Source organism: Dyadobacter sp. OTU695, assembly GCF_038440355.1.
GTDB lineage: Bacteria > Bacteroidota > Bacteroidia > Cytophagales > Spirosomataceae > Dyadobacter.
This window is the reverse complement of sequence record NZ_JASATN010000004.1, coordinates 288358-403700: the sequence shown is the minus strand read 5'-3', so window position 1 is coordinate 403700 and position 115343 is coordinate 288358. Positions and strand designations below refer to the sequence as shown.

Genomic DNA, 115343 nt, shown 5'->3' with positions numbered 1-115343 from the left:
AAATCCTTTGATATTTATCAAAATCGTATCACAGTAGTTACTTATTTTTGTAGGCTGCCCGAATTCTACTTAGGTGTTCCTGTGTAATTCCCAAATAGGAAGCAACATGCCCAAGCTTTGTGCGTTGAAAGATGTCGGGAAATTGCTGGATCAGCCTTTCATAGCGCTCCTCTGCAGTACAAAATGCAAATAGCTTCATCCTTTCATCCAGTAGTAGATAGTTATAGGTTACCATTAATCGTCCAAGCCTTTCGACTATAGGAAAATCTCGGAAAACCGGTTCTAGCTTCCCGTATTGAAGGCTGAATATTTCCGAACTTTCCAAAGTTTGGATGTTATATATGGATGGCAATCCCGAGAATAAGCTATCGATTGCACTGGCGATTCCCCCTTGTGAAGCGAACCAAGCTGTCACCTCTTTACCATCCTTATAATAAAAAACACGAACCAGGCCAGTTGCTAAAAAATGGAATTCATTACAGATTTCACCATGAGAAAGAAGTATAGTATTTTTAGGAACCTCCCTATGAATGGTGATCTTATTGATTGCCTCCTGAGCGTTGTGTGGTAGTTCGACTATGCTATTAAGGTAGTTAATGAATTCGTTCATTGCATGTTGATGAATAAGGTCGTTAGACCATATGTATGTGTGCAAAAGTAGTGGCTACATTCCATTTCTTTATGAAAAGATCACCTAATTCCACATAGAAGTATGTCGATGGTGGCAGGCTATGTCGCGAATGGAGGTATGGCCGTGTCCGAAATCGTGCTGTTTATAGACAAGTAAGACGTGTTTTACAAGCCGATATGGGACATATAGTCGGCGGCAATCCGTTGCAACCAATGACCTCCCCACCAATTGCCTGGTACGCTATGGAGCACTGGCTGCAAGATTTCGTACATCGAATCAACATTCAGGGGCGGCCTGCATTCTGGCAGCGGCCGTAGGTTTACTGACTGGCATGTTGGCTGTTTGCGTCCAAACAATTAAAGCGGGAAGATCCAACCCAATAAATGCACTAAAAAATGAATGAAGTCCGCAGAGTTTCCGTACGCCGTCTTTTGTCGTATGCCTCTTTCACTAGACTCGCGGCAGCAATTAATAAATTAGTCAGCATAGAACTTTCACTCGCTGGTACAGTTGGGAATAATCTCCTATGTCAACCGGACAGTTGCACTGATTGAAATGCTCCCAGAACAAGGCTGGAGGGGACACTGCAAAATCGTACCCAATACACTAATGAACTTTGGCATTTAAACTTAACTTTCCGGGGGCCAAATTCAATATAGATAACGTTGCAATTAATGAATCGACAACAATCGCTGCCCCCTTGTCTATTGACAAATCTGCAAGCGATTGTCAGCATTTGTAAGTATATTTGCTTGACTGTTGAGACGCTTGAAATGCATCAAAACGAGCTAAAAGAATCGGTTACCGTTTCGGTTACCTATTTTGAAGGGAATTGCAAATAATTGATATACAGGCTTTTTCAAGATCTAAATTGTTCCCAGCGGGATCACAGAAGGCACACGAAAGTGTGCCTTTTTTGTTTAAAATGCATTGATAATCAGCACATTTTACAAAAAGGCAGATCAGTCTGAATCATAATGAACCAATCCATTCGGTCACCTATTCGGTCACCTGTTGGATTCGGTAAATTAGGTGACCGAATCAGATGTTTGATTGAGGCGGTTTTGATTTAAGGTTCTCCACGGACACAATTACCAACCTTAAAATGTGCGAGCATGAAGTTCAAACAAAATCTGTCATTACTTTTCTGGCTATACCGGGGCAAGGCCTCACGGGTATCAGGCAATGACAAACAAAACGCCCGGAACTCTTCTATATTCATACAGTTGACTATGATACACTGTTAACTTCCAGCGACTGCCGAACTTTCAAAAATACAACTTCATACCGGGCGGTGTTAATGGTCAATAATGTTTTACCACGGCAAGGTCTCACCATCCTGAGAGAAAGTACCCGTTGGGCCGTTTTCATCCAGTAGGGCTAATGCCACACCACTTTTAGCCCCGTCTTCGGGCGTAAGCGGCGCCTGGTCCGAGCCGATCGATGTTTTTACCCAACCCGGACTTACTGCATTTACCTTGATCTTAGTATCTGCGAGGGCGTTCGCTAAAAATACTGTAAACTGGTTCAATGCTGTTTTAGAGGCGCTGTACGCGTATGGTTTCAATGGGTAAAGCCAATGTGTTTCGTCGAGATGGACGCCAAAAGAACCAGAGAGGCTGCTGATATTCACGATCCGCCCGGCTTCACTTTTTCTGATCGCCGGTAACAATGACTGGGTCAGCTCCACTGTCCCGAAATAATTGATATCGAAGGTGTCACGTAGCGTTTTTAGAGGAACCGTTTCGGTGTTGTTACCAAACCAGGCATTATCCAGGAATACTGCTGCATTGTTGATCAGGATATCAAGTTTGCCAAACTGGTTTTCAATGAGGTTTTTGGTGTTTTCTATATCATCAGAATTACTGATATCCAGCTTGATAAAGGTTACGTCCAGCGACTCCGCACGCAGGGTTTCCTCTGCTTTTTTTCCCTCAGTCTCATTTCTTGCTCCCAGTAACACTTTAATATTTTGTTGCGCAAGCTGTTTAACTGTCTCAAAACCAATACCTTTATTTCCTCCTGTTACTAATGCTATCTTTGTCATTTTGTAAATTATTTTAATTACAATGCAAAGATGAACAGGATCACAAAGGCCGGGTTAGCATAAATAAAACCAATCCTTACTAAATTCAAACTTCCGCGTAAGGCGCTATTAAACAACGAAATAGCTATTTTATGGTTTTTCTGTAATCTGTCGGAGATACGCTGACGTGCTTTTTGAAGAACAAATTGAAGTGGGATGGCTGCTCAAAGCCCAGAGAGGTGGCAATCTCTACAACATTCCAGTTAGTGACCTTCAATAAGATCTTCGCTTCCTGGATTATTCGTGCCGCTATGATTTCGGTGACTGTTCTTCCTTTTGAAAGCTTTACCTGCCTGTTTAAGTAGTTGGGGTGTAATGCCAGATCATCCGCAAAATCTTTCGCCGTTGTTAATCTAAGGATATCCTGGGCGGATTCGATCGGAAACTGTGATTCCAGCAACCGGATAAATGAGCAGGCTATCTCCTCGGTTGTGTTGTTCGTTTTTACATACGAGCTAGCTGGATCAAGCTTTTGTGCATTGAAAATAAGTTCAAGCAAATACGTGCGTTGCAGATTATCTTTGAAATCACTGTTGGCGTGTTTCTCATCAAATATCTTGGCATATATCCCAATGAAATGCTTCGTCTGCTCGTCGGTCAGTGCATATATGTGCTGCCTGCCTGGTTTGTAGATCGGAAATTCAAGCAGCCGGTATCCACTATTGCTTTTTGTAATGAAATCCTCCTTAAACAGGCAGCTTATTCCTGCATACACTCCTTCTGGCGCATGTATGCCAAAGGGAATTTTAGTGCTGGTGAAAATCAGTGAATTGCCCGATACTTCAATATTTCTTTCTTCAAACTCAAGCGTATACTTCCCTTGTAATAGAGTTACCGTATAAAAGGTCTTTCTATTGTAATCAAACGACAACGGACTGTTATCACCCTGCCTGCTCAAATCCAGAACATCAAGACCTGCTGTATCCTTCTCGCCCGGTGCCAAAGGTTTTGTCCCACTGTTTTCGGACAGGGAAGCCGTGTTCGTGTCTGTTTGTACCGGATTCAGAGGTGCTTTCATATGATGACTTTTAGGTGCTTGATTGACAAGAAACGTCTTTTTTTTAAAAAAAAGTCAAATGTGTCCTCCCTTAGTTGAACGTGATTCCGCTCGGGCTGGAAAATTAACGCAATGCATACGAAAGTTTACAAAAGGCAGCTTTGGGCAACCAAAGTTCATAAGCGTCCAGGAATATTGATAATCGGCGACAATGGGGTGGTAATGCTAAAATAAGTCTCGCCTATATTGGAGATTTGCCGGCCGGTGCTGGAATGTTAGCCATCCGGGCTCGCGACCCTTAGACGATCTTTTTCTTTGACGAGAATTGTCATAGGTTAGAATAGCTATTGCCTTTAATACTAAAAAATACATGAAATGTCTACACACCAAGAAGATCGTTGAAAGTGCCCTTCAACGAGCCAAGGACTATCTTTTAGAGCCGTTGGACAGATTTACGTGTCAAATTATATTTTCGTTCAGATGAGACGGATGGGAACCAACGTGAGAAGTTTAGCGGCAGTTGTGCGACAGCCACGGGTGTTTTCCCCGACACTCTAAAATTTGTAATATTTGGACATCCCGGAAAGAGTTATTGCCGTTCCAATCATCAATATTATAGTAAAAAATATGCCGCAAATAAAGGCGATGTTATCGTTGAAGGGCTCGACATAAAAACATACTATTGATAGCAAAACAGCACACATAGATAAACCCATAGTGCATTTCCCGAACCAAGACGCCAGACCTTTCTTATCCACTACCTTCTTTTCGTCATACCCTGCAATTATCCCCAGCCATTTAAACTTCCATGTAACCAGGCTCATAACCATGAACATGATCCCAATAATTAGAAAAACCACCCCTAGCATCATTATGAAATCATTTGACTGTTACTCAATTATCTGCGCATGTTCTTGCTTTCGGCCACCAAATATGAAACCAATACGACCATGTTGATTGGGACATAGCAAGCTACAATCACTATTATCGTCTGATCTTGTAAATTTTCGACAGCGTATCCGAAAGCGATGAAGCATATCCCTACCAGGCTTAAATAACTCTCGCCAAGCGTGGCCACTTTCTCTCTATCAATGATTTTTTACCTCCTTTTGGGATATCGCTCAGCCAACCGACTAGTCCGAAACGCCAGATAGCTAAACCCAGCAAAATCAACAAAATACCTACCGATGCTAATACCCAGTTCATACCTGTTAATTTATCGACCAACAAATAAACAAACCCCTAGCCAGATAAATCCGATGCCCAAGACTACGGCCGCCTTTCTGCGTCCGGACCAATTCCGGATGGAAAAATATAGTGCAGCTTCGACGGCAAAAGCTAGCACACCTGACAGTACAAAATATCGGAACGGCAGTCTTTCAACTGCCGCGACTTTCTCTGCTACTGTATAAAATATCGAATACAGAAAACTTCCGATTATCATAAAACGCCACCACTCCCGTGGCAGCTCTTCCTTTGGGGCCTGATCCATGCTCGATTAATTGCTATTGCCAAAAGTATAGCCAGATTTACATCATCGCGCCTATGAATGCGAGCGTACCGGCGCACAGTTGCTGGTCGCTGGCATGGGCACTTGCGGGATCGGCATTCTTTCCCGGAGCGCGGCCTTGGCCTGCATAAGGTACGGCCTAGGTCAAAGTTAAAAGCCCGTAGCTAGCCGTCCCCAAGCCATATAGAAGTTCATCTGGCAATACATCAATTCATCTTCTTATTCGTCATTGAACGGGCGCGATTAGTCGAAGAAAATTTTCCACTCGTCGAAAAATGATCTTCGCACTAAAATATCTAATTTTTTATTCCTGATTACTACCATCTTGCCATTCCAGATCATGACGTCGACCGACGGAGTTTTTATGGTTTGTATTTTCTACACCAAACTTTAGCTAAAAATGAAAAGTGTAAATCTAGTTGTACTCGAACTGGTAAGGCCCACTAAAAGTGAAAAAGAGGAGAGTAACGGAGACATTATGCTCCATCCATTGCACATTGGGAGTAACCATGTTAAAGACGATTTCAGCAGTGGGTTCAATGGGTGAATTGGCGTTGGAGAACCTATCCAACGAAGATCAGATATGCACCACCGGAGGAACCATGGTTGAATTCTTGGGTTGGTGCGTAGGCGGAGCAAACTGCGGCATGAAGTGCGTTATCTCTAAACAGAATAGCTATACACTTTTTGCGACTAACAGCACATTATACACCTTCTTTTTAAAGGTTGATTTTACTATACAGGCTTGAATTCTTGACTTTACAGTTTCATCATGGATTTTCAATCCGGCTTTCCCGGACGCCTGTATGTCTTACAGCATTTCCGTAAAATGGCGTTTAGCTGCTGTTTTTTGGAATTAGGAAGTCGCAACATGCAGGCTACCCCGTGGCGCGGCCTATGGTTGTTGTAAATTGGGGCAATACGATTTATCAAAACCAAGGCGGGCCGTTAGTCTTCAAAGAACATATCAAGGCTGAACTCGCATTGGAACATCCCACAACTTCTAACAAAGGGGTTGAATCCCTCTCTTAGACAGGAGCATGGGGCGCTTGGTCACTTACAAGAACCGTCTTTATTGGTCGTAGCTATGCCGGGGAGCTATAAACCGCTCGTAGATAGAATCTTGTTTTCCCACATATTGGTCGGCCTCCATTTGAGACCATCTGGCTTTAAGTACTTCATAAATATTGGCGTAAGCGTCGTAGGGAATCGGAACAAAACTAACATGTTCGGGCAACAGTTCGCCAGTTGCTTTGTTTATGTATGCAGCACGGCCTATTCGGGACACGGCAATAATAGATGATGCTGCTAAAAGTACGGCTACTGCCCAACGTACAGGAGCCTTCGAAGGTTGAGTCAGTAATCGCAAGGTTCCGTTCGGGGCCGAAAGATGTTGATACATATACAAACCGACAATAAGCAATAAAGGCATGAGTCCGCGAAAAAGGAAATCATTCACTTTCCCGATCCTGTATAAGGGGAACACAGCTATGAAAAAAAGGATCAGGTACAATGGAAGGCCGGGCAGGCGTTTGCTATCCGTGCCGGTTAGGAACCGGTAACCTAGATAAAACACGATGAGATTGATACCAATGTTAACTGAATATTCTATGGCCCGGCTATTCATGCTTTCACTGAATTGCCAGATGAACCCCGATATCGGGGGCTTCTCGTGTGACAGATATAGGACGAGCACCGGGGCACAACACAAGCAGGGCAACAGGACTTCATTCACGGTGGTCGCGATGTGAAAGCTCCCCTTCCGGGTAAACCATTTATGAAGGATAAGGATGCCAACGAGCAGGCCACAAGTAAAAGCAGGAAACACGGCCCACCAGAAGGAAAGTGCTACCGGTAGCACCATACGTTCCAGTCGGATACCTTCCTTAAGAGCGTACCCGAGCATTCCGCTGATAATGAGTGTAGGTATAACCTGGTTGGGCACCCAAAGCGAGTTTTCAAAATTGGACCACGACTCCACACCAAAATCGCCGAATTTGTAGAGATGTCCCCATATTTTATAGAAAATACTTTTCAACACGTGTGGTAGGTCACCGATGGTCAGGGTCAGAAATACAAAGAGCATCTTTTTATGCAATACTATGTAGAGCCAGCTCAACCCCAGTAAAAACCCAACAAATGTCCACAGGAAAATAGCCAGTTCGCTAATTTTACCTGCCATTTTTGAATACAGTGCGGGCACGAGATAGAATCCGTAATAATAGGCGGTTACCGGCCCATCTCCCGGTATCCGAATTGGCCAGTCATAGCGATACAGCTCGTAGAACTTGGTATTGTGGCACCAGTAGTCGAACGTTTGGTAGCATAAACCGGAAATACCACAAATACAAGTAATAGCCACTGCACAAACGCTAAGCACCCAAAGGTCGCGCTGAGATCCTCTTTGCGTACTTTCAAGGTCGTTCTAACTGAATTCGCGGACCAAAAAATATCCACAAAGCAGCAATCCGACAAAGGAGGTGACACCACTTGTCCAGAAGCAGAAGAAAATCAGGTTGGGTACAAGCAGGTAAAGTATACTTGCAAGTCGCAGGCATTTAATTGTCATGGTAAGTTTGGTTTTCCAAGAAGGGTAGTAATCTGATCCGATCGCGATTATCGGCGCTTATGGTAACGGGTTATCGCCGGTTACTTCCATTACTAATGCAGGCATCAAGCTTTACTGGTGCGCTGCACGGAAATCCCAAGAAGAAAATAAAAACCGTAGTCCGGTAATTGTTTACAAGAAATGTATTCTACTGAATTCGCGAGGGAATTAGTATCTCAGGGGGCCATGGGTTTTCCCATGGTACATTCATACTCAATGATTAATCTGCTGGTGCAAAGATCATAGCCAACGAAAATGGAGCTGCAACTGCGATTGATATTAGAAGGGCCTTCCAAATTTTCTTATATACATAATTGTCGTTTGGAAAATTTTTTTTTGAAAAAATACTCAGACAAAATTATCCCTCCTAGCATATTAAGAAAATATGCAAATGAACCTCCTTTTATATGAAGGCCATTCATAATCAATACGGTAAATGCTGTTAGGGATATTGAAACTAGCAATGCAATGGTGGCTTGTCTGCGTCTATTGCTGCAAAAGCCGTCCGTCATTTTCTCCGTTACCGAATACAGGGTGTAGTGCAGGCGTATGGTATAACAACTCATTGGCGCCAGGACAAACTTCCAGGACTAGCATCCGCAAATCTTCGTATAGATCGGTCAGGTCCTTGCTTTTAAATTCCAGATAAAACAAGAAATCCGGATGGATCTTCCTGGTATTTCCCATGTTGTCAGTCATTTACACGTCAAAACTAAGATAAGAAACTGAAACCTTTTTGTACAAATGGCTAAGTCAATCGCAAAATGCTCCCTTGAAGGTTTTCCTGTCAACCCTCAGCTACCTGGTTCGTTCCCTAAAATCCTAATTCGTTTCATTCCATCCTTGAAAATGGCGGAGCAGCCCGCCCGTCGGCGGGTAAGCACATCTCAAATAAAGGTATATTTTTATTGTTTTTCAATAAAAATACATTAAGCTTGCGTTAGCAAGCCAATATTTATCAGCTATGTCAAAAGTAAACAACGTCGTTTTTACAGGCCTGCGCATTGTTGCATGGCTAATTTTTGTCGGCTTAGGCATTGAAGCCGGGGCGCTGATCGTAAATTTCATATTCAGCCTCTATAAACCCGATTTCGTTCAAAACTTGTATCAGAAGCTCGATCTAAGTGAGATGTATCATCTTAGCAAATGGGCATTCTTTGGCATATATAGTTTAATACTGGCCATAGCCATTTTGAAAGCAGTCCTTTTCTATTTTGTCACCATGCTGGTAACCAGATTTGACTTATCCAAGCCCTTCAACAGCTTCGTCGCAAGGCAGATTTTGCGAATCAGCTACTTTACCTTCTCCATCGGACTTTTAAGTTATATAGCCCGGCAAGCCGCCAACAATTTAGCGCACCGTGGCTTTGCAACAGACAACCTAACCCAGTTTTGGGCAGACAGCCAGGCTTTCGTATTAATGGCAGCTGTGATCTATATTATTGCGGCCATTTTCCAAAAAGGAATCGATATTCAAAACGAAAACGATCTAACTGTTTAAGCTATGCCAATCATTGTAAACCTGGATGTGATGATGGCAAAGCGGAAGGTTTCCCTCAATGAGCTTTCCGAACGAGTTGAATTGACCCTGTCCAACCTGTCTATCCTAAAAACGGGAAAGGCGAAGGCAATTCGTTTCAGCACACTAGAGTCCATTTGTAAAGCTTTAAATTGCCAGCCAGGTGACATTTTAGAATACGTACCTGAAGAAAATGGGTAAGAACCAGATATATGAGCAAACAAAGTTAGCGGTTCGCCCTTACCGAAAAACTGACAATTTTCAGGTTTACCCATACCGTATCCTGAAACACAACGGCGCGGTCATTGAAATGTCCGTGGCTGTGTAATGAGTTGCCGGGACAGGTTATCCGGATCCAAACACTTGCTGATACGCAATTACGGCGCAACTTCGGATAATTCCATGCAAACCTGGTTGTGATCTGCGTTGCCACGCCCGGCTTATCTACCATATAGGCAAGGCTACCCTGATCAATGCCATACAGGTGGGGAACCTGGGAGGTACCCGGGATGGATTGGCCTTGACCCAATCCTGAAATAGATCGAGTTAGCCCGGCTTCGATCTGAACGCAGACTCATTGCGCCATCGGCACCGCTACCGATATTTACGGAATATCCTAAAAGATTATATGGCCATCATTGCTTGCAGAGCAGAGCAACCGGATTCATTTCAAAGCAATGTTCCGTTAATCAGCTTACCGAGGTACTGGGAATTGTTATGTCAGGGAATGGCACATCATTGACATACTCAAAAAGCAATTGCTGGACTACACGTTGCTGCGCGACTTGTGGTCAGATAATCTATTGCCGACTTCATCAATCTGGGAATTTTCAGACAGACATTTTATGCAAAGAAATGTGCAATGGGCAAACCGCCGGAGAGATGGGCTAAAGACCAGCTCGTTAAGCATCTACAGGCAAAGGATCTTTGAAAAGCACATTCAAGCCAATCGGGCGGCTCATGATGAAGTTGGAAGAAAAGAAAGAACTACACCAGCGCCGTTTCCGATCGCTGCTGGCACAGTGTATGTGTGATCAAATGGGCACTTTTCATTTTATGACTTATCCAAGCGAAACTGTACTTTCAATCGTCCGAATACCTGGGAGGACATCAGGTTTAGTTGTTGAATCTTTCTCACTTAAGTTATCCAAAATGCGTCGGAGGAGCCTGTACCGCTTTGGTCAATTGTGGTATCCGATCAAGAATTTTCGCCGCGCGGAGAAACAATGGAGCAATATTGGATCGATGAAGCAAAAAGAAGGGATAAGGAAAGGGTTCTGGTCCAATTCGACCTATCGGACGTATCGCCTGCGCAGCTGGGGCATCTACATGATACCAAACACCAATATGGTTGGATACACCAACAGGACCTACCCGAAGGCAGATTGGAAATGTTATTCCTGGTAGGCTCGCTCCCGTACATTGCGACCTGGCTATTCCCGTTTACGAGTGCGGTAAAAGTGGTAGAACCAGCCGCCGTGTGTGGATACCTATCTGAACTTGCGCAGCGGGCGTATAATTCGTTTTATCAGAAGTGACCCGCATTTTCCGCTAACATGCTGTCATAGGACCTCAAACCTGCCTCTTTCATCTCAGATTTTTACTCTGGCGATCGATGCCGCAATCCGTCAAATTCATTTGTTGATTCTGATCAACGTTCCGGCTTGAGTAACCGCAGTAACTTTACGGTTCGTAAAAGGCAACTATCAATTTTCTTTCTCAATCATGGAACGTAATAAAATGAATCAAAACAGAAATGGCTTGTTTCTGGCGGCTAGCGCTTTTTTTTTAGTCGTTATTGCTGCGTGCTCGGCTCCCAAAACGCTCAGCTACTCTAACCCCGCCCAACGAGAAGAAATTTCTTGGGAACTGGTATTTCAACAAGCCGGAAAAGTCGAATTAACGCACCTAATAACTGGGGAAGTATTGCCAAATAGAAAAGACTTGATTAACTTGAGTAACTCTGAATCAAGTAAATATCCGACAGGGGATGTTTGGCTAAAAAATGTGACCCTTTTACTTAGACATGAAAGCAAAGGTGATTTTCTGATAAATACGGGTTACGATGCTTCATACTCCACCAATGCGCATGGCAAGATTGGCGGACTGATGGCAAATAGGACATGGAAGGCCAGGCAGAATCCTGGGAATGATCTGGTTAGTCTGCTGAAAGAACACCAAGCGAAGCCACACACGATTTTTTTAGAGAACTGGAATCCTGACCATACCGCAAGCATTCCAAACTTACCAAAAGACATCACATACATCTCGGGTGCTGGTGAGAGATACCTCAACGTCCCTTTGCTATTCCATGCTCCTTTCTTAAAAGGTCTTTCGCCGATTAGGCAAATTGATTTTAGTACGGCAAAAAAAGTGGATAAACTCGGACCTGTAATTGATATCTTGGGAGACCAATCTATCTGGGCGATTTCTGCGCCTGGATTTACCAAGGGCCAGTTAGCTTTCCTGATCGTGAGCAAACATGGGCCGGTACTTTATACAGGCGAAGCTATCACGACCAAATTTCAATTCCAACATGGCGTGGAGGCGGGAAGGGTGGCGGATCGGGAGCAAGCCATTCAGAGCCTTCAAATGCTACGAAACTTTGTCAAGAAGTATCCGCAGGTGAAAGTAATATACGGAAAGGAGATATAGTAAAGGGGAGCTCTAAAATAGCTTACCTGGTATCCTCTGAAGCGTTCTGTTGAAGGGCAAATTCTTTGAAGAATTTGTGCTCACCTCCTTGCGGACTGTTCATCTAAATCCAGATCCGGGCTATAAGTAATCTGCTAAAATACTGAAATTGGGCAATAGGGCTTGCCCGGCCTTAAGAAAATGAAAATGATTTTTTCTAGCAAATACTCCTTATGCGATTGAAGTTGTTAATTTGGATGTTTATGGCTTTATCGTTTCTCTCATTGGGGCGAAACAAGAATTGTATAGCAACTCTTAATAGATGCGTTTAAGAATTTGGTCTTATAAGGAAATCGCACGAAATGATCTCATTACTTATTCGCCAACGACGATTGAAAATGATCTACACGGAAAATGGGGTACGTCATTAGCTGGCTTGTTCCAATATGCAAGATTGCAGTGCCTGAAATGTAGAGATGGCGGTGTTAAATTCTAAATCATGACTTGAATATAAAGTTCTTTCGATTCAAATAAGCAGCAGTATTTTCAAACAATTAACATGGTTGCTCAGCCTCAATCCCCCTATGGAACAGCTAAAAGAATATCTTAATCAATTTGTGGAACTAAGTGAGCAAAATTGGAAATATATTTCCGGAATCACAAAAATTTATCAATTCAAAAAAAACACTTTTTTTCAGCAGAAAAATAAGCATTGCACTACCATCGGATTTATCATCAGTGGTTGTTTTCGCTCTGTTAAGGATATTGATGGAATTGAACGAACGTTCGATTTTGCAGTTGAAAATGAATTTGTTACGGATTACTATAGTATTATTCGACGTGTACCTTCGTCCTACGATATTATTGCAGTGGAGCATTCAGAGGTAGCTTGTATGATAGCTTCGGACATCTGGGCTCTATTCGAAACTGACATGGAACTGCAAAAACTAGGTAGAAAGATTGCGGAGGAAACCGTTTGTTATAACCTCGAAAGGCTTACCTCTGTTTTGTATGATTCGCCTCAGGTACGATATGAGAAGCTTATGCAAAATTCACCTGGCGCGTTAGTTAGAGTCCCTCAACACTTCATTGCAAATTATCTTGGTGTAACGAAAGAAACCCTTAGCAGGATCCGCAGCCGTATGAGTGGTAAATGATTTAAAATGATAACTGATTATTTGATTTTGGTCATCGTTTATAAATACTTCTACTATTTAGGTTTGCAACGTATTAAAATAATAACATATATGCGAGGCAAAACAGTATTGATAACGGGAGGTACAGCTGGTATCGGAAAAGCGATTGGCACCGAACTTGCTAAAAAACAAGCACAACTTATCATTGTTGGCAGTGATAGCGATAGGGCCAGTCAGGCTGTCGAAGAGATTAGACGTTTGTCGTCGAACGTTTTTGTAAGAGCTATTATAGCTGATTTATCGAGTACTGAGGGAGTGGACGAACTTGTCGATAGCATATCGGCTAGATATCCCTCAATAGATGTGCTGATAAATAATGTGGGTTACATATCAATTGAAAGAGAAGTGACCATAGATGGTTTTGAAAAGATCCTTTTCCTAAATTATCTCTTACCGTTTTATTTGACTTTCCATTTGATGCCAATGTTGCGGGCCGCTCCGGCTGCGAGAATCGTAAATATCGCGGGTGGTGCCTACAAGCATGGAGCAATCAATCTTGCTGATTTACAGTCGATAAAAAGATATCAACCCTACCGAGCATTGGCCCAGGCAAAACTGGCATTGGTGCAATATTCGCTTCAACTAGCAAAGAAATTGGAGGAAACTTCAATCTCTGTATTTATAGCCGATCCAGGAGTGTCCACGTCGGGTATGGGGCCAGGGAATCCGGCCTGGCCATGGTTGTATAGGAAAATCTTGATGCCGCTTGTTGCCACTACTCCGCAGCTGGCAGCTGGGTCAGCGATATATGCCGCATCGTCGGGTGACTTGGAGGGCAAAACAGGTTTGTTTATCAATCCTAAAGCAACTGTTATTTTGCCGACGGGCAAAGCAGATCAACCGGTTGCTGGAACAAATCTTTGGAACACTAGTGAAACAATCTTAGGGATCAGATACGACGTATAATCATGTCTGGAATTTGGTTGGTCCGGAGGATAAATGGATATCGTGATTGGAGAATACGGTGTAACAGGTTTCGCCGGAATCTCCAGTCTGGCGATCGGTTGAGAATCAGCCTTGCGGCAAACCTTTTGTTGTGCCGTCGTACTTGCTTTACATAGTCAAATTACTCGCTTCACTAAAGGAATTTTACGAATTATCCCAGCAAGAGTGTAGGAAAATACAACACTCAAAATACAGGCCATAATGTATTTAATAGTTGGTTTAAGCGTTAAATATTCCAAGATAATAGTAACACCAACTACAACAGCAGAATGAAAAATATAAACGCCGTATCTATTTTCTCTTATTATTGATAATATAAAATTTGTAAAGTCAAATTTTTTCTTGAACTGATGAAGGAAAAAGCCACAAAAACCAACACACAAAAAGGTTTGGGCGAATGAAAGTGAAAGTGATTCCCATGTAATGCCCGAAACAAATTTATTAACTATAGATGGATACTTTGAAAGAAGATAAATAATCAAGCAAAAGTAAGTAGCTGCAATAAGTGAGATGGGAAACCATGTTATTGCCACTTTTTTAGAAAGGTCATCAAGCCAATGCTTTCTGAATACCAACAGCCCGATTGCATACATGAAAATATAAGGAGTGATATTGGAAAACTCTATGCCAATAAAATTTTCTCCAAGTGGGAAAAATTGTCGCACTGTGATTGTAAGACCACTGCACAGAAGAATAATCGTCAATATATTTATATGTGTGGGGGGCGCATCTGATAGATATTTTGAAATAGAAAAATGAGGTCTTATGAATTTCCAATAGAAAATATATACTGACTCAAAAGTTATCAACATTAAAATAAACCACGCATGAGAAGTATACGGTTTAGTGTTTTGTTGTAATACATACCTAAACCATGACAATTGAGTTGTCTTATTGTGAATTTCAATATAATATAAAACACTTGGAGCAAGAATAATCATTACAAATAACAACGGTACCACCAGGCGAATTAACCTTGATTTTATAAATTTGGATACCCCCTTTTTTTCTAATGAAGGAATTGTCAAAAAAGCGGAAATGAAAAAGAAAAGGCTCATTGAAAATGATGCCTCAAGTCCAGTTAAGGCCGAAAGGAAAATTTGAACTGTACCAGTCAGTTTTTCAGATGTAACATAGCACCAGCCGCCCATTGTCCCATAACCAATACTAACATGATGGAGTACAACCAGAACAGATAAGAATATCATAAGATTATCTAAATAATGAAGTCGTTTCATTTGCTACATCTAATTTGGTATTATAAATAAATGCCTTGGTAGGGAATTTGTATATATGCGGCACAACGATTACGGCTTGGCGAAGCGGGTTTTCTCTGGCAAATTTACCATCGTCAGCAGCCAGGGAGAAGGAAGAAAATTACTAAAAAAATGTGAGGGAAATCACCGTTCATAATGCCACTGAATATATTTTTATTGCTAATCCATGATTTTAGCTCATGAAAAGTTTCTGATCGGGATACAAACGCTCGCTTTCTACGGCTATTGGGGCAACACCCCTGGGAAGGAGCGGTGAGCTCAACGAAATTGCCTACTCAGTGCTCTACCGGACCTCCGAGGAATCTACTTTCACCACCGGGACCAGGTTCATTATTGACGGAGGAGCTACTATGCTGTGACAGGTACGAAGCCAACAAAGCCCGGGGTAAACTGCCCCGGGCCTGGTCGCACCCCCTCGATCCTGCCGGACTTTCAGGGTAACATTCCTATTGCAATCCTATTTCTTTGAAACCTCTTTTGCGGCCTGGTCGATTACGGCTGCTACTTTTTGCGGCTGTGAGATATAGACAGCATGACTTCCTTTGATCTCTGTAACCTTGGTGTTGGAACGCTTGTACATATTGCGTTGGATTTCAGGAAGGATGCTTTTATCATCGGTAGCCACAATTCCATAGGTGGGTTTATTTCTCCATGCCGCTTTTTTGCTACTTTTTCACTTCCCATTTTCCTTTGATCAGGCTTGGGAATTTCCACAGTCACCGCCATTCCGGGATAGTAATCCAAAACGAGATAAGGCAGTAGCGACAAACATCATTTTTAAATCTGCAGATGGGGGACAAACCTGGCAGGACATTAGCGAAGGGCTGCCTGTAAACTTGCCCGAAGACAGTATCCCGAGAGATGGTTTCCTTGCAAATGATAATGGAATCTATCTGCGCACTAGAGATGGGATGTATTACAGCAAGCCAAATTCCGCTGCTCCTTAGTGGAAAAAACTGGAAGCGAGTCTATGACGAAGGCTGGGTAATGAAATTGGTAGAGTCAAACGGAGTGCTGATAGCTACCAGTCAGAGAGGCATCATTCGGTCGGTAGATGATGGTGAAAGTTGGGTTAATGTGATTGATGAGGGTGGAGTGGGCATTGCTATCGAACGCATCAAAGGTGGATTTGCCGCGATCACTTGCAATACAGAAACGGAGGCAAGAAGAGTATGGCAACTTTCACTTCCTGCTACTCTCCTAACCGAAAAAACAGGTTATAAAAAAATCGATTCATTGAGGATACTGCCTTCTGCAGCTCCTTATCTGCCTCGGAACGTTGAACTGGTTAATGTCCGGTCGTAATAAATCACACCGCCGATCCGCATAAAGCTGAGTTGAGGTGCGGCATTGACCGCCTGCTGCGCATTGGCCTGAATGCAAAAAAGCAGGACAACGCCCGGCGCTGCCCTGCTTATCGATTTCAAACATCCCTTCATTTCCCTTCCACCGGCCAGAATGGCGGTTCTGCCCGGCTGGTTTTATTTTATTCTGACTCTGCTACCGGTGCAGCGTTAGCGCCTATATTACCAGCGGCAACGGTTACCGCACCTAGTTTAACCGTTACGCTAGCATTGTAGGCGTCAAGTTTATCGAAAAACCCCTCTTCATTAATGCTGAAATACTTACTGGTCTCGAACGCCCCCGTAGCACCGGCTACTTTATCGAGCACTTTGAGGGCCGTGCCGGGCGCTGCCGTCACCTTTCCGGGAAAAATGGCGGCTGTATAAGAGCTGCCCTTTGCCCCGTTATAAAGGCCCATCTGTACTAAGGTGATCGTTTTGTTGTACTTGTAAAAGACGATGCGCCCATAAATGTTCTCTGTATTCGCGGCAGCTAACGTGTAAGCCTTATACGTCGACACCGTGCCGCCACCTGGGGCTGTATTTAAATTGGGCGGGTAGTCCTGTTGTTCACAAGAACTAACCAACGCAAACAGAGTCATCGTGATAATCAGGGATAACATCGGGGTGATTTTGCTGATATATGTTTTCATGTCTGGATGATCATTAAAAGTTGAAAGAAACACGGCCGTAGTAATAAGATCCGTTGGAGCCTTGCTGATTGTTGTCGTAGAGATAAAAGCCTTGATTTTCAGGGCGCAAAATGTCAGGATATTTATTAAAGACGTTACTGCCGCCGATGGACAATTTCAGATTCTTGGTCAGATCGTAGCCAACGCTGGCATCGAAAATAGATTGCGCAGAAAACTTCTGATCATAAAAGTTACCTTCTGCATCGGAGGAAGTTGACCGGGAGGTAACCGTTCCAAAGTATGTTCCTCTCACCATAGCATGAAATTTATTGACGCGATAGGTAACCGAGCCGATTAGTTTTTGCCTTGGTGTTCCGGTTTCAAACTGGCCAATGGTCGCCCGGTCCAGGTACTTGGCCACAATCTGTTCTTCGGTAAGGTTAGCCACATTCAGATCAAGTACTTTTCTGTTCAGAATGGTGTTTTTGCTGAAAATGGCTGCAAGACTGAAAATGAAGCTTTTACCACGGGCCAGGGTCAGTGTATAGTTTCCGACTGCTTCAATTCCCTTCGAACGTACGTCTGCACCATTCACAAAGAACTGGGCTTCTCCACCACCGATCACCTCGTCGTAATTATTGCCTACCTCGGAAGCATTGAAGTAGCTGGTCCTGAAAATGCGGTTATCTACATCAATCTGATAAGCATCCAAAGTCACTTCAAATCCATGGGCCGGTTGATAGGTCAGGCCGAAACCATAGGTTCTCGATTTTTCCTGCTTAAGGCCCTGAATTCCTAAAACCCTGGCGGCGGTACTGTTGGTCGGATAAGTTGTCACATCAAGCGGTTGCGGAATACCATTTGCGTCCGGCACGAATGCCGTAGCTGTATGGGTATAATTCAACTCTTGAAGGGATGGCGCGCGGAATCCGGAAGCAATCGAAGCCCGTAATGAGAGCGTTTTGGCAATGGAATACCTGGCGGCCAATTTGCCAATGGTGACGCCACCAAAATCTGAATAATTTTCCACACGAAAAGCTCCGGCGATCAGCAGGCTTTTAGTTACTTCAAGTTCGGCATCAAGGTAAGCAGCCATGGTGGTGCGGTACTCATCCCTTTCGTTTTTCGGGCCGAATCCGGCAAAACACTGGCAATTTGAAGACAGGGATTTAACAGTAACCTGCTGGCCCGCATTAACACTGATCGGATTTCCATTTGCATCTACGATCGGTGTGCTGCTGGCATCTTCCAAAGGTTTTCCATCTGGTCCGACAAGCAAACCAGCTTGACCTACCGTAAGCACACCTGCATCTCCATAGGTATAAGCCTCTTCCTGACCCTTCATGATTTTGTAGTTTTCAATACGCATTTCAGCGCCAAAGGCAATGTTCAGGCCGCGCAGCACATCCTTGAAATAGCGTGAAAAATCAAGGTTAGTAGAATTTTGGGTAAACTGGTGCGTACCCAAATACATATTGACCGGCGAATTGGAACCCAGTGAAGCATTCATGGTATTGACCATTCCTATACGCATCCGGTTCCGGCCAAATGTGTTGCTGAAATCAACATTGAATTCTCCCAGCTTACTCTTAATACCGGTTGTATTGGAAAGGTCCGAAGTATTGGAAGTCATCTGTGGACGGAAGCCATTGGGATACAGCAGGTAATTGAAGCGGTCAGTTTGTGCGGGACGGCGGAAGTAGCATGAGAATCCCTTAAGATATTTGTAAGACGCTCCTCCAAAACTGTACAGCGTTGTGGTAGGATTCAATTGATAACCTGCATTGTAAAAAGTACTGCCGAGGGTAATGGCAGGCATACCCGCATAAACGGCAAAATCAGCTTTGGTAAGGCCGCGAGCAGCCATTAATCCCGCTTCTGTGGTCAGCGAAGCAAGTGCCGCCGTGTTGCCCGAGGCCTGTGCGGCAACAAGCTCAGGATTGGTGATGACCGGATTTCCGTTTTTGTCGGTCCGTAGGTTATTCAGGTAGGTATTATCAAAAAATCCCCAGTCATTTACAAAAGGTCTCAGGGTCGGGCGTTTTTGTGTGATTTGTCCAGACAGGTTAAAGTAACCTTTGTCACCAATTTTGAAACCGTAATTAGCATCAAACTGATAATTAAATCCGTCTGGCTTACCATCTTTGGTCAGTTCTCCTGCTTTACCGCCGGTATTGGCATAGCCTCCGCCGGTAAAGCTGCCTGTCAGCTTATCTGTCCCTTTTTTAAGGATAATATTGACTACGCCGGCCACTGCGTCCGAACCATATTGAGCAGCAGCGCCATCGCGTAAAATTTCAACTCGGTCAATGGCGGAAGCCGGAATGGTCATCAAATCAACGGACGTGGAGGGGCTGCCGACAGCTGTTCCGGTTATAAGCAACGCAGAAGTGTGCCTTCGTTTTCCATTCACCAGGACCAGTATCTGGTTGGGGGCCATGTTGCGGAGCTGGACCGGATCTACATGGGAATCAAGGTCACCACCCTGGGATCTGACCGCGTTAAAACTTGGTGCAACAAAGGCCAGCATTTGGGCCAGGTCGATCTGGGGAAGGTCTGCCATGATATCCTTAATGGAAATGACATCCACAGGGACGGGAGTTTCCAGGATTGTTCGCCCCGTGTTTCTGGACCCAGTCACTATTAATTCATTTAGCTCTGTGCCGCCATCTTCCAGCGGAACACTTAACGTTGCCTCTGAACCTATTCTGACCTCCTTGGTCTTAAAGCCTATAAAGCTGAATACCAGGACATCACCCGGCGCAGCATCGATCGAGAACATACCCTGATTATCCGTAATAGTACCTTTGTTTGTATTTCCTTTCAAGATAATGTTGACACCAGGAAACACCTCCGAAGTGGATGCAGAAAACACTTTACCGGTAATCTTTTTGCTCTGGGCCTGCATGGTAAGCGGTAACCAGGCAATGAGCAGAAAGAGCATCGTAGACTTGGCTGCGAATGTGCATTTTTGTAAGTTTCTCTTCATAGTAATGGAGTGATTTTAGTTGAATATTCATTGTAAATGATCAGATTATATGGACATAGTCTGATAGCAACAGCCCCATTCAGGGTCTGCACGGTGTCATTGTATCAAATGCGCGGCTAATACGTTGAAAATATCGAAAAAATCACATAATGCAATATATAATATCGGATACATAGAAAAATACAATATAATTTATATATATTCTCCATAATATATTGCTTTTATTACGCTCCCCCCAAGAGGCTAACACTGGGGAGCAGCCAGGGCAACTGGCAATATGTAGCGCGTGTCCGTCGAGCGAGACAATGCAGGCCGCGGCGATGCGTATTCCCATCGCATTGTCGGCCATATTCAAATACTTAATGTGCGTGACACGGTCGTTTCACAAGCTTCCGTCCAGATTAACCACGTAGTCTCTCTCTTCATTGCATTCACCTGCTGACAGCGAGGTCCCGCAGAGGCGATGAATTACCACTGGTGGTCAATCTGAACGGAATGGCGGGGGCTCTGGCAACAACACTGAATCGTTAGCGCTCAACCCAACCGGACAGGGCCCGGCAATAACCTACAAGCCCTTTGGATTTTGAACCGCCACGCTCCCTTCGCCAGCCTTGTTATAGGCAAGCTCGTTGGCAGGTACGTCCCAATAATCCAGGAAGTTGTAATTAATGGTCGCGTTCTTGCTAACCACACCTGCTTTGTCAACCACAACCGCGCCGGTTCTACCTCCGCCGGTAGCAACGTCGTCAATTACGCCCCAACGTCTGGCATCGTAAAAAGCAAGACCTCGGAAAGGCAGAACCACCCTTCTCTCGCTTCTCAATTCTTCTTTGGCAGATGCCAGGCTGAGCCCTTTGCCTGCGACGGCGGCCAGACCGGCGCCCTGAAGTTTGCGGATGGCATCAATGATTTTAAGCCCCCCCTCGATGTCTCCCGTGTTGATAAGCGCCTCCGCCAATGTCAGCTGATTCTCCTCGTAGGTGGTGGCCATATAAAATTCATACTCGCCCACCGCTTTATTTCCCAAGACAACCACGCCCGCAAGCCCCTTTCCGCCATCGATCAAACCATACCGTGTATTGAAGATGTTTCCACGGTCATTGTTGCCGATCCATGGGTTGGTTTCAATCGCGAAATTGTTCTCAAGTCTTTTGTCGCCCGCTTTAAAATCCTGTATCAAGCGTTCGCTGACTTTGAAACTACTGGTTTTGGTAGTACCCGTAGTAAGTGCCGAAGGCGTGCTGCCGGTAGCAGAAATAAAATCGCTGGTTTCGTTTGATCTTGCTGTAAACACATAATCCGTAGCCGTAACGCCATCTTTCGCAAGGGCGATAATGGACGCCCACTGCGCCGCGGTCATGTTTTTTACAGTGGTATTTACCAACACGTTGCGCGCTTTCATAGAATTGATGTTTCTCTTCCACATATCAGGCGTAAGTATGCCACCTTTTCCAACCTGAAAAAATGTAGGGATAATTTTACCGATCACTGCTGAGTAGTCAGCGACACTGCTAACTGCGCTTAAAGCTGCTGCGGCTTTGTCATAGTTGGCATTGGATTCGGCAATGATAGCCTCCCTGCTCACAAAAGTATTATTGGTCCCCACTGCCAGGTCATTGATGATACCGGCATAGTAAAGTGACCCGATGCGGCCATAGGCGTAACCCTTCCACCAATATGCCCAGGCCCTGAGCGCGTTCTTTTTACTTTCGGCATCTCCGGTAAATGTCGTCTTATCTACCAGCGCCAACACATTATTGGCCCCGCTATTGAGACTGTACATGTAGGCCCACTCGTAATACAACGGGTTATCGCTGGCGTTTGCATTGATATTTACCTGCCGAAGCATGTCCAATTGAAGAGTCGGAGAATTGGGGTTCTTTACCCTGGTACCGTTATCAAGGATCACGTAATTGGCCACCCCGATTTCGTTCAGCCGCTGGTTGGCAGCTTCTACCCCCACAACGTCCCCCATAATTTCATGATAACTAAACGGATCTCCGAAAAACCCGCCATAGAAACCGCCATACTTCACAGTCAGGAAGCCATTTACATAAATAGCGCCTTGCGCCAGGTTGATCAGACCAGATTCCGAATTAGCGCTACCAGTTGTTGGCTGGTTCGGGTTCTTAACGTCTAATTGATCCTTGCAGGAAAGAACCGACGCCAGAAGCACCAACATCGATAGCAATTTTATTTTTTTCATGTTTTATCTCTTTAAGAATGCAATGAATGTTTTCAGAAACCGAAGTTTAAGCCGACCTGATAAGATCTGTAATTCGGCATGCTGCTGTGATCAGTTCCGCGATCCCATGCCGAGTTGTTGGCACCCGACACGATTTCAGGATCCATACCGGTGTATTTGGTTAATGTAACCAGGTTACGTCCCGATAGCACCAGTTGCAGCCTTCTGAACCCTTTGATATGAGTCAGTTTTGCAAAATCCAAAGCGAGCGAAATATTTCTCAGGCGCAGAAAAGAGGCATCCTCGTAGAAATAATCTTTGGTACCATTTCTGGTAACGGCCGCATATACACCCCGGTAAAACGCGGTCCATGCTCCGGTTTCTCCATCGATCGTGAACGGTTTTGCATAGTCGGCATGGATCCCGTCGCGGTACATCCATTCCTTGGTTTGATTGTAAAGATGGCTTCCCTGGATCCAATCCAATTGAACATTGAAAGTCAGAAAACCCTTGATCGTCAAGTCATTGATAAATGAAATATTGAACTTTGGATTAGGATCGCCAAAGCTGTATTTGTCGGGGGTTACATAAGGGAATTTTGTCGCTTTGTTGACCACATAGCCGTTGCTTGCCAGCGTGTAGTCACCCTTTTCCGCCTCCGAAAGAAAGGGGGTGCCGTCTGGCTTTTTGGCATCCAGGCTATGGATCATTCTATGGCCGTAAAGCTGTCCGATTTTTTCATCCTTGCGAAGCACATAATTAGTACTTCCCGCATTGGAGATAACGACAATCTCCTGATCGCCGACAACAGAATTGATTTTCGAAGTCTGTTTCGTAAAGTTGGTCGTCAGGTTCCAGCTAAAATTCTTGCCCTGGTATACAGATGCGTTCAAAGAAGCCTGCAGGCCGTGAGAGCCCAGTGAAAAAGCATTGGTTTTCAAAGTTCCCGAACCGGTAGTAGGCGCCACGTCAATGCTCCATATCGCATTATCCGTAGTCCGTTTCCAATAGGTGGCCGACAGACGGAGATCATTCAGCCAGTCCGCGTTGGGCATTACGTTCAATGTAAAATCCGTTCCGATTTCAAGCTCTTTGGATACTTCCACACCCAGATCAGGGTTATTTTGGTTTGGGTCGAAATAGAAGGCATTGCTTGCACCCAAAACCTTGGTACTTAAAGTAACGTAGCGGTCAAAAGGCTTAGGCTGAATACCCGCCTCTCCGTATGCGGCACGCAGTTTAAATTCGGGAATACGGTCGGCAATGGCTCCTTCTTTCCAAAAACCAAGTGAGGACATTCTTAAATAAATATCACCTCTTGGAAAGGTAAACGGCTTTGAACCTCCTCCAAATGCGGACGAATAGTCACTTCTGAACCCGCCGGCAACACCGAATAGATCCCCATATTCAATTTTTTGGTTGACAAGGTACCCATAGGTAATAAACGGTTCACGGTAATCCTGAATAACTTTGAAGGATGTTCCCTGTGTGCTGTTAAACGGCGTGTAAGTCGGCAATCCGGCCGCGGCCGCCGCATACAGCGTCTGTTTCTGGTTGCGGTAGTCAAAGGAGATCTGGGTAGACGTCGTAATTGGAACATTCCAATGAAAGTCATCCTCGAAATTGGTGTAGATAAATGCAGTACCCAAAAAATTCTGGAATGTTCTTGCGTAGGTATATTTATCGATACCGCCTGTGTTGTCGGGGCTGATCGCGGAGCCAACCCAGGTCGAGGCGGCTACGGAATTGGCATTGTTTGACTGGTTTTGCGCCGTGTAGACGAAGTCTTCCCTATTGTAGTTGAGTCCGTACTTTGCATCCAACTCCAGGTACTTGTTGACTTTATAGTTCAGGTTGAAATTTTGAATGATATCAACCTTTTTATCGTCGCTGTCTGAATAATACTGGGCGTAAATAGGGTTACTTCCGTTCACGCCCGCCGCATCCCCCAACTTGTTGATTGGACTACCATCGGGCAATTTGAAATCGTAGTCCACAAAAGCACGGCTATTAAAGATCGAGTATATGTTATTCCCATTTACGGTGTTTTTGGTATAAACCAGCTGCGTGGTGCTGCGCAGCCTTAACCCCTTGGCAAGCTGAACGCCGAGGTTGGTAACCAGGTTGCTCCGGTCGTTATAACCATTGTTAAGAAAGTTGGATTTTTGGTGGTTATTGGATGCAGAAGCGCTGAAATCGAATTTTTCGCTGCCTCCTGAAAGGGAGATACTATTATTGATCGTATTTGCTGGAACAAAAAATTGTTTGAAGTGATCATGATAAGCAAGATTGGCGTTGTATGGCTTATCGGTCTTGTTCAGCGGGTCCGTACTGTTCCAGATTACGTTTTCCGTGTACAAGCCGGTCAGCGGGTCAATCGAAATCGGTGCGCCCGAAGAACCGATGATGTTATTGTTTGCGTCGGTATTATATCCATGAAAACGGGACTTGGCCATGCCACCCACGTTCAGATAGGTGTTGTTTGTGATCGCGCTGGAAATATCGATATTCAGCTGGCCGTTTTTCCCTTTTTTTGTAAAAAGCTGGATAACCCCGTTTGCGCCCTGGGCCCCATAAATCGAAGCAGAAGCGGCGCCTTGAACGACTTCAACCCGCTCAATTGAATTGAGGTCGATCGCGCTGAGATCCGTCGAAGCCATCTGAATGCCGTCTATCAGGATCATTGGCGAAGTTCCCCGGTTCACAGAGTTGATACCTCTCAGCAAAATGTTAACTCCCGCGCCCGGCGTTCCGTTACCGCTGGTAATCTGCGCTCCGGGAATTTTCCCAACCAGCGCCTGGTCTACCGAAGCAGAGGGTGTCTGTGGCAGGCTTTTACCGGAAATTGTTTCGACAGATATCCCCAGCTTAGCTTTGCTGGTAGCCACACCGCTACCGGTCACAACCACTTCGCTTAAAATCCTGGCGTCGGATACCAGTTTCACGTCGATCACCGACAAGCCGTCGAAAGTGACTTCCTGCGAGATCATTCCAACAAAGCTAAAGGTCAATTTCCCCTGATCGGGTACGGCGATTTTGTATTTGCCATCCATGTCCGTGATCACACCGTTGTGGGTGCCGGCGATTAACACATTCACTCCCGGGATCGGTGATTCGTCCTCCGCAGCGGTGACTACACCTGTTACAAACTTTTCCTGCGCCCATAGCAATGACGAGCAGCAGCACACCAGCAGGGCGCTGAGCAGTAAAACCTTCTTCATAAGTAAACAATAGTTAGGTTGGTATCGAGACTTGTCTCTAAACAAAAATACCTTTTCGAATTTTCAATACAAACTAACCCATATTCCACAAATCACATATACGATAGTTGTATATTCTATGATAAAACAAAATTATATTCTTTAATTAATTTAAATATTGAAATATAATTCCGAATCAAGCCAACGTACAACCCCTACTTAAAATCATCATTCTGAGTAGCGTCGGAATACGGCCACCATTTTTTAAAAAAAATTATAAAGTCCGCAGCCTAAAATTCTTGATAATATTCTACAATTACATTTTAAAATGATTTCTCCAAAGTGCGTTTTTTCCGGAATCTCAGACTCCTTCCGGCCGGAGCGACCATCAAAAATCTTACTATTAAACAATTAATCGATTTGGCTTGGGCATTTTGGCAGCAATACCATTAAAGCAATTCTTGTTAAAGTATAATTTTTTTAACATTAAATCCATATTCATACAAACCTGTGAGTCAACTTTTTGACAAAAAACTACAAACTATACCAATATACGTTCCCAGTCAGAGGTACTTCCTATTACAGCATAGCAACCTGTATCAATATACGTCAAGGCCAAACTGTCCCTTTCGGCCTTAGCCCCATTAAGCAGCACCTTGGTTGCAAGCCCATCCGTCGGTTTAAGGTGTGACCGGAGGATGATCTGGAATTTCTCAATAGCTGGCCCCGTTTTCCTTCGAATCAACTTTGTTTGGAAAAATACCGGCGAATTCGACGTAGGTTTTACCATGTCCCTGTTTATCATAGTAAATTTTCATCCTATAAATTATCAGCAGTTGGTTCTTTGTTTTATGAACCAATTACTATTAATTTGATAATTATTAGACAGCGCAGATTTTGGAACAACACAGAGAGCGGATTGAGCGGCACAGCGCCCCATTGGAGCATATGGGGCTTACCCCGGTAGCGGCACGGATTTTCACCTATTTGCTGCTTACAGGCAAAGAAGGAGCTATATTTGAGGACTTAGTGGCCTATTTTAAGGTCAGCAAAAGCGCGGTGTCCAATGCCCTGAAAATGCTGACGGCCTCGGGTATGGCCGGCTACCGTACCGTTGGTGGCAAGAGACGGCGATTTTTCTATGTCAATATGAGGAGCATGTTTAATGAAACCGAAATGACCGCCCGCTACCAGCAGTTCTTTACGATCCTGGATGATGTCCGGAAGGCCAGGGGCGTTCAGGATGAGTTCGATAAGGAGCTTGGCGAGATAGCAGTGCTTTACAGAATGCTATTGGTAGAATTCCCGATCATCCTCGAACGCTGGAAACGGACGATAGAACTTGGTGGTTAATTTTTAACTTTTTAGTTCTTTTAATAATGAACTTGAAGAACAACTTAAAGATAGCCTCGGTACTTCTCTTTTCGCTATCGGCGGTCGTAGCACAGGATGCGGCGTCACCATCCGGTTGGACGCTGGAGCAATGCCTGCAATACGCTGCCGACCACAACAAGGAGCTGAATGTCGCAAGGCAACAGACAACGCTCGCAGCTACATCGTCCGGCCAGGCGAAAGCAAAGCTGCTGCCGACCGTTACCGGCACGGCTTCCCTAGACCATTACTGGCAAATACCCGTGCAAGTCTTTCCGGGCGAACTGGCGGGCCAGCCGCAGGGCACTTTTGTTCCAGTAAGGCTGGGAACGCCCTGGATGGGCAATGCCGGTGTGCAGGCCGACCTGACCCTGATAGATGCTGCTACGTGGAAGCAGATCAAGACAGCCAGGTTACAACAGCAGCTCAGCGCCAGCCAGGGAGCATCTATCCAAAAGCTGGTCGGCAAAAATGTGCAGATGGCCTTTTACAGCGCGCTGTTGAATAAAGAAGAATTGGCCTTAGCCGAAGCACGGCTAAAAGACTTTGCCGAAAGTCACCGTCTGGTCGCCCTGAACTTCGAAAAGGGGATTACCGACCAGATCGCTCTGAACCAATCACTTGCTTTACAAGAAGACCTGCGCGACGAGGCTGGTCGCATTCAGGCATCATATCAGCAGTCAATGCTGGATTTAAAGTTCTGGATGGGCTTTCCTATAACAGATTCGCTCCCGTTGACCGCCGCACGGACTCCAGCGCCGGATGTGACGCTTTCAGGAAGCTTCCGTCCCGGGTTTTTGCCGGATTTTGCCTCGGATAGCCTTGCCGTCGAAATCGCTATTGCTGCCCAGCGGCGGTCCAGGGCAGCTCTTTATCCAAAGATCTCGCTGGTCAGCGGTTACACCAGGCTTGGTTTTGGCAGCGAGGTTAGTTTTATAACCCAATCTAAATGGTTTTCCTCCGGATACGTCGGCCTTCGCCTCTCGGTGCCCGTCTTTGATCTGTCCCGGATGTCTTACCAGCTTAAAAAGGACAAACAAAGTACCCTTGTGGCCTTAGCCGAGCGGGATGCGCATATCGCCAGCAGCAATAAGGCGTTCGCCTCGGCAAAGATCGCCTATGATCGTGCGCGCCAGGAGCTCGCCTCCCTGGAAACCAAGCAAAAGCTGGCGGAAGAAAATATTAGCTTATCAACCAAAAAACTGCAAAAAGGTATTATTGACATGATCGCGCTTAAAGAGTTTCAGGACGAGTTGACCCTCATCCGGCAGAAGCGCTTTGCGGCCGAGCTGCAAGGCCTGATCCAAATTGTCGAACTTGATTACTTACAAGGCAACTAATCTCCCATGAAAAAGTTATATGCACTGCTGTTGACAGGCAGCTCGCTCTTTTTCTCCTGCAAGAAGGAACCAGCCAGCTTCAAAGTGACCAACAGACCCATAAACGAAGCCGTATATGCGTCCGGCGAGATCATGCCCGAAGCCTACGAGCTGATCAAGGCAACATCAAACGAGCGGATCCTGCAAATCCTGGTCGAGCAGGGAGCCCCCGTTCAAAAGGGTCAGGTACTGGTAATCCTGGGCGAGCCCAGCCAAAATGCCCAGCTGGGTATCCTGGACAGACAGCTCCGGTTGGCCCGCCAAAATGCCTCGGACAGCTCGGCCAGAAGTGCGGAGCTGCGTCAAAAGTCTGCCCTGGCCAAAGAGCAGTACGAGCTTGATCTGGCCGAGGCAAAAAACTACCAGGAACTGGCAGCCGAAAAAGCTGTCCCGGCCCAGGAGGCTGAACGCCGCACCTTAAAGGCTCAGGCCAGCCTCGCCGAATACAACAACCTGCGCTACCAGCAGCGGGCCCTGCAGGATGATCAAAAAGAAAAGGTACTATCGGTGAGCCGCCAACTTGCCGAGCTGCGTCAACTGAGGGAAAACAATGTGCTTACCAGTAGTATCGAGGGCAAAGTATTCAGCATTTACCTTAACGAGGGGAGCACTGCGGCGGCGGGCGAGCCGATCCTGCTGGCCGGTTCAGCGGCACGGTTCAAACTGGAACTCTTGGTAGATGAAAGGGATATTGCCCAGGTTAAACCAGGACAAAAGATCGTTTTTGAAACAGACGCATTCAAGGGCAGGCAGTTTCGGGCGACCATCACTAAGATCGTCCCCGTGATCCAAAAGGAAAACCGAAGCTTTAAGGTCGAAGCGGCCGTGGAAGGCACTGATAGCTTTTTCCCACAATCTTCGGTGGAGGCCAATATCCTTATCCGCCAAAGTAACGCGCTGGCTATTCCCAGCGCCTATTTACTGGCCGGGGATTCGGTATGGGTCGCGGCGGCTGAGGGAAAGATCATCAAACGTAAATTGAACACCGGCGTCAGAAGCGGTCAATGGACAGAGATTAAAGGCGGGCTCAAAGCTGGTGATCTCATATACGAAAAAGCCCCATAGTTTATGAAGCAACGGCTTACCAATATCCGGCTTTCCGCAGCAATCGCTGCCACTTATATGAAGGCCAAGCTAAAGCAGACGCTTGTCGCTACCGCTGGCGTTGCCTTTGGCATCACCGTATTTATTTTCATGGTCAGTTTTATTCAGGGTACCAATGAATATACCCAGGATGTGGTCTTCCAGCAATCTCCGCACCTTAGGCTCTTCCATGAAGTGCAGATCGCAGACGGGTCGCTGCTGGACAGGCGCTTCCCTGGGGTGGTCAACGTGGTGCACCACCAAAAGCCCAAGGACATCCTGCTCAACCTGAAGGATGCCAATCAGGTACTCTCAGGCCTGGATAAGGATAGACGCATCCAGGCCGCATCCGGCGCAGTTACCACCCAGGTTTTTTTCCGGCTTGGCTCTTCCTCGCTCAACGGCAGGATCAATGGTGTCGACCTTCAAAAAGAAAATGAGCTGTTCAACCTTGCGGGGAAAGTCATCGAGGGCAGTTATGAGGAGGTAGCCCTGAAAACCAATAGTATCCTGATGGGAACGGGGCTGGCAAAGCGCCTGAATGTAAAAACAGGTGATCAGATCCTTATCACTACGGAGAAGGGCGGCAACTTCCCGGTGATGGTGGCCGGTATTTTCAAAACCGGACTGACCGATATAGACAAACAGCAGTGCTACGCCAGCATCAAGACCGTCCAGAAACTGCTGGGCGTTCCCTCCTCTTACCTGACGGAAATAAAAGTGAAACTCTTCGACAAGGAGCTGGCCCCGGAAGTCTCCCGCCAACTACAGGCCCGTTATGGGTACCAGGGTTCGGACTGGAAAAAAGACAACGCTTCGCTTTTAGAGGGGGACGTCCTGCGAAGGATGATCGTGTATGGTGTAGCGGGCACTATTTTATTGGTGGCAGGCTTTGGCATATTCAATATCCTGACCATGATGATCTATGAAAAAATGAAAGAGATCGCCATACTGAAGGCGACCGGCTTTTCCGATTCGGACGTCAGGGGGATTTTTTTGACCCAGGCGCTGGTGATTGGCGCGGTTGGCGCGGTGATGGGCTTGCTGTTTGGCTTTTTGATTTCGTATGCAGTATCCAAGGTACCCTTCAACAGCGATGTAATGATCACCCTTGATCATTTGCCAGTCAGTTTTAAGCCCGTTTATTACATTACCGGCTTTACATTCGGCATTCTGACAACGGCCTTATCAGGTTATCTGCCGTCCCGTAAAGCGGCGAAGATGGACCCTATTTCCATTTTGAGAGGATAAGCAACATGAACGTACTTGAAGTAGCAAACCTTAATAAATTCTTCAACGAGCCGGTGCGCAACCAGGTGCTCAATGATGTGGGTTTCCAGGTCGCGCCGGGCGAATTTGTGGCCATCACCGGTAAATCCGGCAGCGGCAAATCGACTTTGCTCTACCTGCTCTCCACGATGGATACCGATTTTGAAGGCAGCATTGTAATTGACGGCCAGCAAATGAAAGGCAAAAGCAACCGGTGGCTGGCTGCATTCCGTAACCGGCATATCGGCTTTGTCTTCCAATTCCACTACCTGCTCCCCGATTTTACCTCCCTGGAAAACGTTATGCTGCCCGCCCGCAAGCTGGGAATGTATGCCAATGATCAGATCGAGCAACGCGCCATGGACCTGCTAAGTCTTCTGGACGTGAAAGACCAGGCATTAAAACGCACAGCCTTGCTATCCGGCGGCCAGCAGCAGCGGGTAGCGATCGCAAGGGCGCTGATCAACGAGCCGCTGATCGTCATGGGGGACGAACCGACCGGGAACCTGGATAGCGCCAACAGCGCAACGGTTTTTGCTTTGTTTAAAGAGCTGGCCAAGGAAAGACAACAAACGGTCCTGGTGGTCACCCACGACGAAGATTTCGCCCGCCGTGCCGACCGCAGGATTCATATGGCCGATGGACGGATCGTAAAAGGATAGTTTCGCCTGCAATCGGACCCGATACGTTTTCCAGCGCGATCATGTTCGCAACACTCGTGCAAGATAATAAGATAGCGCTACTAGCCGGAGCGTCACCCGCGAACGGGCATCCAGCTCACTTCGGAGAAATGTATTCAACCTTCTTCCTAATAGCCACATGGAGTTACGTTTTGGAGTTAAAGATAGGATTTTGAATTGTGAGAGAAACCTGCAAGTGAGCGCCCGATACTACCTTTCTTATTTCGCGTTAACCTAAAAAAGAGACCTTTGGAAATGAAATATCCGACAGCTCCATTGATTAGTAAGATTAAGCACATTGTACCAGTTAGCGAAAATGACGAGAAACTGATTGGCAGCTTGTTTGAACCTCTGCATCTCGAAAAAGGAGCGTATTTTGTACAGCAGGGCCAGGTCTGCCAGCAAGTTGGTTTTCTTCAGACAGGTCTGATCAGGTATTTTGTCAACCAGGACGGGGACGAGAAGATTTACAGCTTTGGGCTGGAAAACGATTTTGTTTGTGACTATGAAAGCTTTCTGTCAAAAGCGCCATGCCGCCGGGCGGTCCAGGCTATTGAGGATTCGTCGTTAGTCGTAATTAAATGGGGCAACCTGCAACGTCTTTTTGCCGAATTAACGCATGGCGAAAAGTTTGGAAGGGTCGCGATAGAACAAGTCTTTGTTCAAACAATGGGGCAACTCGTTTCACTTTACACGGATTCGCCCGAGCTGCGTTACCAGACGTTTTTAGATGAATATCCAACGCTTCCGGCAAGGATCAGTCAGTACCACATTGCTTCCTATGTCGGCGTCAAGCCGCAGTCGTTGAGCCGTATCCGGGCACGTTGGGCGGGGAAGGATTATGGGCGTAGTTCTTCACTTGAGTGAATGCACCGGTCCTTTCGGCTCGTCAACTTTGTGCTGTACTTTAAAAACAGCATATTATGAAATCGCAACAAATTTCTTACCCGGTGATGGCTACCTGCATTTTGATCGGGCTCGGGCTTCTCTTTATCGGCGGACGTTTTCTGATCGCCCCTGAAATTGCGGAAACAGGTTTTGGGCTTCAATACCAGCAGCCTGACTTCGCATTTCATTATATCAAAGGCATCCGGGACATTTTCTCAGGACTTATCATCGTGCTATTTACCTGGTCAGGCTATCGCAGGCCGCTCTTTTTGACCCTGTTGGCCGGTTCGGTGATCCCCTTTGCCGACATGCTCATCGTATGGTTTACCCCGGGTAGTAACCTGTGGGCAATGCTGATACATGGCGGCACAGTAGTCGTGCTTTGGCTACTCTGCTATTTTTTACGACGTCCATCCGCCGGGAACGAGTAGTCTGGGCCACGGTCACCATCCGTTTTGAGCCGTAGCGGTAAATGTTGGTTTGCCCCTCCCCTAAATGAATATCGGCCAGCTGGTCGATCGACACAAGCGGCCCGCTCAATGAGGGTATTTGCATTGCATTGATAGCACTTACCGAGTTTCCGGTTCGCAAATACCCATGCCGGCGTCCTGATCCGGAAGCCGCAGGTTTTCATGCGGGTTGCGCCACTTCGACGGCAGCCAGCTTGAAATAAAAGGTACTTCCGGATCCAAGTTCGCTTTCGACCCCGATCTCGCCGCCTTGCGCTTCAATAAATTCCTTACTGATTGCCAGTCCCAGGCCTGTTCCTGACTTCTGGCTTCCAGGAACTTGAAAATATCGGTTGAAGATTTTCTCCCGGTACTTTTTATCGATTCCCTGCCCGTGATCCGTCACCATGAAACTGACCCGATCTTTATCTTGTCCCACTGAAATGACGATCTGGCCGCCTTCACCGGAATAGCGGATGGCGTTGGTTAAAAAGTTAATCAGCACCCATGATGTCTTTTCGAGGTCGGCACGAACAGCCGGCAAGTGGGGTTCGATATGTGCCGAAAGGTCCACGTTTTTCAGTTCGGCCTGAAAACGGACCGCGTCGAGCGCGTATTGCCAAATTACCTCAGGGGCGGCCGTCTGGATATTGAGCTGGATATTTCCCGTCTCCACCTGAGACATATTCAGAAGCTCACCGGTTATTTTCAGAAGCCGCTCACTGTCGTCCCTAATCGATTCGATGAGTTGGGCCTGTTCCATATTCAAAGTCCCGATACCGGGCGACTGCAATAATTGCAGGCTCATTTTGATCGAAGAAATCGGTGTTTTGAGCTCGTGTGAAACCGTTGCGATAAAATTGGTTTTGGCTGAGTCCAGTTCTTTAAACGGCGTAATATTTTTCAGAAGGATTACTTTCCCGATATGGACCCTTTCTTTTTCTCCGGTAGGGACTATACTGATATCAACCATTTCCTTCTCAAAATAGCTTTCTTTTTCATCAGCATAGATTTTAAGCAGATTTCGCTCTTTCGAAACGCCTTCACTTCCTGGTTCGGCCTGATTGGTCAGCGCCCGGATCAGGTCGTTTCTTTCTGAGAGCTCCTGCGCGGACCTGCCAATCATTTCGCTCATGGACATGCCGGTAATCTTGATCGCTTCCTGGTTGGCGAACAGCACAATTCCTTTCTGGTCCAGGCCGATCACCGGTTCGTGCATATTGTTAATCAGAGCTTCGGTCCTTTTCTTTTCGATCAACAGGCTAGCCAGGTTGCTGTCATCGTACTCTTCCAGCTTCTCGGCCATCGCATTAAAAGCATGTCCAAGTTGCCCAAATTCATCCTTACGGTCGAAACTGACGCGCCTCGAATAATTCTTGGCGGCTATCTGCCTGATACTTTCGCTCAACTCCATAATGGGATTAGCAATGTTGCCTGGCAGATTGACGAAAAGCGTCAGGGATATGATCGTGCATGCTGTTGCTGTCAACACGATCCACAGGATGGCAGAGTTGACAGTCCCGTTGGCAACTTCATTTTTGGCCTTGATCGCCTCCATATTAATTTTGATCAGGCCCAGAATATCTTCGCGCAGCAGAGCTGGAAGTGTGTCGGGCCTTGCACTGGTATGCAAAAGATTAAAATGGCTCCTGATCCGTTCCGTCGCCTGCTCTTCCCCAGGCTCGGTAATGTTTCCGAATTGTTTCGATAAGTTATGTTCAAATGAGGCCCGGGCCGACGGCTTCCCGATATCATCCAGGGCCAGCATCATATTCCTGGAATACTCCAGCGTGTTATAGTTGTCGGCAAGAATATTGGCCGTTTCGTCTTTAAGCCTGTAAACATTTCGGGAAGCTACAAGCGATTGCAGCAAGATCAGCAAAAACAGCAGCCCGAGGCTCAGTCTCAATTTAGGTTTGATTTTCATATCATTATTGATGGATAGATCATGAAAGAATGACAAGGTCGATGTCGGAGCTGGTGAGTTTCTTTAATAAATTATTGAACAGGTTGGTCGCAAGGATCACCCTGATTAAGGTGATATGCGGCTTGCCTATGCAAATGGTGGTCACCTGCCGCTGCTCTGCCGTTTCAATAATCGCCCGGGAAACGTTCGAGCTGGAAACGCGGATAATCTCGGCGCCCATTTCGGTTGCCAATTTGAAATTATTAATCAAGTGCCGTTGCTTATCGAGTGGTATCCGGTCCCGGCTTTCCGCGGGCGTTTGCACATACAGCAGCAGCCATTTACTGTTGTAGTAACTGGCGAGCCTGGCCGTTTTACGGATCACATGCTTGGCGGTCACCTCATTGGAACTGATGCATGCCAGGAATTTCTCCCTGCGCTGGGCGACGAGCTTGGGCACTTCGGTATCTACTTTACGCTCTACCTGGCTTGCTACCTCCTTCAAAGCCAGCTCACGCAGTTGCAGAATGTGGTCTGAACGAAAGAAATTGGTCAGCGCGGTCTGGATCTTGTCGGGCCTGTAAATCTTACCCTCTTTCAACCGAGTGATCAGTTCATCGGCGGTGAGGTCGATGTTTACTACTTCGTCGGCCACAGCCAGCACATTGTCGGGAATGCGTTCACGTACCTCCACGCCGGTAATCTGCTTCACTTCCTCGTTCAGGCTTTCAATATGCTGGATGTTGACCGCGCTGATGACATTGATACCAGCATCCAGGATTTCCATGACATCCTGCCAGCGCTTTTCGTTTTTGCTGCCTTCAATATTGGTATGCGCCAGTTCGTCTATAATCACGATTTCAGGCCTCAGACCGATCACAGCCTGCATATCAAGCTCTTCCAGCTCCTTACCTTTGTAAAACAACTTCCGACGAGGGATGACGGGCAACCCTTCGAGCAACTCGTGGGTTTCCTTGCGGTTGTGCGTCTCGATGAAGCCGATTTTGACGTCTATCCCGTTTCTAAGCAGGGTTTGCGCCTCTTGCAGCATCCGGTAGGTTTTACCCACACCTGCACTCATTCCGATGTATATTTTAAACTTGCCCCTGCGGGATTTCTTAATGAGGTCAAGAAAATGCTGGGCGCTTGGATTGGTCTCTGGCATATCTGAGCTGGATGGAGGTTAGTAACAAAACAACCTTCCGGGTTTTTGCCCGAAAGGATCTGGTTTTTGATGTTGCTGGCAGTGTTTTATGTTAATTTACTAAAATGAAACAGCAAGTGAAGTGGTTACGAAAGTATTGTTCTTACTGGTCGAGCCGCTGCGCTCCGTAAAGATTTCGTCCTTACCGCTAAGCGTGCGCGCCTCGATTCTCCATAGCACATTCTGCATCACCGCGTAGTCCAGGTTCGCCGAAAACCCCCAGGTTTTGAAGCCCGCCGGACTGCCCGTTGAAATAATCACCCCTTTTTCATCCTGAAAATATTCGCCTCTCAAAGCCACATTGACCTTCGAAGACGGGGAATAACGAACGATCGCCACCGGTACCAACCAGTGGTTGTAGCTGCTGCTGCCTTTCTGCTTTTGCTCGGTACCATAGTCAAATCCGGCGGTGATGCCCCATTGCGGATTAACCTGGAAGATACCGTACAAATTATGGTAATAACGCATCTGGCGAACGCTGTCGGGTTTGTCATTGCCGATGAACGTACTGTAATTCAATGTTACAGCCGCCGATGGCTTATAGGTAACCTGGGTACCGAATGCGGGCGTGGTGTTGCCATCCACCCGCTGAATGCGTTGCCAGCCGTTCAGGTACAGCGCAGCCAGGTACAGTTTGCCGTCATCGGTCGTATAGTTCAGCTTTGCCCCCGACTCGAAATAGGGCGAGTTTTCTGCGACCAGGCTCCGGGTCAGCGTCCAGTTATCCTTGCCGATCGCGCTTTCGAATCCTATATGGGAAGACATAATACCCGCATCAAGCCACAGGTTTGCCTTTTTGGCCAGCTTAATCCCCGCATTCGCCTCATAGATATTGCGCAGCACGCCCGGTTCGGCAGCATAGTTTGCATTCATATAGGTACCCACAGCCAGCGCCAGGTTGGCCCGGACGCGGTCGCTGCTATAAGCGCCCTTGATAAAGCCCAGGTTCAGGTTGACTTCTCCTGCGCGGTTGAAGTTATACATGAACGAAGGCGTCGTGTTGGTCTTCGGACGGTTAAAATCATAGTTATAATACGCTTCCAGATACCCGCTAACTGAAAAAGAAGGCGCGGTAGCAGTAGAATCCTGAGCCTGTGCGGTCCGAAAGAAGGCAAGCGCCGAGGCCAACAAGAATAATTTTTTCATCGATTAAAGAAGAATGCGTGGCCGGAATACCGTGCGGCGTTTCCGGCCACAGATTTGTAAAAAGCTGCAATAACTGCCAGCAACAGCATTTATTTGAGCTGGTCCAATGCCAGGTTCAGCTTCAATACATTCACATGCGACGGCCCAAACATTCCCAAAAGCGGGCCCTCAGTGTGTTTTGCGATCAGTTCCTCGACCGCATTTTCGGACAGACCGCGCACTTTGGCAATCCGGGCAGCCTGAACTTTCGCACCGGCGGGGGAAATGTCCGGGTCAAGACCGCTGCCGCTGGCTGTCACCAGTTCAACGGGCACGTCAGCCTTATCTACGCCTGGGTTATGTACCAAAAACGTATCCAGACGTGCCTGAACGATTTGCAGGTATTCGGGATTGGAAGGTCCCTTATTGCTACCGCCACTACCGGCCGCATTGTAACCCACAGCGGAAGGGCGACCATTAAAGTATTTGTCTTCTGTAAACTGCTGTCCGATATTGGCATAATACTTCTTGCCATGAGCGGAAATCACTTCTCCTTTACCATGGTTAGGCGCAAGCTGGGCAATCGCCCAGACGACAGCCGGGTAAATCACGCAGAAGAGAATGAGTGTAGCTGCGGTAAGCCTGATAGCAGGCAATATGTTCGTTTTCATTGTCTTATTTTTCTTTGGTATTACAAATGCCGGTCCGGTAGGTACGGGCTCAATTACTAAATCCAGATGCTGACTACCATATCGATGAGCTTTATGCCCGCGAAGGGGATCAACACGCCGCCCAATCCGTAGATCAGCAGGTTCCTTCGCAATAGCGCGCTCGCACCGATAGGCGTGTATTTTACTCCTTTGAGCGCCAGCGGGATCAGGATCGGGATGATTACAGCATTGAAAATGATCGCAGAAAGAATAGCGCTTTCAGGGCTGTTCAGGTGCATGACATTCAGGCCTTGCAGGGCGGGAATGCTGGCGATGAACAGCGCCGGGATAATGGCGAAGTATTTGGCCACGTCATTGGCAATCGAGAACGTAGTCAGCGTACCGCGGGTCATCAGGAGTTGCTTGCCAATCTCGACGATTTCGATCAGCTTGGTCGGGTCGTTGTCCAGATCGACCATGTTCCCCGCTTCTTTCGCTGCCTGTGTACCGCTGTTCATGGCCACACCTACATCAGCCTGGGCCAATGCCGGTGCATCGTTGGTGCCGTCGCCCATCATCGCGACGAGCCGTCCTCCCTCCTGCTCTTTCTTGATGTAATTCATTTTATCCTCAGGCTTAGCCTCGGCGATAAAATCATCCACCCCGGCCTTTTCAGCGATGAACCTGGCTGTAAGCGGATTATCTCCCGTTACCATCACCGTTTTGACACCCATTTTCCGGAGGCGTTCGAAACGCTCGCTGATGCCCGTTTTGATAATATCCTGCAATTCGATCACGCCGATCACACGCTCGTTTTCCGAGACGACCAGCGGCGTGCCGCCATTACTTGAAATTTCCTTCACTTTCGATTCGATTTCCTCAGGGAAGCGGTTACCGGCACCTTCGGTCAACTTACGGATCGAGTCGAATGCGCCTTTCCTGATGCGGGTATCATCGAAGTCCACGCCCGAGCTCCGGGTTTCTGCGGTGAACTGGATAAAGACGGGACTGTTCAAATTGTAGCTCGAAGGCGTCGCATTAGCCAGTTCCAGGATGGATTTACCTTCGGGCGTCTCGTCGGCGATCGAGCTCAGTGCCGCGGATTTGATAAAATGCGCTTCCGTGATGCCGCGGGCCGGATAGAAGTTTGTTGCCTTCCGGTTACCGATGGTGATCGTACCGGTCTTGTCGAGCAATAACACGTCCACATCGCCCGCGGTTTCTACCGCTTTACCCGACTTGGTGATTACATTGGCCCGAAGCGCCCGGTCCATCCCCGCAATACCGATGGCCGACAGAAGCCCACCGATCGTGGTCGGGATCAGACAGACAAAAAGCGAGATAAATGCTGCGATCGTGATCGGCGTATTGGCATAGGTAGCAAATGGCTGCAACGTGGTACAAACGATGATAAACACGAGCGTGAAACCAGCCAGAAGAATCGTCAATGCGATCTCGTTGGGCGTCTTCTGGCGCGTTGCCCCCTCTACGAGTGCGATCATTTTATCGAGAAAGCTTTCGCCCGGAGCGGTAGTTACACGAACTTTAATGCGGTCGGAAAGCACTTTGGTACCACCGGTAACACTGCTTTTGTCGCCACCTGCCTCACGGATTACGGGAGCGGATTCGCCCGTAATCGCGCTTTCATCAATCGTTGCGAGCCCTTCGATGATCTCGCCGTCCATGGGAATGTTGTCGCCGGCTTCGCAAATGAAGACATCGCCCTTTTTCATTTGGGCCGACATCACCTCACGGGTAGCCACATCAAAACCCTGGGTGTTATTGATTACCAGCCGGGCGAGTGTCTCCTCGCGCGTTCTGCGAAGGCTGTCGGCCTGGGCTTTTCCCCTCGCCTCGGCGATTGCCTCCGCAAAGTTGGCAAAAAGCAGCGTGGCAAAAAGGATCAAAAAGACGGTAAAGTTGTAGGCAAAAGAGCCCTGGGAGTTTTCACCCGCCAGAATCCAGAGACTGACAATAAGCATTACCACCGTTCCGATTTCCACCGTGAACATCACCGGGTTACGGAACAACAAACGAGGATTGAGTTTAACGAACGATTGCTTGAGCGCTTCGTTAACAAGCTCCTTTTGAAATAAGGATGCACTTTGATTTTTCATTTCAATATGGATATTACATCATGGAGAAATATTCTGCGATCGGGCCGAGTGTCAGGGCCGGGAAGAATGACAGAGCTGCAATGATGGCAATCACGGCAAGCACCATCATACCGAAGGTTGCTGAGTCCGTCGGCAGCGTTCCCGCACTTTCCGGGACGAATTTTTTCTTGGCCAAAAGTCCGGCAATAGCCACCGGGCCGATAATCGGCAGGTAACGCGACAGGATCAGCACAATGCCGGTGGTAATGTTCCACCATGGGTTGTTATCCCCGAGCCCTTCAAACCCGCTACCGTTGTTAGCTGCCGATGAAGTGTATTCGTAAAGCATCTCGCTGAACCCGTGGAAGCCCGGATTATTCAGGTTAGCCGAGGTAATTTGAGGGAATGCAGCGGCCAGCGCAGTTCCCGCCAGGATCATCAACGGATGCAGTAGCGCCACGATCATGGCGATCTTCATCTCCCGTGCCTCTATCTTCTTACCAAAAAATTCCGGCGTCCGTCCGACCATTAACCCACTGATAAATACCGCCAGGATAATAAATATGAAGAAGTTGAGAATACCGACCCCGCAACCACCGTAGAACGCGTTGGTCATCATCGAGAGCAGCTGCGTCATACCCGAAAGTGGCATGGTGCTATCGTGCATCGAGTTGACGGACCCCGTCGAGATGACGGTAGTAGCTATACTCCAAAATGCCGATGCAGCACTTCCGAAGCGTACTTCTTTGCCCTCCATCGCCCCCGAAGAAATATCCACTCCCATTTTCCCCAGGGCCGGATTACCGTTAATCTCCCAGACCATCGTAGGAATGGTCAAAAGCAGGAAACCGACCGTCATTACCCCGAAAACCATCCATCCGAATTTCTTCTTCTTCAAAAAGTACCCGAATGCGAAAATCATCGCCAGCGGAATGATCATCTGAGAGAACATTTCCAGCATGTTTGTGAAATAATTGGGGTTTTCGAGCGGATGGGCCGAGTTGGTGCCATAGAAACCACCGCCATTGGTGCCCAGGTGCTTGATAGCCACGAAGCCCGCGACGGGGCCTGTCGAGACCTGTACGGTGTCGCCCTGCATGCTGATCATCGTGTCTTTGCCATCGAAAGTCATTGGCATTCCGTTGAATGCCAAAACCGAGCCTAGAACAATTGACAAGGGCAACAATATCCTGGTGCAGGATTTAACCAGTAACATCCAAAAGTTGCCTAGCTTCTCGGTAGTGCGGTTTTTCAGTGCGATAAAAATGATCGCGGCCGCAGCCATACCTGTACCTGCGCTTACGAATTGAAGGAACATCAAAAACAGCTGCGAGAGGTAGCTTACCCCGCTTTCACCGGAATAGTGTTGCAGGTTACAGTTGACGATAAAGGAAATGCTGGTGTTAAAAGCAAGATCGGCTGTCTGGTCGGGGTTACCGTCCGGATTGAGCGGCAGCCAGCTTTGATTCATTAAAACGAAAATCCCCAACAGGAACCATACCACATTGATGGTCAGCAAAGCGAACATGTGCTGCTTCCAGCTCATCTCCCGCTTTTCGTCGATGCCGCTCAATTTATAGAGCAGCTTGTCCAAAGGATTGAAAATCGGATCTAGCAGCGTTTTGTCGCCTGCATAAACTTTGGCAATGTAAGATCCGAATGGAATTGCCACTACGATGGTAATGGCAAACATGGCAATGACGCCCAATAATTCTGTATTCATTTATCAGAGATTTAGCCCGGTTTTGGCCTTCCAGAAGATGATATAAAGGAATGAAAGCACTACCAGCCAGATGAAAACAATCATCAATAATTCGTAGACCTTCTGTTTTCCGCTATTCTTGGTCTGCCTGGTAGCCATTTCCGGTCAGGTTAAAATTTTTCAGGTTTGACAAGTACATAGCACATGTACCCAAACACGAGGATCGCGACGATAAATAGCGCTGCCATAGTCAGATTTTTTCAAAGTAGTTTACCGAACCATAAAAGATTGAGAAGCATAAAAGCCCGGCAAGAATTAAGAGGATTGTTAACATGATTAAAATGGATTGGATGAATAATAAGAGCATTTTTATTTCGATTGCTTAAAATGTCATCACCAGTAATTATCAAGGTTGTGCCAAAAGAAAGAATAAAACACAACCATCTGTTTTACAGTACAATAAAGAAACACCTCCGCATTGTAACATTTGAAGAACCCTATCAAAATGAAAGGCTGCTATCAAACTGAAAGCCATACCCGGCTTCGTCGGTATCATTCGCCGGTAAGTTTGCCGCCACCGATGACCGCAGCGCGGTCCGGATACGACGTATTCCATTGTGATAGCACATTTATCAAAATGATAGGCTGGTTGGGCAACGGCAGGGATCCAAGTCTCAAATCAAACTCACTAACAGTGAATTACACAAACAAATTAAAGATGGCATGTAATTTGAGCGTATACTTATGTACGTTTTAAGTCACAGTTAAACCATCCCGCTTATGTTTGTTGTAATTATAGGACTCTGTCTGATCGCTGCCGGGTTCTACGCTTCCAAAACAAGCTATCAGCTAGCCAGATATGCAAATATTCTCAAATTTGCCGGCGCCTTTGTTGTAGTTCTGGGGCTGGCGGCTGCCAGTGTTCGCCAAATCGACGCCGGTACGATCGGCGTCCAATCGCTGTTTGGAAAAGTGAACCCGAAAATTTTAGATAACGGGCTCAACTTCGTCAATCCGCTGGCTGAGGTCGCCGTGTTTGATACCAAGGTCCAGAACTATACCATGTCTGCGGTAGCGACCGAAGGCGAAGTCAAGGGGGACGACGCGATTCGCGTGCTTTCGGCGGATGGACTGGAAGTGGTAATAGACCTTACTGTCCTCTACAAGATTTTGCCTGAGAAGGCGCCCTCCATCTACAAGGGCATCGGCACCGACTACAAGGACAAGATCGTCAGACCGGTCACAAGAACGCGCATTCGGGACAACGCAGTTTATTACGACGCCGTTGCGCTTTACTCTAAGCGGCGCGAAGAATTTCAGAACCGGATTTATCAGTCCATTGACAAGGATTTCAAAAGCCGCGGCCTAGTCCTTGAACAACTCCTGATCCGCAACATCAATCTTCCCGAATCGGTCAAAAAGACAATAGAATCCAAAATCAATGCGGAGCAGGAAGCGCAAAAAATGGAATTTGTTTTACAAAAAGAAAAGCAGGAGGCTGAAAGGAAGCGCGTAGAAGCCAGGGGTATTGCGGACTACCAGACAATCATCTCATTGAGTCTTACGGACAAACAGCTTCAATACGAAAATATCAAAGCACAAAAAGAACTTGCTGCATCGCCTAATGCAAAAATCGTTATTATCCCTGCCAAGGGAAACATGCCGCTATTGCTGAGCGACAAATAACCTCGTAAAAAAGGACCTGGCCGTGATAGGCGCGACCAGGTCTAAACTACAAAAATGACGTAATACCAGCTGTCAGGGTGATATTCTTGATATTTATTCCAAAAATCTATCATATCGATACCTGGTTATCAAAAAGATTGACAATAGGTGCAGCAAACTGTCTTCCAAATCTTGCCCGACAGCTTCAAGATAACAATCAGGCAGCCGATCATTTTGAGATTTCAGATTTTCATTATGATAGTATTTTTCATTTCGGCAAAAACGGAATACCACACAACACTTTACTAATCAATACATTAACTACTAGCCGAATTTTTGGCATGACCTTGTTCCTGAATCCCGACAAAACGAACATTCAACTAATCTCGAAAACTATGAAACCTCGAAGTCGTCACCGGGTCCAGCCTTTCAGCTTTCTGCTTCTGATTCTCTCGGTTATATCCATTACGGCCTTTGTCTGCCGTGTTTATTTCAGATAACAAGTTAGAATGGATATCGAGCAACTAATGATCTTCACGCTGCTCTTTGGCAGCACGATCCTTCTGGCTTGGCCGCTTGGCAAATACGTGAGGCGGGTTTTCTCCGCTGAGCCGCCATCAGTCCGTATTTTTTCCTCTATTGAAAACCGGACCTTCAAATTCGCCCGAATTGATCCGAACCAGGCCATGAGCCTTGGGCAGTATCTCCGGGCATTTCTTACCCTAAATTTGCTTTGGGTCGTTTACGGACTTACGTTGCTCTTGTTTCAGGGCAACCTACCGCTTAATCCGGATGGTAATCCATCGATGGAATGGACCCTGGCCCTGCATTCGGCTATCAGAAATCAAGCAATTTTAATCTGATACTTTACGGCATTCTTGGTACCTCCCAAACCTTGAATACCTGGTCGTTTATCAGCTTTGTCACCTTGCCATCCGGCCTTTTTACAAAATGAAGTTTCCAGTTATCGGCTTTCAAAAACAAGTCCGCTTCTGATGTGGCACCGAGTTCCCATTTGGGATTTCCGGGTAATTGCAGGTAGAGTTTTCCGGCCTCGCGGCTGACGGTTAAATGCCATTTTTGATCGCCGTAGTTGCCCACAAGTAAGTCACTTTGCGCGTCCGTGAGCGCTATTTCAGGTAGTCGCTCCACTAATGGTGTGATCGCAGTAAACCAGAAACGGTGCCAGCCCGGCGAGCCCCAACTCAGCGTGATACCGGTTTGAAAAATAACGATTACCAACGTGCCAAACCAGGTGATGAAATGGATGCGCCTGAGGCTGAGCCAGTCGTATATGAACAACGGGATCAACAGCATATCAAGATAAATAAACCGCACAAAGACTGCTATTCCAAGACCCGGCAGAAATCTTATGCGATCAATGCCGGCCTGAATGACGATCAGCGTTGCCAGTAAAAGTAACCGTTTGTGCGCGGCTGCCTGCTTTCGCACGAGCATTCCCCAGACAAAGAAAATCCCGAAAAGAATCAGTAAGTACAGCTGAATGAACAGAATGTCAAACTGCCCGCTGGATTCGGGCGGATTGTTGACGATCAATGCGCGAACAGTAATACCTACCAGCGACGCCCACACCAGAATGCCAAATACAAAGCCTATTGGCCCAAACTGCCGGTGACGCTTCACATTATCCTTTGCAATCAGCAACGTTTGCGCCAGAAAGATCCCCAGCCAAGCAGTCATAATCAGACCATGAACGTGCAAAAACCAATGTAATTGGATGTTTTCCTGAGCGAACATCTGGTAATCCGGCACGAAACCGAGTGCAACCAGAATCGGAAAAAGAATGGCCATAGAAACAAAGAAGTAGCGGCCTTTTCGAATGGTAACGCTTTGGGGAGTCGTATTTTCCAGGGCAATTTCCATGGTGCTGGCGAGAGGTTTGGTTGAATTCAAAATAGATAAATGTGGATTGGCAGTAGGCAGTAGATTCTTAAAAACGGATTGTGACCAGTTGCAGCGCTATAATGCCGAGAGAGCCGTTGACAGTCACCTTTGGAATTCGCCTGCTGGTGATATAGTCGTAGATGTGTGAGAGAGAATATACCTGAAAAATTGTAGCGCGTTGTCGAATGCAAACCAGCAGACGGCCAGGATCACGATCGAGTACGCAATGATCAGCATGAGCAGCAGCTTTTTGTCCTGGTCGGTTGAGTCGGTTTTCATGGTAGTTGAGACGATTGCAGATGTCATGATAGTTCATCGTTTTATTCTGTAAAATTTCAAATGCCTTACTCCGGAATGAAGGACCATCACCGCGATGAGTAGAAAGTTCTTACTGATTATAGCCTTACTTTCTGTTAAATAGGAAACGGAGCATGCTGTAATGATTTTGTGAAGGTAATTACCACGGACAAGCATTAGTTAGCACAATCAGCCCTCAATATGGCGGGCTGGTAACATGCAGGAAACGCAATTTTTTGATATACACAAACGCTGCAACGGGTGTAACAAATGCTGTAAAACTGGTAACCGGTGAGCTATAAACGTAGGTAAGTCTCCGCAGCTTAAAGCGTACGGTCGAGTTCTGCAACGAATGCAGATGGTGTCTTGCCGAACTGTTCCTGGAAGCACTTGGAAAAGTAGGAATGCGATGCGAAACCGACCTGATCGACGATCTGAGATACGGTGCCTGCGTTGGAAGATAACAGTTGCGCGGCGCGTTGAAGACGGATGGTCCGCATGAAGTCGCTGGGAGAATGGCCGGTCAATGCCTGCAACTTGCGATATAGTTGCATCCGGCTCATGCCGATTTCCTTGCCAAACGTTTCTACATTGAAATTTTCATCAGACATATACTGCTCAATGATTGCCATCGCCCTACTTAAAAACTGTTCGTCTACGGAGGAAATCGCAATGTTAGCGGGCTGTAAAATAATCTCGCGACTGTATCTTTCTTTTAGCTGGCGACGGCCCTCGATCAGGTTACCAACGCGGATGAGCAGTTCCCGCACCTCAAACGGTTTAGTCAGATAATCATCGGCGCCCGTGCCCAGCCCCTGCAATTTGTTCTCAACCGAAGTTTTGGCAGTAAGTAAAATGACAGGAATGTGACTTGTATTCTGGTCACTTTTCAAGCGCTTGCAAACGTCCAGACCATCCATTTTAGTACCCGCCTGGGATGGCATCATGATATCCGAAATGATCAGATCTGGAATTTGTTCCTGAGCGAGTCTGTAACCTTCGGCGCCATTGACTGCTTCAATAACCCGATAAATCCCATGTTCTGTTAGTGAGCGCTTTATAAAATCACGAAGATCGGTATGATCTTCTATAACCAGAACCAGCGGAATGCCAGGACTTAAATCCGAACTTTCCTGTATGATCTTTTCCGAAATACTCACCTCAATGTTTTCATGGAACTGACTGTTTTTTGCAATAACTGGCAACGTACTTAACTGACCAGCTTGCGCCGAATGAAGCATTTCTAGTGGTAACAAGACCGCAAATTCACTGCCCAGACCGGGCGTGCTGGACACCCTGATCGTACCCTGATGCAATTCCACCAGATCACGTGTAAGCGCCAGACCGATCCCCGAGCCTTCATGATCGCGACCGACTGAATGATCAATTTGATAAAACCGATGAAAAATCCGTTCGAGCTGATCAGCCGAAATGCCAGTTCCATTGTCCTTGATTTTTATTTCAGCCCAAATGCTTGGTTTGTCAGAAGATTTTTGCTGAATCTCTGAAACTGGCGACAGTTGCAGTGACACCAAAACTTGCCCATTGTCCTGTGTAAACTTAAATGCATTGGAAAGCAGGTTGTTCAATACTTTTTCCAGCTTATCCGCATCAAATTGCAACCAGAGACTTCCTTCCGGTGTAGCCACCTGAAATTGAATTCCACGTCTTTCCGCAAGAGAATGGAACGAGCCGGCGACACGATTTACGAAATGGATCAGGTCGCCAGGCTGCGTATCGAGCGGCATTTTGCCCGCTTCCAGCCTGGAAAGATCAAGTAACTGATTGACCAGATGCAACAGGCTTTTGCCATTCCGCAGCATGCTCCGGAACTGGGGAGCATACGGATCATTTTCAGGCATATTTGAAAGCCAATACTCTAATGGGCTCAAAATGAGCGTCAATGGTGTTCGAAATTCATGGGTTACATTGGTAAAGAAATCGGATTTTAGCCGGTCCATTTCCAGTAATTGCTGTGCTTTGATCCCACGGATTTTCAATGCGTTTTTTGCGCGTTCGCGAAGTAACAAAACTTGCCAGCCGCCAAAGAAAAGTCCGGTCAGGATTAGGGCATACATCATATAAGCCCAGCCCGTTCGCCACCATGGAGGCGAGATGAGGACAGACATTGACTTTTCAACCCAGATGCCATCGCTGTTGGCCGCCCGAACCCGGAATTTATAACTTCCCGGCGGCACATTGGAATAATCTGCCGTTCGTACCGCGCTGATCGGATGCCATTCAAGATCGTAGTTTTCAAGCTTATAGGTATATAAATGCTGTTCCGGATGCCGGAAATCGATGGCCGCAAAATCGATGGAAAAGACATTCTGATGATGAGCCAGCTCCAGGGACCTGCTGGCAGGCCTGATGACACGGTTATGTACCCGAAAAGCGGCAAAATGAACTAATGGAGCGATCGGGCGATGCTTCAATAATTCTTCCGGCTGGAAATGGAAATATCTGTCCATACTGCCGAAATAAATGCTGCCATCCCGCCTTTTGTAGCTGCCGCCAAAAAAGAAATCTTCACCGGGCGAGATGCCGTAATTGGTGCCAAATAGCCGAAAAGAGCGCCGGTTAGCACTTATTGCCCCAATACCATTCGTGACGGCTAACCACAGGTTTTTGTGATTATCCTCGATTAATGCCTTTACAAATGGAAGCGATTTGCCGGTGCCCGGATCATTGAAAGCTGCAAAAATACCGCGTTTGCGATCGTAGTAATGTAGTCCGGCTGTGGACGCCACCCACAAAGTACCCGCGGCATCTTCTATGAGCTGGGTCACAACAGCCCATGGCAAAAAATGTTTGAATTTCCCCGTTTTCCGGTCCATCAAGTTCAGCCCGCCGCTGTTTGTCCCCACCCAAAAAGAGCCGGTGTGGTCTTCAAGTACAGCCAGAACGTAATTGTTGCTAATCGAAGTACTGTCATGTGCATCGTGCCGGTAATGTACAAATTTTCCGGAACGGGTGTCCAGCTTATCCAGACCTCCCGCTGTAAGCACCCAGTTTGTACCCGCCCGGTCCTGATAGTAGCCAGCCGCCTCGCCCGGACTAATGCTCGACACATTAGTCGAATCGTGCAGGTAATGCGTGAATTTTCCCTTGGAATGCCCACCTGCCGGCGGCTCATATCGATATAGCCCATTGTTCCAGGTAGAAATCCAGCGGTTTCCTTGTCTGTCGCGGTTTAGCCGTGTTAGGTGATCGCTCATCAGCGAGGTTTGCTTTACGGCCTTGGCAAGCCATTCAGAGGCATTTTTTGAAACAAAATCGCCGGTTAGCAGGCCCGCAATCGACCCGATCCACAACGTGCCTGTCGAATCTTCCTCAAAAAAATGAACGCCTGAACGCATTTTTACTTCTGTAATCGGGCTCTCCTTCGTCGTGATTTTGATTAAATGCCCCGGTATGGTCCCCATCCAAAGCGTGCCGTCCCGGGTGCGGCACGCCGAAAGAAGGTTGAAATCGGGCATGCCACTTTCTGCGGCTTTGTACCAGGTTACCAGGCCAGATTTTGGATCGTAACGGTTTGCCCCGGCATCGAGTGTTCCAATCCAGATACCGCGTGCCGGATCTTCCAGGATAAACCGGATCCCGGTTGTGGGAAAAGAACGCAGGTTTTTTTCTTTGGGAAACGGACGACTGAGCCTGCCGGGATGTGCTTCCTGAAAAGAGTGCCGGGTAAATTTTCCGGTTTTTCGATTAAAAGTATGTAAGCCGTCACCGCCTGTCCCCACCCAGAATGTACCTCTGCTGTCCTCAAAAATGGCGAATATCCGGTTCTCGATCAGGCTGTTAGAATCGCCGGAATTATGCAAGTACCGTGTGAATGTGGATGTTTTCCGGTCGAGTTTGTTCAGGCCGCCTTCCATTGGCTTCACGCTACCCTGATCACCCGTCCCGACCCAGATTGTGCCTTCTTTGTCCTCGAAAATAGTCGCAACTTGCGGGTGACTTATCGTTTTTGGATTTTTCGCAACTGACTTAAAAGGAATAAATCTACCCGTAGGCTTGTCAAAACGGTATAATCCACCCACTGTACCAACCCAGAGATCCCCCAGATGATCTTCCAGTAATGCACTGATTGCATTGTCTTCATATTTGTATTCTTTTCTTTTAACAACCTGATAATGGGTAATTTTTCCGGTTTCCGGGTCGAGGCGATCCAGCCCCGCATTCCATCCACCGATCCAGATCAGCCCGTCGCGCGTTGGACAGAGACTTCTTACCTGGTCGCCGGCAAGCGAATTTGCGTTTTTCGGATCGTGCTGGTAAACAGTCCAATTGTAGCCATCATACCGAAGCAGCCCCGAGCCGGTCGCAAGCCAGAGATATCCCCGGGTGTCCTGACGAATGTCGGCGATCTCATGCGGATCAATACCTGGCGGCATACTAACCGACTCTATAATGGTGGTTTGGGCAAAAAGATTTGCTCCTCTGTAAAAGGAGAATGAGAGAGTGAACAAGAGCAAGACAGCGAACCTGATCATGATGACGGTCAGCAAGATTTACTATCAATCTAGTTCCTTTTTATCGAAACCTGGTACATTCATACAGAAAATTAGTTACTGGTAAAACACAGCTTTTGCGATACTTACAGGTGGATAGCTCGCTCGCCCGAAGCCTGGGATTCCAACCGGAAATACGGACGGTATATCGGGCCGTGCAGGAGAATTTGCTGTAATGAAACCAGTACGATCGATCTCGCTGAACGCGGATTCGCCCGTTTTAGCCGCTTGATAAGCTATCTGCGTCACTTTGTGAGCCATTACAGCGGCATACCGAACTTTCAACTGAATGGTTTTCCTCCAACCATTCCCGCCATTCCTGCCGGTTGGCAGGGCTGAAAACTTTTGTGTCTTTGGTTGGCATCGGAACATCGCTTGAATGAATAGCTGTTCAAGAAAAGCATTTATTTCTGGTTTGAAGTGACAATTGGGCTGCATTGCAGTAAATTCAAAGCAAAAACCCTGTACATGGGCGCGCGGAAAGTATTGAAGGACGCTCAATAAGGCGAAGACCAGCGAGGGAAGTGGTAATCATGGACTCCGCCACAGGTGAGAAGAGCCTTAAAGACAACAACATAAAGCAATGCACGATTTATTATTTGACTTTATATCAAAATACGTTTCACTGACAGAAGAGGAGAAGAAAGCAATCCTTTCTTTGGCCATATTCCACTCAGTAAAAAAAGGGACCATTTTACTCAAAGAAGGAGAAAAGTCTAATGATGGCTACTTTGTTCTTAAAGGTTGTATCCGGACATATTACATAATAGACGGAGATGAAAAAACAACCGCTTTCTACACAGAAATGGAAGCCTTGACACCACACTGTGTTATCACCCAGGCCCCTTCCGAATATTACATATCTTGTGTGAACGATACAATACTGCTTGTCTCAAATCCGGATATGGAAGCTGAAACATTCGATAAGTTTCCAAAATTTGTGACCCTTTGCAGAATATTGGCAGAAGAACTTTTGGCTAAACAACAAATTAATTTTGATGAGTTTAAGACTTCTTCGCCCGAACAACGGTATCTGAATCTATTACAAAAAAGACCGGACCTGATTCAACGTGTCCCGCAACACCAGTTAGCAAGCTATCTTGGCATAAAACCACAGTCACTAAGCAGGCTTAGGGCCAGGATTTCGGAGAAAAATAAAGATTAAGCACCATTTCTTAACTTAAGTGAACGTTTTTGAGCTGCCAGGCAGCCTAATTTTGCCGTGTCATTTAACAATGGAAGAAAAGACATGCAAAAGAAAATTTTATGGTTCGCCTTGGTTTCAATGATGGCAAGCACGCTGCAAGTTACAGCCCAATATGCCAGACAGGACACTACTTATAGAAAGTATTTTATAGGCAGTACCTTATTCATGATAGCTAATGTAATACCCGATAACAATCCGCCTGAAATGATTTATCTGAACTTGGGATATCGCATTACAGGGAAGGATGCAATTTCACTTGAATTTAAAACTTGGAAATATGCCTGGCCAATTGGCATTCCTTTCGGAAAATCATACGAAGCAGAAGGAGAAGGGTTTCCGGGTTATATTCGTGAATACGGAGTTTCACTTAATTATCAAAGGTTTTTATGGAATGGTCTTTTTGTTCAAGCTGACGTGATGCCTGCTTTTCAAACTTTTGTAAATGATAATGGCAAGAAAATTGACAATGGCTTTCAGATCTTTAACACTTATTCCATTGGTTATCACATTAAATCTTTCAAAGACAGGCTTTTTTTTCAACCTTCTATAGCAATTACCCATCGTCCCTATCAATCAAAAATGCCTGATTCGTTTAAACAGGTTGACGATAGATGGTCAAGATTCTTCTTCGGGCAGCCAGGCCTGCATTTTGGGTTTAATTTTTAAAACTACAATGATCAGATGACGCAGCCATTTGCGTCAAATACGGAACTCGCGAAGTCAGCTCATTTCATGTACTTACAAAAGTGCTGGCTGGCTGCCCGAAGTAAACAGCGCGTTTAAAGCATTGAAACCTGAATTGTTCGACAATAGCCCAATGAAAAAGGCATACGAGGCCGTGGCTCCTGATAAAACAAAGCGGAGGAATAGTTGGTGATTTTGGCCCAAGTCAGCGTATAATTACAAATCGACGGCCAGAATTTTCCGCTTTCTGGCCACTCTCCCGGATCAAATAAGTGCCATTTTCAAGGATACTTACGTTGACACGACTATTCAGCACTTTTGCTTTCAGGCGAAGCCGGCCGGCCAGGTCATAAATAAGCATTTCCCGTCCATCCGGCTGGGATACATGGAGCGTTTGGGATGCAGGATTCGGAAACATTCCGGTTACTGCGTTCAATGTCACCTCTTTGATAGCGCTTATAGCAAAGGTTTCGTCCGCGTCCACCATTTTCAACCTGTAAAATTGCTTTCCGTCGGAGGGGTTTTGATGAACGAATTGGTAATGAAGGGTCGTAGCACTGCTTCGGCTTGAAGGTAAGGTTCCTATTGCCGCCCATTGCTTTGCATCGGTGCTGTGCTGTATTTCAAAATGGTCGGAGTTTACTTCCTCGGCCGTAGACCAATCGAGCTGAACCTGACTTTCAACTGCTTGCGCATTAAACCGAATCAGCTTCACTGGAAAGGGAGCATTGGAATTTATTGCGTAAGCAGCCGCAGATGCACTTTTTACACCCGCCGCATCCTGCAATGAATAAGTGAAGCCAACCGCATCGCCTGTTTCGCCCGCCCCTATCTGCCCGTAAAGAACCATTTTAGCAGGGTCAAAATTGGAGATGGTCGCATTGGGATTGCCAGGCACTACTTCCTGGTTGTCATAATATACCTTGGAATTAGCTTTGATGCTCTCTATCACGAATGTACTACCCGCATTGCACGAGCCCGCCCCTGCGCAGTCTTCCGCGTCGTTGCCTGCGAGGCTGCCTCCGGACGGATAGCCTGTAAGCGCCGCGCTGGCCAGCGGAATGCCCCGATAGCCTGGCACCGCCGGACCTCCTGCGGGAGTGGCAGAAACGGCCTCATCGGCAATCTGGAAAGTTTTGCTGTTGGTAACAGGCCTGCGGTTGATGCCAAAGCTCACACCGGTAATGGACGGTGAGCCGATCAGCACATTAAGTCCCCCAATTTTAGCATTGGTCGTTCCGTCTCCTGCCCCGGCTATTCCCTCGCCGGTGGCTACCCAACCGGCGGGAAGCAGCGCATCGCCGGCAACCTGGCCCGGGTAACCGTAGACCGTCGTCAGGCGCAGCTCGTAAAGGCCATTAAAAACATTGGAAAGGGCAAAATTACCCGAGTCGTCTACCTGCGAAGCTCCGCCAACTTTGCCATTACTGCCTACGGCAATCACCCAAAGGCCGCCGCCATTGGTCCCCTGCCCACCGATGACATCATCCCTCAACCCATTGGCGTCATTGAACACCTTTCCCGTAATCATATCCGGGGATGTCAACGTTATAAAATGATCTTCCGTCTCCCCTTCGCCCAGGATCGCGATACTCCTTTCATCGACAGGCGTCCCGGGATCATCAGGAATTGTTGCCGGGTCGGTGTAGGAAAGTCGGAGGCGCGTGTAGGTAATCCCCGCGCCGTACGGAATAGCAGTCAGGTCCCAGGAGAAGGTCGCTGTTTTATTGACATTATTGTCCGTAAAAGTGTAGCTCCTGTATTCCCCCGGACCGAAAACTCCGTCGTGATCGAAATCGATCCACACCATTGCGTAGGCCGGCTGCGAGGGGTCTGCCGAGTTTTTATAAAAAGGGACATCGTAAGAGAATGTATTTCCGTTAAGCGGAAACTGTACGCCCTCTGCCGGAACGTACCAGATCCCTTCATCACCGCCGTTATAATCGTCACCGATTGCCCCGCCATCTCCCCCGCCTGAGGATTCTGCGTCTGCGCCGACCTTTCCGATTCTGGGATACAGATAATAAGTCTGAGGGACTGTCCCCGCAGTTATTTGGGGCGTGTTGACCGGACCATGGTTCCAGCTAAAATAATTCGTGATCGTGGCCGTATTGCCCACGGGATCTCCCCCCTGTATTTCAAATGGCAATTTATTCACCGCCATGCCGTAAGAAGAAGGTGCATCTCCGGCATCATACCAACTGAGGAAGCCGAAAGCGATGGACGAAGCCGTTGCGCAATTCATCTCCACGTTTGCCTCCAATGGCGCAACTGGTGAAGCTTCTTGCTTGGCGGTGTGAAAAACGGCCGAATTGCGCCCGCCTACATGTACCCTGACGGTCTTTTTCGCATTGGTAAAAACGGCCTTGGCCAAGTTTGACCCATACGCCGTTTCCCAGTACTTCTGCGCGAAGAGTTTCCAATTCGAGCCATTGGTGGTAACCTGCGCGTAGTCGTCAATAGCACCGACGATTTCATTTCCATCCTCATTGGACCCGAAAAACATATTGAGATCCATGGCCTGCCCGTGTAAAGTGGCGTGGGCGGTAATGTGGAAGTTTACTTTCAGGCCGGCTCCCGCCCCTAGTAAATTAGGCGTCAGGCCGTAAGGCGCACTGCTCCCGCTGAGGTAATGGTAAGAATACATTTCATACAACCCGTCGGTAGTTTTGGACCCGACGTTGTAGCCGATCAGCTTGGCATTTGCCGGGTTACCTGGTGCTTGCGCCGTTCCGGAAAAAGTTATCTGGTCCAGCACGACCGTAATATTCAACTCCCCCAATTGGATGGTTCGGGTAACGCTTTGTCCAGCCGTTAGCCCGTTCCATGGTAGGATATCATCCCATTTCAACCAGCAAATATTCTTTCCTAACGGGCCATTACCCCAACTTGGAATCGTATACTGCGCATATGTGTTAATGGGCGCAAGCCATGCCAGCATCATCAAGAGGCTTACGATCGTTCCCTGGTAATTTTTTTCATGGCAATTCGTTTGTTAGAATCTGAACTTTAATTGAATGCTACCGTGCCCTGGTGAATTTAAATTGTCGCAGTGTTCCGTCAACATCAACCTGGACGATGTAAACGCCATCCGAGAGGAAGGAATGCTTTAAATCGATATGAATTTGGCCATTCGTAACGCTAACCAACTTACTAAGCACCTTCTTACCCGATGCATCAAACAGTGTCAATGTCCCTGCCCGGTTGTTCGTGCCGCGCATTACTATCCTGAGCTCATCGGTGGCCGGATTCGGGAAAACGTAAGCGAAATTTTGCGAACCGAGGCGGGCGGTCACTATTTTGCTGTAAGCATAGGTTCCATCGGCATCCTGCATTTTCAATCGGTAGTACACTTGTCCCTGCGCATCGGTTATGGGTTTATGGTCGGTAAATGCGTAACGGGCCTGCTCGTTGTTATAACGTTCTTTGCCAACAAATGCGAATTGCCTTCCGTCGACGCTACGCTCCACCTCGAAATGGCTGAAATTAACTGCATCGGCAATTTCCCAATCCAGCCTCACAGCATTTTCCTCCGCTTGTGCATGAAAGGAAACCAGGCGTACCGGCAATGGCACGGGACTGGTCTGCACGACAAATCCGCTGAAACCGTCAGTGTCGAATGTCACTTCCCATCGTTTGAATGTTTCGTTCCATACAATGTCATTATCGGAAGGATCGATGATGGTAGAGAGAATGGATTCGTAACTGTTGGGAAGGCCGGTGCCGTCATTGCTTGTGCCGGCATATTTGCCAATCCGAAGATTGGCTTTGCCCGAGGCGTCGCTGGGATTAACCGGCAAGTTGAGGGTACTGCGCGGGGCAGCATTGAAGTCGGTAAATTCTTTTTGTGAGAAATAAAGGGTTACCCTGCCTGTGGCGGTAGCTGCGTTGTTGGCAGGTGTGATTTCATAGTGACGTGCGACGAATGGATCTGTACCAAATGTGGGCACAGCAGTTTCCACCCACACCTTCGCATTCACCGGACCTGTAACCGGGGCCGCTCCAGACGAAGTAAGTGAGGCCAGAATACGGCATCCGCCCGCATTCATAAAGTTCGCGGATTGCCCGCTGGCTATATCCAAGGTCGCATTGTCATCCGGCTTGCCGAGGTAGGGGCCTCCGTTTGGATAAAAAATAGTCAGCAGATTTTCCTCAGGGCGCGCAACAATCAGATACTGATAGATATGATTATAGCCGGCTGCCATGGAGAAACCGCCACTGAACACCCTTCCAAACACGCTGTTACAGTCATTCAACTCACCTTTCGTTCCAGAAACTCCGTTTCCCCAGGTTGCCGAACCGCCCTTAATGCCCTTGTCATACGTCTCGTCATTAACCACGAAATAATGACCATCCAACGAGGTTCCAATATCAGCTCTGAAAAAATTGTCGCCTGGAGCGCCTACTAGTGAATTGGAGACATTAATTTCCCCTGCAGTGCCCCCGTTGCCATTGCCCCACGTAACCGCCCCCCCTTTCGTATCCGGAGAAAGGTAATTACCGCTTTTGACAACATAGTTGCCGTTGGAAAGCGCCGTCAACATATTCAGGACCGAAATGCCGCCATAAGCATTCGTATAAAGCGAATTTGATTCTGTTACAATGCCGGATGTCGGTTTGGTACCATCCATCCAGGTTACTGCGCCTGCATTTACCAGCGCGCCCGAATCCCAGCCACGGCTACCGATCACATAGTGACCGTTAGTGAGCGGCAGAACTCCATCACTGCCGATCGCATCACCTGCAGTTCGGCCGACAATCGCATTTGCAGCGCTGATCGTACCGCTCACGCCGGTTGTACCATCGGCCCATACCACCGCCCCCAGGTTCTCCCCGTTGCCGTTAACCCATTTCGGATTGACCACCACATAATTGCCATTGGTCAATGCCACCACTGTTCCCAGCCGTTCCGCCGCGAACGAACCGACCAATGAATTGGCAGGCGTTACCTCGCCGACGGTTGGGCCAGCTCCGTTACACCAGGTAATGGCCCCGACGGTTGGATTGGTCCCGTCGCCCCAGCTCCACGACACTACCACATAGTTGCCATTGGTCAGCGGCGTTACGCGACCGCCTACAAAGTCGTATTCATGAGAGCCTACGAGCGAATTGGCGGGACTTATCGTCCCTACAATGCCTGTGGTACCGTCACCCCAGGTGGCGGCGCCGGCCATCCCGATAGCGCCATTATTCCAGTAACTGCTCCCAACGACATAATGTCCATTAGCCAGGGCGGTTGCTCCGTCGTGGCCGACGCGGTCGTTGGCTTGCGAACCTACTAATGAGTTAGAGGTACTCACCTCTCCGATCAGGCCGGTGCTGCCGTTTGCCCAGGTTGCCGCACCTGCTGTTGCAAATGCAGCATTGCGCCAGCCTGGACTGCATACCACGTAATTGCCGTTTGATAATGCGGTTACACCTCCTGACCCTACCTGATCGATCGGGTTGGACCCAACCAGCGAGTTGGCGGTACCCACCACCCCGAATGTGCCCGTTGCCCCGTTACCCCATGTCACGGCGCCGGCATCGCTGACAGGCCCATTGTCCCAGTTTTTGGTGACAACCACATAATTGCCGTTGGTAAGCGGAAAAATGCTGCTGTTAGCGCCTACAAGGTCACCGCCCCAGGCACCAATAAGCGAATTGGCGGCGGAAACGTACCCCGTCCTACCCGTTGCGCCGCTACACCAGGTAACTGCGCCGATCGACGTGCCGGTCCCATTAGTCCAACGGTAGCTGCCTACCACGTAATTGCCATTTGCCAAAACAGTTACGCCGCCGATGCTCACCTGGTCCATGTAGGAGCTGCCGGTCAGGGAATTGCCCGACCCGACGGTTCCGGAGAGCCCGGTAACGCCATTGATCCAGGTCACGGCGCCGGTCCTGCCCAAGCCATCCGTATTACAATATTCGCTGGATGTGACGAAGTTTCCATTAGGCAATGCATACACCCGTTGACCGATCTGATCACCAGCCCGCGCGCCTCGCAATGTGCTGATCAGCGCCAGCGTCTTCCCATTATATAACTGAACGATCCCGCAATTTTTCCGATCCGGTTCGCTGTGATTGTAGTTGGAATAAACAAAATTCCCATTGGTAAGTATGGTTATCCGTGCGGTTTGACTAAACTCGTATTGGCTAACCGGCAAAGGAATGTCGACAGTTTGCGCATAACCCATGGTTAGTGCAGCATACGAAAGGACGACGTTTACAGTAAGAAGTAAAAAATTTCTCATAAGACCGTGTGGTAAGTGTTGGTATCGATGCCCGTTTGTTACAGACATGACATCATAAATGTACCAAAAAAACACGGTTTGTCACCACCTATAACTAAATAGTAAATAGCTATGGTTAGTTCGCTCAAAGGAGTATACTTCCAAGGACGCGCATTCGGCCTGTAACGCCGTTTTCGTGTCTGAAAATAACACTGGCATTGGATGGAGGTGATTATTCAGGCCTGCGTGTGGAGAATTACCAAGCGTCTATTGAATCATTTTTCCGGCATCTACGGTGAGTTCGGCTGCATATGATATGATCTGAGGCTACACATAATCTGACACGATGGTCATCAGTGTGTAACCAGTGCTCCCAACAGCTTGCCGGAAGACGAAACTACTCTCCACGCAGACTTTTCACCGGATTCACCAATGCCACTTTCACAGCCTGAAAGCTTACCGTAATCAATGTTATCGCAAGGGCACAGACTATCGCTAGTGCGAAAATCCACCAGGATAATTCTGTTCGATAGGCGTACTTTTCCAGCCAGCCACTTAACAAATAATACGAAACAGGCATGGCCAGGAGTGAAGCAACGGCAACGAGTACGATAAAGTCTCTGGAAAGCAATCCCCAAACGCTCGCTACCGACGCGCCCAGCACCTTGCGGATACCGATCTCTTTGCGCCTTTGCTCGGCCAGGAAAGCAACCAGGCCAAAAAGCCCAAGACAGCTGATTAATATTGCCAGGGTTGTAAAGATTGCCGCGAGCTGGCCGATGCGTTCTTCTGCGCGAAACTTGCGATCATACTCATCGTCGGCGAATCTGTATTCAAAAGGACTCCCAGGGTTATACTTCCGAAAAATCGTTTCAAGAGAAGACAGCGCCGCACCGCGGCTCTTTACGGGATCAAGCCGGATATGGATAAGTTCCGCCCAATCCTGCCTGATCAAGTAAACGGTTGGCCTGATTGGTGTGAAGGGCGAACCGGTGATGACATCTTTTATGACGCCTATAACCTTGTATTGCAGGCCGTTCCATTGGATGGTCATCCCAACCGGATTGTTGATCCCCATAAATTGAGTAGCACTTTCATTGAGGATAATGCCGAGTGAGTCCGTCGAAAAATTTCTGGAAAAGTCGCGCCCCTGGACGAAACGCCAACCCACCGTTTTTCCATATTCGTGCGTGATACCAACGGTGCCAAAATCGCCCAACAGATCGGGATCTTTGCCAGCCCAGACAAAACTGGCGTCGCTGCTCCAAACCTCATCGACTGGCGATGACGATTCTGCCAGCTCGACGACCGCACCAGATTGCAGCAGTTCTTGGCGGATAACCGGATAGTGCGTCCGTAGGTCGGCCGTGTTAACCGGAACGGATACCAGTCCAGACCGCTCGAACCCTGTCGGCCGGTCTTTCGCATATTGTATCTGCCGGAGCACGACCAGCGTTCCTATGATGAAAGAAATCGATATGGTAAACTGAACCACGACCAGTACCTGACGAGGCAATATGACGCCTTTTCCGCTTTGAATAGTACCTTTCAGCACTTTCACCGGAGTAAATTTGGATAGGAATAACGCCGGGTAACTGCCTGCGAAAATCCCTGTAAGAAGAGTAAAACTTAACGCAATTGCCCAACTCTGAATACTATTCCATGGAAATTCAATCTTCTTATCGGCTATCTGGTTAAATAGCGATAAAAGTGTTGCCGCCAGGGCCAATGCAGAAATCAGCGCAATGCTCGTCATCAGGACCGATTCCAACAGAAACTGCCAGATGAGCTGCCGGCGCGCCGAACCTACAGCTTTGCGTACACCAACTTCCTTTGCCCTTCTTTCTGAACGGGCGGTCGACAAATTCATGAAATTAATGCAGGCCAGCAGCAGCACAAATGCGCCGATCATACCAAATAACCAGACATATTGAACACGTCCGCGCACGGGAACGCCATTCTCCCATTCCGAATGCAGGTGCCAGCGGCTCATCGGGTTCAAGAATATCCTGGGGTTTGACCGCGCTTCTTCCGGTGCGTGCCGGGCCTTTACATCCTGAATTTTAGCCGAGACACTTTTAAAGTCGGCAACCGGAGCGATCTGCACAAACAGTTGAAAAGAGTTGTTTCCCCAATTCGTTTCCGAGCGTTTCACCCAGGGAGTATTTTCAAGAAAAAATTTCCAGGGGAGAAGAAAAGAAACATCCCGGAATTCTGTGTTGTGAGGCAAGTCTTCATATACGCCGGTTACCCTGAAATGGTGCTTGTTATCTACTTTGATAACTTTATTGATCGGCTCGGAATCGCCAAATAACGCTTTCGCAACCGTTTGGGAAAGCAAAACAGATGTTGGATCATTCAGATATTTTGCCGTTCCGCGAAGCATTTTCAACGACATCATGAACGGGAAATCCGGCTCGACACAATTGCCCTTTTTCGTGAATTGCGCTCCATTATAGGCCAGGATATGGTCTTCCGTCCAGGAAGACAATGCGATGTGACTGAAATCGCTTCCAAACTCACTGGCTAAGGCGTTCCGCGTAGGAAGTGGGGTCGCGATACTCGTAAAAGTCGCGCCATTTGCAGTTTGGTGCTGCATCACGCGGGCGAGGCGATCGTAATGTTGGTGATATTTATTAAATGATATTTCGTCCCACAACCACAAACCAATTAGGATAGCGGTGGCCATTCCTATCGAAAGCCCGGTCACATTAATAAGGGAGAAAGCGACATTTTGAACCAAATTGCGCCAGGCAATTTTCAGATAGTTCTTTATCATACTTAGGTCTTTGTTTTTAACGCCAAATACCAGGGATGCAAATGAAAAACTACCCGGCAAAAGCAATTGGCAGCAAATAACAGGCCTAAGTCATGAATGCTTCAAAATCACTTCGAATTACAACATAAGTCCTTTAAAATTCTTTTCCGTGTTCAATAACGAACGGTTACATGTTCAAACACGAACAGTTTCTATTATCAATTAAGCCACTTGCAACTCCTTCATCCTTCATCTTTGTCAACACTATAACGCAGCGATACCAAACCCGTCGAATAAGACTTACTATTTATAAGTGTAAGATGTGTACGGCTACTTGACCGGGGGAACAACGGCCTGCCAGCGCCAAGCAATATAGGATGTACCGACAGCCACAACTCATCGACAAGCCCTTCTTTCATCATAGCCTCCATAAGTGACGCTCCGCCATATAACCAAATATCTTTACCGGGTTGTTGCTTGATTTTGCGGGCTTCATCCATCGCGTCCTCCGCGACGAGTACCGCACCGTTTTTCACTGATTTTAAAGTTTTAGAAAAAACGTATTCTGTCAAAGGAGGCATGCCCGGAATGGCTTCCCCGCTATTGCTTTCTGCAAATTGCTGTGCGATCTCATAGCTTTTCCGACCGATAAAGATGGCATCTATCTCCGTAAAGAATTCATTTAAGCCGTAATCCTGATCTGTAAAGCACCAATCAAATTCACCGTTGGGCCCCTCAATGTATCCATCCAAGGTGATGGCAAGTCCTAAAATTAATTTTCGCATGTCAGTGTTGTTTTTTCGCAAAACTACACGCTTCCTACTTACCGGAATTGTACGAAATGGACATCAAAATAAAATATGGCCCGCAGCTACGACCTCGCCGGGAGAATGGCCTGTATAAACTTTATAGTCACGTATAAAATGTGCCTGGTCGTAGTAACCGCTCAGGTGTGCAATTTCCGTAAGTGAAATACGCGGATATTCTACCAGATATTGAAGCGAAGAATTGAACCTGCAAACACCCAGGTATTCTTTGGGAGACAAGCCAACGCTTTGATGGAACCGCCTCGATAACTGTCTCTGGCTCAGACCAGTTTCTTCGGCCAGTTTATGGACATTTATCGTGCCGCGGGTAAGCTTCGCCTTATTCAGGCAATAGGCTACCTGCCGATCCTGTTTCTTCAATTCCAAATGCCCGAGCAAAAAGTCCTGCACTGCGGAACTGCGTCCTTCATCGTTGGGGATGCACGCCAGTTTATCTTCCAGTTCAGAAATCGGGCCATTCCATATGTCGCAGAAATTGACGGTAGTGTCCCTAAATAAATGCGTGGGCACTGGAATGAATGGGTATGCCATTCCGGGATAAAAACAAACAGCCAGACACCCGGAGCCTTTACGCATCTGAACATCCACCGGGCGGCTTAGGCGAAAGGACACGATACTGCGCTTATGCAAAGCCCGATCTATAACTGCGATCGGGCTGTTGGTGTAGTTCAGGAATAATTCTACGCACGTATCCGGCAGCACCCGTACCTGATTCCAGTCTGCCTCTTCCTCGCATTCCATTGAACATATCGATTTTACGTAGCTCTGTAACTGCGGAAGAATAGGATATGATCGAATGCGCATGGGACAAAAAAATAACCTAGTTCAGAATTAGCTGGCTTTTAGCTCTAAACTAGCCATTGTCGTTAACTCAACCCGCGCCTGTTTGGGCAAGCCTGCCACGGCGATACACGTACGGGTAGGAAATCGGTCAACAAAATAAGTCTGGTACACGGCGTTCAACTCGTCGAAATATCTCATATCCGTCAGGTACACCGTAACACTCACAATGTGGCCGAAAGTCAACCCGTGCTCATGAAGAATGGTCTCAATGTTTGTAAATACCTGCTTTACCTCATCCTGGAAAGAGGTAGTGACTAATTGTCCGCCGGCAGAACCAATCTGCCCTGAAATGAACAAGAATCCGTTGGAAACCAATGCTTTTGAAATCGGCACCGCCGGTGCAGAAGGCTTTTCTGTTGTACTCATGTGATAAATTGTTATTATAAAGTTTAATCCTAATGGCTGCAATATACCCTGGTACGCCTTAGAAAAGCTCATTCGTCCCATTATTGGCCATAATAATGCGTATAATATCAGGCCCGAAATCCGATGCTTTGGCCTGACCGAAATTTTTGATTTGTGATAATTGAGTTAAAGTACCTGGCATTTTCTGAGCGACCTGTGTCAAAACAGTATCCGACACGATCGTATACGGCTGCACATTGCGCTGCTGGGCTATATCGGCACGCCATTCAAGTAGTTTATCAAAGAGCGGTCCCTCTGCTACGTGGAGCTTTTTGGAATCCTTCTCCGATTTTGAATCGCTTTTGTTCGACTGGTATTCACGCAGGACCGTTGCGGCAGTTGAAACGAGTCCATCCAGATCAGCGGCCGTTGGTAATCCTAAAAAGATCGTCGCTTTCAGCCCAACGGAATGCCTCAGCCGTGCCGCGGCCAAATGAAAGTCTGGGTTCATCGCGCGCTGATCGCATTGGGAGAGCAGATCGTCTATTTTGCGAGCGCCTTCATGGAGCCTGGACGAGAAATAGGCAATAGCTTTTGTCAACCGTTCAGGCAGGGATGCCGTGCCGCCTTCGTCGGGCTGGTCCAGAAGTACCGACAACTCTTGCCTGTGAAAACTAACCGAGACCTTAATCAACTCGGAATTAATCAGCTTCGATATAACTTCGGTTCCCGGCCGGACAAGCCCCTGGAGCAGGTCATTTTCCCTGATAAAGCCCAGCACAAGTTCCCAGCTCTCCGCCAGGATGGTGAAGTCAAACAAATCTGTCACCGCCTCGCGAAGGCTGCCGTATCGGAGTGCAGCCAGGGTCGAATTGTCATATGCATTAATCAAAGCATTTTGCATAAAGGCTTTTACCGCCGGGGCCACCATTACGCTGGCCGCGTCGACGGGCCTGAGCAACACGAGTCCGTCCAGCGAACGGCAGCGGCTCAGGGCCACATAAACCTGGCCCGCCGCAAATGCGCTGCGTACATCGACCACCAGCTTATCGAAGGTAAGGCCCTGACTTTTATGAATCGTTACGGCCCAGGCCAGCCTTAGCGGCAGCTGCGCAAATGTCCCCGCGCTGGACTCACTGATCTTTCCCTCCGCTTCCGACAAGGCGTACTTCACATTCTGCCAGATTTCCGGAATTACGATAAAATCCGAGCCGTCATCTGAAAAAGTAACGTGGACACGCCCGTTCTCAATGCGCGAGACCCGCGCGGCCCGCCCGTTGTAGTACTGCTTCTTTCCCGAACTGTCATTTCTGATAAACATCACATGGGCCCCTTCTTTCAGAATGAGCTCCTTTTCGGCCGGATATGCCTCCGAAGGAAAGTCGGCTGAAATACTCGCGCTGAAAAGGTGTTCAGGGGTTGGTAATGCGCCAAGCCGCTGCTCGTTAATCTCCTTGACCTTGTTGTTGTGGGTAGAAAGGGTAACGTAGTCGGAAAGCTCCAAACCCGGCCCGGAAATATATCTTCCATTGAGCGCCGCAAGGGTGCTTTCGGTAACCTTGCCATCTCTGACGCTGTTGAGGATGTCAATAAACACCGGATCGCTCTGACGGTATACACGCGACAGCTCAAAAGTCAGAAAGCCCGAAGAAGCCCAAACCAGACTGTCAAAGAAATACGGGCTTTTATAAACCGGGCCTAATACATCCCAGTCGTTGTTGGTAACCGGTGGGAGCTGATATGGATCGCCAATCATCAGTAATTGAACACCACCAAACGGCCTTGCCGACGCTCTCACAAGCCGAAGTAGCGCGTCGATGTAATCCAGCACATCTGCCCGTACCATACTGATCTCATCGATGATCAGAAGTTGCATCCGCCTGAGCATTTTTTCCTTTTCCGGGTTCACCGACCGGATCGCCGGCTGCGGCCGGTGCTTGCCACGCACGCCCGGGATCACGGGGCCCAGCGGAACCTGGAAAAAAGAGTGGATCGTCACGCCACCTGCATTAATGGCAGCCACGGCCGTCGGGGCTACGACAACCATTTCTTTGGCCAGGTTCAGGCGAATATGTTGCAGAAAGGTGGTCTTACCTGTCCCCGCCCTGCCGGTTAGAAAAATGGGCTTGTCGGTTTGGGTAAGATAATTCAGGATAGTTTGATGATGAATGTCGAGTTGCATGCTGGTTTTTGGATGCAAATTAACCCGAATCCAGCATGCGTATGAACCGTCTTCTGATTTTTATTAGCGTTAACATTTCCCCAGCGGTCGATAAGGAAGCTCAACTGACGTTCCGCTGCTGAACGCGCTCCATCAAGGCGTCGCGGTAGGTTTTGCTCACGGGGATTTCCTTTTTGCCTATCCAAATCGAATTGCCCTGAATGGCTTCGATTCTGGAAAATTGAACAATGAACGAGCGGTGAACCCGCATGAAACGCGGCGCTGGCAATATCTCTTCTATTTTGCCGAGCTGCAAAAGCGGCATCAGACGGTCCGCCCCGCGATGGATGATCACATATTCGCCATAAGCTTCAACATAGTCGATGTCGCTGAATGCCACCTTGTGAATTTTCGCGTCCGATTTGACAAAAATGTGGTCCAACCCGTTATCAGTGGCGACATTTTCCTGCATATCATTACGAGCTCCCAAATGGTCCATCGCTTTACCGACTGCCTGGAAAAACCTTTCAAATGCAATAGGTTTGACCAGGTAGTCAAGCGCATTCAAATCATAACTTTTAACCGCATACTCTGTATAGGCGGTGGTAAATACGGTCAACTGACCCTTCGCGAGCGTTTGCACAAAGCTGATGCCATTAATGTCGGGCATTTGAATATCCAGGAAAAGCAGGTCGACTTTCCTGCTTTTCAGGACAGCCGAAGCTTCGATGGCATTCGCGCAGGTTGCTACCAGATCTAGCATCGGGATTTTGGAAACATAATCTGTGAGCAGTTTTCGCGCCAGGACTTCGTCGTCGACGATCATGCAGGTTATTTTCATAAACTCAAAGTCAATCGGATTTCAAATGTATCGGCATTATCGGTGATTTCCAGCGTGTGCCTGCGCGGATAAGTGAGATCCAGGCGCTTTTTTAAGTTCGCCAGGCCAATACCACCGTGCTCGTTTGCGGTGGGTATAGCCGGCCTTTTTGTATTGAAACAATAGAAATAAAGCTTATTCGGATCGTCCACGTCCAGGCGGATACGGATGCAGCCATGGGCGTTCAGGTCCAGATCCGAGTGTTTAAAGCAGTTCTCAAAAAAGGTCAGCAACAACAGCGGCGCAATCCGGTGACCGGCGCCGACGCCGGTCACTTCAAATGAGATCTGTTGCTGGAAAAGGTCTGATTTAAGTTTCTGCATCTCAATAATGTTACGCAGGAAAGCCACCTCATCCGGCAAAGGCACCCATTGCTCCTGGCATTGATACAGCATATACCTGAGCAGTTCGGAGAGCTTCATGATCATCGGCGCGGCATTATCCTCTTTCAGGTAGGCAAGCGTATAAATGTTGTTTAGGGTGTTAAAAAGAAAATGCGGGTTGATCTGACTCTTGAGAAATTGCAGCTCGCTTTCCATCTGCCGCCTCGACAACTCGCTCTGCGTTTGCAGGTTCTTAAACCGGTCGACCGCAAATTTCCAGGCCGTGCTGATGATGAGCACAACCATAAAAAAAAGGTAGACCCGCATAAACTGAAACGCCCTCGGGTATTGAATATTCCGTTTCAATGCCAGCTTCAAGTCCGCGGGTACCAGCGTCAGTTGCACTTTTGAAAACAACACCAGCATCACAAAACAAAGCAGTCCGTAGAGCACGTAACGCCGCTTTTCCAGGAAAAGCGGGATCAGAAACAGCATATTCACGTAAACAATAGCTACCTGCAGGCCTACATTCACGCTTGCCGTCCGTACGGCACCGGCCACCTGCTGGCTGTTGGAAAACATCAGTACCCAGATCAGCCAGTAGCCTACCCAGGCAAGCGCGGTCATTGCAGGAAACTTCTCAAAGGCTGTTCTTTTCATTTGCCGGTCTATTGATATGCAATGCTAAGCTATAACCGTCAAATCCGGAACAATCTCCTGCGAATCCCCTGCATTATCCGACGAGCTTCCGATTTCGACGGTTGAATTACATTTCTGGACGGCTCGAACACGTTCAACGGAAATCCATGGCCTTCTGTCCCGACTCTCCCTGCGCTCATTGATTTACTTTTTTGTTCTGCCGACCGTAGACTTGTTTTGAGCTGAAACCAAACAATCCATCCAATGAAAAACCGAACCACAATGCGCTGTTGCATCCTTGCAATGTTGTTATTTGCCTCTGCCGCGCATGCACAGCCAAACCGGCTTGCTGATATGCCGGCCCAGGAGCGCGCCCAACTGCAGACCCAGCGAATGAAAGAATCACTGAAGCTCGATTCCGCTCAGGTTGTAAAAGTAGATTCGATCAATCTGAGTTATGCCCGCAAAATGGACCCGGTGCTCAGCGGCAGCGGAAACAGGCTATCCAAACTCAGAGCGTTTCAAGAGATCAACGCCGCCAGGGAAAAAGAGCTCCAACAGGTGCTCAGCCCCGCGCAATTCAGGCAATACAAACAGCAGCAGCAAGAAATGAAGCAGCAATTGAGAAAACGAAGATCATAAAGCGAATGAAAAAAATATTTGAAATCCTGACCGCCTGCGCATTAGCAATCTGCTCTTGCCGCACCGGCGAAGTCGCACCGCAAACGCCCAACGATTACAATTTTGACGCGATAGACCAGTTCATAGACGCGCACCTGGCCGACTACAACGATCAGGTAATGGTACTGGTGTCTCAGAACGGTCAATTGATTTATAAAAAAGGAGCCGGGCTCGATGAACATACCAGCAAACCCATCGCATCGGCCTCCAAATGGCTCTCGGCGGCAGTCATTATGACCCTTGTAGAAGAAGGCAAACTGGCGCTTTCAGATAGCATCGGGAAGTTTTTACCGCTATTCACTGCCCACAAAAAAGGTAGCATTACCGTTCGGCAACTGTTTGCACATACAGCTGGTTTTGGGGGTGACTCTCCGCAAAAATATGAATACAAAAGATTGATGACGCTCAGCCAGGCGGTTGATTCCATTGCTGTTTATACGCCACTTGTTAGCCTTCCGGGGACAGAATTCGATTACGGGAGCGCAGGCATGCAAATCGGCGGCCGGATTGCCGAGATCGTGTCAGGCAAAAAATGGCAGGATTTATTCAATGAGCGCATTGCCAGGCCTTGCGGGATGACGGCCGATTACAGCCCGGCCCGCAACCCGATCATCGCAGGCGGAGTGCACACCACGGCAGCCGACTATCTCAGGTTCCTGGAAATGATCGTCAACGGCGGCACTTTGAATGGCAATCGGGTACTAAGCGAAAGCAGCATTGGGATAATGCTTGCCGACCAAACCGAAAACGCGAAAATCACCGGCACACCCTACGCTAACAATCCCTTCTCCCCCACCCCCCAAAGACCCGTGCGGTACGGTGTCGGCAATTGGCTGGATGTGGTCGATACCGACGGAAATGTATTGGAAAGCAGTAGTCCAGGGCTATTTGGAACTCACCCCTGGCAGGATTCGAAACACAAAATTGCAGGTATCGTTTTCACTCAAACCACGCCCAGGCAAAGCAATATGACCAGCCTGGAAATCCGAAAGATGATCAGGGAAATTGTTGATTGAGCGGCCGGCCGTGCATGGATGGCGCACGATTTGTTGGAACTGGAAATTTGTTTACATCCAACAAACATCGTAATATTGCGATGATGTAATTCCAACAATGAAGTCAAGGGCTTATACTGGTATTAAATGAAAATTGCTTTATTCTCCGACATTCATGCGAACCTGCCCGCATTAGAGGCTTTCTTTAAAGACGTAGAAACGCGTGATACCGATGCCATTTACTGCCTGGGCGACCTGGTGGGCTACAACATCTGGCCCAATGAAGTGATCGACGAAGTCCGCAAAAGGCGTATTCCCACCATTACCGGGAATTATGATTTCGGCATCGGTCGCAGCAGCGATGATTGCGGTTGTGCGTACAAAACCGATGAGGAAAAGGAAATGGGCAAAGTGTCCATTGCCTATACCAATGAAGTGGTTAAAGAAGAACAGCGCGCCTACCTGCGTACGCTTCCCGCGCACATACGGCTGGAATTCCAATTGAATGATGACAAGTTCAATATTCTGTTGGTACACGGGAGCCCGCGAAAGGTCAATGAATACCTCTTCGAAGACCGGGACGAAAAGAGCCTGATGCGCATCATGGAGCAGGCGGATGCGGATGTATTATGCTTTGGGCACACCCATAAGCCGTATCACCGCATCTTGAATTCGGGTATTGATGGAAATGACCATTTCCGCCATGCGATCAACATTGGCTCTGTGGGAAAGCCGAAGGATCAGGATCCTCGCGGTGGCTATGTGCTGCTGACCCTCAACGAAAACAGCTCGATCCAGCACAAAGACAGTATCAAAGTCGATTTCATTCGTTTTGAATACGATGTGGAAAAAGCGGCCAGAGCCATTGAAAGCAGCCCGTTGCCTAATGCCTATGCCGATATGCTCAGGAATGGTTAACGGCCAGGTTCACTGGGGCTGTCGAGGAAACGCAAGCACGACCGTTGTGCTTGCCTCGTTCCGCACGGTCACTGTAATACGGATACCTAGCAACACGCATAAGTCTTTGACGATCACCAGGCCAATTCCTTTCTGGTCGGGATATTGGGAGGCGTGGAGCCAGTCTTCATAAGATCTGTAATCCTTATTCAACCAATTTGCCTGATCCTGCGGTAACCCGCCACCGTCGTCTGCGATGATGATACGCGTTTGCCCGTTTTCAATACCGGCGGATAACGTTATTTCCGACTGACTTGCCTTCAATGCATTGTCGATCAGGTTATGGATTATAATTGAAACAAGGTTTCGGTCGCTGTGGATCGTAAGGTCCGGGTCGATGGTGTTTCTGACAGTGACGCCCCTGAATGTAGCGACCGCAGCAAAGAGCCCGGAAACATTGCAGACCAGTTGCGAAGCGGAAAAGGTACTCATTTCCATCCGCGACGATGCATTTTTGCTTTGCAGTTTGATGTAGTCCAGGAAGTTCTTGGTAAGCGCCCCTAGCCTTTCGGAGGTGGTGAGGGATTCGTCGCTCATCCGGGTAATGAGCGGGTCGGCAGTGCTTTGCTTATGCAGGTAGGCATTGATTTGTTTGAGTGAGAAACCGATATAATGCAATGGCGTCTGAATATCGTGGTTCACGGCAGCGATGATCTGGCTGATCACCCGGTAATGGCGTATAAGACTGGCCTCGCGCTCTTTCCTGACAAGACTTTCAGTCCTTAATCTCACAGAAACAAAGAACAATGCAGCCAATGTCACAACCAGCAACGACTGAAACCACCAGGTTTCGTACCAGGCGCGTGGAATATGGAGGTAAATAGTCTTGTAGGTGTAATCTCGGGCACCGAACCCGCTGATCTTGCGAATTTTCAGCACATAATTGCCATAGGAAACTTTCGATACCGGAATGACAAAATCCGCATTGACCGGCGTCCAATTTTCCGCACGTCCATCCCCGGAAAGCGAATACTGCATTTGTATGTTCCTGCTGTTACCCAAATACGGCGTGGAAACCGTCAAACGTAATAGCTCGAAATCCCGTGATATTTGCAGGCTGTCCTGCACGGGTAGCACTTTCCCGTCTTCATGGACTGCATTAATGAAAATGCCCTTGTCGGGGAGCACGGGTATGACCGTTTCCGGCTTGTACCATACCAGCCCGTCCATCGAAGGAAGCGAAACGGTTCCGTCCGCCAATGTCAGGGCGCAGGGTTGACAGCCGCCATTGAATTCATTCGTGTCAAATCCGCTCCGCTTGTCGTGATAAAGGTAATATACCGGGTTCCGGCTGTCTGCAACATAGTCCAGCAACCTTTTTTTCGACACCTGAAACAACCCGCGGTTGGTAGTAATCCAGAAAAAGCCCTTTTTGTCTTCAATAATACAATGCGCGGCGGCCAGGAAACCGTCACTGTCCAGCGGGAATCTTACTACTTTGTTATTTTTTAAAAGATAGAAGCCATTTCCGTAGGTCGTAATCCAGACTCCGTCGGCGGTTTTGTAAAAACTCCGTACCGTCATATTGCGAAATGCGTTGACCCAACTCGTAACGCCCGTGCGGGTATTAAGCCTGTAAAGGCCCGTTTCGGTACCTAAAAACAGCGTTTCTTCATTCTCTCTGTCTATAATCGTGACCTTGTTTGCATTGAGTGTGAACTTGCGCCACGGCTTGTAGCGTCCTTCTGAGGCCTCAAATGCATGAACTACGTTATTTTCACACCCGATCCACAACTTGCCTGTCGGTTCGACGTAGAGCGACATTGCGTTGTCCAGCAACGCTACATGCTGAAGAATTTTCCGACCGGTCGGATCGAGCCGATACAGATCATGGCCGACGCCAAACCAAAAAGTGCCGTCAGGGTTCTGTGCCATGGCGAATTTATAACCGATACTCTCCATAAAAGGGGAAACTCTTTCTGCGGTAAGATGGGTACCATCAGCATTGCTTCCCAGTAAATACCCCTGTGCAGTCAAAACGGATCGTTCCCGCGTCGGTATCTGGGCGTAATAGACGTTATCCGCATTATCTGCATACAATTTGTTGGTTTGAAAGTTCTCTTTTTTCAGCAGAAACAGCCCTTTTGTGCTGCTTCCCAGAAACAGGAAACCTCCGGCTTCATCAAAATAAGCGCTGATGATATTACGGTTTCCAAAATCAAAGTCTTTCAAGATCAGCCGCGTAGTCAGGCTGCCATTCTCTGTCGGTTTAAGGATATAAAAGCATTTATTGAAATAAAGAAAAGCCTGGTGCGAAACATTGTTCCAAAAAAGGCGGGGACGGTGCTTCGCGCTTCGGAAAAGCGGGTTCAGCAGAATGTCGCCACCGATGGCAACGTTGCCGGAAGCTGCCGTAATCGCCTTGAAATTTCCGGCGCTATCGGTCGCATAGGGTTTGGATCCGATCAGAAAAAAGTCCTGGAAAGGCCCCTTGGCTGTAAAAGCCCGTTTTCCATGTTCAAAACAGGAAATCCTGTCACCTTGCCAGATATAATAGGTATTGCTATCCGCTGCGGCGAAGTAACTGGATACAAAAGGATAAAACGGGTACTGGGCCGGCAGGCTGCTCAGGTTACTGTTATGCCGTACCTCGTTCCGGATAAATGGGTTTCGCTTCTGATACCTGTGGTAAAAAGTTGTGTCCACCCGGGCGAGCCCATTGCCCAGGACACCGATGTATTCATTCTTTTCGGACAATGCGTAAAATTCATAAGGCCTCCGTTTGCCATAGTCTGCAACAGATGGGATCAGCACACGGATCCGGTTTGTTGTAATAGGGATTACCGACCTGTCAAATGTCATGAAACGATGCCCGTCGAACCGCACAAGGCCCACCTCGGTTACAAGCCATATGAAACCGTTGCCATCCTGGGCAATCGCTTTGACGCTATTTTGGGGGAGGCCGTTTTCGTCCGTAAAATGCTGTAACCAGTATTCCGCAGCCTGCTGCTGGGCTGTCACACGGCCGGTGATCAACAGCCCGATTATACAAGCCGGAATAAGTTGGAACAGGAGATTTCTCATCGTCAGGCCGAAATACTTTTAGACCGGAGTGATATCGCAGTCGTATGCTAACCGTTCAAGTCAAAATAGGTTGTTAGCTGGATTACATTTTCTACACCCAGTTTCTCGAAAATCTTGGACTTATAAATACTGACCGACGAAGGCGAAAGGTTCAACTGCTCGCTGATAGATTTGGCCGGCACACCTTTCACCAGCAGCAGCGCGACTTCCAGCTCTCTTTCAGAAAGCTTGTCCGTAACAGATTCTTCCGGGCCTTTTGCATTGAACAACTGGCGAAACGCGTTTTGCATGACCTCCGCACTGGCGTAAGTTTGCCCGCTCAACACTTTGTCCACCGCATGTGTAAAGTCTTCATTGATAGCAGTTTTGGAAATATAACCGTTTGCACCGGCTTTCAGGAACGGCAATGCGTAGAGCTGCTCGTCATAGCTCGAACAGACCAGTATCGGTATCCCGGGCTGTTTCAGCCGGGCCGAATGCACCATGCCTACTTTATCGCCTCCCGGAAGGTTGATATCCATGATCAGCAGATCAAACTTTTGATTTTCAAGCATGGCGATTGTTTTCCTGAAATCAGTGGTAGCGGTAATAACTGCATCCGGCCTGTGGTCCATCAGCAAAAACTGAATACCCGCTAATACTAACGGATGGTCTTCGGCGATGATAATCTGAATGCTCATTGGGATGGGGCGGTAATACTTAGGGTTTATCCCTGGTAATAATAAAAAAAATCACTCATAGTAGTACTTCTATATGTCTTTAAATTTCTTAAATAAAATATTAAAATTCTTCAATCAACTATTCAACTTCTTGTAGTGCCGGGACCATGTATACGAAATACTTTTGTTTCATGGCGGATCGGTGATATATACCATCGGTTCGGAGAAGTGGACTATGCGAAGGGACCATGTTGAGATTTTCATGACGTTGAGTGAGTTGATCATCTCCCGGCTAAGCCGGGAGACCTGATTTAAGCTCACACCCTCCCATCCAAAACAAATTTCCGATTTATGAACGTAGCACTCATAGACAGGCACCCGGTGTTCCGCACAGGCATACGCCTGATGCTAAAAAGTCGGTTCAACAACATCCATATGCTCGAAACCGGCTCAATACACAGTCTCACCCGGGCGAACAACCTGGGGGATATCGACATTGTGATCATCGGACTGTCGGAAGAGCAACCCGAAATAGATAGGGCGGTATTAAAACGGGTGATGAAAAAAAATCCACTTGCATCATTCATCGTATACGCCGCTAAACCATGCCTTGCGTCGGTGAGATTGCTCATGCGTATGGGAGTCAAAGGTTATCTCAACAAAAATGGCTGTCCGGAAGAGTTGGTTAGGTGCCTGAATGCGGTCGCAGCCGGGGAGCCATTTGTTTGCCATCAGGCCTAGTGGTCGGGACCAACCTCAAAACGTGTAAACCTATCCCATATGAACGTAGCACTCGTCGATGAGCACCCGGTATTCCGGACTGGCGTCCGCGCCATGCTCAAAAGCCAGTTCGACAACATCGCTACCCTGGAAACCGGGTCTATGCACGACCTGGAAAAGATTACACAGCTGGAAATTTTCGACATCATCATCATTGGCCAGTCAGAGGAACATCCCGAGATGGATTACCCGGTCCTGAAAAGGCTGATGAAAAAAAATCCCCTTACCTCGTTCATCGTCTACGCCAGCGCACCCGACCATAAGCTGGCACGCTCACTGGTACGCATGGGTGTAAAGGGCATACTAACCAAACACGCCTGCTCGACCGAACTTGTGACATGCATACGTTCGGTGCTGTCACATAATCCCTACCTCAGCCCCCAGATGCTTGCCGGCATTAAAGTCAAAGGAGCAAACGCAGGCCAATGACACAGGCCGCAGCACCAGAACATCCGGCTCCTGGACTCGCCAGAACGGCCATGGACGCATGTGATCCGCGCAACGGTCACCGCTTTGGCACAGCGCCGGAAATCCTGATATCGCATTGAGATACCCCTTGTCTGACCGGCAGGAAATACATGACTTAGCCGGTAAGGTGCGGAAGCACTTTCGCCCCAAACGCTTCGACAAAGGCTTGCTGTTTCAGATTCACATTGTGTAAAAACAAGTGCGATACACCGGCTTCGATGTCCTTTGAAAGCCATTCGGTATGCTGGTCGGTGCTGTCCGATATCCTGACGCCCGACGCCATATCACCGGGCTTTACCATAGCCCCTGCCGCATCGAAGCCCTCCGGGGACCGGATATCTGACAGAAGCGAGGAAGGGAAGATATTGTTTCTCCACTGCTGATGGGCCCCTTTGGTAGCCGCAGCCTGTGTGGTGTCGTAAGACAATTGTACTTTCAGGTAAACAGGCTTGCCTTCACCCCCGCCCTTGCGGAAGGACTCAATCATCTTTTTGAGCTCCTCAGGTGGCCGGGAAGTAGTTATCATGGCGTCTGCCCATCCTCCGACCCATTCTGCCGTAGGTTCGGTTAATGCGGCCCCCACGACCATCGGCATGTAGGACGGCAGTGTATATAATTTTGCATCATAAATATTGATCATACCGTTGTGCGTCACGGACCCGCCCGTCCAAAGAGCCCGCATCATATCCACACATTCTTTCAACCGCTGGTTGCGCTCAGATTTCGACGGCCACCCCGCGGCAGTGATGTGTTCATTGAGAAACTGTCCGCTGCCCACCGCTATCCAAAACCTCTGCGGGAACATTTCGCAAAGCGTTGCGACAGCCTGGGCAATTATTGCTGGGTGGTAACGCTGGCCAGGTGCATTCACAATGCCGAATGTAAGGTCGGTTGCCTGCATTGCCGCGCCGAGCCAACTCCATGCAAAACCGCTTTCACCCTGGCTTTGGCTCCATGGAAAAAAGTGGTCGGACGAAAGTACTTGCGAGAATCCCGCTTGTTGGGCTAACCGCACCAGGCCGGTCAGCTCGCTGGGTTTGAACTGCTCATGAGAGGCATGATAACCAATCTGGACATGATTCATTTAAATCATTTTTTATGATGAAAACCGGGCAAACAGCGCCCAATGCAATTTTGAAGCGATTTAAAAAACTGTTCCAAAGATTGGGAATACGGCGCCTGGTGTGAAAGAATTCACCCGGATCCGACCCGTAAGCCTAGCGGCGGCCTCCACCCCCTTCGCGGTTACGGCCGGTGCATGACAAATTCAAATGCGGCACCCTTCCCGCTATCACTCACGACCTCGATGGTTGTTTGATGTAATTCTAGGATCTTACGTACAATCGCCAGACCGAGGCCGGTACCCTTTTGGCCGGATGGAAATAGCTCCGCCTGCTTGTAGCGTTCGAAAATCTGCTCATGGTAAGCCTTGGCGATGCCTACGCCCGTATCGGCCACGCGGATTCTCACGCCATTACCCGTTTCTGTGAGTGATACGGTGATTTGTCCGCCATCCGGCGTGAATTTGAATGCATTATCGAGCAGGTTTTGGAACACTCTTTCCGTCAAGGCAATGTCGGCAAAAACGGGTGGTAAGGAAGGTGGTGCCTCCAATGCCAGCCGGATTCCCCGCTCGTCTGCATTCAGCTGGTAGGAGCTCAGAATATCAGAAACCAGCTCCCCCAACGGAAAGATTTCCTTTTGCGCAGACACCACATTCGCTTCCAGCTTCGAATATTGGAACAATTGGTCCACCAGCCCTGAAAGCTTCCTCGTTCCTTCGTGGACAATGGACAGGTACCGCTCCTTTTCCCGCCCGGAAAGCGTGTCGTTTTTAATCATGAGCGTTTCAACATAGCCCTGCATGATGGAAAGCGGGGTGCGTAAATCGTGCGAAACATTGGCTATCAGCTCCTGGCGAAGGCGGTCGGTGGCCGTGATCTTTTCAATATTATCGACAATAACATCGGCCATGTCGTTAAATGTGGAGGTAAGTACGCCCAGGTTGCCTTTCGCATACCCGTGTACGCGGGCCGAATGGTCGCCGTCCTTGAACCGCTTAACGACCCCGGTAATGCTGCAAATGCTGTCGGTGATCAGGAAGAAAGTGAGCAGTCCAACGACAAACGCCCCGAGCAATGCGGCAAAAAAGATGTAAGCTGCCAATCTGAAATTCAGATCGTCGGTAAGCGAGGCCAATATCTCCTTCTGGGTTTCGCTCGCAAGCACGGCGTACACGTAACCCACCTTTTTGCCGTCTTCCAGTACCGGCGCCACCGAAAAGATACTGGCCTCTCCCGGACGCTTCGGATTGTCGCCCAGGGGCTTATCCGCCCCGCTGGCCAGCCATTTTTTTACTTTCGCCATGTCCACCTTGTTCATGTGCACGGTCGCTTCCGGTACCACATAGTCGGTAATATTCCCCAGCGTGTCAAGCAGGTACACCTCCACGCTCGGGTTGGCCACCATTGTGGAATGGATAATGTCGTGCGTTACCGTGGTATCGGGCCGGCCGTTTTTAATGGGCTGGGTAAATGTGGCCAGGTGCTGCGCGATACCGCCATACAGCTGCTGGTGGGCAGTCATATAATACGATTTTGAAAACCGGGAGGCGATCATGACAAATACGATCCCGAGAATAATCAAAAGGCTTGCGAATACACCGCTGATTTTCCAGAAAAGGAGATTACCGCCAATCGTTCTTACAGACATTTTACAGATCTTCGTTAAACCGGTAGCCAATGCCCCAGGTGGTTAATACAAATACAGGATTGGAAACATCCGCTTCAATTTTCCCCCTCAACCGGTTGATATGCGTGTTGACCGTATGTTCATATCCCTCAAAATCATAGCCCCATACAAGGCTTAGCAACTGCTTGCGGCTGTAACTTTTCCCGGGGTTGGACGCCAGCAGGACGATCAGTTCAAACTCCCGTGGCGACAAATCGAGCCGTTCGCCGCGGAGCATCACCTTTCGCTTATCGATATCGATTTCCAGCCCGGCAATGCTGATCAATGCAGGCGCCGGTGCCGCGTAACGCGCTTTTTCTTCGCTTCTCCGGAAAATTACCCTTACCCGGGCGATGAATTCGCGCACGCTGAACGGCTTGGTGAGGTAGTCGTCGGCGCCGGTCTCCAGGCCCATTACCTTGTCTATCTCCTCTGAACGCGCCGTGAGCATCATAATAGGTGTCTGCCGGTCGCCCTGCCGGATCTTGCGGCAAATCTCCATGCCGTTCAGGCCGGGTAGCATTACATCCAGGATAATGAGGTCAAAGCTTTCATCCTGCGCCCGCGCAAGGCCGTTCTGCCCGTTTTTTTCCGCAATCACCTTACATCCCAGGTCTGAGAGGTGTATCGAGAGCAGTTCGGTAATATTGGAATCGTCCTCGACGATGAGCACATGCTTGGTATCCATATCGACTGATTTTCTGCAAAGTTTAGAAATAAAACAGCGCGGAATACCGCTGTGATACTTTTGTTATAAATCCGTGACGACGCCGGGATATCGTGTTTGTTGCTTTGCAGTATCCAAACATTCAAAATGGAAACAGACATGATCAAAACACTGCTCGGGCTGTCGCTGACAGTCCTCATTTTCGGAGCCTGCACCAAGGACCACGACCCGCAGCCGACCGCTAAAACCCTTACCATTGAAAACGTGCTCGACAGCAAACCACTTGTACAATCGGGTACATTTAAGGGAGCCGGTACACCGCCGGTGATATTGCCCGGCCAATCGGTTTCATTCTCATTTTCGGCAGCTAAAAATCAGCGGCTGACTTTCGCCACGATGTATGGATGGAGCAACGACCTTTTTTTCGCACCTGCCAATCCGGGTATACGGCTGTACGAGGACAACGGCACTCCCATCACAGGCGACGTTTCCGCGCAGATCAAACTGTGGGACAACGGCACGCGTGTGAACGGCATGCCCGGCATGGCTCTGATGCACCCGGGCGAGGCCGAGGCAACGCCTCGCAATATCAAGGAAGTAGCCGGGACGGATGACTACGGCCATGCATTTCTGCCGGCCTCGCAGCTTATGAATGTCTCGCTGGCTTACGATGGCAGCTCAATGTTCACTGTCACGATTAAAAACCAGTCGGGCGGGACGGCGAACGAAACTCCTTTCAGCCCCGGCGTTTGGGCGATCTCTTACGTTGCGGGCGGCAATTTGCTGCTTCCCGAGCCAGTTTATTCCGAGGGTAAAGCCACCACGGATGCGCTAACCCGCATTGCCGAAGCCGGCGACAACGCCCCGCTAAGCACCTGGCTCACCTCTCAAACCGGCATATTCACACCGCTTTCCCCGGTTTTGGTAGTTGTTTATAATGGTACTGAAAATCCTTTTTTCAAATCCGGTGAAAATGATCGCGGCGAAGGCTTGAAAGATCTCGCGCAAAAGGGAAATGCAGACGTGCTGGCGGCCGCATTAAAAATGAAGAGCGGGATTAAAAATGTATATGTGCTGAAAGAACCCATGAGCACCGTATTGTTGCCCAAAATCGGCGGGACTGCCGGCGGAAAGGTTTCACAACCCCTCACGCTCGCTTCGGGCGACCATATCGCGATTGCTACTATGTACGGCTTTTCCAACGACTGGTTTTTTGCGACAAGCGGTAACGATATCGATGGCAACGCCAGCGGCGATGTCTCCGGATCGGTCGGGCTGTACGACAATGGCACGGCCATCGACCAATTCCCCGGCGCGGGCATTACGCAATTCAACCTGGCCGGGACGCCGTTGAACGAAACCAAAGCCATCGCACCGGTGCCTAACCCCAACAAATTCACAACCCTTCCCGCAATTAACAATATCATTAAAGTCACTTTGCAATAATCTGCTGCGCTGCGCGGGGCGCGAACCGTGCGGCGCACATTGAATTAAATTAAAAATGAAAAGACCTATCAATATTCTGCTGCTACTGCTTCTGCTGGCGGCGGCCACCTTCGGTCAGACTACGGAAACACGCCGAAAACAGTACAACCTCGAATCGTCCGGCCTTGCCATACAAGGCTATGACCCGGTGGCTTATTTTACAATGAATAAGGCGATCGAAGGCAGGAAGGATTTTTCGGCCAGCTACAACGGTGTTACCTATCGCTTCGCTTCCAAACAAAACAAGGACGAATTCACGCACAATCCCGCGCGCTACGAGCCGCAATTCGGGGGCTGGTGTGCCTTTGCAATGGGCAAAAAGGGCGAAAAAGTAGAGATCGACCCCGGGACATTCAAGGTGGTGGATGGTAAGCTCTATCTTTTCTATAACAAGTTTTTCAACAATACACTTAAAAGCTGGAACCTGGATGAGGCGCGACTGAAAACACAGGCCGACCGCAACTGGATGAAGTTTATACCTTAAAAACCTGCATTACCAATGAACAAAATAGTATTCGCTGCGGCATTGCTGCTGGTCACCCACGCGGCATTTGCCCAGAAATCCGAGATTTTTGCCCCGAAAGGAAAGGCGATCAAAGGATACGATGTAGTCGCTTTTTTCAAAGATGCCAAACCCGTTGAGGGCACCGATAGCCTGACCTACCACTACAAGGATGCCGATTGGCTTTTCGCCAGTCGCGCGAATCTGGAAGCATTCAAAGCTGCGCCCGACAAATATGTTCCGCAATATGGCGGGTATTGTGCCTTCGGAACTTCGGAAGGCCACAAGGCACCCACCGAAGCGGAAACCTGGACGATCGTTGACGAGAAGTTGTATTTCAATTATAATATGAAAGTCAAAAACAACTGGTCGAAAAAACGGGAAGCACTTATCGAAAAAGCAGACACGCAATGGCCGTTAATCAAAGACCAGCAGTGATGAATCCACAAACACACCCGAAATGGACATGGCTGCTACGGTTGGTAGCGGCGACGATCATGTTGCAGACCCTCTATTTCAAATTTTCCGCAGCACCCGAATCCGTATACATCTTTTCGACGGTCGGTATGGAGCCCTGGGGACGTATATTCGTGGGCGTTTTGGAGCTGATCGCTTCCATCCTGATCCTGATACCCCGCACAACGGCGTATGGGGCGCTGATCGGCATTGGTGTGATGACTGGCGCGGTGTTCATGCACCTTACCCGCCTGGGGATCGTCGTGCAAGACGACTCGGGCAAGCTTTTCATCATGGCGGTGACGGTACTGGTGACTTGTCTGATCCTTACCTACTGGCATCGCAGCAGCATTTCCGGCCTGCGCATCCGGGAGTAAGCCCTTTGAAAACAATGCCTCCCGGACAGGCATTATTTTTGATATAACCATTAAAACTAACAAAATGAACAGGCAACTTACGGAATCAATGGAGGCTGCGCTGAGGCAGATCGGTGAAATGCTCGATGGGTTGACAGATGCGCAATATCAGCGCCGCCTGCCCGTACTTTCGGGAGCGTCCATAGGCGAGCATGTCCGGCATGTGATAGAATTTTTTGTCGAGCTGGAAAAAGGTTACGGAACGGGCGTTGTCAATTACGACGCCAGAGGCAGGGATAAGTCCATCGAGCAGCACCGCGATGTTGCGCGTGAGAAACTACGCCGGATCCTGCCCAATTTGAGCAGGGAAAATAAAGTACTGCTACTGTTGAGCGATCCGGGCGTCCGGGTTGCGACCAATTATGAACGCGAGCTGATTTACAACCTGGAACACACCGTGCATCATATGGCTTTGCTTAAAATCGGAATCGGGGCGCTTACCTCATTTCGATTACCGGAAGATTTTGGTGTGGCCGGTTCCACCCTCAGATACCGCCAGTCGCAATGTGCACAGTAACCTACATACCTTCGGAAAGCGGCGCGTTTCTGACCTCCAACCGGGATGAACGCATCAGCCGGGCACCCGCCGAACCTCCTGTAACCCGTTATGCAGGAGGCGCCCTCACCTACCCGAAAGACGCTCACGCGGGTGGCACCTGGATTGTGTTGAAAGGCCAGCGCGAAGCGGCCGTACTACTGAACGGGGCATTTGAAAATCATACGCGTAAGCAATCCTACCGAAAAAGCAGGGGCATTGTAATGCTTGACATCATGAAGGCCCCCACTCCTACGGCCTGTTTCGAAAGGATGTCGCTTGAAGGTATCGAGCCATTTACCCTGATCCTGTTCACCGGTGGACAGCTCACGCGCTGTACGTGGGACGGCAGCCGCAAACACAGGCAGGAACTGGACGCCCGAAAGCCGCATATCTGGGCATCAGCGACGCTATACGGCAGCGAGGCCCGGCAAATACGGACGCGTAGATTGCAGCAATGGATGGGCAAAACGGAAGTTAATGCCGAAAACATCCTGGATTTCCACCTCAGCAAGGATATTATATTTACTTCCGGCCAGAGCTCCCACCTCAACCGCGCTGAGATGGCCACCGTGAGCATCACCTCGATCGATCTTACCAGCCAGCAGCCGGTGGTTCACTACCACGACCTTCCCGCGCAGAAGTCCTTCGCTATTCTTCCGCATTCAGAGGCCACTCAGCCCATTCCCGCATTCAATAGCATTAGCTGGAAGTTTAAACATTTTCTGATACGTGTCCGCAGCTGGGAATATTGGCCGCTGGCATGTGTTTACCTTCCAATGGTGCCCCGGTGGCTGTGGCTGAGCATAAAGGCTGGGTCATTTTGGTTCTTCGGTGCGGCAAATCCCTCGATGCGATACGCGGGGTTTGCCGGGGAACGCAAAAGCAGGATTTATCGCCTTATGCCAAAGGGCTCTTACCCTGAAACGCTCCTTTGTAAAGCGGGCTGTTCGCAGGACAAAGTAGCATCGTTACTGGATAAAGCTTCCGTGACATTTCCGATGATCGCTAAACCGGATATTGGCGAGCGGGGCGTGCAGGTGAAGCTCCTGGCAAGCCCGGAAGATCTGGAAGACTACCGCCGTCAAAGCCAGGTCGACTTTCTCTTGCAGCCATACATCGACTATCCCTGTGAAGCAGGCATATTTTATTACCGCATGCCCGGGGCCAGTCGCGGACAAATTTCGGGAATCGTCGGCAAAGAGCTTTTGAGCGTCACAGGCGATGGTAAATCCAACATACTGACCTTGCTTTTGAAAGACGGCCGGGCCGTTTTGCAGCTTCCTTCCCTCCAAAGAACATTGGGCGAAAAAATGAGGGACATTCCTGCCGCAGGAGAAAAACTTAACCTGGTACCGTATGGAAACCACAGTCGCGGCTCAAAATTCATGGACATGAGCAACCGCATCACCCCGGCGCTCACTGGGATGATCGATAGGCTCTGCGGTGCGATACCCGGCTTTGACTTCGGAAGGCTGGATATCCGTTTCAAAAGTTGGGAAGACCTCGAAGCGGGCAGGCATTTTTCGGTGATCGAGCTGAACGGCGCGGCCAGCGAGCCCACACACATTTATGATCCCCGGCATTCGATATACTTTGCCTGGAAGGAGATTTACTGTCATTGGAAAATCCTTTGCCAGATCAGCATGGCCAATGCGCGCAACGGAGTTCCGGGAATGACTTTCCGTCAGGGAATTGAAATGGTGAGGGAGCACAGCCAGCATTTATCCAGGATCCGGCGTTTTTTGGGATAAAACACAATAAATCAAGGCTCTACCGGGGAGTAATAACCTGCCCGGTAGCAGCTCCGAAGACGCTTTTCCGGAAGCCATATTCGAGCGCCCTCATGGTAACCGGCACCTCTCCGGGGAAATACGGAAAATACTGAGGGGAATCTTCAATGACCGTCGGGCTCACCGCATTGATCCTGATACCTTTGTCAAGTTCTATCGCTGCCGCTCTTACAAACGCTTCGATCGCGCCGTTGGCTGCTGCGGCATTCGCAAAATTCCGTTGCGGGTCAGTCGTTAAGGCGCCGGCAATTAAAGTAAATGATCCACCGGCATTAATATAACGCTGGCCTACGAGCACCAGATTGATCTGACCCATTAGTTTGCCTTCTAATCCTTTGCGGAATTCCTTGTCAGTCATGCTATTCCAAGGTCCGACATACGAAGGGCCGGCGGTGGATATCAGCGCGTCGAAACTACCTACCTCTTCAAATAAATGCTCGATGGATTTAAGCGACGTAATATCCGCCCGAATATCTCCGCCACTGGATCCGACCCTGACGATTTCATGGTCTTTTTCAAATGCACCGGCAAGGTACTTCCCCATCGTGCCGGTGGCACCGACAATTACAATTTTCATGTTATGGTTATTAATTTAAAGTAGTACGCTGTTTCAAAAGTCAGGATGACCTGTATTGGCAGGATCGTCTGGTTATGGCAGGATTTCAGATTTTATTTTTACTTTCACCCTTGGAGAAGAGCAGGTCGGAAAGTACGTTGAACGCTGGCAGTCCGACAAACACAATCCATGGAACCAGTGCAACGGTAAGCACAAGGGTTCTCTGGTATAGCGGCAACACCGATAGCGGCTCTCCCAGAAGGTAAAGGAAAAGGGTAATGGAAGGATAAATCACCACCCAGATTTTTAACGAGGCTATTATTTTAGCTTTTATTGTCATAGCACAATTTGTTTGTCTGAATGATGCAAAGGTAATTTGCGGTGAAATGCCAGGAATAGGACGAAAATTGAGTTGTATAGCAGAATTCGCAATTACCGCTTACCCGGCAGGCCGACCAGCGACCGATTATAGTATCTTTGAAAAACACCGGATAATGAAGTCAATTCCTGTCAGACATATTGCTGAAACCCACGAGGACCATAGCAGCCTGGGCCGTTTCAGCATCAGGAAACTCGGCGCGCTGCTTAATGGCAACGACCTTGTGCACGATCTCCACCGGCACGACTTCTTTTTTATCCTTGCCACCGAGGAAGGACAAGGCGTACATGAAATCGATTTTGTGAAGTATGAAATCTGCAAAAATGCAGTGTTCATCCTCCGCCCGGGCCAGGTTCACCATTTGCATCTGATGGCCGATGCCGCAGGGTATCTGCTGGAATTTGACATTGCGTTTTATAGGGCACACAGCCCGACCGCCGAGCAGCAGTGGAAAAAGGCATGTGCTCAAAATTATCAACAGGTAGATGAAAACCGTTCCAAAAAGCTGCTGAACCACCTTTCGAATTGTTTACTTGAATTCAGCTCAAAGGAAGATGGATATATGCAGGCCATAAAGGCCAGCATGGAGCTTTTTATGATCGAACTTGCCAGACAAAGCCAGGATTCCACCAAAATCGCGGCTAATGTATCTACGTACACACAGGAACGTTACGAAGAGCTGCTAAGGCTGCTCGAAGCAAATATTACCAGGATCAAAAGTGTCTCTGAATACGCGAAGTTATTAAATCTGTCGGTTTACCAGCTGAATGCAATTACCAAGGCATCAGTCGGTAAAACAACCGCCGACCTGATCAACGAACAGATTATTCTGGAAGCCAAAAGATTTCTGCTGGCCACCCCGAATCAAATCAAGGACATCGCCTGGCACTTAGGTTATGAGGATCCTTCCTACTTTATACGCTTCTTTAAAAACCACACAGGCTATTCGCCGGATGCTTTCCGAAAACAAAATTCGTCGTCCTGACAGCCTGTAAGACTTGTGGCACGTATGCTAAGCCTGGTTACCGAAGACTTGTTTACAGTTCGACCAGTGCCCCTTCGCCCGGTGCTTTCAAAAAACCGAATGGACGAAGCGTGTACCCTTCCTGCTGCATTTTGTCTTCGAACTCGGCGGTGTTGTCCTGGTCAACCGCTATGAGAAGGCCGCCGCTCGTTTGGGGATCGGCCAGAACGAAACGCTGTTCATCGGTCAATACGCCAATTTTATGGCCGTAGCTCTTCCAGTTCCGCTGGGTACCCCCCGGATAACAACCCTGTTCAAGGTAATAGGGTAATGAGGCGATCACGGGTACTTTTTCAAAATCGATTTCGGCAGCCAGTCCACTCCCCTCGCACATTTCAGCCAAATGGCCGAGAAGGCCGAAACCGGTCACATCGGTGAGGGCTTTCACATAAGACAGTTTGCCCAACAGCTCACCGATCTTGTTGAGCCTGGTCATGCTTTCCAATGCAATTAAGGCGTCCTCCGGCCTGAGTATACCACGTTTCTGAGCGGTGGAAAGTATCCCTACGCCGAGCGGCTTGGTCAAATACAAGCGGCAGCCCGCCGTAGCCGTCGAATTTTGTTTGAGGTGCTCCACCGCCACCATCCCATTCACGGCAAGCCCGAATACGGGTTCGGGGCAATCGATGCTGTGGCCTCCCGCGAGCGTGATACCCGCGTCGGCACATACAGCACGCGCGCCTTCGAGTACGCGCTGGGCAGTTTCCGCCGGGAGCTTGTCCACCGGCCATCCCAGGATTGCGATCGCCAGCACGGGTTTGCCTCCCATTGCGTAAACGTCGCTGATGGCGTTGGTCGAAGCGATGCGTCCGAAGTCATAGGCATCGTCTACAATAGGCATGAAAAAGTCGGTCGTAGAAATGAGTCCCATTCCATTGCCCAGGTCGAGTACCGCCGCATCGTCGCGTTTATCGTTCCCTACCAGCAGGCGCGGATCCGTAGCTACCGGCGAAGTGCTGTGCAATATCGTATCGAGTATGGCGGGGCTGATTTTGCAACCGCAACCGGCACCGTGGGAATATTGTGTAAGTTTAATTTCCTGAGCGATCATGAAATGGGATGCAGCGGCTTTCGGGCTGCTATTGTTTGATTAAAGTCTGCTATTAACTGCGCATTGGCTTTGTCGGATCCGCCACTTAGCCGGAGGGCGAACAGTTTGCCCGCGTCTTTGTGAGACAATGATTTGCGATAGGTTTTGTCGTAATAAACCAGCACCAGCCGGATAAAATCCTCCATTCTACCGTCCCTGATCGCCGCTATGGCCTGGGTAGTTTGCACCGGCCCGAGACGTTTGCGAATCCGCTCTGTGCATTCAACGAGAAAGTCCGGGTCCAGTGAGCCATATTCTTCGACCAGCCTTTCGACGCGTTCTTGTAAATCAACCTCGATATCGATAATAGTCGCCGCATTCATCTGCTGCCAAAGCGGACGTGGCACTGCTACTTTCCCGATGTTCAGGTTTTCGTCCTCGATCCACACACAACGATTACGGTCCAGGTCTTTCAGTATCCAGGCCAGATTATTCTCAAATTGCTCCTGGGTGGGTTGCCGCATTTTGTTCATGCTTCCATAGGTAGATCCCTGATGCTGCGCGAGCTCTTCGAGGTCAACGACCTGTTCACCCATTTCCTGCAATTTGCCAAGAAGTCTTGTCTTGCCCGAGCCGGTCATACCGCCCAACACCCTTAGATCGTATTGCATTGTAAACTGCCGGTGCGCCCATTGCCGGTAGCTCTTATAGCCGCCCTGGATCAAAAGCACTTCAAAGCCATACAGATCCAGCGCCCAGGCCATTGCCCCGCTGCGCATCCCGCCGCGCCAGCAATGGACCGCAATACGCTTGTCGGGTGCGAACTCCAATGCCGACCGGATAAAGCCCGACCATTTGTTTCCCGTCAAATCAAAACCAAGGAGTATGGCCGGCTCACGACCGATTTGTTTGTAGGTAGTGCCGACCTGTACCCGCTCCTCGTTACTGAAAAGCGGCAGGTTCACCGCGTCGGGAATGTGCCCATGGTCAAATTCTGCCGGGGTACGCACATCCGCGAGCACGACCGGTTTTTCCAACAAGAAAAAATCTTCAACTGAAATATTTCTGATCATAGTCAATTCCTGCACACCGTATGCCCATGCATGACAACGACAAAGGTATCATTTCCATCATTTGCCCCTTTCACCGGAGCACTTATATTTGCAAGATGAAAAAAGCATGTGGCCTTGCGCTACTACTGCTCGCCGGCAGCGCGGTAATGGCGCAGGATTCGCTCAAAGTGGCCGAAGAAAAAGAGCACGAGCTCGAAGAAGTGGTCATTTCCTCGACGCGCAGTTCGCGCACGATCCAAAGCATCCCTACCCGCGTGGAATTCATCGGAGGCGAAGAGCTGGAAGAAAAAGGGAATATGAAGCCCGGCGACATCCGTATGATGCTGAATGAAAGCACTGGTATTCAGACGCAGCAGGTTTCGGCCACCTCGGCCAATTCCAGTATCCGTATTCAGGGGCTCGACGGGCGCTATACCCAGATCTTAAAGGATGGTTTTCCGTTGTATGCAGGATTTTCGGGTGGCCTGGGCTTGCTGCAAACACCGCCATTGGACCTCAAACAAGTGGAAGTGATCAAAGGCGCTTCGTCGACATTATATGGCGGTGGCGCGATCGCGGGCCTTGTGAACCTGGTCTCCAAAGCGCCTGCCGAAGAACGCGAACTGCGCTTTCTGGTCAATGGTACTTCCGCGGGAGGGCTCGATCTGAACGGCTTTTACAGCCAGAAGTTCGAAAAAGTCGGTCTGACGATCTTTGCGTCGCGCAACAGCAGCCGCCCTTATGACCCTTCTGAGGAGGGTTTTACAGCCATTCCCAAAACCAGGCGCTACGTGTTCAATCCCAAACTGTTTTTGTATTTCAATGACAGAACACGTTTGAATGTGGGCCTGAACACGATGTTTGAAGACCGCATTGGGGGAGATATCAAATACATCAAAGGCAACGGCGATGCGCTCAACAGCTATTTTGAGAAGAACAAAAGCAGCCGTTTTTCGACCCAGCTCAGTTTCGAGCACGATTTCAGCGAACAAAATAGGTTGACAATCAAAAACTCGGTAAACAATTTTGACCGCAAAATCAGCATTCCCGGATACATTTTCGATGGCAGGCAACTTTCGACTTATTCGGAAGTCGCATTCAACAGCAATCACGAAAAATCCGACTGGGTAGCTGGTGTGAACCTTTATACTGACCAGTTCCGCGAATCACCGGCAGATAATTTTATTAAAAGAGATTACACCCAAAACACGCTTGGCGCATTTGTTCAGAATACCTGGGAAACAGCTCCCTGGCTGAAAATAGAAACAGGCTTGCGCGGCGATTACGTTTTTGATTACGGCTTCGTGTTCCTGCCCCGCGTTTCCGGGCTTTTCAAGATCACGCCCGGGCTGAGCTCGCGGCTTGGGGGTGGATTGGGCTACAAAACTCCGACCATTTTCACCGAGGAAACAGAGCGCAGGCAATTCCGCTCGGTACTGCCGGTCAGTCCGGACGGCAACAAGCTTGAAAAATCCTACGGCGCCAACTTTGACCTTAACTATGCCACGCATTTCGGCGAGCTGAGTTTCAGCCTGAACCACATGTTCTTCTATACACGCATCAATGATCCGCTGTTGCTGGGGCCGACCAGGGACCCAGGAGTAACCAAATTACGGAATGTGAATGGCTTCGTCGATACCAAAGGAACGGAGACTAACCTGAAACTGGGTTATGGCGACTTCAAGCTATTTGTCGGATACACGCTCACCGATGCGCGACTCGACGAAAACGGCAACAGACGCGTGAACCCACTAACGGCTAAACACCGGCTCAACAACGTGCTGATGTACGAGGTCGAGGACAAATGGAAAGTCGGGCTGGAAGCATATTATTACAGCAAACAGACGCTCAGCGATGGCACAGTGGGCAGGTCTTACTGGATTACCGGCTTTATGGCCGAACGGATTTGGGAAAAGTTTTCTCTGTTCATCAATTTCGAAAACTTCACCGATACCCGCCAGACGCGCTTCGGCTCAATCTACAACGGCACGGTCACCAATCCGGTTTTCAAAGACATTTACGCACCACTGGATGGGTTTGTCGTCAATGGGGGCATTAAACTGAACTTGTAAAACAGCATTTGATGGGCCGGATCAAAAAGACCTTTACCATCTACTGCTGGGACATTTGCAGCCGATCCTTCCGAACGAATATTCTTTCCCCGTTGATGACGGAAACCAGCAGGTAATTTTGCGCGACGAAACGATCTATCTCCCCTATTCGCTCATGTGCGTATAGCGCCGGGTCATTAAACCAAAAAGATTGGCTGGTGATCAGATCGATGAAAACGGCCGGCCGGTTTATTTTAAGATCGTTGAGATACTTTTCCTGATAGCCTTTCTGCTGCGGACCGGGCGTGAGAAGACGGAAGGGAATAACGTCAGCAGTGCCCTGGGGTAGCTTTGTTTCAAGGTGATATGCCGGATGCCAGCCCCATATGGTAATATTATCTCCCGGAAGGGTAAAGTCGAGGATCCTCTTTGAAACAGGTGAAACCGAAAGAGGTTTCCCCAACTCCGCCCTGCTGATTTGAACACGTTGCAAGGAAGCATGTCCGGTCACCGTAGCCAGTTTATTCATGATATGGGGTAATAAACAGGTCAGCATCCAGGCCATGGAGCCAAGCCTGATCTTGCTTGAATTCCATGTTATTGTGGGCAGAGCAGCCTCCAAAATGACTCCCGAGAAGATTCCCAGTGGAATAATCATAAACTGCTGATAATGGGGAAATAAATAGCCCGACTTTATAATCACATAAAAAGCAGTGATGATCTGAAAAAGACCCAGCCAAAAAAGCTGGTTTATCGATTTAAGTACAATGCCTGATCGGATTAAAAGCCAGAATGAGCAAGTGATCAGGCAGACGTAACTAATAAACAAATAGAGAAACTGTCCCGATTGCCGCAGAAATGTCGGGTAGTTAAGCGCCTTTTGCCCCATAGAGCCTCCGCTGGAATACTCCATATTGCCAATCAGATAGAAGTTCCAGAAATAGTCAAGCGCCCCATGCCGGACGGTAAAGCAGAGTATCACAAAAGGAACCAGCAATCCGCCTGCGGATAGACTCATCAGCGCCCTCACCTTCTGCGGGCTGCGCTGCAAGAGCATTAATCCGGCAAAAATGACGATCACCAGGGCAATGGGCACGCCTTGCAATTTCGCAAACGGGACCATGCCGGAAACGAACCCAAGAAGAAACAATGTCCTGACGTCCGGCTGCGATTGTCGGTACAGCAGCGAAAAAACCCAGAAACAAACAGCCAGCAGAAAAAGGACCAGGTATTCATTGTAAAGCGACGAAAAAGCGCCCTGACTTAGGAGATAAAAGAATGCTACCGGGGCAAAAATAACCACGGCAACCGGGCCTTTAAACAGGTTCCGGAATGTCAGGAAGGTAGCGGTCAAAGTGAGGCAAAGCACCACGAAGCCGAGCAAGCGGGCGGCAGTGTAGTCAAACGGCATTCCCAGCCATGAGGGAACGATCAGCAAATAACTTGTCAGCGGCCCCTGCGTAAGTCCATCGACATATTTCCAGTAAATCCAGAATTTTTTCAGGCTCATTGCCTGTACGAGCATCTGACTTTCGTCGATATCCAACTCGTGGTTATAGGCAATAAACGGATAGCGCATTAACAACAGCATTCCAAAAAGTGCAGCTCCCCATCGCCAGTCAGCAGGTTCAAACGGCCCTTCATTATTGATTTTTGCCCTGAGATAGCACAATGCAAAAACCGTTACCAATAAAAATCCCGATGAGGTATAGTTGGTAAGCCATTCGTCAAAGTTCAGCATGAATAGTACGGATAGATAGGCCAGTAATGAGAAAATACATTTTTAATGATTGTCTTTTAAACCAGTCTCGGTGATAATAGTACTTTCCTGATAGTTCTCGTAGTCCGTATTGATTTCCCAAAGATCGATGTCCTTTTCTCCGTCTATTTTTCGCGCAGCGAGCATGCCCATCAGGATGCTGTGGTCCTGATTGTTGTATTTGAAAGCGCCGTACCTTCCAATGGGATATAAATTTTCAATACCCGAAAGATATTCCTGGACCGGTTGCAATGCATCCATATAACCTTTCGAATAAACCGGGTAACAGCGTGGAACCCTGTAGACGAACCCTTCGTGAACCTCTTTTTGCCCAGCCAGACCTGTTTTTTTCAAATCTGTTGTGGCAATTTCAATCAATTTTTCATCCGGGTAATTCCATATCTCATCTTCGGAATTGCACCAAAGTTCCAGCGCCAGAATAGTCTTTTTAGAATCTCCATATAAATCCGGCAGCCAATTCCGGAAATTGGTAATTCTTCCAACGAGCAGTTCAGGGGAATGGATGTACAACCATTGATCTGTGAAAAGTCCTTGCCCGTCTACCAGCAAATAAACCAATATCGTATTCCGGAATTTAAGTTTTGACAGCGATTCTTTTACTTCGGATGGTACTTTATCAATGGTATTGGCAAGATTCGTAAGGGGCATTGTACTAATAATAGCATCGTAATTTTTAACAGTGCCGTCTTCCAGCTCCAATCCGGTGGCAGTGTTATCATGTACGATGACCCTTTTCACATTTGTTTTAAAAAAAATCCGTCCATTCCGTTTCCGAACGTGGTCGGCCATACGTTCATAAATCATTCCGGTACCTCCGGAAGGATAGGCAAACTGATCTACCAATGTTTTATGCCGGCCGCTATCGCCGGAAAAGCTGTTCTTTATTGCTTCGTAGAGCGAAAGTCTTTTAATTCTTTGGGTGGCAAAATCCGCATCCAGTTCGGTGCATTTAATGCCCCAAAGCTTTTCGGAATAGTTTTTGAAAAAAATAAAGAAAAGCCGCTTTCCAAAACGGCGCGTTACCCAGCTCTCAAAATCACCATTCAACGGAACGGGCGATATCTTCTGCTGACCATAACTGATAATACATCTCAGAGTCTCGTAAAGCCCCAGGTTTTTAAATGCATTAAATGGTTTGAGCGGATAGTGGAAAAACCGGTTATTATAAAATATTCTCGTTTGTCTGTTAATCATCCGGTAGTCGTCACCGGCCACTTCAAGCCATAATTCGTTGATTTGCCTGTTGCTGCTGAAAAACCGGTGAGGACCAATGTCGACAAGACAATCCCAAAGCATGATCGTTCGGCTCATGCCACCGACACCGTCCTGGGCTTCAAAAATATCCACCTGATAATTTCTTTTTGAGAGCTCGTATGCAGCAGTTAAGCCGGCCGGGCCGGCACCAATAATGGCGATTTTCTTCATATATAGATAGTGTACGTCACGCTTGTCTTGGACGGGCTTTCAGGTAAAAGCAGGAAACCGAAGAAGATAACCAAAATAAACCGGACAACCCAATAAACACCCCGAAGAGTGGTATTTTTTATTAAATGGCGCATTGCAGGCAGCAAAATGCCTGTTCTTTTCCTGCCATCAGTCCTTAGCCAGGGCCCCATCTTAATCAATGATGAAATCAAGTATCGCGGTTGCGTGCGGGATGGTAATGCTTTCACCAGCATATCCCTGCGCAATGAGCGTTCCGTGGGGTAGCAAGCCAATCAAAAACATCAGTATCGATATCCATTTCATAATACAAATATTGAGATGACAGATTGTAATGCGGCAAATCTAGTCATGTCAGTCCCCTTCAAGCACCACGGAATGTGTAAGTGGCATTATTTCTGAGCAGAAAGCATTTTTTTTGAGTAGGCCAGATTCTCACGTTTACCTAAGGACATTCGTCGAAGAAACAGTATCATTTGTCGAAAAAAAAGAATGTATTAGCCAAAGGAATGCCTATGAAATAACCGGTCATTTTCTTAACCGGTGTTAATTTGTTAGATTCACAGCAACCTATCACACTATTTAGAATACCGTATGCTTTGATTTAAAGGTTGTTAATCTATTCATCTGATAACGTAAAATTAACAGGCATTCCAGAAATATTCTTGGCTGTTCAACGAGTAGGAAGCGGGAATAAACTACTATTATAAGCCTCTAATGGTATATTCTTAATAAAAACAGTTGCTTAACATTATTGCAAATATTTTTTACAACAAAACACTATACTCAACCAAAGCATGAGGAGCGTTCACATAATGTCTGAAATTTCTAAAAATTTCCTGATCCAATTTCCCATTGTCCAAAAGTTATCATCTCTTGTAAATCACACCACCGGACTGAACGGACAAAGCAAACAAGCGCTGATGTCCACTTTTAATGACTATAACAGTGTGACCGAGGTGAAAGGCAAATCAATTCTTGAACTTGGCCCGGGACATACCTACCAATTGATGGAACTGGCATTGGAAAGAGGGGCGACACGGGCTGTAATCGCGGATATTATTAAGTATCTGGACGATGAAACAGTGGCCAAAACCGGTATTGAATATATCGTTTACGACGGAGGAGCTATCCCGCTGGACGCCGGCACATTTGATCTGATCTGGAGCCACACCGTTTACGAACATCTCAGGTACCCCAAAGTAACGGTCGACGAAACTTACAGACTGCTTAAACCAGGCGGCGTTGCACTTCACCATATCGATTTAAGGGATCACCTGGTATTAGATGAAAATAATCCCGACACATTCAATAATCTTCAGTACAGCCAGAAGTTGTTCAAAAAGATGACCTGGAACCGTTCCATTTACGTCAACAGATTAAGGATTTCAGAGTGGATCAAGCTGCATGAAGAAGCCGGGTTCGAGGTTGAAATACTTAAAACGTGGGAAAGTCCCGCGGTGAAAAAAAAGTATCGCGAGAAAGCGATCGGATACCTTGAAAGATACTCAGAAGAGGACGCGATCACATCACAGATTTTCATTAAGGTAACCAAGCCGCTTGACCGCTGAAATAGGCATTCGCGCCGGGCTGGTTGTTGCAAGTTCCGGAAGACATGCTTTGGCTTCCTGTCGGCAGGCTAACTAACATTTGTTGAATGACTTGATATTAGAATCTTTAAAACCCGTTTTCAGTCAGCCAGCTTCTGAAGAATTTAAACCAATTGTCTTTGCTGTTGGAATCTGTGAGCGCAAAGCCATGCCCTCCCGATTGCAGTATGTGCATTTCTGCCTTCACATCATTGCGCAGCAGGGCGTCAAAAAAGGAAAGCGTATTCTTCACAGGGATTACGTCGTCATCCGCAGCGTGTACCATAAAACTGGGGGGCGTAGCGGCCGTAACATGTCCGTCGGTGCTGTAAAGGTCCAGTAATTGCTGAGAAGGGTTTTTACCAATCAGGTTTTCGCGGGTCCGCGGAATGGCCGGATCGTAAATGATCACCGGATACAGCAACGCCATAAAGTCCGGTCGGAGGCTTATCTTTTCTTGGTTGTCAATAACGGTCCTGCCACCTTGTGTTCCCGCCATTGACACTACATGTCCGCCCGCGGATAGGCCCATCATGCCCACTTTTTCAGGATTTATCCCCCATTCGGCCGCCCTCTTACGGACCGTTCTGATCGCGGCCTGCGCGTCCTGCAAGGGCCCGATGGATTTATCGACCATGATTGTATCGTTAGGCAAGCGGTATTTGACTATAAAAGCGGTGATACCCTCCTCGTTAAGCGCCTTCGCTATTTCTTCACCCGCCGCAAGGGCCAGAAGACGGTAGCCGCCTCCCGGAAAGATTAGTATGGCTGTGCCGGCAGCCTTTTCTTTTCCGGCAAAAAAAGGAATGAGTGCCGGCTGCGTTACCCTGGTTACGCGTCCGTCGTCGTCTGTTTGCTCCTCATAGTCGACCGGTGCGTTCCGGGCATTCGGTACAGCGCCTTCATAGATTGGGATCGATACCCGTTGGGCGGCAGCATCTTGCAAATAAATACTGAACATCAGTACTGGAAGAAAACTTATGAATTTCATCAGCTTGACCATCATGCGTAGGCGAATAGATGGACAAAAGTATAGATGACGGGAGAAGCGCACTGTGCAAGAATGATCAAATTACCTATCCGTCCCTGAATCTGGTTGGCTGCACGCCATAGGCTGACCTGAATGCCCGGCTAAATGCGCCGGCATCTTCAAATCCGCACATCCAGGCGATTTCCTGCACCTGCCCGCCGGTATGTTGCAATAAATAGGCTGCCTGCTTTAACCGGATACCTACCAGATATTGGTAGGGTGTCGAATGAAAAGCGGCTTTGAACTGCCTGACCAGCTGTGGAACCGACATGCCGGCCTGCGCGCTAATTCCGCCCAAATCAATATGCTGGCCATGAGATGAATGCAGGATGTCCCTGGCAATGCATAAGCGTTTATAGATTTCCTTTCTGGTACCGACTTTTACGGCTCTGACCTGATTAGCGATCCGCAGATCCAGCTGGTGTGCGCCTATCAAATGGCGCAACAGGAAAACAAGATACTCATCGGCCATTGCCTCATAGTATCCCCTGGTTTCCAACAAGCGAACAAGACCGGAAAATTGCCGCTCCATATCGGGGGAGATATGACGAAGCGTTTGAAAAAATTCGGGGATGTTGTCATTATCTGAGGCAGGGTGATCCAGTAAAAACTCCTCACTGTGCAGCGTATCGAATAGTACCGACGAGGCGAACTCTTTTTTAAAAAATACGGACAGGCACCGCACCTTCTCCTTACTGTTGATGCGACAAGCGTAGCGCTGGTCGTTGTTCAAGACCAGGAATTGTCCCGGTCGCACGGCCAGTTCCCGTCCGTCGACACCATAGATTTCCTCACCGCGCAATACCGTTTTGATGGAAAGACAGCCTACGTGATCGTCGCAATGGCTTTGCTTACTTTCGGCATTAAAGATCACGTTATGTCTTCTGAATTGATCGAAGTGTTGCGCTTCATCAAAGCCAGGTTGAGCATGATCCGGTAGACGGGTGAAGTACATCTCGATTTATGGTTCGATTTTAAAGAATATTAACCATTTTGCTTAAAAGTACCATATTGCTTGTTGAAAAGGCTTATTCCTTCATCTCGGATAAATGAAAACCACAATTAAGCTACTTTGCCCACTGCTGAGCGTAGCTATGCTATTCGGCTGCAACACCAGTCCGCAAAAAGACCGAGCATCTGGTCAGTCGCCTGTTGATACTGGTTCGATAAAATCTGTAAAAAGTATGCATGGTGACCTTGCCATTCTCTGGTCGGCCATTCAGGAAATGCATCCCGGTTACGGGATTTACACCGCCAGGGATAGCATACAGGAAATGTACAACAGAACATACGCTGCCATTGAAACCCCGTTAACAGAAAGCGGGTTCATCACGGCGATTTATCCTTTTTTGTGTAGTTTAAGATGTGGTCATACGCAAATAAAACATTCGGAAGGCTTCTCCCCAACCATTACTCCACAAACAGCCCGGCTTCCATTTAAAGTATTGGTTCAAGACCACCGGGTATGGATCACGACACATCAGACTAATCTTCTTCATACCGGCGATGAGATAATAAGTGTGAACAACGTCCCGGCCCGGACGATCGTCGGCCGCGGCTATGATCTTTATGGTGACGACGGTTACAATGAGACGTTCAAAGAGCTGTTTCTGAGCGAATACGATGGCTTCGAGGACGTATGCAACAAGTTATATCATTGGCAGGCACCTTTTTTGCTAAAACTCCGCACCACTGCCGGGATGGTCAGGACGGTTCAAGTAAAGCAGACAAAGGGCGGTGTACCCTCCGATCCTCCGGTTCAAGAAGTTGATAATTATGCTGGCTGGACCACTGAAAAGAGCATTCCTGATTCACGTTTGCGATTTCTTGAAAATGGATCTGTCGCACTACTCCAATCACCGCCATTTGCCTATGCGGATACCACAATATTCAGCGATGCTTTTAAACTGATCCATCAAAAAAGGACAAAAACACTGATCCTCGACATGAGGCAGAATACCGGGGGAGATATCCGGGTTGCGACTCAATTACTTTCTTACCTCGCTGATACCCCTTTCCAAATCGTGAAAGACGTAAAATCAAGGCTTCCCAATCCAGCACTCAACAGTTTTGCCAAGTACTTTGATGCGTCAATAACACAGGGTTTTGTGTCGGGTTTCAGTCCAGCTTACAAAGAAGGGACCTGGTATCATATTGAACCCAAACCTGCTTTCGGCAATCTGTACGGTCCCTTTGCGCTGGATAAAGCGGATCACTTCAACGGAAAACTTCTGGTTTTGATCAGCGGTGCTACGTTTTCGTCGGGTGCTCTTCTAACTGCGGCACTTAAGGCACAACGCAAAGGGGTAATTTTTATCGGCCGTGAAACAGCCGGAAGCGAGGAGGGCTGTAATGGCGTAACCCTCCAAAAATTAACCCTGCCCAATACGAAGATCGTCATCGATTTTCCATGGATGCGTGTCATTTCAATGGCAAAAAGGCCCGTTCCAGGACGCGGTCTAATGCCTGATTATCCCGTCAAATACAGTCCAAACGACATTGTCACAAAGAATGACCTTGATTTGAAGAAAGCCCTGGGGCTCGTGAATTGAATCCGCTCTTACTTCGGGACTTTGAACGTGTCCGCGCTCCTGAGCGACTGCGCTTCTGCCGTCGGAAACTGTGCCGGCAACGGATAGGTCACCGTTCCCGTCGCAAGCCATTCAGTTGCTCTTATCATTGTGGTTTGATAGCCTATACACCGGTAAGCGGGTGGATAGAATTCCCCCTTCCACAAATGCCCCATGCTGGAATTATAAACTCTTCCTGTCCCGTAAGCCACGATCCATTCAACCGGCCAGTTCCTTCTGGTGCCGGTGCTGTCGAAAGCATATGAGAGGACCGTCAGGTTTTCAGCCGTTCCACGCGGAAAATGGTAAACCTCTGTATTAGCAGTCTGCCATTTGTCGGGATATCCCTGATTAATCGGGTGCCGGGTCATAATTTGAACAAGCGCATTAAATCTTTCCGCATGCCCGGTACCTTGCCCCTGCCCGGGCGGTATCCTGATGATATCATTAGATGCCCCCACCTCGATGGCGTAGCCCTCCGAGCTTTTTCGCCACCCCAGTCCGATCATCTTATCGTACTCTTTCCAGTGCGCAAATGCATTGTTAGCTGAATGCAGGATATACAGGCTTCCTCCTCCTTTTACATACTCCTCCAAGTGCCGTTCGGTCTTTGTCGGCCAGCGAAGCGTGGTGTCCTGAATATTGTTGGTGTTCTGAATCACAACTGCATAATTTTCAAATGAGGGGTTCCAGCCGGCCCAGGAAGCCGAATCCAAAGGAACAGTACTCACATCTACTTTGAAACGGCCGCATTCTTCAAGTATCCACTTCGTGACGGCAGATGTCTGTTTCCAGTCGTGGTTACTGAATCCGTCTATGATCAGGACAGGGATCTGCCCACCTTTTTGAGCCAGTGCCGCACAATGTAAAACACAGACTATCGCAAAGACGAAAATGGCTTTATACATATCAGCTTGGATTTATGGCCACGCAACGGGTGCAATGCTCTTCCCGAATTACATAAAGTGCTTGAATCAACATTCTCATCTTAAAATGGGACAAAATGTTAAAAATACTCGCCGGGTACCCAGACTTACAATTTAGCCTATCGAACATTCCTATCACAAATTTGACGATTTGTGCCCTAGTTTCCACTTGCGCCGCTCTTACTTTGCTGGATAAAATTATATTATTTATCAAGCAAATTATATATCATGCCAAACTTCAACCCGTCAGATTAGCCTCACGCAGGTGAGCTTAATGACTGTTCACCCCCGGAATTTATCCGGGCTACTCCGCTTGTCTAGTCCCAAAATTTACATTCAATAATCCAAACTGATGAAGAGAGAATTACTCATATTTTCAGCGGCTCTGCTGGCTGTTTTCATGATGGCCGGCACCTCCGCTTATGCGCAGGCAAAAATCGCGACAATTAAAGTTAATAAAGACGTCTCCTATCAAAAGGTCACGGGTTTTGGCGGTTTCGTCAACAGCCCGCAATTCGGCTATAATCACATGACAGAGAGTGAGATAAGCAAGATGTGGGGACCGACAAGTGAAGCCGGCTACAACATTATGCGGATTTACATTCCAATTGGAGAAGCCAACTGGCCACAGGCGCTGAGCACGGCGCAGCAGGCACAATCTCTGGGATTGAAGATATTTGCCTCGCCCTGGTCTATGCCCTCCGAATGGAAGACCTACAACACCACCGCTTCCCGTTACACAGACGAAAATGGCGTAGTAAGGCCGGTTTATCTCAAAGAAGAACATTATGCCGACTATGCGAAATACCTGGACGATTTTGTAACCTATCTCCGGACCAACGGCGTCGAGCTCTACGCAATATCTCTCCAAAACGAGCCTGACTATCAGGTGGATTATGCCGGATGTATCTGGACGCCAGCCCAGATGGCCGCATTTATCCAAAACCATGGCGACCAGATCAATTGCAGGATAATAGCGCCCGAAAGTGTCGGCATTACCGACAGCTATGCCAATGCCTTTATGGACCCGGCTGTGCTTCCCAAATTCGACATTTTCGGCGGGCACCAGTATGGCGCCATACAGTCGGGCCTGCTGAACGTGCAGGCCCAGGGAAAAGAGGTATGGATGACCGAATTTCTGATTAACTGGAATGCAGGCGGGAGTTCACGCAATTTCAGCTGGCAGACAGACGGGTTTGATTTCGCCAACAAAGTGAACGAAGCATTGCTTGCCAACGTGAATGCCTGGGTACATTATGCTACCAAACGTTATTACGGACCCATGGGCGACGGCCAGTTCGGTACCGAACCCGGCGTTATCACCCAGCGGGGCAATATCCTTTCTCATTACGCCAAATACGTTACCGGCTCGAAGCGCATCCAAACCACCTGGAACGACAACACCAGCGAATTGAGAGGCTCCTCTTACATTTCGGAGGCGGGCGATAAGGTATTCATTGTCGTGATCAATCCGTCGGCTAATACCTATAATCTGGCGGTAGACCTCCCGTTTCTTTCCAATTCCGGAAAAGTGATTACTACCACGCAAACGGCGAGTATGACCGAGGCGGACGCTCCCTTCACGGAGGAAACCGCCCGTCCGAAAGTAACAATCGAAGCGTCGAGTGTGACCACCCTTGTTTTTACCAAAAGCGGCGAACGTTCAGTATCGCAAATGACCGGGGAGCTGGTGAATTATGGAAAAATTGAAGATCAAACCGTCACCAATCCTGCATTCGGCACGGCCTACCAGCTGAGCGGTAAAACCGCGACCCTGAAATACGATATGCCGCTGTTGAGCGCCAACAAAGACGCAGGCAATGGCTACATTCAGTTAGGCCAAAAATTTAACCGTCTCGTTTTCAGGGTAAATAACTTATCATCGACGTTAAATTATTCATCAAGCAATACCACGCTCTATTACATCGACAGCGCGGGAGCACCCAGGTCGCACAACTATGGCAATATCAATTTTACCAAAAGAGACAATTTTGACCTGGTTTTTGATATTTCCGAAGACGTGCTCCCTGCCGGTTGCACGGGTATTCTCGGAGTCGGCAACGGCAATTACAGCTCAGTGCTGACATTCAAATTCGGGAACGTCTATTTCGCCGTCGGCAATGAAAAAGGTTACAGGTTCTCCGGTATCTATAACCATTCGGATAGCAACCTGCTGGATTGTTTTGACGACCCGGGATTTACCTCGCTGGATTTCAGAAATGTAACAGAGATTCCTTCCGGTACCGACTGGCGCGCTTCCTCGCCTAATAAAAATGCCGTTTTTTACGTGAATGGCACCGAGGTAGGTGATAAAAGTAATGTAATCGACGGGCTTACCTGTCCGAAATTGGAACTGAGCGATGTGGGGGGAGATTTTTATCCGCCGTATGGATTTACCGCCGCGGCGGCTGATTACAGCTGCACCCTGAATGGTTTGAGAATGCTGGTTCTGCCGTTTGAAGCCAACATTCCGGCCGGGGTGAAGGCTTACACGATAAAATTCACCGATCCGAAAATTACAGGCATGGTCATCACTTCCGGGAAAATACCGGCCAATACACCCGTACTTGTAACCGGGCAAGGCAATTTCCGGTTCGAAGGCTCGGGCCCCATTGCCACATCGGCCAATCTGAGAACCGGTGCAGCAAGCGCAGAAGTAACGAATAACAATGCACGCACGACGGAGGTAGGAATCACAGGGGGTGTTTACATCGGCATCAAGGCGCCGATCGGCAGCTATTACCTGACCAATAGCGATGGTTCTTTCGTTTTCAGCCGCGTAACGACCGGCGCGCAGCCAGCCGTCAACCCATTCAGTGCCTACCTAGCCCCCGGCTTGCCCACAGCCGCTCCAACGCTGGAACTGACCCTGGATGAAACAGCACTGCCGGTGCACCTGAGCATGTTTACAGCAAAACTTGTCGAAAACGGGGTTAAGCTGGAATGGACGACACAATCTGAAAACAACAATGCCGGATTTGATATCGAAAGAAGTGCCGACGCGAGAGCATTTAAGAAAATAGCCTATGTGATGGGACTCGGCGACAGCGAAACGGAAAAACAGTACAAGCTCACCGACCTTAATCCGCTCCCTGGTACGAGCTACTACCGTTTGAAACAAACAGATCTGGACGGAACTTACGCCTATTCATTGGTCAGGGCAGTAAACAATAGTGGATCAAAACCACTTGTCGTATATCCTAATCCGGTAGGTGGCACGCTCACCATTGATCTGAAAGGTAATAAAGCCGACACCAAAATATTGATTTACGATGTATCCGGACGACAGGTTCTTCAACCGGAACCAGCGACGTCGGGAAAAACAACTTTTGATGTTTCAACGCTGGCACCCGGCATCTATTTTTACCGGTTAGATGACTACACGGGGACTTTTGTCAAAAATTAGAAACTTCACCGACCGAGCTTGCAACTCTGGAGTAACCCGAGAAACGGGGACCTCCGGAGTTGCTTGGTATGAACTATCTTAACAACAATACCGCATCCCTGATCAGGCTCGTCGAACCATTATACATCGGTTACTTCGTGTTGCGATATTTTTGTCTGCATATTTTACCTGAGCCTTGCTGTTGAGACAAGAATTAGTTAATAGACTAAATTTGCAACACCTGAAAGCTTTGATCATCAGTGCCACGGGCAAGATTTATAACGGATAACTAAACACTCTATGGAAATGAGCAAAATAGTAAGAATGGATAATATCGGCATCGTCGTGGAATCCCTTGATGACGCAATTTCGTTTTTCACAGAATTGGGACTGAAACTCGAGGGACGAGCCAATATTGAAGGAGAGTGGGCCGGGCGCGTCACCGGACTGGGCTCTCAGATCGTAGAAATTGCGATGATGGTTACGCCCGATGGCCACAGCAGGCTCGAACTTTCGAGATTTATCACGCCTCCAACAAAATCCGATCACCGGACTGCCCCAGTGAATTCCCTCGGGTATCTGAGAGCGATGTTCACGGTCGAAAACATTGATGACACGGTGTCGAGACTCTTGAAACATGGCGCGCAGCTCGTTGGTGAGATAGTTCAATACGGGGACTCTTACCGGCTATGTTATATCCGCGGTACCGAAGGGCTTCTGATTGGACTCGCAGAAGAAATCGGAGGACAACGTTAAATCCAGAAACGCCGGTCAATTGATTCACCCCGCGTTCCAAAGACCGGTGGTCTTCCGGTTGGTACCACCGGTCAATACGGTTTTCGGCCTCCCGTCCCGGTCATGATAGATACCGAATTTATAGCACCCGAGGAACATGACCAAAGTCAGTTAAGGAGGCACTATTGGTCATCTTTAAGGCTATGGCTTGTCGATAACTTGCACAAGCTTTCGGAAAGTGCTTAAATTCCAAAACAATGAAAGATCTATTTGACATATCCAGAATTAAACATAAAACCCTGGTTTCCAAAATCATGTCGGCCCGGCAGGCGGCCGCGCTCATCGATGATGGAATGGTAGTAGGCGCCAGCGGGTTTACGCGCTCGGGCGACAGCAAGGAGGTACTGGCCGCATTGGCCGAAAAGGCCGAGAACGACCACACCCGCATTACGTTGATGACAGGAGCTTCCCTGGGCCAGGGAACCGACGGCGCGCTGGCCACGGCGGGTGCTATTTCCATGCGGTTGCCATTCCAGTCCGATCCTGTCATGCGGACGATCATTAATGAAGGTAAACTGTTGTACATCGACGAAAACCTAAGCGAGACAGCCACCCACATCCGCAACGGCTTTTTGCCTCCGATCGACATTGCTATTATCGAAGCAGCGTCAATCGAAGCCGATGGTAGTATTGTGCCAACCACTTCGGTGGGCAACTCGGCCATCTTCGTACAGCAGGCCAAACAGGTGATCGTTGAGATTAATCAGGCAGTACCTGTCGAAATCCGTGGGATCCACGATGTATTTCTGCCCGAAGATCCGACAGGCCGTGCCATACTGCCGATTACCGAGGTATGGCAGCGCATCGGCCAGCAGGTCATCGCCTGTGACCCGTCCAGGATTGCAGCAATCGTATTTACCAACCGGAAGGACAGCCCCGCCGAGAACGCTGCTGGCAATGCGGCGGCCGAAGCTATTGCGGGGCATTTGCTGCATTTCTTTGAACAGGAAATAGCTTCGGGGCGGCTGACGCGCTCGCTCAGGCCCATACAGGCGGGAATCGGCAAAATCGCAGACGCAGTGCTGGGTGGGCTGGCGGCAGGCGATTTCCAGCATTTGACCATGTATTCGGAGGTATTGCAGGACAGCGCATTCAAGTTAATCGAGAACGGAAAGATGGATTTTGCCTCCGGAAGTTCGATGACGTTATCCGAAGCCTGTTACCAACATGTATTCGCCGACTTCGACCGTTATCGCCACAAGATCCTGCTTCGTCCCCAAGACATTACCAATGCCGCGGAGGTGATCCAGCGGCTGGGTATTATCGCCATTAATACAGCCCTGGAATGCGACATTTATGGTAATGTCAATTCATCCCACATCTCTGGCAGCCACATTGTCAATGGCATCGGCGGCTCAGCCGATTTTGCCCAAAACAGCTACCTGAGCATTTTTGTCACAGAGTCGGTCACCAAGGGTGGCAAAATATCGCGTATAGTACCCATGGTCACCCACGTCGACCATTCCGAGCATGATGTGGATGTGATCGTAACCGAGCAAGGCCTTGCCGATCTGAGAGGGCTGGCGCCCCGCCAAAAAGCGGAGGCCATACTCAGGCATTGCGTTCATCCCGATTACCATGAGGAGCTTTCAGCATATTTCGAACGTGCCTGCCGGCGTGGAGGTCACACCCCTCACCTTCTGGAAGAAGCATTCCGGCTGCATGCCAATCTGGCCGAAACAGGTTCTATGAAATCCCGTATCCTGCAATCCATTTAAATCTGATATCACGATGAAAAACATTCGTTTGGTGATCGATGCCGGTCACCTCAATACCCATCACGTCCAGTTCGCCTGCTACCTGGCCTCGCTGACCCAGTCGCGACTGACGGGAATCTTTATGCAAAACGCGCCCTATCAAGAGATTCCCCACATGAAAGTCGCATTGGGAACGCCTTTTACAGAAACAGTTACATTGGATGATCTTCCCGATTTTAGGGAAAGGCAGGAATTGCTCCAGGAACATGAAAGTACCTTCCGCGCTATTTGCGAACGGCAAGGTGTACACGTGAGCGTGCAGGAAAACCCGCACGAGCCGCTTGAACAAATCCTGGCCGAAAGCCGCTACGCTGATCTGATGATTATTGGCAGCGATCTGGCATTTGAACCTTCGGATGAAAAGAAACCCAGCGCATTCCTGAAAGATGTGCTCTGTGCTGTCGAATGCCCCGTCATGATAGCTCCTGCCTATTTTGAAGGGGTGGAAGAGATTGTCTTTGCCTACGACGGGAATGCGGCAGCCGTTCATGCTGTCAAGCAGTTTTCTTACCTCTTTCCGGAACTTGAAGACTGTCGGCTGACCATTGTACAGGTGGTTGGGGAGAATGAACCGGAAGATGATGCCGATACGAGCAAGCTTGCCCGGCTTGTCAGCTCACACTACTCCAATGCACATTTCAAAAAACTTTACGGACGCCCCAATTCCGAGCTTTTTGCTTTTCTGGCAACTAAGCAAAAGACGCTGGTCGTCATGGGATCTTATGGTCGCAACGCATTTTCAAATATGCTGACGCCCAGCACGGCCGACCCGCTGATCCGCAGCCTGAACCTGCCGGTTTTTATCGCGCATCGATAAATCAGGCACAAGCATCGCTGAAAACAGAAAAAGGGCTGCGCTGGCAGCCCTTTTTCTTTTGATATTTAAAAGAAATTCTAACAGTGTAAAGCTAGATACTCATCACGACCCGCCCTTCAATGCGGCCCGCCTTCATGTCGTCGAATATACTGTTGATGTCATCAAGCTGCGCGGTATGAACAGTTGCTTTCACCTTGCCCTCGAGGGCGAAGCCGACGGCTTCCTGCATATCCTTACGTGTGCCTACGATCGAGCCGCGGATCGTGTGACGGTTAAGCACGGTTTGGAAAATAGGCAGATCGAAACTGCCGGGAGGAAGGCCTGTCAGGGCCATTGTACCTTTTTTACGAAGGGCTGCTATCCCTTGCTGAAAGGCCACCGGAGAAACGGCGGTAATCAACACGCCATGCATGCCTCCTGTTTCTTTTTTCAAAAATGTGCCCGGATCCTCCTGCATGGCATTGACTGTAAGATCGGCTCCAAGGCGCCTTGCCAGATCGAGCTTTTCCTCGCTCACATCAATAGCAGCCACATGCATGCCCATGGCCTTGGCATATTGAACGGCCAGGTGACCCAAACCACCGATGCCTGAAATGGCCACCCACTCTCCTGCTCTCGTATCGGTTTCTTTTAATCCCTTGTAGACGGTCACGCCCGCGCACAGAATGGGTGCCATGCCGATCATATCGGTCCCGGCCGGTAAATGCGCCACATAACGAGCGTCGGCCAAAACATATTCGGCATAGCTGCCATCGACGCTGTAACCGCCGTTCTGCTGGGCATCGCAGAGCGTTTCCCATCCGGTAATGCAATACTCACAACAACCGCACGCGCTGTACAGCCATGGAACGCCCACTATATCTCCTTCCTTAATCCCGGTCACTCCCGGCCCTACCCCGGCGACAAAGCCGATACCTTCATGGCCCGGGATGAGCGGCAATTTGGGTTTCACCGGCCAATCACCGTCTGTGGCATGAAGATCGGTATGACAAACGCCGCTGGCGACAACTTTGACTAAAATCTGGTTATCGCCGGGTCGGCGAACGGCAACTTCTTCGATCCGTAGCGGCTTACCGAACTCGTGGACAACCGCAGCTTTCATGGTTTTAGGTAGCATAAATCTCTGTATTCAGATGGTATGTACCGGCAAAGTTGGCTATTTAAAACCCTGCTATTCATGACGCTGGTCAGTTTCAAATGTGACGGCGGCTCACCCCATTGCGCGCAAATAGTCCGGCACCAGCGGCTTTTCGGCGCAGCTTAAATGTGCTATCTATTTAATGCATCATTTCACTGGCGCAGACACTGGTGCTGGTGGATTTTTAAGCCAGGAAAATTGTGGGTTGCTAAAAATTATGTATATTTGAATATTCTAATATAAGAATTAAACATGAATAGCCCACTACACCTCTATAAAGCGGAGTTCTTCAAGACGCTGGGGCATTCTGTCCGCCTGGCCATCCTGGATGCGCTAAGGGAAGGCCCGCTTTCAGTCACAGAGTTGCAGGCAGTTATTCAAACCGAACAATCCATTCTATCGCAGCACCTGGCTAAGCTGCGTGCTATGAAGTTTGTTAGCAGTCGCAGGGAAAAAACCACGATCTACTATCACGTCCATGACCGGGAAGTCTATCAATTCCTTGACTTGGCGAAAAATATATATGTACGTCAGTTGCAACAGTCACAGGAAATGCTCAACGAGCTTATTCCCTAAAATATAGGCTCATGGCGTATGCAGGAACGTGCGGAACAAGTGAAGAAGATCGGGATATGCGCGGGTATGTTAGCGGTAGACAGCAGTAAAAGTAAATGAATGCCTCAATTAACGATCGTCGGGCCGAAAGTGGTTTCTACAACGAGCAGGAAACGCTTGAACTGCTGAGGTGCTTTTTGCCTTCACAACCACCGCTGAAAGATTTCGTTCACCACAACCCTTTACATGGTTTTCAAAGCTTAAAGTTCGGAGACGGTCTTGCCAGCGCCTCCAAGATTTTTGGCTACCAGCTTTATCTTCCATTAGAGGAATACAGGTCGCTCTACGACTCGGGCCGTATCAACCGCTACGCTTTGGAACAAGCGATATTGGAAAAATATCCTGATGAAGGCTTCGAATGCTGGCAGGAAAGGCTTTTTTCCAAACAATACGAGCCTCACCGGCACACACGTATCGGAGCGCTTCGCTCCAACTGGAAGAGGGAATATCAAATTGACATTGACTCACAAACACATCCGGCGCTATTTCGTATCCTGTCCGGTTATCTCGACCAGGGGATCGCCACCTGGCGATTTCCGGTAAGCCCGGCAGGATTTATCAGTTCCCTTCGCAAAATGGAACAAAACGGCCTGGTGAGCTTCTTTCGTAGAAAACGTGCTTCGCGTCTTTTACTGGAAACTTCTTGTGAGATAAAAGATCTTCTGGGCATCCTTGTTGGCCGGCCCGCTTTGTACAGTCAATACCTCTTTGACCAGCAATTTGCCCACCCAGGATGGTCGGGGATGGCATCCTGGGGCGAAAACAACCCCGGCCGCCTTTTGCAAGAAAGAAACATTTCCCTGCGGGAGCTCATTCAGCTTGAATTGCTGCTGGAAATCGACGCGCTGGATTCGCGTTTCGGGACCACCTGGCAGCCATTGGGCAAGCGGGTTGGGATGATGTCCGGGGATATTTTCGCTCCTGTGGAAAAAACCGAACTGGAACTGGTCCTGGCAATCTGGCAAGACGCTTTTGAATGGTCCTATTACAATCATGTGCTGGCGACGCTTTCCTGCCGGAAGGACAAGGACGAGCGGAACAGCCACAGGTCGTCTCAGAGCCTGTTCTGCCTGGATGACCGCTCCGGCTCACTACGGCGGCACTTAGAGCAGGCTGATCCGGCATGCGAAACCTTTGGGACACCCGGTTTTTTTGGTGTGCCATTCTTTTTCCAGGCTGAACCCGGCGGAAATTATACCAGGCAAGCCCCTGCCCAAAGCAAACCCGAGCACGTGATCAAGCAGATCGGAGCGACACAAGCCCGCGAGAACAGCCTGGACTTGCCCTTAGGCACCAATTCACTTTTCCGGGGCTGGCTCATTTCGCAGACGCTCGGTTTTTGGGCTACCTTCAGGCTGTTGCTGAACATTTTCAGGCCGCAATCAGGTCTGCTCACAACGGAGCCAGTCAAGGAACAGAAAAATGCTCCCTGGCTTAGCGTCGAAAACAGTATCTCCTACCCTTTGGAGAATGGCTTACAAATTGGCTACACAGTTCCCGAAATGGCCGACAGCGTCGAAAGCCTGCTGCGAAGCATTGATTTGACAGTTGATTTTGCCCGGGTCATATATGTGATCGGACATGGGGCGAGCAGTGTCAACAACCCCCATTATGCCGCATACGATTGCGGGGCCTGCTCGGGTAATCCCGGCGGGATCAATGCCAGGGTTTTCGCCTGGATGGCCAATCATCCAAAGGTACGGGAGCTGCTTGATGAACACGGGATCCGGATCCCTGACCGTACCCAGTTCGTGGGAGCCCTGCACGATACTACGCGCGACGATATCACCTTCTATGACACTCAGACGCTTTCCAGTGAGAACACTCATTATCACGAGATCAACCGTAAAGTTTTTATCAGTGCCCTGGATCTGAATGCAAAAGAAAGAGCCGGAAGATTCGCTTCCATAGACCCAAACCTGACACCTGAAAGGGCTCACCAGGCGGTAAGGTCCAGATCCGTATCTCTGTTCGAACCTCGTCCGGAGCTCAACCATGCCACTAATGCGGTTTGCATCGTCGGTCACCGCGATATGTCCAGGGGGCACTTTTGGGACAGACGTCTTTTTATGAATTCATACAATTATGCCGGGGATCCTGACGGCAAGGTCCTATACGATATTTTAAATGCGGCAACGCCGGTTTGCGGCGGCATTAACCTCGAATATTTTTTCTCACGGACTGACAATCACCGGCTCGGCGCGGGTAGTAAGCTGCCACACAATGTTGTAGGACTTTTGGGGGTTGCAAACGGTATGGAAGGAGACTTACGTACCGGATTGCCCAGTCAGATGACTGAGCTCCATGACCCTGTCCGCCTCTTAATGATCGTTGAGCATTCCCCGAGTGTTGTCTCGGCGGTTATCGGCAGGTCCGAAAAGCTTCGTGAGTGGTTTGCAAACCAGTGGGTCCATTTGGTGGTGATTGAACCCGGCAGCGGAACATTCCTCAGATTTAAGGATGATCGGTTTGAGGTTTACAGTCCATCCGCTTATCATGAAAATGCCGTAGAGCCATGACATATTTTATTATCCTGTTGTTACTGATCCCCTTGGCCGGATTTTTGATAAGCCTGCTTAGCCCTTCACGAAACGAAGGGCTGATTTCCCGCATCGTATTTATTACCACAGGTCTGCAACTGATTATTTCCCTCGCATTTACGGCTGCCTGGATATTGACCGGCGGCCAGCCGCTGGCCTCAGAGAGCGTGGTAATTTTCAGCTCGGGCAGCTACGAATATGGCCTGGATTTGTATTTTGACAAAATCACTTCGGTCTTCCTTCTTGCAGGAACCATACTGACTTTCCTTGTCACTACTTACAGCAGGCGGTACCTGCACCGGGAGGAAGGCTATAAACGCTTTTTCTACACGATTCTCCTCTTTTATTCGGGATACAACATCACCATTTTTTCAGGAAATTTTGAAACGCTCTTTATAGGCTGGGAAATCCTGGGCATTACCTCGTTCCTGCTGATCTCGTTTTACCGGGACCGTTATTTACCTGTCAAAAATGCCGTCAAGGTATTTTCGGTTTATCGTCTCGCGGATGTGGGCATATTGCTGGCTGTCTGGGCGAGCCATCACTTGTGGAGCTCCTATATTACTTTTGAAAAAATATCTGACTACCAAATGGTACAGCGTCAGTTGCAGGCACACGGTCTGATCGGCATCGCCGTTTCAGTCATGATTGTCCTTGCTGCGGCCGCCAAATCCGCTCAATTGCCATTTTCTTCCTGGCTTCCCCGAGCGATGGAAGGACCTACCCCTTCGACCGCCATATTTTATGGCGCCCTTTCTGCGCATATGGGGGTATTCCTGCTGCTTAGGACATGGCCTTTCTGGCAGCACCAGCCCGGAATCCGCCTCTTGATCGGGGTAATCGGACTATCAACAGGCATTGTCGCGACAGCCATTGCCCGCACGCAGTCATCGGTAAAGAGTCAGATCGCTTACGCATCCATTTCGCAGATCGGGCTTATTTTTGTAGAGATCGCAGCAGGTCTGGAAAACCTCGCATTGCTGCATTTTGCCGGAAATGCCTTTTTGCGGGCCACCCAACTATTAATATCCCCTTCCATAGTCAGCCAGAGGATCGGTGAATATCGGCGCGTTAAAGAATCTTCATTTAACCTGGAAAAATGGATTCCGGAACGCCTGCGGAACGGGTTATACATGCTCAGTCTCCAAGAATGGGGATTGGATTCTTTCATGTACCGTTACCTTTGGAACCCGTTTAAAAAGGTTGGAGGCGCGCTCGGTTTTCTCACTGCCCGCCGTGTAGGCCTATTTTTCATCCCGGTTTACCTAACGGGCGCTTTTTTTTGCTTTCACCAGCGCTATGTCCCCACAGAACTACGGGCCTGGCTACCTGCTGCGTCTTCTCTCCTGGGGCTGGTAATGGCCATCAAATCCTTTTCCGAAAGAAAAAATGTCTGGCTGAGCTGGATATTGATTATTACAAACCATTTATGGGTTGCCTTAGCCGTTTCATTCAACGAAAGGATCCCGGCAGGTCAGCTTCTGTTGTATTTGAGCGGCGTCATCATTGCCGGTCCAGCGGGCTACTGGTGCCTGTCGCGTCTTCGAAAGTTGGAGCGCCACATCGGGCTGAGCCAGTTTCACGGCCACATTCAACGGCACAAGCGGATAGGCATCGTATTCTTTCTTTCATGCCTGGGATTGTCAGGATTTCCCATCACGCCGACGTTTATCGGCGAGGACCTTGTGTTCTCCCATATTCATCAAAATCAGGTCCTGCTTGCATTTTTAGTGTCGCTGGGTTGCATTATCAACGGTTTATCGCTGATCCGCATTTATGCCAGGGTCTTTCTGGGGCCGGGCATGCGTTCACAGTACGAATTGACCTACCGCTCGTCCTGATTATCCGGCCATGTTCAGGAAACAGGCCCGCCACGTGCAGATAAATATAAAGACAATAACAGCAGTGAGTCTGCAACCGCCCCGACTACGAACTGCAAATAAGGAAAACAATTTTTGACCATATATATGAATTTAAAACTTGAAAAGAGAAGCGGTAACGCATGTGAATTATGTAAGTCCGATCAGCAGATATCCGTTTATCAGGTCCCTCCGATTGGTTACACCGACAATGAGATCGTCATATGCAAGGATTGCCGTTCACAGATCGACAGAGAACAGGAAATGAACAGCGATTACTGGGGTTTCCTGTCCGAGGCCATGTGGAGCGAAGTACCGGCTGTCCAGATCGTGGCCTGGCGCATGCTTAGCCGGCTGAAAAACGAAAGCTGGGCTGCCGACAATCTGGATATGATGTACCTGGACGAGGATATGCTGGCATGGGCCCAGGCAAGTTCAGATCACGAGGGCGCGGCTGATATGGCCGTGCACCGTGACAGCAATGGTAATGTCTTAAAAAACGGGGACTCGGTCGTGCTCACCAGGTCACTGGATGTGAAGGGCAGTTCCCTGAATGCCAGAATGGGTACGGTTGTAAAGAATATACGGGTCGTGGAAGACAATACAGAACAAATTGAAGGCAAGATAGACGGTCAGTTGATTGTCATATTGACCAAATACCTTCGCAAGCAGGCTTAACGTGTCCAGGTAAAACAAAAAAATGCTCCCGCCAAAGGCAGGAGCATTTAACAAATACCTTGTATGAGTTGACTCCATTATAAGCTTACATTGATGCGGTAAAAGAACGGGGAGCTATAAAAAGCGCCACCCGTAATGTCGATAGTCGTGTTGGACACGGTGAACGATTTACCGTCGGTCAGCACCATAGTCCCCGTTACCTCAAACCGGTCCCCCGCACTGACCAGCTTGGGATCCAGCCCGGTGGCTTTCAGCGCCTCCTCGCCGGTAATGGTCATTGTCGCCCGCGGGTACCCGGTAGTGGGGTCTTTCGTGTACGAGGATGCCGCGATCTTCCGTAAGGCCACATCCGCGATGTTGTTGGTGCCGTTGGCAGGCGTGTTGTCGATAAAACGGATCATCAGATCGTAGGAATCAAATAATGCTCCCTTGTCTTTGGTGATTGCCTCGTGCAGACATTCCAGTTTAGTCCCCGGCATGTTGGCGAGGCTCACGGTAAATGTATTGGCCAGAACCGGGTAAGGCGTTACCACGCGCATATACCCTCCCGATTCCAGTGAAAATTCATCGATTCGCTCATTTTCGAGCGGCGAATCGCACCCACTGACAGCCACAGCCAGCAGGCAGACCAATAACACGCTTTGTATATATTTCATAATCAGCATTTTATAAGTTGAAATAAGTTCTGATCAAATAATGATACTACCTGAACAGCGTCGCCGGATTGTTGTCCCAGAATACCGGCTGTGTCACATCGGCTTTCTGCTTGGCGTTGGCGTTCCTGGTGATGAATGAAGCCGGGTAATAATAAGACCTGGCAAAACCTCCCGGGTTAGCCTCCAAAGCAGGCTGCATGTTAAGCGGCATACCTGTCCGACGGTATAGGTTATACGCTTCGACGCCATTGCCGTAAAGGGCCAGCCAGTACTCGGTAGCGATGATGTTCAACCTGGCCGCATCGGTCGCCGCCGCGTCATAGGCTTTCAGTACCGTGCTCAAATAGGTTTCCACGTCTTTGGCCCAGGTAATCGCCTTGGCTTCTTCGAATGCGGAGATCTTGCTGCTTTCAATGGTCGCCAATGCAAAACTCCTTACATCGGCCATCGACTTCTCGATCCCGCTTTTCAGCAATTCGCGCGGGCTCCCCGCAGTACCCAGCGTCAGGGCGGCTTCGGCCAGCATGAAGTCCACATACGACCGCATCATGATCGGATGTATACCCGCGCCTCCCGCACCTGCACCCAGGGAAACGGCTCTTCCCGCATCATTATCATACAACCCGCCTGCCGGATAAACTCCCCACGCCGTTCTAAGCAGCCCATCTGGTGGAATACCCTCATTGCTGAGATGATCGCGGCCCCAGTAACCCACGGATGTCGGTAAACAATAAACGTCCGTCACCGAGTAATGGGCCGGCTTTTGATTATTAATACATCTGAGCGCATTGACATCGGTGGGATTGACGATCGTCTGCCGGTAGAGGTAGTAGCGAATACGAGGATCGGGAAACCCTTTTGACGAATACAAGGCGGCCATGTAATGATTGGCCTGATAGTCGCCCCCGCCCGTGGGCGAGTATTGGCCTGCATAACGAGGGTGCCGCGTGTCGGGGTTGGTCAGGTTCGAGCCGAATTTAAACTGGAAATTCTCGGTAACCGACGTAATGAGCCGGCCGCCGGTAATCAGGGCAGAGATGCCGGAGGTTGCTTTCGCCTTGTCGGTCAATCTCAGGTTCAGCAATGCTTTCAATTTAAGCGCATTAGCCGCCTTTACCCAATTATCCACATTTCCGGCATAGTACAGGTCTCCCGCCGCCGCCGAACGCGAAGTGGCCGAAAAATTGGCGATGGCCTGATCCAGGATCGTCAGGGCAGCAGCATATATGGCGGCGCCTCCGTCGGTTTTCGGATTGAAATTATTGATATCCAGCGCCTCGCTGTAAGGTACATCGCCAAAGCCGTCGACCAGGTTGAGCAACACGGACGCCTGGATCGTACGGGCGATACCCGCGTGGACGAAGAACTCGCTGGATTCCGCGATCGGGATCAGGGTTTTGACGTCGATCATAATATTGGCATAAGCGTTGGTCCAGGCGCCATCAAAACCGCCTGGCGAAACTGCGTTGTCGTAGATGGCCGCCCCCTGGTTCAGCATCCGCGTCAGGCGCATGCCGGAGTTGCCCATCTGATTGAAATGTTCAGCATAATCCAGCTCAATGCGGTTCAGCAGATAATTCATATCGGTGTTGCTGGTCGTAACCGCATTGGGGCTGTCGAGCAGGTCAAGCGAACAGGCGCTGACCAGCAAAGAAACGAATGCCAGCAGGCATATTTTCAATTTTGGTAACATATCCTTCTTCATCATCTGGATGGATTAATGTCAAATAAGTGTTTGGACTGGCTCCTAGAATGTGAGCTTCAATGTGGCGCCATATCTTTTGGAACTGGGTCCGGTCAGGAACTCAAAACCAAGCCCGTTGCCGACTCCCAGTCCGAGGTTGTCCGTATCGAAATTCAAACCCTTGGGGAAGTGAAGGGCTTTATACCAAAGGTTGTTGCCGGTAAATGAAATGGACGCCCTTTTGATCTTCAACTTGCTCAACAGGCCGGCGGGCAACTGGTAGGAAAGCGAAACCTCCTGAAGGCGGACCGTGCTGCCATCGTACATCCTGCCTTCATCGCCAAAGAAGTAAATGTTATTAAACCCGACATCGGAGGCTGTGACCTGGTAGTTGTTGGGGGTACCATCCGCTTTTACACCATCAAAAATATAGGTCTGGGCACGGTCGTAGCCGTTTTTCAAACCGGTATCCTCGGTCATACCCCTACCCATAAGAGCCCCGGCAGTGGATGAATACATCGCGCCCCCGTGCCGGTATGAGATCATGACATCCAGCGCAATACCCTTGTAATTGAATGTGTTGGACAGGCTGCTTGTAAATGCTGGATTAGGATTACCCAGGATCACCGGCGAAGTGGTGGCTTGCAGGTATCCATTGCTGCCAATCAATAGCCGGCCCTGATCATCGCGGCGAAAACCGGCTCCTTTGATGACGTTAAATGGCTGCCCTACGATGGCATAGTTCCCCAGCGACGCGCCGAAGCCGCTGATCTGGACTTCCTGCAAAGTTCCGCCGAGGTCGAGCACCTTTGGCAGGATTCTGGAATAGATAAGGTTCAGGTCCCAGGAAAAGTTACCGGTCTTGATCGCCGTTGCATTCATGCTAAGCTCGATTCCTTCATTCCGGATCTTGCCAATGTTAATCGTCGTCGAAGTATAACCGGCCGAGGCGTCCAGGGGCGAATTGGTGATCAGGTCGCGGGTATTTCTACGAAACAGCGTCAGGTCAAAACCTACTCTATTG

General features: G+C 48.5%; 94 protein-coding genes and 1 pseudogene (1 of these 95 running past the window's edge). 44 read left to right on the top strand and 51 right to left on the bottom strand.

What is annotated here, in order from left to right; genetic code table 11:
• Nucleotides 1-37: 37 nt before the first annotated feature.
• The 4 genes from AAHB90_RS11725 to AAHB90_RS32780 form a co-directional block, all read right to left on the bottom strand.
• Nucleotides 38-610: a Crp/Fnr family transcriptional regulator gene (locus AAHB90_RS11725; RefSeq protein WP_342085269.1), complete on the bottom strand. Its 573-nt coding sequence runs from the start codon at nucleotides 608-610 to the stop codon at nucleotides 38-40.
• A gap of 1336 nt (nucleotides 611-1946) precedes the next feature.
• Entirely contained in the window at nucleotides 1947-2678 is a 732-nt protein-coding gene (locus AAHB90_RS11720) for an SDR family oxidoreductase (RefSeq protein ID WP_342085268.1), read from the bottom strand.
• Nucleotides 2679-2802: 124 nt separating this feature from the next.
• Nucleotides 2803-3735 carry a helix-turn-helix domain-containing protein gene (locus tag AAHB90_RS11715; RefSeq protein WP_342085267.1) on the bottom strand — a complete coding sequence of 311 codons (933 nt, stop codon included), beginning with the start codon at nucleotides 3733-3735 and terminating at the stop codon, nucleotides 2803-2805.
• A 533-nt stretch (nucleotides 3736-4268) separates the two neighbouring features.
• On the bottom strand, nucleotides 4269-4583 hold the full coding sequence (locus AAHB90_RS32780) for a DUF3784 domain-containing protein (RefSeq protein ID WP_446717896.1): 315 nt from the start codon (nucleotides 4581-4583) through the stop codon (nucleotides 4269-4271).
• Between the two features lie 1041 nt (nucleotides 4584-5624).
• Between AAHB90_RS32780 and AAHB90_RS11710 the strand changes: the two genes are divergently transcribed.
• Nucleotides 5625-5771 (top strand): hypothetical protein, encoded by a 147-nt coding sequence (locus AAHB90_RS11710; protein ID WP_342085266.1) that lies wholly within the window; start codon nucleotides 5625-5627, stop codon nucleotides 5769-5771.
• A gap of 525 nt (nucleotides 5772-6296) precedes the next feature.
• On the opposite strand, the gene AAHB90_RS11705 is transcribed toward AAHB90_RS11710, so the two are convergent.
• Nucleotides 6297-7586, bottom strand: a complete 1290-nt coding sequence (locus AAHB90_RS11705) for a hypothetical protein (RefSeq protein WP_342085265.1) — start codon at nucleotides 7584-7586, stop codon at nucleotides 6297-6299.
• A 732-nt stretch (nucleotides 7587-8318) separates the two neighbouring features.
• Nucleotides 8319-8519, bottom strand: a complete 201-nt coding sequence (locus AAHB90_RS11700; RefSeq protein ID WP_342085263.1) for a hypothetical protein — start codon at nucleotides 8517-8519, stop codon at nucleotides 8319-8321.
• A gap of 277 nt (nucleotides 8520-8796) precedes the next feature.
• On the opposite strand from AAHB90_RS11700, the gene AAHB90_RS11695 reads away from it, so the two are divergent.
• From AAHB90_RS11695 to AAHB90_RS11670, 6 genes are all read left to right on the top strand, one after another.
• The gene (locus AAHB90_RS11695) at nucleotides 8797-9333 is read left to right on the top strand and encodes a DUF2975 domain-containing protein (RefSeq protein ID WP_342085262.1); all 537 of its coding nucleotides are present in this window, start codon (nucleotides 8797-8799) and stop codon (nucleotides 9331-9333) included.
• A gap of 3 nt (nucleotides 9334-9336) precedes the next feature.
• Nucleotides 9337-9552: a helix-turn-helix domain-containing protein gene (locus tag AAHB90_RS11690; RefSeq protein ID WP_342085261.1), complete on the top strand. Its 216-nt coding sequence runs from the start codon at nucleotides 9337-9339 to the stop codon at nucleotides 9550-9552.
• Nucleotides 9553-10577: 1025 nt separating this feature from the next.
• Nucleotides 10578-10889, top strand: a complete 312-nt coding sequence (locus AAHB90_RS11685; RefSeq protein ID WP_446717893.1) for a hypothetical protein — start codon at nucleotides 10578-10580, stop codon at nucleotides 10887-10889.
• Nucleotides 10890-11076: 187 nt separating this feature from the next.
• Complete coding sequence (locus AAHB90_RS11680) at nucleotides 11077-12006, top strand: hypothetical protein (protein WP_342085259.1); 930 nt, start codon at nucleotides 11077-11079, stop codon at nucleotides 12004-12006.
• A gap of 563 nt (nucleotides 12007-12569) precedes the next feature.
• Nucleotides 12570-13142, top strand: a complete 573-nt coding sequence (locus tag AAHB90_RS11675) for a Crp/Fnr family transcriptional regulator (RefSeq protein WP_342085258.1) — start codon at nucleotides 12570-12572, stop codon at nucleotides 13140-13142.
• 6 nt (nucleotides 13143-13148) lie between these two features.
• Nucleotides 13149-14087, top strand: a complete 939-nt coding sequence (locus AAHB90_RS11670) for an SDR family NAD(P)-dependent oxidoreductase (RefSeq protein WP_342085257.1) — start codon at nucleotides 13149-13151, stop codon at nucleotides 14085-14087.
• A 155-nt stretch (nucleotides 14088-14242) separates the two neighbouring features.
• Here the strand turns inward: AAHB90_RS11670 and AAHB90_RS11665 are convergent, their stop codons facing one another.
• The gene (locus AAHB90_RS11665) at nucleotides 14243-15364 is read right to left on the bottom strand and encodes an acyltransferase family protein (protein ID WP_342085256.1); all 1122 of its coding nucleotides are present in this window, start codon (nucleotides 15362-15364) and stop codon (nucleotides 14243-14245) included.
• A gap of 260 nt (nucleotides 15365-15624) precedes the next feature.
• Here AAHB90_RS11665 and AAHB90_RS32775 point away from each other — a divergent pair.
• A pseudogene (locus AAHB90_RS32775) lies at nucleotides 15625-15762 on the top strand (SDR family oxidoreductase); the annotation flags it as partial.
• Between the two features lie 98 nt (nucleotides 15763-15860).
• Here AAHB90_RS32775 and AAHB90_RS11660 read toward each other — a convergent pair.
• Complete coding sequence (locus AAHB90_RS11660; protein ID WP_342085255.1) at nucleotides 15861-16028, bottom strand: hypothetical protein; 168 nt, start codon at nucleotides 16026-16028, stop codon at nucleotides 15861-15863.
• Between the two features lie 257 nt (nucleotides 16029-16285).
• Between AAHB90_RS11660 and AAHB90_RS11655 the strand changes: the two genes are divergently transcribed.
• Nucleotides 16286-16708, top strand: coding sequence for a hypothetical protein (locus AAHB90_RS11655; protein WP_342085254.1), 423 nt, complete (start codon nucleotides 16286-16288; stop codon nucleotides 16706-16708).
• 181 nt (nucleotides 16709-16889) lie between these two features.
• On the opposite strand, the gene AAHB90_RS11650 is transcribed toward AAHB90_RS11655, so the two are convergent.
• Together AAHB90_RS11650 and AAHB90_RS11645 are read right to left on the bottom strand one after the other, a co-directional pair.
• Nucleotides 16890-17399: a hypothetical protein gene (locus tag AAHB90_RS11650; RefSeq protein WP_342085253.1), complete on the bottom strand. Its 510-nt coding sequence runs from the start codon at nucleotides 17397-17399 to the stop codon at nucleotides 16890-16892.
• A 13-nt stretch (nucleotides 17400-17412) separates the two neighbouring features.
• A complete protein-coding gene (locus AAHB90_RS11645; RefSeq protein WP_342085251.1) occupies nucleotides 17413-20367 on the bottom strand; it encodes a TonB-dependent receptor in 2955 nt (984 codons plus the stop codon).
• A 286-nt stretch (nucleotides 20368-20653) separates the two neighbouring features.
• On the opposite strand from AAHB90_RS11645, the gene AAHB90_RS11640 reads away from it, so the two are divergent.
• Nucleotides 20654-20809, top strand: coding sequence for a hypothetical protein (locus AAHB90_RS11640; RefSeq protein WP_342085250.1), 156 nt, complete (start codon nucleotides 20654-20656; stop codon nucleotides 20807-20809).
• Between the two features lie 123 nt (nucleotides 20810-20932).
• On the opposite strand, the gene AAHB90_RS11635 is transcribed toward AAHB90_RS11640, so the two are convergent.
• Together AAHB90_RS11635 and AAHB90_RS11630 are read right to left on the bottom strand one after the other, a co-directional pair.
• Nucleotides 20933-22573 (bottom strand): RagB/SusD family nutrient uptake outer membrane protein, encoded by a 1641-nt coding sequence (locus tag AAHB90_RS11635; RefSeq protein ID WP_342085248.1) that lies wholly within the window; start codon nucleotides 22571-22573, stop codon nucleotides 20933-20935.
• Between the two features lie 32 nt (nucleotides 22574-22605).
• Nucleotides 22606-25773 carry a SusC/RagA family TonB-linked outer membrane protein gene (locus AAHB90_RS11630; protein ID WP_342085246.1) on the bottom strand — a complete coding sequence of 1056 codons (3168 nt, stop codon included), beginning with the start codon at nucleotides 25771-25773 and terminating at the stop codon, nucleotides 22606-22608.
• 876 nt (nucleotides 25774-26649) lie between these two features.
• Between AAHB90_RS11630 and AAHB90_RS11625 the strand changes: the two genes are divergently transcribed.
• From AAHB90_RS11625 to AAHB90_RS11595, 7 genes are all read left to right on the top strand, one after another.
• A complete protein-coding gene (locus tag AAHB90_RS11625) occupies nucleotides 26650-27105 on the top strand; it encodes a GbsR/MarR family transcriptional regulator (protein ID WP_342085244.1) in 456 nt (151 codons plus the stop codon).
• Nucleotides 27106-27131: 26 nt separating this feature from the next.
• Entirely contained in the window at nucleotides 27132-28463 is a 1332-nt protein-coding gene (locus tag AAHB90_RS11620) for a TolC family protein (RefSeq protein ID WP_342085242.1), read from the top strand.
• 6 nt (nucleotides 28464-28469) lie between these two features.
• Nucleotides 28470-29567 (top strand): efflux RND transporter periplasmic adaptor subunit, encoded by a 1098-nt coding sequence (locus AAHB90_RS11615; protein ID WP_342085241.1) that lies wholly within the window; start codon nucleotides 28470-28472, stop codon nucleotides 29565-29567.
• Nucleotides 29568-29570: 3 nt separating this feature from the next.
• Nucleotides 29571-30836 carry an ABC transporter permease gene (locus AAHB90_RS11610; protein ID WP_342085239.1) on the top strand — a complete coding sequence of 422 codons (1266 nt, stop codon included), beginning with the start codon at nucleotides 29571-29573 and terminating at the stop codon, nucleotides 30834-30836.
• A gap of 5 nt (nucleotides 30837-30841) precedes the next feature.
• The gene (locus tag AAHB90_RS11605) at nucleotides 30842-31516 is read left to right on the top strand and encodes an ABC transporter ATP-binding protein (RefSeq protein ID WP_342085238.1); all 675 of its coding nucleotides are present in this window, start codon (nucleotides 30842-30844) and stop codon (nucleotides 31514-31516) included.
• Nucleotides 31517-31789: 273 nt separating this feature from the next.
• Entirely contained in the window at nucleotides 31790-32401 is a 612-nt protein-coding gene (locus AAHB90_RS11600) for a Crp/Fnr family transcriptional regulator (protein ID WP_342085235.1), read from the top strand.
• A gap of 56 nt (nucleotides 32402-32457) precedes the next feature.
• Nucleotides 32458-32853 (top strand): DUF4267 domain-containing protein, encoded by a 396-nt coding sequence (locus tag AAHB90_RS11595; protein ID WP_342085233.1) that lies wholly within the window; start codon nucleotides 32458-32460, stop codon nucleotides 32851-32853.
• 199 nt (nucleotides 32854-33052) lie between these two features.
• Here AAHB90_RS11595 and AAHB90_RS11590 read toward each other — a convergent pair whose 3' ends face one another.
• The 8 genes from AAHB90_RS11590 to AAHB90_RS32770 all read right to left on the bottom strand — a co-directional run bounded on the left by AAHB90_RS11590 (nucleotide 33053) and on the right by AAHB90_RS32770 (nucleotide 41802).
• A complete protein-coding gene (locus AAHB90_RS11590) occupies nucleotides 33053-34798 on the bottom strand; it encodes a HAMP domain-containing sensor histidine kinase (protein ID WP_342085232.1) in 1746 nt (581 codons plus the stop codon).
• A 19-nt stretch (nucleotides 34799-34817) separates the two neighbouring features.
• Entirely contained in the window at nucleotides 34818-35942 is a 1125-nt protein-coding gene (locus AAHB90_RS11585; protein WP_342085231.1) for a sensor protein KdpD, read from the bottom strand.
• A gap of 99 nt (nucleotides 35943-36041) precedes the next feature.
• On the bottom strand, nucleotides 36042-37127 hold the full coding sequence (locus AAHB90_RS11580) for a porin (RefSeq protein WP_342085230.1): 1086 nt from the start codon (nucleotides 37125-37127) through the stop codon (nucleotides 36042-36044).
• 89 nt (nucleotides 37128-37216) lie between these two features.
• The gene (locus AAHB90_RS11575; RefSeq protein ID WP_342085227.1) at nucleotides 37217-37777 is read right to left on the bottom strand and encodes a K(+)-transporting ATPase subunit C; all 561 of its coding nucleotides are present in this window, start codon (nucleotides 37775-37777) and stop codon (nucleotides 37217-37219) included.
• A gap of 56 nt (nucleotides 37778-37833) precedes the next feature.
• Nucleotides 37834-39873, bottom strand: coding sequence for a potassium-transporting ATPase subunit KdpB (gene kdpB, locus AAHB90_RS11570; RefSeq protein ID WP_342085225.1), 2040 nt, complete (start codon nucleotides 39871-39873; stop codon nucleotides 37834-37836).
• Nucleotides 39874-39886: 13 nt separating this feature from the next.
• Nucleotides 39887-41575 (bottom strand): potassium-transporting ATPase subunit KdpA, encoded by a 1689-nt coding sequence (gene kdpA / locus AAHB90_RS11565; RefSeq protein ID WP_342085224.1) that lies wholly within the window; start codon nucleotides 41573-41575, stop codon nucleotides 39887-39889.
• Nucleotides 41576-41578: 3 nt separating this feature from the next.
• Nucleotides 41579-41713 (bottom strand): hypothetical protein, encoded by a 135-nt coding sequence (locus tag AAHB90_RS11560; RefSeq protein ID WP_342085223.1) that lies wholly within the window; start codon nucleotides 41711-41713, stop codon nucleotides 41579-41581.
• 11 nt (nucleotides 41714-41724) lie between these two features.
• Complete coding sequence (locus AAHB90_RS32770) at nucleotides 41725-41802, bottom strand: potassium-transporting ATPase subunit F (protein ID WP_082489226.1); 78 nt, start codon at nucleotides 41800-41802, stop codon at nucleotides 41725-41727.
• Nucleotides 41803-42334: 532 nt separating this feature from the next.
• Here AAHB90_RS32770 and AAHB90_RS11555 point away from each other — a divergent pair.
• Both AAHB90_RS11555 and AAHB90_RS11550 read left to right on the top strand, forming a co-directional pair.
• Nucleotides 42335-43240 (top strand): prohibitin family protein, encoded by a 906-nt coding sequence (locus AAHB90_RS11555; protein WP_342085222.1) that lies wholly within the window; start codon nucleotides 42335-42337, stop codon nucleotides 43238-43240.
• A 488-nt stretch (nucleotides 43241-43728) separates the two neighbouring features.
• A complete protein-coding gene (locus tag AAHB90_RS11550; protein WP_342085221.1) occupies nucleotides 43729-44082 on the top strand; it encodes a potassium-transporting ATPase subunit KdpA in 354 nt (117 codons plus the stop codon).
• 4 nt (nucleotides 44083-44086) lie between these two features.
• Here the strand turns inward: AAHB90_RS11550 and AAHB90_RS11545 are convergent, their stop codons facing one another.
• The 3 genes from AAHB90_RS11545 to AAHB90_RS11535 form a co-directional block, all read right to left on the bottom strand.
• Nucleotides 44087-45103, bottom strand: a complete 1017-nt coding sequence (locus tag AAHB90_RS11545; protein ID WP_342085220.1) for a hypothetical protein — start codon at nucleotides 45101-45103, stop codon at nucleotides 44087-44089.
• A gap of 123 nt (nucleotides 45104-45226) precedes the next feature.
• A complete protein-coding gene (locus tag AAHB90_RS11540; RefSeq protein WP_342085219.1) occupies nucleotides 45227-45430 on the bottom strand; it encodes a hypothetical protein in 204 nt (67 codons plus the stop codon).
• Between the two features lie 314 nt (nucleotides 45431-45744).
• The gene (locus tag AAHB90_RS11535; protein ID WP_342085218.1) at nucleotides 45745-49818 is read right to left on the bottom strand and encodes a hybrid sensor histidine kinase/response regulator transcription factor; all 4074 of its coding nucleotides are present in this window, start codon (nucleotides 49816-49818) and stop codon (nucleotides 45745-45747) included.
• 700 nt (nucleotides 49819-50518) lie between these two features.
• On the opposite strand from AAHB90_RS11535, the gene AAHB90_RS11530 reads away from it, so the two are divergent.
• Both AAHB90_RS11530 and AAHB90_RS11525 read left to right on the top strand, forming a co-directional pair.
• Nucleotides 50519-51100 (top strand): Crp/Fnr family transcriptional regulator, encoded by a 582-nt coding sequence (locus tag AAHB90_RS11530; protein ID WP_342085217.1) that lies wholly within the window; start codon nucleotides 50519-50521, stop codon nucleotides 51098-51100.
• Nucleotides 51101-51184: 84 nt separating this feature from the next.
• Complete coding sequence (locus AAHB90_RS11525; RefSeq protein WP_342085216.1) at nucleotides 51185-51808, top strand: hypothetical protein; 624 nt, start codon at nucleotides 51185-51187, stop codon at nucleotides 51806-51808.
• A gap of 223 nt (nucleotides 51809-52031) precedes the next feature.
• Here AAHB90_RS11525 and AAHB90_RS11520 read toward each other — a convergent pair whose 3' ends face one another.
• The 9 genes from AAHB90_RS11520 to AAHB90_RS11480 all read right to left on the bottom strand — a co-directional run bounded on the left by AAHB90_RS11520 (nucleotide 52032) and on the right by AAHB90_RS11480 (nucleotide 66838).
• On the bottom strand, nucleotides 52032-54770 hold the full coding sequence (locus AAHB90_RS11520; RefSeq protein ID WP_342085215.1) for a CshA/CshB family fibrillar adhesin-related protein: 2739 nt from the start codon (nucleotides 54768-54770) through the stop codon (nucleotides 52032-52034).
• 76 nt (nucleotides 54771-54846) lie between these two features.
• Nucleotides 54847-58062 carry a T9SS type A sorting domain-containing protein gene (locus AAHB90_RS11515; protein WP_342085214.1) on the bottom strand — a complete coding sequence of 1072 codons (3216 nt, stop codon included), beginning with the start codon at nucleotides 58060-58062 and terminating at the stop codon, nucleotides 54847-54849.
• Nucleotides 58063-58438: 376 nt separating this feature from the next.
• The gene (locus AAHB90_RS11510; RefSeq protein ID WP_342085213.1) at nucleotides 58439-60820 is read right to left on the bottom strand and encodes an ABC transporter permease; all 2382 of its coding nucleotides are present in this window, start codon (nucleotides 60818-60820) and stop codon (nucleotides 58439-58441) included.
• Nucleotides 60821-61041: 221 nt separating this feature from the next.
• A complete protein-coding gene (locus tag AAHB90_RS11505; protein ID WP_342085211.1) occupies nucleotides 61042-61584 on the bottom strand; it encodes a dihydrofolate reductase family protein in 543 nt (180 codons plus the stop codon).
• A gap of 63 nt (nucleotides 61585-61647) precedes the next feature.
• Nucleotides 61648-62430, bottom strand: a complete 783-nt coding sequence (locus AAHB90_RS11500; protein ID WP_342085210.1) for a helix-turn-helix domain-containing protein — start codon at nucleotides 62428-62430, stop codon at nucleotides 61648-61650.
• A gap of 27 nt (nucleotides 62431-62457) precedes the next feature.
• Nucleotides 62458-62835, bottom strand: coding sequence for a RidA family protein (locus AAHB90_RS11495; protein WP_342085208.1), 378 nt, complete (start codon nucleotides 62833-62835; stop codon nucleotides 62458-62460).
• 58 nt (nucleotides 62836-62893) lie between these two features.
• Entirely contained in the window at nucleotides 62894-64996 is a 2103-nt protein-coding gene (locus tag AAHB90_RS11490; protein ID WP_342085207.1) for an HRDC domain-containing protein, read from the bottom strand.
• A 100-nt stretch (nucleotides 64997-65096) separates the two neighbouring features.
• Nucleotides 65097-65816 (bottom strand): LytR/AlgR family response regulator transcription factor, encoded by a 720-nt coding sequence (locus tag AAHB90_RS11485; protein ID WP_342085206.1) that lies wholly within the window; start codon nucleotides 65814-65816, stop codon nucleotides 65097-65099.
• Nucleotides 65813-66838, bottom strand: a complete 1026-nt coding sequence (locus AAHB90_RS11480) for a sensor histidine kinase (RefSeq protein ID WP_342085205.1) — start codon at nucleotides 66836-66838, stop codon at nucleotides 65813-65815. Before AAHB90_RS11480 ends, AAHB90_RS11485 begins: the two co-directional genes overlap by 4 nt.
• A gap of 243 nt (nucleotides 66839-67081) precedes the next feature.
• On the opposite strand from AAHB90_RS11480, the gene AAHB90_RS11475 reads away from it, so the two are divergent.
• From AAHB90_RS11475 to AAHB90_RS11465, 3 genes are all read left to right on the top strand, one after another.
• Entirely contained in the window at nucleotides 67082-67459 is a 378-nt protein-coding gene (locus AAHB90_RS11475) for a hypothetical protein (RefSeq protein WP_342085203.1), read from the top strand.
• Between the two features lie 5 nt (nucleotides 67460-67464).
• A complete protein-coding gene (locus AAHB90_RS11470) occupies nucleotides 67465-68514 on the top strand; it encodes a serine hydrolase domain-containing protein (protein ID WP_342085202.1) in 1050 nt (349 codons plus the stop codon).
• Nucleotides 68515-68640: 126 nt separating this feature from the next.
• On the top strand, nucleotides 68641-69411 hold the full coding sequence (locus tag AAHB90_RS11465) for a metallophosphoesterase family protein (RefSeq protein WP_342085201.1): 771 nt from the start codon (nucleotides 68641-68643) through the stop codon (nucleotides 69409-69411).
• A gap of 9 nt (nucleotides 69412-69420) precedes the next feature.
• Here the strand turns inward: AAHB90_RS11465 and AAHB90_RS11460 are convergent, their stop codons facing one another.
• The gene (locus tag AAHB90_RS11460) at nucleotides 69421-72474 is read right to left on the bottom strand and encodes a two-component regulator propeller domain-containing protein (protein ID WP_342085200.1); all 3054 of its coding nucleotides are present in this window, start codon (nucleotides 72472-72474) and stop codon (nucleotides 69421-69423) included.
• A 47-nt stretch (nucleotides 72475-72521) separates the two neighbouring features.
• Entirely contained in the window at nucleotides 72522-73154 is a 633-nt protein-coding gene (locus AAHB90_RS11455) for a response regulator transcription factor (protein ID WP_342085198.1), read from the bottom strand.
• Between the two features lie 330 nt (nucleotides 73155-73484).
• Between AAHB90_RS11455 and AAHB90_RS11450 the strand changes: the two genes are divergently transcribed.
• The gene (locus AAHB90_RS11450; protein ID WP_342085197.1) at nucleotides 73485-73874 is read left to right on the top strand and encodes a hypothetical protein; all 390 of its coding nucleotides are present in this window, start codon (nucleotides 73485-73487) and stop codon (nucleotides 73872-73874) included.
• Between the two features lie 39 nt (nucleotides 73875-73913).
• Nucleotides 73914-74342 carry a response regulator gene (locus AAHB90_RS11445; RefSeq protein WP_342085196.1) on the top strand — a complete coding sequence of 143 codons (429 nt, stop codon included), beginning with the start codon at nucleotides 73914-73916 and terminating at the stop codon, nucleotides 74340-74342.
• Nucleotides 74343-74496: 154 nt separating this feature from the next.
• Here AAHB90_RS11445 and AAHB90_RS11440 read toward each other — a convergent pair whose 3' ends face one another.
• The 3 genes from AAHB90_RS11440 to AAHB90_RS11430 all read right to left on the bottom strand — a co-directional run bounded on the left by AAHB90_RS11440 (nucleotide 74497) and on the right by AAHB90_RS11430 (nucleotide 77799).
• The gene (locus AAHB90_RS11440; protein WP_342085195.1) at nucleotides 74497-75465 is read right to left on the bottom strand and encodes a TIGR03885 family FMN-dependent LLM class oxidoreductase; all 969 of its coding nucleotides are present in this window, start codon (nucleotides 75463-75465) and stop codon (nucleotides 74497-74499) included.
• Between the two features lie 161 nt (nucleotides 75466-75626).
• Complete coding sequence (locus AAHB90_RS11435) at nucleotides 75627-77093, bottom strand: HAMP domain-containing sensor histidine kinase (RefSeq protein ID WP_342085194.1); 1467 nt, start codon at nucleotides 77091-77093, stop codon at nucleotides 75627-75629.
• Nucleotide 77094: 1 nt separating this feature from the next.
• Nucleotides 77095-77799 (bottom strand): response regulator transcription factor, encoded by a 705-nt coding sequence (locus AAHB90_RS11430; protein WP_342085193.1) that lies wholly within the window; start codon nucleotides 77797-77799, stop codon nucleotides 77095-77097.
• Between the two features lie 126 nt (nucleotides 77800-77925).
• Here AAHB90_RS11430 and AAHB90_RS11425 point away from each other — a divergent pair, with 126 nt between their 5' ends.
• The 6 genes from AAHB90_RS11425 to AAHB90_RS11400 all read left to right on the top strand — a co-directional run bounded on the left by AAHB90_RS11425 (nucleotide 77926) and on the right by AAHB90_RS11400 (nucleotide 82926).
• Complete coding sequence (locus AAHB90_RS11425; RefSeq protein WP_342085192.1) at nucleotides 77926-79224, top strand: spondin domain-containing protein; 1299 nt, start codon at nucleotides 77926-77928, stop codon at nucleotides 79222-79224.
• A 55-nt stretch (nucleotides 79225-79279) separates the two neighbouring features.
• Nucleotides 79280-79747 carry a YHS domain-containing (seleno)protein gene (locus tag AAHB90_RS11420; RefSeq protein ID WP_342085191.1) on the top strand — a complete coding sequence of 156 codons (468 nt, stop codon included), beginning with the start codon at nucleotides 79280-79282 and terminating at the stop codon, nucleotides 79745-79747.
• Nucleotides 79748-79762: 15 nt separating this feature from the next.
• Nucleotides 79763-80203, top strand: a complete 441-nt coding sequence (locus AAHB90_RS11415) for a YHS domain-containing (seleno)protein (protein ID WP_342085190.1) — start codon at nucleotides 79763-79765, stop codon at nucleotides 80201-80203.
• Nucleotides 80203-80598 carry a DoxX family protein gene (locus tag AAHB90_RS11410; RefSeq protein WP_342085189.1) on the top strand — a complete coding sequence of 132 codons (396 nt, stop codon included), beginning with the start codon at nucleotides 80203-80205 and terminating at the stop codon, nucleotides 80596-80598. The genes AAHB90_RS11415 and AAHB90_RS11410 overlap by 1 nt, the downstream gene beginning before the upstream one ends.
• Nucleotides 80599-80662: 64 nt before the next feature.
• Nucleotides 80663-81154, top strand: coding sequence for a DinB family protein (locus tag AAHB90_RS11405; RefSeq protein ID WP_342085188.1), 492 nt, complete (start codon nucleotides 80663-80665; stop codon nucleotides 81152-81154).
• A complete protein-coding gene (locus tag AAHB90_RS11400; RefSeq protein WP_342085187.1) occupies nucleotides 81142-82926 on the top strand; it encodes an NRDE family protein in 1785 nt (594 codons plus the stop codon). Before AAHB90_RS11405 ends, AAHB90_RS11400 begins: the two co-directional genes overlap by 13 nt.
• Nucleotides 82927-82945: 19 nt before the next feature.
• On the opposite strand, the gene AAHB90_RS11395 is transcribed toward AAHB90_RS11400, so the two are convergent.
• Together AAHB90_RS11395 and AAHB90_RS11390 are read right to left on the bottom strand one after the other, a co-directional pair.
• A complete protein-coding gene (locus tag AAHB90_RS11395) occupies nucleotides 82946-83542 on the bottom strand; it encodes a short chain dehydrogenase (protein ID WP_342085185.1) in 597 nt (198 codons plus the stop codon).
• Nucleotides 83543-83627: 85 nt separating this feature from the next.
• Nucleotides 83628-83861, bottom strand: a complete 234-nt coding sequence (locus tag AAHB90_RS11390; protein WP_342085184.1) for a hypothetical protein — start codon at nucleotides 83859-83861, stop codon at nucleotides 83628-83630.
• 154 nt (nucleotides 83862-84015) lie between these two features.
• Between AAHB90_RS11390 and AAHB90_RS11385 the strand changes: the two genes are divergently transcribed.
• Nucleotides 84016-84885: an AraC family transcriptional regulator gene (locus AAHB90_RS11385; RefSeq protein ID WP_342085182.1), complete on the top strand. Its 870-nt coding sequence runs from the start codon at nucleotides 84016-84018 to the stop codon at nucleotides 84883-84885.
• 52 nt (nucleotides 84886-84937) lie between these two features.
• On the opposite strand, the gene selD is transcribed toward AAHB90_RS11385, so the two are convergent.
• A complete protein-coding gene (gene selD / locus AAHB90_RS11380; RefSeq protein WP_446717895.1) occupies nucleotides 84938-85972 on the bottom strand; it encodes a selenide, water dikinase SelD in 1035 nt (344 codons plus the stop codon).
• Nucleotides 85972-87027, bottom strand: coding sequence for a tRNA 2-selenouridine(34) synthase MnmH (gene mnmH / locus AAHB90_RS11375; RefSeq protein WP_342085178.1), 1056 nt, complete (start codon nucleotides 87025-87027; stop codon nucleotides 85972-85974). Before mnmH ends, selD begins: the two co-directional genes overlap by 1 nt.
• 95 nt (nucleotides 87028-87122) lie before the next feature.
• Between mnmH and AAHB90_RS11370 the strand changes: the two genes are divergently transcribed.
• Nucleotides 87123-89078: a TonB-dependent receptor plug domain-containing protein gene (locus AAHB90_RS11370; RefSeq protein WP_342085177.1), complete on the top strand. Its 1956-nt coding sequence runs from the start codon at nucleotides 87123-87125 to the stop codon at nucleotides 89076-89078.
• Nucleotides 89079-89118: 40 nt separating this feature from the next.
• Here AAHB90_RS11370 and AAHB90_RS11365 read toward each other — a convergent pair whose 3' ends face one another.
• The 3 genes from AAHB90_RS11365 to AAHB90_RS11355 form a co-directional block, all read right to left on the bottom strand.
• Entirely contained in the window at nucleotides 89119-90798 is a 1680-nt protein-coding gene (locus tag AAHB90_RS11365; protein WP_342085176.1) for a hypothetical protein, read from the bottom strand.
• A gap of 42 nt (nucleotides 90799-90840) precedes the next feature.
• Nucleotides 90841-92262: an FAD-dependent oxidoreductase gene (locus AAHB90_RS11360; RefSeq protein ID WP_342085175.1), complete on the bottom strand. Its 1422-nt coding sequence runs from the start codon at nucleotides 92260-92262 to the stop codon at nucleotides 90841-90843.
• Between the two features lie 192 nt (nucleotides 92263-92454).
• Nucleotides 92455-92586 (bottom strand): hypothetical protein, encoded by a 132-nt coding sequence (locus tag AAHB90_RS11355; protein WP_342085174.1) that lies wholly within the window; start codon nucleotides 92584-92586, stop codon nucleotides 92455-92457.
• A gap of 617 nt (nucleotides 92587-93203) precedes the next feature.
• Here AAHB90_RS11355 and AAHB90_RS11350 point away from each other — a divergent pair.
• On the top strand, nucleotides 93204-93851 hold the full coding sequence (locus AAHB90_RS11350) for a class I SAM-dependent methyltransferase (RefSeq protein ID WP_342085173.1): 648 nt from the start codon (nucleotides 93204-93206) through the stop codon (nucleotides 93849-93851).
• Nucleotides 93852-93957: 106 nt separating this feature from the next.
• On the opposite strand, the gene AAHB90_RS11345 is transcribed toward AAHB90_RS11350, so the two are convergent.
• Both AAHB90_RS11345 and AAHB90_RS11340 read right to left on the bottom strand, forming a co-directional pair.
• Complete coding sequence (locus AAHB90_RS11345) at nucleotides 93958-94860, bottom strand: alpha/beta hydrolase (RefSeq protein WP_342085172.1); 903 nt, start codon at nucleotides 94858-94860, stop codon at nucleotides 93958-93960.
• Between the two features lie 85 nt (nucleotides 94861-94945).
• Nucleotides 94946-95854: an AraC family transcriptional regulator gene (locus tag AAHB90_RS11340; RefSeq protein ID WP_342085171.1), complete on the bottom strand. Its 909-nt coding sequence runs from the start codon at nucleotides 95852-95854 to the stop codon at nucleotides 94946-94948.
• Between the two features lie 94 nt (nucleotides 95855-95948).
• Here AAHB90_RS11340 and AAHB90_RS11335 point away from each other — a divergent pair, with 94 nt between their 5' ends.
• Nucleotides 95949-97451: a S41 family peptidase gene (locus AAHB90_RS11335; RefSeq protein ID WP_342085170.1), complete on the top strand. Its 1503-nt coding sequence runs from the start codon at nucleotides 95949-95951 to the stop codon at nucleotides 97449-97451.
• A gap of 8 nt (nucleotides 97452-97459) precedes the next feature.
• Here AAHB90_RS11335 and AAHB90_RS11330 read toward each other — a convergent pair whose 3' ends face one another.
• Nucleotides 97460-98377 (bottom strand): ThuA domain-containing protein, encoded by a 918-nt coding sequence (locus AAHB90_RS11330; protein WP_342085169.1) that lies wholly within the window; start codon nucleotides 98375-98377, stop codon nucleotides 97460-97462.
• 370 nt (nucleotides 98378-98747) lie between these two features.
• Here AAHB90_RS11330 and AAHB90_RS11325 point away from each other — a divergent pair, with 370 nt between their 5' ends.
• The 4 genes from AAHB90_RS11325 (at nucleotide 98748) to AAHB90_RS11310 (ending at nucleotide 105149) form a co-directional block, all read left to right on the top strand.
• Nucleotides 98748-101801 carry a T9SS type A sorting domain-containing protein gene (locus tag AAHB90_RS11325; protein ID WP_342085167.1) on the top strand — a complete coding sequence of 1018 codons (3054 nt, stop codon included), beginning with the start codon at nucleotides 98748-98750 and terminating at the stop codon, nucleotides 101799-101801.
• Nucleotides 101802-102086: 285 nt separating this feature from the next.
• Nucleotides 102087-102536: a VOC family protein gene (locus AAHB90_RS11320; RefSeq protein WP_342085166.1), complete on the top strand. Its 450-nt coding sequence runs from the start codon at nucleotides 102087-102089 to the stop codon at nucleotides 102534-102536.
• Nucleotides 102537-102772: 236 nt separating this feature from the next.
• Nucleotides 102773-104293: a succinate CoA transferase gene (locus AAHB90_RS11315; protein WP_342085164.1), complete on the top strand. Its 1521-nt coding sequence runs from the start codon at nucleotides 102773-102775 to the stop codon at nucleotides 104291-104293.
• Nucleotides 104294-104306: 13 nt separating this feature from the next.
• Complete coding sequence (locus AAHB90_RS11310) at nucleotides 104307-105149, top strand: universal stress protein (RefSeq protein ID WP_342085162.1); 843 nt, start codon at nucleotides 104307-104309, stop codon at nucleotides 105147-105149.
• A gap of 91 nt (nucleotides 105150-105240) precedes the next feature.
• On the opposite strand, the gene adhP is transcribed toward AAHB90_RS11310, so the two are convergent.
• A complete protein-coding gene (adhP, locus tag AAHB90_RS11305; RefSeq protein ID WP_342085161.1) occupies nucleotides 105241-106251 on the bottom strand; it encodes an alcohol dehydrogenase AdhP in 1011 nt (336 codons plus the stop codon).
• A 288-nt stretch (nucleotides 106252-106539) separates the two neighbouring features.
• Between adhP and AAHB90_RS11300 the strand changes: the two genes are divergently transcribed.
• The 4 genes from AAHB90_RS11300 (at nucleotide 106540) to AAHB90_RS11285 (ending at nucleotide 111979) form a co-directional block, all read left to right on the top strand.
• The gene (locus AAHB90_RS11300) at nucleotides 106540-106863 is read left to right on the top strand and encodes an ArsR/SmtB family transcription factor (RefSeq protein WP_342085160.1); all 324 of its coding nucleotides are present in this window, start codon (nucleotides 106540-106542) and stop codon (nucleotides 106861-106863) included.
• Nucleotides 106864-106958: 95 nt separating this feature from the next.
• On the top strand, nucleotides 106959-109421 hold the full coding sequence (locus tag AAHB90_RS11295; RefSeq protein WP_342085158.1) for a YbcC family protein: 2463 nt from the start codon (nucleotides 106959-106961) through the stop codon (nucleotides 109419-109421).
• A complete protein-coding gene (locus tag AAHB90_RS11290; protein WP_342085157.1) occupies nucleotides 109418-111283 on the top strand; it encodes a proton-conducting transporter transmembrane domain-containing protein in 1866 nt (621 codons plus the stop codon). The genes AAHB90_RS11295 and AAHB90_RS11290 overlap by 4 nt, the downstream gene beginning before the upstream one ends.
• Nucleotides 111284-111409: 126 nt before the next feature.
• The gene (locus tag AAHB90_RS11285; protein WP_342085155.1) at nucleotides 111410-111979 is read left to right on the top strand and encodes a PhnA domain-containing protein; all 570 of its coding nucleotides are present in this window, start codon (nucleotides 111410-111412) and stop codon (nucleotides 111977-111979) included.
• A 77-nt stretch (nucleotides 111980-112056) separates the two neighbouring features.
• Here the strand turns inward: AAHB90_RS11285 and AAHB90_RS11280 are convergent, their stop codons facing one another.
• The 3 genes in view from AAHB90_RS11280 to AAHB90_RS11270 are tightly spaced (at most 46 nt apart) and all read right to left on the bottom strand, a layout consistent with a single transcriptional unit that may run on beyond the window.
• Nucleotides 112057-112635, bottom strand: coding sequence for a hypothetical protein (locus tag AAHB90_RS11280; RefSeq protein ID WP_342085152.1), 579 nt, complete (start codon nucleotides 112633-112635; stop codon nucleotides 112057-112059).
• A 46-nt stretch (nucleotides 112636-112681) separates the two neighbouring features.
• Nucleotides 112682-114343 (bottom strand): SusD/RagB family nutrient-binding outer membrane lipoprotein, encoded by a 1662-nt coding sequence (locus AAHB90_RS11275; RefSeq protein WP_342085150.1) that lies wholly within the window; start codon nucleotides 114341-114343, stop codon nucleotides 112682-112684.
• Between the two features lie 39 nt (nucleotides 114344-114382).
• A protein-coding gene (locus AAHB90_RS11270; protein ID WP_342085149.1) for a SusC/RagA family TonB-linked outer membrane protein crosses the window boundary here: on the bottom strand, nucleotides 114383-115343 show its 3' end. Its footprint extends 2240 nt past the window's final position; only the last 961 of its 3201 coding nucleotides appear in the window; its start codon lies beyond the right edge, outside the window; its stop codon occupies nucleotides 114383-114385.

Coding starts and splice junctions, on each gene's coding strand:
- AAHB90_RS11725 (WP_342085269.1), bottom strand. CDS start 610: ATGAACGAATTCATTAACTACCTTAATAGCATAGTCGAACTACCACAC.
- AAHB90_RS11720 (WP_342085268.1), bottom strand. CDS start 2,678: ATGACAAAGATAGCATTAGTAACAGGAGGAAATAAAGGTATTGGTTTT.
- AAHB90_RS11715 (WP_342085267.1), bottom strand. CDS start 3,735: ATGAAAGCACCTCTGAATCCGGTACAAACAGACACGAACACGGCTTCC.
- AAHB90_RS32780 (WP_446717896.1), bottom strand. CDS start 4,583: ATGCTAGGGGTGGTTTTTCTAATTATTGGGATCATGTTCATGGTTATG.
- AAHB90_RS11710 (WP_342085266.1), top strand. CDS start 5,625: ATGAAAAGTGTAAATCTAGTTGTACTCGAACTGGTAAGGCCCACTAAA.
- AAHB90_RS11700 (WP_342085263.1), bottom strand. CDS start 8,519: ATGGGAAATACCAGGAAGATCCATCCGGATTTCTTGTTTTATCTGGAA.
- AAHB90_RS11695 (WP_342085262.1), top strand. CDS start 8,797: ATGTCAAAAGTAAACAACGTCGTTTTTACAGGCCTGCGCATTGTTGCA.
- AAHB90_RS11690 (WP_342085261.1), top strand. CDS start 9,337: ATGCCAATCATTGTAAACCTGGATGTGATGATGGCAAAGCGGAAGGTT.
- AAHB90_RS11685 (WP_446717893.1), top strand. CDS start 10,578: ATGGAGCAATATTGGATCGATGAAGCAAAAAGAAGGGATAAGGAAAGG.
- AAHB90_RS11680 (WP_342085259.1), top strand. CDS start 11,077: ATGGAACGTAATAAAATGAATCAAAACAGAAATGGCTTGTTTCTGGCG.
- AAHB90_RS11675 (WP_342085258.1), top strand. CDS start 12,570: ATGGAACAGCTAAAAGAATATCTTAATCAATTTGTGGAACTAAGTGAG.
- AAHB90_RS11670 (WP_342085257.1), top strand. CDS start 13,149: ATGATAACTGATTATTTGATTTTGGTCATCGTTTATAAATACTTCTAC.
- AAHB90_RS11665 (WP_342085256.1), bottom strand. CDS start 15,364: ATGAAACGACTTCATTATTTAGATAATCTTATGATATTCTTATCTGTT.
- AAHB90_RS11655 (WP_342085254.1), top strand. CDS start 16,286: ATGGAATCTATCTGCGCACTAGAGATGGGATGTATTACAGCAAGCCAA.
- AAHB90_RS11650 (WP_342085253.1), bottom strand. CDS start 17,399: ATGAAAACATATATCAGCAAAATCACCCCGATGTTATCCCTGATTATC.
- AAHB90_RS11645 (WP_342085251.1), bottom strand. CDS start 20,367: ATGAAGAGAAACTTACAAAAATGCACATTCGCAGCCAAGTCTACGATG.
- AAHB90_RS11635 (WP_342085248.1), bottom strand. CDS start 22,573: ATGAAAAAAATAAAATTGCTATCGATGTTGGTGCTTCTGGCGTCGGTT.
- AAHB90_RS11630 (WP_342085246.1), bottom strand. CDS start 25,773: ATGAAGAAGGTTTTACTGCTCAGCGCCCTGCTGGTGTGCTGCTGCTCG.
- AAHB90_RS11620 (WP_342085242.1), top strand. CDS start 27,132: ATGAACTTGAAGAACAACTTAAAGATAGCCTCGGTACTTCTCTTTTCG.
- AAHB90_RS11615 (WP_342085241.1), top strand. CDS start 28,470: ATGAAAAAGTTATATGCACTGCTGTTGACAGGCAGCTCGCTCTTTTTC.
- AAHB90_RS11610 (WP_342085239.1), top strand. CDS start 29,571: ATGAAGCAACGGCTTACCAATATCCGGCTTTCCGCAGCAATCGCTGCC.
- AAHB90_RS11605 (WP_342085238.1), top strand. CDS start 30,842: ATGAACGTACTTGAAGTAGCAAACCTTAATAAATTCTTCAACGAGCCG.
- AAHB90_RS11600 (WP_342085235.1), top strand. CDS start 31,790: ATGAAATATCCGACAGCTCCATTGATTAGTAAGATTAAGCACATTGTA.
- AAHB90_RS11595 (WP_342085233.1), top strand. CDS start 32,458: ATGAAATCGCAACAAATTTCTTACCCGGTGATGGCTACCTGCATTTTG.
- AAHB90_RS11590 (WP_342085232.1), bottom strand. CDS start 34,798: ATGAAAATCAAACCTAAATTGAGACTGAGCCTCGGGCTGCTGTTTTTG.
- AAHB90_RS11585 (WP_342085231.1), bottom strand. CDS start 35,942: ATGCCAGAGACCAATCCAAGCGCCCAGCATTTTCTTGACCTCATTAAG.
- AAHB90_RS11580 (WP_342085230.1), bottom strand. CDS start 37,127: ATGAAAAAATTATTCTTGTTGGCCTCGGCGCTTGCCTTCTTTCGGACC.
- AAHB90_RS11575 (WP_342085227.1), bottom strand. CDS start 37,777: ATGAAAACGAACATATTGCCTGCTATCAGGCTTACCGCAGCTACACTC.
- kdpB (WP_342085225.1), bottom strand. CDS start 39,873: ATGAAAAATCAAAGTGCATCCTTATTTCAAAAGGAGCTTGTTAACGAA.
- kdpA (WP_342085224.1), bottom strand. CDS start 41,575: ATGAATACAGAATTATTGGGCGTCATTGCCATGTTTGCCATTACCATC.
- AAHB90_RS11560 (WP_342085223.1), bottom strand. CDS start 41,713: ATGGCTACCAGGCAGACCAAGAATAGCGGAAAACAGAAGGTCTACGAA.
- AAHB90_RS32770 (WP_082489226.1), bottom strand. CDS start 41,802: ATGGCAGCGCTATTTATCGTCGCGATCCTCGTGTTTGGGTACATGTGC.
- AAHB90_RS11555 (WP_342085222.1), top strand. CDS start 42,335: ATGTTTGTTGTAATTATAGGACTCTGTCTGATCGCTGCCGGGTTCTAC.
- AAHB90_RS11550 (WP_342085221.1), top strand. CDS start 43,729: ATGGATATCGAGCAACTAATGATCTTCACGCTGCTCTTTGGCAGCACG.
- AAHB90_RS11545 (WP_342085220.1), bottom strand. CDS start 45,103: ATGGAAATTGCCCTGGAAAATACGACTCCCCAAAGCGTTACCATTCGA.
- AAHB90_RS11540 (WP_342085219.1), bottom strand. CDS start 45,430: ATGACATCTGCAATCGTCTCAACTACCATGAAAACCGACTCAACCGAC.
- AAHB90_RS11535 (WP_342085218.1), bottom strand. CDS start 49,818: ATGCCGCCAGGTATTGATCCGCATGAGATCGCCGACATTCGTCAGGAC.
- AAHB90_RS11530 (WP_342085217.1), top strand. CDS start 50,519: ATGCACGATTTATTATTTGACTTTATATCAAAATACGTTTCACTGACA.
- AAHB90_RS11525 (WP_342085216.1), top strand. CDS start 51,185: ATGCAAAAGAAAATTTTATGGTTCGCCTTGGTTTCAATGATGGCAAGC.
- AAHB90_RS11520 (WP_342085215.1), bottom strand. CDS start 54,770: ATGATGCTGGCATGGCTTGCGCCCATTAACACATATGCGCAGTATACG.
- AAHB90_RS11515 (WP_342085214.1), bottom strand. CDS start 58,062: ATGAGAAATTTTTTACTTCTTACTGTAAACGTCGTCCTTTCGTATGCT.
- AAHB90_RS11510 (WP_342085213.1), bottom strand. CDS start 60,820: ATGATAAAGAACTATCTGAAAATTGCCTGGCGCAATTTGGTTCAAAAT.
- AAHB90_RS11505 (WP_342085211.1), bottom strand. CDS start 61,584: ATGCGAAAATTAATTTTAGGACTTGCCATCACCTTGGATGGATACATT.
- AAHB90_RS11500 (WP_342085210.1), bottom strand. CDS start 62,430: ATGCGCATTCGATCATATCCTATTCTTCCGCAGTTACAGAGCTACGTA.
- AAHB90_RS11495 (WP_342085208.1), bottom strand. CDS start 62,835: ATGAGTACAACAGAAAAGCCTTCTGCACCGGCGGTGCCGATTTCAAAA.
- AAHB90_RS11490 (WP_342085207.1), bottom strand. CDS start 64,996: ATGCAACTCGACATTCATCATCAAACTATCCTGAATTATCTTACCCAA.
- AAHB90_RS11485 (WP_342085206.1), bottom strand. CDS start 65,816: ATGAAAATAACCTGCATGATCGTCGACGACGAAGTCCTGGCGCGAAAA.
- AAHB90_RS11480 (WP_342085205.1), bottom strand. CDS start 66,838: ATGAAAAGAACAGCCTTTGAGAAGTTTCCTGCAATGACCGCGCTTGCC.
- AAHB90_RS11475 (WP_342085203.1), top strand. CDS start 67,082: ATGAAAAACCGAACCACAATGCGCTGTTGCATCCTTGCAATGTTGTTA.
- AAHB90_RS11470 (WP_342085202.1), top strand. CDS start 67,465: ATGAAAAAAATATTTGAAATCCTGACCGCCTGCGCATTAGCAATCTGC.
- AAHB90_RS11465 (WP_342085201.1), top strand. CDS start 68,641: ATGAAAATTGCTTTATTCTCCGACATTCATGCGAACCTGCCCGCATTA.
- AAHB90_RS11460 (WP_342085200.1), bottom strand. CDS start 72,474: ATGAGAAATCTCCTGTTCCAACTTATTCCGGCTTGTATAATCGGGCTG.
- AAHB90_RS11455 (WP_342085198.1), bottom strand. CDS start 73,154: ATGAGCATTCAGATTATCATCGCCGAAGACCATCCGTTAGTATTAGCG.
- AAHB90_RS11450 (WP_342085197.1), top strand. CDS start 73,485: ATGAACGTAGCACTCATAGACAGGCACCCGGTGTTCCGCACAGGCATA.
- AAHB90_RS11445 (WP_342085196.1), top strand. CDS start 73,914: ATGAACGTAGCACTCGTCGATGAGCACCCGGTATTCCGGACTGGCGTC.
- AAHB90_RS11440 (WP_342085195.1), bottom strand. CDS start 75,465: ATGAATCATGTCCAGATTGGTTATCATGCCTCTCATGAGCAGTTCAAA.
- AAHB90_RS11435 (WP_342085194.1), bottom strand. CDS start 77,093: ATGTCTGTAAGAACGATTGGCGGTAATCTCCTTTTCTGGAAAATCAGC.
- AAHB90_RS11430 (WP_342085193.1), bottom strand. CDS start 77,799: ATGGATACCAAGCATGTGCTCATCGTCGAGGACGATTCCAATATTACC.
- AAHB90_RS11425 (WP_342085192.1), top strand. CDS start 77,926: ATGGAAACAGACATGATCAAAACACTGCTCGGGCTGTCGCTGACAGTC.
- AAHB90_RS11420 (WP_342085191.1), top strand. CDS start 79,280: ATGAAAAGACCTATCAATATTCTGCTGCTACTGCTTCTGCTGGCGGCG.
- AAHB90_RS11415 (WP_342085190.1), top strand. CDS start 79,763: ATGAACAAAATAGTATTCGCTGCGGCATTGCTGCTGGTCACCCACGCG.
- AAHB90_RS11410 (WP_342085189.1), top strand. CDS start 80,203: ATGAATCCACAAACACACCCGAAATGGACATGGCTGCTACGGTTGGTA.
- AAHB90_RS11405 (WP_342085188.1), top strand. CDS start 80,663: ATGAACAGGCAACTTACGGAATCAATGGAGGCTGCGCTGAGGCAGATC.
- AAHB90_RS11400 (WP_342085187.1), top strand. CDS start 81,142: ATGTGCACAGTAACCTACATACCTTCGGAAAGCGGCGCGTTTCTGACC.
- AAHB90_RS11395 (WP_342085185.1), bottom strand. CDS start 83,542: ATGAAAATTGTAATTGTCGGTGCCACCGGCACGATGGGGAAGTACCTT.
- AAHB90_RS11390 (WP_342085184.1), bottom strand. CDS start 83,861: ATGACAATAAAAGCTAAAATAATAGCCTCGTTAAAAATCTGGGTGGTG.
- AAHB90_RS11385 (WP_342085182.1), top strand. CDS start 84,016: ATGAAGTCAATTCCTGTCAGACATATTGCTGAAACCCACGAGGACCAT.
- mnmH (WP_342085178.1), bottom strand. CDS start 87,027: ATGATCAGAAATATTTCAGTTGAAGATTTTTTCTTGTTGGAAAAACCG.
- AAHB90_RS11370 (WP_342085177.1), top strand. CDS start 87,123: ATGAAAAAAGCATGTGGCCTTGCGCTACTACTGCTCGCCGGCAGCGCG.
- AAHB90_RS11365 (WP_342085176.1), bottom strand. CDS start 90,798: ATGCTGAACTTTGACGAATGGCTTACCAACTATACCTCATCGGGATTT.
- AAHB90_RS11360 (WP_342085175.1), bottom strand. CDS start 92,262: ATGAAGAAAATCGCCATTATTGGTGCCGGCCCGGCCGGCTTAACTGCT.
- AAHB90_RS11355 (WP_342085174.1), bottom strand. CDS start 92,586: ATGAAATGGATATCGATACTGATGTTTTTGATTGGCTTGCTACCCCAC.
- AAHB90_RS11350 (WP_342085173.1), top strand. CDS start 93,204: ATGTCCACTTTTAATGACTATAACAGTGTGACCGAGGTGAAAGGCAAA.
- AAHB90_RS11345 (WP_342085172.1), bottom strand. CDS start 94,860: ATGAAATTCATAAGTTTTCTTCCAGTACTGATGTTCAGTATTTATTTG.
- AAHB90_RS11340 (WP_342085171.1), bottom strand. CDS start 95,854: ATGTACTTCACCCGTCTACCGGATCATGCTCAACCTGGCTTTGATGAA.
- AAHB90_RS11335 (WP_342085170.1), top strand. CDS start 95,949: ATGAAAACCACAATTAAGCTACTTTGCCCACTGCTGAGCGTAGCTATG.
- AAHB90_RS11330 (WP_342085169.1), bottom strand. CDS start 98,377: ATGTATAAAGCCATTTTCGTCTTTGCGATAGTCTGTGTTTTACATTGT.
- AAHB90_RS11325 (WP_342085167.1), top strand. CDS start 98,748: ATGAAGAGAGAATTACTCATATTTTCAGCGGCTCTGCTGGCTGTTTTC.
- AAHB90_RS11320 (WP_342085166.1), top strand. CDS start 102,087: ATGAGCAAAATAGTAAGAATGGATAATATCGGCATCGTCGTGGAATCC.
- AAHB90_RS11315 (WP_342085164.1), top strand. CDS start 102,773: ATGAAAGATCTATTTGACATATCCAGAATTAAACATAAAACCCTGGTT.
- AAHB90_RS11310 (WP_342085162.1), top strand. CDS start 104,307: ATGAAAAACATTCGTTTGGTGATCGATGCCGGTCACCTCAATACCCAT.
- adhP (WP_342085161.1), bottom strand. CDS start 106,251: ATGAAAGCTGCGGTTGTCCACGAGTTCGGTAAGCCGCTACGGATCGAA.
- AAHB90_RS11300 (WP_342085160.1), top strand. CDS start 106,540: ATGAATAGCCCACTACACCTCTATAAAGCGGAGTTCTTCAAGACGCTG.
- AAHB90_RS11295 (WP_342085158.1), top strand. CDS start 106,959: ATGAATGCCTCAATTAACGATCGTCGGGCCGAAAGTGGTTTCTACAAC.
- AAHB90_RS11290 (WP_342085157.1), top strand. CDS start 109,418: ATGACATATTTTATTATCCTGTTGTTACTGATCCCCTTGGCCGGATTT.
- AAHB90_RS11285 (WP_342085155.1), top strand. CDS start 111,410: ATGAATTTAAAACTTGAAAAGAGAAGCGGTAACGCATGTGAATTATGT.
- AAHB90_RS11280 (WP_342085152.1), bottom strand. CDS start 112,635: ATGAAATATATACAAAGCGTGTTATTGGTCTGCCTGCTGGCTGTGGCT.
- AAHB90_RS11275 (WP_342085150.1), bottom strand. CDS start 114,343: ATGATGAAGAAGGATATGTTACCAAAATTGAAAATATGCCTGCTGGCA.